Origin of the sequence: Colwellia sp. 20A7, from assembly GCF_009832865.1 — a bacterium.
Taxonomy (GTDB): domain Bacteria; phylum Pseudomonadota; class Gammaproteobacteria; order Enterobacterales; family Alteromonadaceae; genus Colwellia.
On sequence record NZ_CP047130.1, the window covers coordinates 4,152,351 to 4,267,693 of the forward strand.

112 protein-coding genes, 2 tRNA genes and 1 pseudogene (2 of these 115 cut by a window edge) are annotated in these 115,343 nt (G+C 36.3%); 56 read left to right on the top strand and 59 right to left on the bottom strand.

Annotated features, from left to right (window positions below):
• The 5 genes from GQS55_RS17880 to GQS55_RS17900 form a co-directional block, all read left to right on the top strand.
• Positions 1-20, top strand: partial view of a hypothetical protein gene (locus tag GQS55_RS17880; RefSeq protein ID WP_159821770.1) — the final stretch only. The gene continues 208 nt to the left of window position 1, outside the view; only the last 20 of its 228 coding nucleotides appear in the window; its start codon lies beyond the left edge, outside the window; its stop codon occupies positions 18-20.
• A gap of 130 nt (positions 21-150) precedes the next feature.
• The gene (locus tag GQS55_RS17885) at positions 151-681 is read left to right on the top strand and encodes a hypothetical protein (RefSeq protein ID WP_159821772.1); all 531 of its coding nucleotides are present in this window, start codon (positions 151-153) and stop codon (positions 679-681) included.
• A gap of 124 nt (positions 682-805) precedes the next feature.
• Positions 806-1,252 (top strand): hypothetical protein, encoded by a 447-nt coding sequence (locus GQS55_RS17890; protein ID WP_159821774.1) that lies wholly within the window; start codon positions 806-808, stop codon positions 1,250-1,252.
• Positions 1,253-1,504: 252 nt separating this feature from the next.
• A complete protein-coding gene (locus GQS55_RS17895; RefSeq protein ID WP_159821776.1) occupies positions 1,505-1,975 on the top strand; it encodes a carboxypeptidase-like regulatory domain-containing protein in 471 nt (156 codons plus the stop codon).
• A gap of 27 nt (positions 1,976-2,002) precedes the next feature.
• A complete protein-coding gene (locus tag GQS55_RS17900) occupies positions 2,003-3,154 on the top strand; it encodes a lipase family protein (protein ID WP_159821778.1) in 1,152 nt (383 codons plus the stop codon).
• A gap of 134 nt (positions 3,155-3,288) precedes the next feature.
• Here GQS55_RS17900 and GQS55_RS17905 read toward each other — a convergent pair whose 3' ends face one another.
• Positions 3,289-3,567 (bottom strand): type II toxin-antitoxin system RelE/ParE family toxin, encoded by a 279-nt coding sequence (locus tag GQS55_RS17905; protein WP_159821780.1) that lies wholly within the window; start codon positions 3,565-3,567, stop codon positions 3,289-3,291.
• The gene (locus GQS55_RS17910) at positions 3,564-3,848 is read right to left on the bottom strand and encodes a damage-inducible protein J (RefSeq protein ID WP_159821782.1); all 285 of its coding nucleotides are present in this window, start codon (positions 3,846-3,848) and stop codon (positions 3,564-3,566) included. The genes GQS55_RS17905 and GQS55_RS17910 overlap by 4 nt, the downstream gene beginning before the upstream one ends.
• A 214-nt stretch (positions 3,849-4,062) precedes the next feature.
• On the opposite strand from GQS55_RS17910, the gene GQS55_RS17915 reads away from it, so the two are divergent.
• From GQS55_RS17915 to GQS55_RS17930, 4 genes are all read left to right on the top strand, one after another.
• The gene (locus GQS55_RS17915) at positions 4,063-5,037 is read left to right on the top strand and encodes a hypothetical protein (protein WP_159821784.1); all 975 of its coding nucleotides are present in this window, start codon (positions 4,063-4,065) and stop codon (positions 5,035-5,037) included.
• Complete coding sequence (locus tag GQS55_RS17920) at positions 5,037-5,414, top strand: hypothetical protein (RefSeq protein ID WP_159821786.1); 378 nt, start codon at positions 5,037-5,039, stop codon at positions 5,412-5,414. Before GQS55_RS17915 ends, GQS55_RS17920 begins: the two co-directional genes overlap by 1 nt.
• A gap of 117 nt (positions 5,415-5,531) precedes the next feature.
• Positions 5,532-5,873, top strand: a complete 342-nt coding sequence (locus GQS55_RS17925; RefSeq protein WP_159821788.1) for a hypothetical protein — start codon at positions 5,532-5,534, stop codon at positions 5,871-5,873.
• Between the two features lie 529 nt (positions 5,874-6,402).
• On the top strand, positions 6,403-7,110 hold the full coding sequence (locus GQS55_RS17930) for an SDR family oxidoreductase (RefSeq protein ID WP_159821790.1): 708 nt from the start codon (positions 6,403-6,405) through the stop codon (positions 7,108-7,110).
• Between the two features lie 190 nt (positions 7,111-7,300).
• On the opposite strand, the gene GQS55_RS17935 is transcribed toward GQS55_RS17930, so the two are convergent.
• Positions 7,301-8,530 carry a type III PLP-dependent enzyme gene (locus GQS55_RS17935; protein ID WP_159821792.1) on the bottom strand — a complete coding sequence of 410 codons (1,230 nt, stop codon included), beginning with the start codon at positions 8,528-8,530 and terminating at the stop codon, positions 7,301-7,303.
• A gap of 453 nt (positions 8,531-8,983) precedes the next feature.
• Here GQS55_RS17935 and GQS55_RS17940 point away from each other — a divergent pair, with 453 nt between their 5' ends.
• The 11 genes and pseudogenes from GQS55_RS17940 (at position 8,984) to GQS55_RS17985 (ending at position 15,335) form a co-directional block, all read left to right on the top strand.
• A complete protein-coding gene (locus GQS55_RS17940; protein ID WP_159821794.1) occupies positions 8,984-9,289 on the top strand; it encodes a hypothetical protein in 306 nt (101 codons plus the stop codon).
• A gap of 151 nt (positions 9,290-9,440) precedes the next feature.
• Complete coding sequence (locus tag GQS55_RS17945; RefSeq protein WP_159821796.1) at positions 9,441-9,902, top strand: YccF domain-containing protein; 462 nt, start codon at positions 9,441-9,443, stop codon at positions 9,900-9,902.
• A 134-nt stretch (positions 9,903-10,036) separates the two neighbouring features.
• Positions 10,037-10,555 carry a hypothetical protein gene (locus GQS55_RS17950; RefSeq protein ID WP_159821798.1) on the top strand — a complete coding sequence of 173 codons (519 nt, stop codon included), beginning with the start codon at positions 10,037-10,039 and terminating at the stop codon, positions 10,553-10,555.
• A gap of 285 nt (positions 10,556-10,840) precedes the next feature.
• Positions 10,841-11,293, top strand: a complete 453-nt coding sequence (locus GQS55_RS17955; protein ID WP_159821800.1) for a hypothetical protein — start codon at positions 10,841-10,843, stop codon at positions 11,291-11,293.
• 17 nt (positions 11,294-11,310) lie between these two features.
• The gene (locus tag GQS55_RS17960) at positions 11,311-12,042 is read left to right on the top strand and encodes an SDR family oxidoreductase (protein WP_159821802.1); all 732 of its coding nucleotides are present in this window, start codon (positions 11,311-11,313) and stop codon (positions 12,040-12,042) included.
• A 214-nt stretch (positions 12,043-12,256) separates the two neighbouring features.
• The gene (locus GQS55_RS17965) at positions 12,257-12,574 is read left to right on the top strand and encodes a heavy metal-binding domain-containing protein (protein ID WP_159821804.1); all 318 of its coding nucleotides are present in this window, start codon (positions 12,257-12,259) and stop codon (positions 12,572-12,574) included.
• Positions 12,575-12,630: 56 nt separating this feature from the next.
• A pseudogene (locus tag GQS55_RS20345) lies at positions 12,631-12,861 on the top strand (GNAT family N-acetyltransferase); the annotation flags it as partial.
• A 262-nt stretch (positions 12,862-13,123) separates the two neighbouring features.
• Complete coding sequence (locus tag GQS55_RS17975; protein WP_159821806.1) at positions 13,124-14,020, top strand: DUF2279 domain-containing protein; 897 nt, start codon at positions 13,124-13,126, stop codon at positions 14,018-14,020.
• 21 nt (positions 14,021-14,041) lie between these two features.
• Positions 14,042-14,284, top strand: a complete 243-nt coding sequence (locus GQS55_RS20230) for a DUF6868 family protein (protein WP_328698900.1) — start codon at positions 14,042-14,044, stop codon at positions 14,282-14,284.
• A gap of 33 nt (positions 14,285-14,317) precedes the next feature.
• Positions 14,318-14,695 (top strand): TfoX/Sxy family protein, encoded by a 378-nt coding sequence (locus GQS55_RS17980; RefSeq protein WP_159821808.1) that lies wholly within the window; start codon positions 14,318-14,320, stop codon positions 14,693-14,695.
• 229 nt (positions 14,696-14,924) lie between these two features.
• On the top strand, positions 14,925-15,335 hold the full coding sequence (locus tag GQS55_RS17985) for a hypothetical protein (RefSeq protein WP_159821810.1): 411 nt from the start codon (positions 14,925-14,927) through the stop codon (positions 15,333-15,335).
• Positions 15,336-15,527: 192 nt separating this feature from the next.
• Here GQS55_RS17985 and GQS55_RS17990 read toward each other — a convergent pair whose 3' ends face one another.
• The 9 genes from GQS55_RS17990 to GQS55_RS18030 all read right to left on the bottom strand — a co-directional run bounded on the left by GQS55_RS17990 (position 15,528) and on the right by GQS55_RS18030 (position 26,822).
• Positions 15,528-15,980: a hypothetical protein gene (locus tag GQS55_RS17990; protein ID WP_159821812.1), complete on the bottom strand. Its 453-nt coding sequence runs from the start codon at positions 15,978-15,980 to the stop codon at positions 15,528-15,530.
• Between the two features lie 90 nt (positions 15,981-16,070).
• On the bottom strand, positions 16,071-16,892 hold the full coding sequence (locus GQS55_RS17995) for a sterol desaturase family protein (RefSeq protein ID WP_159821814.1): 822 nt from the start codon (positions 16,890-16,892) through the stop codon (positions 16,071-16,073).
• Entirely contained in the window at positions 16,885-17,583 is a 699-nt protein-coding gene (locus GQS55_RS18000) for a CDP-alcohol phosphatidyltransferase family protein (protein ID WP_159821816.1), read from the bottom strand. The genes GQS55_RS17995 and GQS55_RS18000 overlap by 8 nt, the downstream gene beginning before the upstream one ends.
• 37 nt (positions 17,584-17,620) lie before the next feature.
• Positions 17,621-18,259 carry an ATP-binding cassette domain-containing protein gene (locus GQS55_RS18005; RefSeq protein ID WP_159821818.1) on the bottom strand — a complete coding sequence of 213 codons (639 nt, stop codon included), beginning with the start codon at positions 18,257-18,259 and terminating at the stop codon, positions 17,621-17,623.
• 9 nt (positions 18,260-18,268) lie between these two features.
• Positions 18,269-19,957, bottom strand: a complete 1,689-nt coding sequence (locus GQS55_RS18010; RefSeq protein ID WP_159822991.1) for an ABC transporter permease — start codon at positions 19,955-19,957, stop codon at positions 18,269-18,271.
• A 98-nt stretch (positions 19,958-20,055) separates the two neighbouring features.
• Complete coding sequence (locus tag GQS55_RS18015) at positions 20,056-21,471, bottom strand: ABC transporter substrate-binding protein (RefSeq protein ID WP_159821820.1); 1,416 nt, start codon at positions 21,469-21,471, stop codon at positions 20,056-20,058.
• Complete coding sequence (locus GQS55_RS18020; protein WP_442872161.1) at positions 21,458-22,303, bottom strand: DUF547 domain-containing protein; 846 nt, start codon at positions 22,301-22,303, stop codon at positions 21,458-21,460. Before GQS55_RS18020 ends, GQS55_RS18015 begins: the two co-directional genes overlap by 14 nt.
• The gene (locus GQS55_RS18025; protein WP_159821822.1) at positions 22,303-24,456 is read right to left on the bottom strand and encodes an FAD-dependent oxidoreductase; all 2,154 of its coding nucleotides are present in this window, start codon (positions 24,454-24,456) and stop codon (positions 22,303-22,305) included. Before GQS55_RS18025 ends, GQS55_RS18020 begins: the two co-directional genes overlap by 1 nt.
• Positions 24,457-24,467: 11 nt before the next feature.
• Entirely contained in the window at positions 24,468-26,822 is a 2,355-nt protein-coding gene (locus GQS55_RS18030; RefSeq protein WP_159821824.1) for a TonB-dependent receptor, read from the bottom strand.
• Between the two features lie 505 nt (positions 26,823-27,327).
• Here GQS55_RS18030 and GQS55_RS18035 point away from each other — a divergent pair.
• On the top strand, positions 27,328-27,696 hold the full coding sequence (locus GQS55_RS18035) for a PH domain-containing protein (RefSeq protein ID WP_159821826.1): 369 nt from the start codon (positions 27,328-27,330) through the stop codon (positions 27,694-27,696).
• Positions 27,697-27,872: 176 nt separating this feature from the next.
• On the opposite strand, the gene GQS55_RS18040 is transcribed toward GQS55_RS18035, so the two are convergent.
• Positions 27,873-28,076: a YheV family putative zinc ribbon protein gene (locus GQS55_RS18040; RefSeq protein ID WP_159821828.1), complete on the bottom strand. Its 204-nt coding sequence runs from the start codon at positions 28,074-28,076 to the stop codon at positions 27,873-27,875.
• A gap of 169 nt (positions 28,077-28,245) precedes the next feature.
• On the opposite strand from GQS55_RS18040, the gene GQS55_RS18045 reads away from it, so the two are divergent.
• From GQS55_RS18045 to GQS55_RS18060, 4 genes are all read left to right on the top strand, one after another.
• Positions 28,246-30,168 carry an ATP-binding cassette domain-containing protein gene (locus tag GQS55_RS18045; RefSeq protein WP_159821830.1) on the top strand — a complete coding sequence of 641 codons (1,923 nt, stop codon included), beginning with the start codon at positions 28,246-28,248 and terminating at the stop codon, positions 30,166-30,168.
• A gap of 88 nt (positions 30,169-30,256) precedes the next feature.
• Entirely contained in the window at positions 30,257-30,997 is a 741-nt protein-coding gene (locus GQS55_RS18050; RefSeq protein ID WP_159821832.1) for a tetratricopeptide repeat protein, read from the top strand.
• A gap of 68 nt (positions 30,998-31,065) precedes the next feature.
• A complete protein-coding gene (locus GQS55_RS18055) occupies positions 31,066-31,194 on the top strand; it encodes a DUF3149 domain-containing protein (protein WP_159821834.1) in 129 nt (42 codons plus the stop codon).
• Positions 31,195-31,299: 105 nt separating this feature from the next.
• Positions 31,300-31,527, top strand: coding sequence for a YheU family protein (locus GQS55_RS18060; protein ID WP_159821836.1), 228 nt, complete (start codon positions 31,300-31,302; stop codon positions 31,525-31,527).
• A 130-nt stretch (positions 31,528-31,657) separates the two neighbouring features.
• Here the strand turns inward: GQS55_RS18060 and cysQ are convergent, their stop codons facing one another.
• Both cysQ and nudE read right to left on the bottom strand, forming a co-directional pair.
• Positions 31,658-32,494, bottom strand: a complete 837-nt coding sequence (cysQ, locus tag GQS55_RS18065; protein WP_159822995.1) for a 3'(2'),5'-bisphosphate nucleotidase CysQ — start codon at positions 32,492-32,494, stop codon at positions 31,658-31,660.
• Positions 32,495-32,504: 10 nt separating this feature from the next.
• Complete coding sequence (gene nudE, locus GQS55_RS18070; RefSeq protein WP_159821838.1) at positions 32,505-33,077, bottom strand: ADP compounds hydrolase NudE; 573 nt, start codon at positions 33,075-33,077, stop codon at positions 32,505-32,507.
• Positions 33,078-33,144: 67 nt separating this feature from the next.
• Between nudE and yrfG the strand changes: the two genes are divergently transcribed.
• On the top strand, positions 33,145-33,813 hold the full coding sequence (yrfG, locus tag GQS55_RS18075; protein ID WP_159821840.1) for a GMP/IMP nucleotidase: 669 nt from the start codon (positions 33,145-33,147) through the stop codon (positions 33,811-33,813).
• A 16-nt stretch (positions 33,814-33,829) separates the two neighbouring features.
• Here yrfG and GQS55_RS18080 read toward each other — a convergent pair whose 3' ends face one another.
• The gene (locus GQS55_RS18080; protein ID WP_236559692.1) at positions 33,830-34,924 is read right to left on the bottom strand and encodes an XdhC family protein; all 1,095 of its coding nucleotides are present in this window, start codon (positions 34,922-34,924) and stop codon (positions 33,830-33,832) included.
• Positions 34,925-35,392: 468 nt separating this feature from the next.
• Between GQS55_RS18080 and GQS55_RS18085 the strand changes: the two genes are divergently transcribed.
• The gene (locus tag GQS55_RS18085; RefSeq protein WP_236559693.1) at positions 35,393-36,424 is read left to right on the top strand and encodes a permease; all 1,032 of its coding nucleotides are present in this window, start codon (positions 35,393-35,395) and stop codon (positions 36,422-36,424) included.
• Between the two features lie 100 nt (positions 36,425-36,524).
• Complete coding sequence (locus tag GQS55_RS18090; protein ID WP_159821842.1) at positions 36,525-36,914, top strand: ArsR/SmtB family transcription factor; 390 nt, start codon at positions 36,525-36,527, stop codon at positions 36,912-36,914.
• 32 nt (positions 36,915-36,946) lie between these two features.
• Here GQS55_RS18090 and GQS55_RS18095 read toward each other — a convergent pair whose 3' ends face one another.
• Positions 36,947-38,125 (bottom strand): multidrug effflux MFS transporter, encoded by a 1,179-nt coding sequence (locus GQS55_RS18095; RefSeq protein WP_159821844.1) that lies wholly within the window; start codon positions 38,123-38,125, stop codon positions 36,947-36,949.
• Between the two features lie 317 nt (positions 38,126-38,442).
• Between GQS55_RS18095 and GQS55_RS18100 the strand changes: the two genes are divergently transcribed.
• Together GQS55_RS18100 and GQS55_RS18105 are read left to right on the top strand one after the other, a co-directional pair.
• Positions 38,443-40,086 (top strand): methyl-accepting chemotaxis protein, encoded by a 1,644-nt coding sequence (locus GQS55_RS18100; RefSeq protein WP_159821846.1) that lies wholly within the window; start codon positions 38,443-38,445, stop codon positions 40,084-40,086.
• A gap of 268 nt (positions 40,087-40,354) precedes the next feature.
• A complete protein-coding gene (locus GQS55_RS18105) occupies positions 40,355-41,137 on the top strand; it encodes a substrate-binding periplasmic protein (RefSeq protein ID WP_159821848.1) in 783 nt (260 codons plus the stop codon).
• Between the two features lie 296 nt (positions 41,138-41,433).
• Here GQS55_RS18105 and GQS55_RS18110 read toward each other — a convergent pair whose 3' ends face one another.
• The 15 genes from GQS55_RS18110 to GQS55_RS18180 form a co-directional block, all read right to left on the bottom strand.
• On the bottom strand, positions 41,434-43,398 hold the full coding sequence (locus tag GQS55_RS18110; RefSeq protein ID WP_159821850.1) for a methyl-accepting chemotaxis protein: 1,965 nt from the start codon (positions 43,396-43,398) through the stop codon (positions 41,434-41,436).
• Positions 43,399-43,572: 174 nt separating this feature from the next.
• Positions 43,573-44,799, bottom strand: a complete 1,227-nt coding sequence (locus GQS55_RS18115; protein ID WP_159821852.1) for an SAM-dependent methyltransferase — start codon at positions 44,797-44,799, stop codon at positions 43,573-43,575.
• A gap of 31 nt (positions 44,800-44,830) precedes the next feature.
• Positions 44,831-45,601, bottom strand: coding sequence for a DUF1365 domain-containing protein (locus GQS55_RS18120; protein ID WP_159821854.1), 771 nt, complete (start codon positions 45,599-45,601; stop codon positions 44,831-44,833).
• A gap of 37 nt (positions 45,602-45,638) precedes the next feature.
• Positions 45,639-46,898, bottom strand: coding sequence for an NAD(P)/FAD-dependent oxidoreductase (locus GQS55_RS18125; protein WP_159821856.1), 1,260 nt, complete (start codon positions 46,896-46,898; stop codon positions 45,639-45,641).
• Positions 46,895-47,620, bottom strand: coding sequence for an SDR family NAD(P)-dependent oxidoreductase (locus tag GQS55_RS18130; protein WP_159821858.1), 726 nt, complete (start codon positions 47,618-47,620; stop codon positions 46,895-46,897). Before GQS55_RS18130 ends, GQS55_RS18125 begins: the two co-directional genes overlap by 4 nt.
• A complete protein-coding gene (locus GQS55_RS18135; protein WP_159821860.1) occupies positions 47,620-48,081 on the bottom strand; it encodes a nuclear transport factor 2 family protein in 462 nt (153 codons plus the stop codon). The genes GQS55_RS18130 and GQS55_RS18135 overlap by 1 nt, the downstream gene beginning before the upstream one ends.
• 131 nt (positions 48,082-48,212) lie before the next feature.
• Positions 48,213-49,601, bottom strand: coding sequence for a deoxyribodipyrimidine photo-lyase (gene phrB, locus GQS55_RS18140; protein WP_159823001.1), 1,389 nt, complete (start codon positions 49,599-49,601; stop codon positions 48,213-48,215).
• Between the two features lie 17 nt (positions 49,602-49,618).
• Positions 49,619-50,578, bottom strand: a complete 960-nt coding sequence (locus GQS55_RS18145) for a YbgA family protein (protein WP_159821862.1) — start codon at positions 50,576-50,578, stop codon at positions 49,619-49,621.
• A gap of 12 nt (positions 50,579-50,590) precedes the next feature.
• Positions 50,591-51,250 (bottom strand): ChrR family anti-sigma-E factor, encoded by a 660-nt coding sequence (locus tag GQS55_RS18150; RefSeq protein ID WP_159821864.1) that lies wholly within the window; start codon positions 51,248-51,250, stop codon positions 50,591-50,593.
• Complete coding sequence (locus GQS55_RS18155; RefSeq protein ID WP_442872200.1) at positions 51,243-51,869, bottom strand: sigma-70 family RNA polymerase sigma factor; 627 nt, start codon at positions 51,867-51,869, stop codon at positions 51,243-51,245. Before GQS55_RS18155 ends, GQS55_RS18150 begins: the two co-directional genes overlap by 8 nt.
• A gap of 116 nt (positions 51,870-51,985) precedes the next feature.
• Positions 51,986-52,618, bottom strand: coding sequence for an LON peptidase substrate-binding domain-containing protein (locus GQS55_RS18160; protein WP_159821868.1), 633 nt, complete (start codon positions 52,616-52,618; stop codon positions 51,986-51,988).
• A gap of 92 nt (positions 52,619-52,710) precedes the next feature.
• Complete coding sequence (locus tag GQS55_RS18165) at positions 52,711-53,262, bottom strand: DUF3833 domain-containing protein (protein ID WP_159821870.1); 552 nt, start codon at positions 53,260-53,262, stop codon at positions 52,711-52,713.
• Positions 53,255-53,812: a chalcone isomerase family protein gene (locus GQS55_RS18170; protein WP_159821872.1), complete on the bottom strand. Its 558-nt coding sequence runs from the start codon at positions 53,810-53,812 to the stop codon at positions 53,255-53,257. The genes GQS55_RS18165 and GQS55_RS18170 overlap by 8 nt, the downstream gene beginning before the upstream one ends.
• Positions 53,805-54,299 carry a DUF2878 domain-containing protein gene (locus GQS55_RS18175; protein WP_159821875.1) on the bottom strand — a complete coding sequence of 165 codons (495 nt, stop codon included), beginning with the start codon at positions 54,297-54,299 and terminating at the stop codon, positions 53,805-53,807. The genes GQS55_RS18170 and GQS55_RS18175 overlap by 8 nt, the downstream gene beginning before the upstream one ends.
• A gap of 120 nt (positions 54,300-54,419) precedes the next feature.
• The gene (locus GQS55_RS18180; protein WP_236559694.1) at positions 54,420-55,163 is read right to left on the bottom strand and encodes a MipA/OmpV family protein; all 744 of its coding nucleotides are present in this window, start codon (positions 55,161-55,163) and stop codon (positions 54,420-54,422) included.
• 239 nt (positions 55,164-55,402) lie between these two features.
• Here GQS55_RS18180 and GQS55_RS18185 point away from each other — a divergent pair, with 239 nt between their 5' ends.
• The 5 genes from GQS55_RS18185 (at position 55,403) to GQS55_RS18205 (ending at position 61,781) form a co-directional block, all read left to right on the top strand.
• Positions 55,403-55,927 (top strand): hypothetical protein, encoded by a 525-nt coding sequence (locus GQS55_RS18185; RefSeq protein ID WP_159821877.1) that lies wholly within the window; start codon positions 55,403-55,405, stop codon positions 55,925-55,927.
• A 173-nt stretch (positions 55,928-56,100) separates the two neighbouring features.
• Positions 56,101-57,006 carry a TIGR01777 family oxidoreductase gene (locus tag GQS55_RS18190; RefSeq protein ID WP_159821879.1) on the top strand — a complete coding sequence of 302 codons (906 nt, stop codon included), beginning with the start codon at positions 56,101-56,103 and terminating at the stop codon, positions 57,004-57,006.
• 261 nt (positions 57,007-57,267) lie between these two features.
• Complete coding sequence (locus GQS55_RS18195) at positions 57,268-58,848, top strand: alkaline phosphatase (protein ID WP_442872162.1); 1,581 nt, start codon at positions 57,268-57,270, stop codon at positions 58,846-58,848.
• Between the two features lie 18 nt (positions 58,849-58,866).
• Positions 58,867-60,747, top strand: a complete 1,881-nt coding sequence (locus tag GQS55_RS18200; RefSeq protein WP_159821883.1) for an alkaline phosphatase — start codon at positions 58,867-58,869, stop codon at positions 60,745-60,747.
• A 320-nt stretch (positions 60,748-61,067) separates the two neighbouring features.
• Positions 61,068-61,781, top strand: coding sequence for a hypothetical protein (locus GQS55_RS18205; protein ID WP_159821885.1), 714 nt, complete (start codon positions 61,068-61,070; stop codon positions 61,779-61,781).
• 65 nt (positions 61,782-61,846) lie between these two features.
• Here GQS55_RS18205 and GQS55_RS18210 read toward each other — a convergent pair whose 3' ends face one another.
• The 4 genes from GQS55_RS18210 to GQS55_RS18225 form a co-directional block, all read right to left on the bottom strand.
• Positions 61,847-62,485 (bottom strand): NAD(P)H-dependent oxidoreductase, encoded by a 639-nt coding sequence (locus tag GQS55_RS18210; RefSeq protein ID WP_159821887.1) that lies wholly within the window; start codon positions 62,483-62,485, stop codon positions 61,847-61,849.
• An 853-nt stretch (positions 62,486-63,338) separates the two neighbouring features.
• A tRNA-Pro gene (locus GQS55_RS18215) sits at positions 63,339-63,415 on the bottom strand.
• Between the two features lie 44 nt (positions 63,416-63,459).
• Positions 63,460-63,535 (bottom strand) — tRNA-His (locus tag GQS55_RS18220).
• Between the two features lie 186 nt (positions 63,536-63,721).
• Complete coding sequence (locus GQS55_RS18225) at positions 63,722-64,849, bottom strand: phosphoserine transaminase (RefSeq protein WP_159821889.1); 1,128 nt, start codon at positions 64,847-64,849, stop codon at positions 63,722-63,724.
• A gap of 223 nt (positions 64,850-65,072) precedes the next feature.
• Between GQS55_RS18225 and GQS55_RS18230 the strand changes: the two genes are divergently transcribed.
• Positions 65,073-65,603 carry a DUF1285 domain-containing protein gene (locus tag GQS55_RS18230; protein WP_159821891.1) on the top strand — a complete coding sequence of 177 codons (531 nt, stop codon included), beginning with the start codon at positions 65,073-65,075 and terminating at the stop codon, positions 65,601-65,603.
• Positions 65,604-66,012: 409 nt separating this feature from the next.
• Positions 66,013-67,773, top strand: coding sequence for a gamma-glutamyltransferase family protein (locus tag GQS55_RS18235; RefSeq protein ID WP_159821893.1), 1,761 nt, complete (start codon positions 66,013-66,015; stop codon positions 67,771-67,773).
• Positions 67,774-67,944: 171 nt separating this feature from the next.
• On the opposite strand, the gene hemN is transcribed toward GQS55_RS18235, so the two are convergent.
• The 5 genes from hemN to purU form a co-directional block, all read right to left on the bottom strand.
• The gene (gene hemN / locus GQS55_RS18240) at positions 67,945-69,315 is read right to left on the bottom strand and encodes an oxygen-independent coproporphyrinogen III oxidase (protein ID WP_159821895.1); all 1,371 of its coding nucleotides are present in this window, start codon (positions 69,313-69,315) and stop codon (positions 67,945-67,947) included.
• A 157-nt stretch (positions 69,316-69,472) separates the two neighbouring features.
• Positions 69,473-69,976 carry a DUF2489 domain-containing protein gene (locus tag GQS55_RS18245; RefSeq protein WP_159821897.1) on the bottom strand — a complete coding sequence of 168 codons (504 nt, stop codon included), beginning with the start codon at positions 69,974-69,976 and terminating at the stop codon, positions 69,473-69,475.
• A gap of 24 nt (positions 69,977-70,000) precedes the next feature.
• Entirely contained in the window at positions 70,001-70,591 is a 591-nt protein-coding gene (gene yihI / locus GQS55_RS18250; RefSeq protein WP_159821899.1) for a Der GTPase-activating protein YihI, read from the bottom strand.
• A gap of 128 nt (positions 70,592-70,719) precedes the next feature.
• The gene (locus GQS55_RS18255) at positions 70,720-71,244 is read right to left on the bottom strand and encodes a VOC family protein (RefSeq protein ID WP_159821901.1); all 525 of its coding nucleotides are present in this window, start codon (positions 71,242-71,244) and stop codon (positions 70,720-70,722) included.
• A 192-nt stretch (positions 71,245-71,436) separates the two neighbouring features.
• A complete protein-coding gene (gene purU, locus GQS55_RS18260) occupies positions 71,437-72,297 on the bottom strand; it encodes a formyltetrahydrofolate deformylase (protein WP_159821903.1) in 861 nt (286 codons plus the stop codon).
• 242 nt (positions 72,298-72,539) lie between these two features.
• Between purU and GQS55_RS18265 the strand changes: the two genes are divergently transcribed.
• The gene (locus tag GQS55_RS18265) at positions 72,540-73,421 is read left to right on the top strand and encodes an IS982 family transposase (RefSeq protein WP_159818800.1); all 882 of its coding nucleotides are present in this window, start codon (positions 72,540-72,542) and stop codon (positions 73,419-73,421) included.
• Positions 73,422-73,696: 275 nt separating this feature from the next.
• On the opposite strand, the gene GQS55_RS18270 is transcribed toward GQS55_RS18265, so the two are convergent.
• A complete protein-coding gene (locus tag GQS55_RS18270; protein WP_159821905.1) occupies positions 73,697-74,443 on the bottom strand; it encodes a glutathione peroxidase in 747 nt (248 codons plus the stop codon).
• 345 nt (positions 74,444-74,788) lie between these two features.
• Here GQS55_RS18270 and GQS55_RS18275 point away from each other — a divergent pair, with 345 nt between their 5' ends.
• Both GQS55_RS18275 and sfsA read left to right on the top strand, forming a co-directional pair.
• Positions 74,789-75,184 (top strand): hypothetical protein, encoded by a 396-nt coding sequence (locus GQS55_RS18275; RefSeq protein ID WP_159821907.1) that lies wholly within the window; start codon positions 74,789-74,791, stop codon positions 75,182-75,184.
• A 79-nt stretch (positions 75,185-75,263) separates the two neighbouring features.
• Entirely contained in the window at positions 75,264-75,995 is a 732-nt protein-coding gene (sfsA, locus tag GQS55_RS18280; protein ID WP_159821909.1) for a DNA/RNA nuclease SfsA, read from the top strand.
• A gap of 32 nt (positions 75,996-76,027) precedes the next feature.
• On the opposite strand, the gene GQS55_RS20125 is transcribed toward sfsA, so the two are convergent.
• From GQS55_RS20125 to GQS55_RS18290, 3 genes are read right to left on the bottom strand one after another with little or no spacing between them, the layout of a single operon-like run.
• Complete coding sequence (locus GQS55_RS20125; protein WP_236559695.1) at positions 76,028-76,192, bottom strand: response regulator transcription factor; 165 nt, start codon at positions 76,190-76,192, stop codon at positions 76,028-76,030.
• Positions 76,150-76,683, bottom strand: a complete 534-nt coding sequence (locus GQS55_RS18285) for a response regulator (RefSeq protein ID WP_236559696.1) — start codon at positions 76,681-76,683, stop codon at positions 76,150-76,152. Before GQS55_RS18285 ends, GQS55_RS20125 begins: the two co-directional genes overlap by 43 nt.
• Positions 76,673-78,076, bottom strand: a complete 1,404-nt coding sequence (locus tag GQS55_RS18290) for a cache domain-containing protein (protein ID WP_159821911.1) — start codon at positions 78,074-78,076, stop codon at positions 76,673-76,675. Before GQS55_RS18290 ends, GQS55_RS18285 begins: the two co-directional genes overlap by 11 nt.
• Positions 78,077-78,357: 281 nt before the next feature.
• Here GQS55_RS18290 and GQS55_RS18295 point away from each other — a divergent pair, with 281 nt between their 5' ends.
• The 5 genes from GQS55_RS18295 (at position 78,358) to GQS55_RS18315 (ending at position 82,850) form a co-directional block, all read left to right on the top strand.
• Entirely contained in the window at positions 78,358-79,431 is a 1,074-nt protein-coding gene (locus GQS55_RS18295) for a TRAP transporter substrate-binding protein (RefSeq protein ID WP_159821913.1), read from the top strand.
• A 61-nt stretch (positions 79,432-79,492) separates the two neighbouring features.
• Complete coding sequence (locus GQS55_RS18300) at positions 79,493-80,011, top strand: TRAP transporter small permease subunit (RefSeq protein WP_201294538.1); 519 nt, start codon at positions 79,493-79,495, stop codon at positions 80,009-80,011.
• Positions 80,011-81,291 (top strand): TRAP transporter large permease, encoded by a 1,281-nt coding sequence (locus tag GQS55_RS18305; protein WP_159821915.1) that lies wholly within the window; start codon positions 80,011-80,013, stop codon positions 81,289-81,291. The genes GQS55_RS18300 and GQS55_RS18305 overlap by 1 nt, the downstream gene beginning before the upstream one ends.
• Positions 81,292-81,335: 44 nt before the next feature.
• Positions 81,336-82,367, top strand: a complete 1,032-nt coding sequence (locus tag GQS55_RS18310; protein ID WP_159821917.1) for a porin — start codon at positions 81,336-81,338, stop codon at positions 82,365-82,367.
• A gap of 147 nt (positions 82,368-82,514) precedes the next feature.
• Positions 82,515-82,850: a hypothetical protein gene (locus GQS55_RS18315; protein WP_159821919.1), complete on the top strand. Its 336-nt coding sequence runs from the start codon at positions 82,515-82,517 to the stop codon at positions 82,848-82,850.
• An 82-nt stretch (positions 82,851-82,932) separates the two neighbouring features.
• On the opposite strand, the gene GQS55_RS18320 is transcribed toward GQS55_RS18315, so the two are convergent.
• Positions 82,933-85,029 carry a beta-propeller domain-containing protein gene (locus GQS55_RS18320; RefSeq protein WP_159821921.1) on the bottom strand — a complete coding sequence of 699 codons (2,097 nt, stop codon included), beginning with the start codon at positions 85,027-85,029 and terminating at the stop codon, positions 82,933-82,935.
• A 319-nt stretch (positions 85,030-85,348) separates the two neighbouring features.
• Between GQS55_RS18320 and GQS55_RS18325 the strand changes: the two genes are divergently transcribed.
• Genes GQS55_RS18325 through GQS55_RS18340 form a run of 4 tightly spaced genes read left to right on the top strand, consistent with a single transcriptional unit; the run spans position 85,349 to position 88,661 of the window.
• On the top strand, positions 85,349-86,239 hold the full coding sequence (locus GQS55_RS18325) for a MipA/OmpV family protein (RefSeq protein ID WP_159821923.1): 891 nt from the start codon (positions 85,349-85,351) through the stop codon (positions 86,237-86,239).
• Complete coding sequence (locus tag GQS55_RS18330) at positions 86,229-86,618, top strand: DUF3019 domain-containing protein (protein WP_159821925.1); 390 nt, start codon at positions 86,229-86,231, stop codon at positions 86,616-86,618. The genes GQS55_RS18325 and GQS55_RS18330 overlap by 11 nt, the downstream gene beginning before the upstream one ends.
• Entirely contained in the window at positions 86,618-87,325 is a 708-nt protein-coding gene (locus tag GQS55_RS18335) for a response regulator (protein WP_159821927.1), read from the top strand. The genes GQS55_RS18330 and GQS55_RS18335 overlap by 1 nt, the downstream gene beginning before the upstream one ends.
• A 40-nt stretch (positions 87,326-87,365) precedes the next feature.
• Positions 87,366-88,661 carry an ATP-binding protein gene (locus GQS55_RS18340; protein WP_159821929.1) on the top strand — a complete coding sequence of 432 codons (1,296 nt, stop codon included), beginning with the start codon at positions 87,366-87,368 and terminating at the stop codon, positions 88,659-88,661.
• A gap of 289 nt (positions 88,662-88,950) precedes the next feature.
• Here GQS55_RS18340 and GQS55_RS18345 read toward each other — a convergent pair whose 3' ends face one another.
• From GQS55_RS18345 to tsaE, 10 genes are all read right to left on the bottom strand, one after another.
• Positions 88,951-91,023, bottom strand: coding sequence for a TonB-dependent receptor family protein (locus GQS55_RS18345; protein WP_201294539.1), 2,073 nt, complete (start codon positions 91,021-91,023; stop codon positions 88,951-88,953).
• Positions 91,024-91,275: 252 nt separating this feature from the next.
• A complete protein-coding gene (locus tag GQS55_RS18350) occupies positions 91,276-92,571 on the bottom strand; it encodes an adenylosuccinate synthase (RefSeq protein ID WP_159821931.1) in 1,296 nt (431 codons plus the stop codon).
• 440 nt (positions 92,572-93,011) lie between these two features.
• Entirely contained in the window at positions 93,012-93,893 is an 882-nt protein-coding gene (gene hflC, locus GQS55_RS18355; protein ID WP_159821933.1) for a protease modulator HflC, read from the bottom strand.
• Between the two features lie 3 nt (positions 93,894-93,896).
• Positions 93,897-95,057, bottom strand: a complete 1,161-nt coding sequence (hflK, locus tag GQS55_RS18360) for an FtsH protease activity modulator HflK (protein ID WP_159821935.1) — start codon at positions 95,055-95,057, stop codon at positions 93,897-93,899.
• A gap of 148 nt (positions 95,058-95,205) precedes the next feature.
• Positions 95,206-96,498, bottom strand: coding sequence for a ribosome rescue GTPase HflX (gene hflX, locus GQS55_RS18365; protein ID WP_159821937.1), 1,293 nt, complete (start codon positions 96,496-96,498; stop codon positions 95,206-95,208).
• 143 nt (positions 96,499-96,641) lie between these two features.
• Positions 96,642-96,887 carry an RNA chaperone Hfq gene (hfq, locus tag GQS55_RS18370; RefSeq protein ID WP_159821939.1) on the bottom strand — a complete coding sequence of 82 codons (246 nt, stop codon included), beginning with the start codon at positions 96,885-96,887 and terminating at the stop codon, positions 96,642-96,644.
• Between the two features lie 319 nt (positions 96,888-97,206).
• On the bottom strand, positions 97,207-98,142 hold the full coding sequence (gene miaA / locus GQS55_RS18375; protein ID WP_201294710.1) for a tRNA (adenosine(37)-N6)-dimethylallyltransferase MiaA: 936 nt from the start codon (positions 98,140-98,142) through the stop codon (positions 97,207-97,209).
• Between the two features lie 47 nt (positions 98,143-98,189).
• Positions 98,190-100,133 carry a DNA mismatch repair endonuclease MutL gene (gene mutL / locus GQS55_RS18380; RefSeq protein WP_159821942.1) on the bottom strand — a complete coding sequence of 648 codons (1,944 nt, stop codon included), beginning with the start codon at positions 100,131-100,133 and terminating at the stop codon, positions 98,190-98,192.
• A 52-nt stretch (positions 100,134-100,185) separates the two neighbouring features.
• Positions 100,186-101,517, bottom strand: a complete 1,332-nt coding sequence (locus GQS55_RS18385; protein WP_159821944.1) for an N-acetylmuramoyl-L-alanine amidase — start codon at positions 101,515-101,517, stop codon at positions 100,186-100,188.
• Positions 101,518-101,621: 104 nt separating this feature from the next.
• Positions 101,622-102,119 carry a tRNA (adenosine(37)-N6)-threonylcarbamoyltransferase complex ATPase subunit type 1 TsaE gene (gene tsaE, locus GQS55_RS18390; protein ID WP_159821946.1) on the bottom strand — a complete coding sequence of 166 codons (498 nt, stop codon included), beginning with the start codon at positions 102,117-102,119 and terminating at the stop codon, positions 101,622-101,624.
• 363 nt (positions 102,120-102,482) lie between these two features.
• Here tsaE and queG point away from each other — a divergent pair, with 363 nt between their 5' ends.
• Complete coding sequence (gene queG / locus GQS55_RS18395) at positions 102,483-103,673, top strand: tRNA epoxyqueuosine(34) reductase QueG (protein WP_159821948.1); 1,191 nt, start codon at positions 102,483-102,485, stop codon at positions 103,671-103,673.
• Positions 103,674-103,747: 74 nt separating this feature from the next.
• On the opposite strand, the gene GQS55_RS18400 is transcribed toward queG, so the two are convergent.
• Both GQS55_RS18400 and orn read right to left on the bottom strand, forming a co-directional pair.
• Positions 103,748-107,098, bottom strand: coding sequence for a hypothetical protein (locus GQS55_RS18400; RefSeq protein ID WP_159821950.1), 3,351 nt, complete (start codon positions 107,096-107,098; stop codon positions 103,748-103,750).
• A gap of 268 nt (positions 107,099-107,366) precedes the next feature.
• Complete coding sequence (gene orn / locus GQS55_RS18405) at positions 107,367-107,912, bottom strand: oligoribonuclease (RefSeq protein ID WP_159821952.1); 546 nt, start codon at positions 107,910-107,912, stop codon at positions 107,367-107,369.
• 92 nt (positions 107,913-108,004) lie between these two features.
• On the opposite strand from orn, the gene rsgA reads away from it, so the two are divergent.
• From rsgA to GQS55_RS18425, 4 genes are all read left to right on the top strand, one after another.
• Positions 108,005-109,057 (top strand): small ribosomal subunit biogenesis GTPase RsgA, encoded by a 1,053-nt coding sequence (gene rsgA, locus GQS55_RS18410; protein WP_159821954.1) that lies wholly within the window; start codon positions 108,005-108,007, stop codon positions 109,055-109,057.
• A 109-nt stretch (positions 109,058-109,166) separates the two neighbouring features.
• Entirely contained in the window at positions 109,167-110,006 is an 840-nt protein-coding gene (asd, locus tag GQS55_RS18415) for an archaetidylserine decarboxylase (protein WP_159823009.1), read from the top strand.
• Positions 110,007-110,141: 135 nt separating this feature from the next.
• Positions 110,142-110,528: a BlaI/MecI/CopY family transcriptional regulator gene (locus GQS55_RS18420; RefSeq protein WP_159821956.1), complete on the top strand. Its 387-nt coding sequence runs from the start codon at positions 110,142-110,144 to the stop codon at positions 110,526-110,528.
• 22 nt (positions 110,529-110,550) lie between these two features.
• Complete coding sequence (locus GQS55_RS18425; RefSeq protein ID WP_159821958.1) at positions 110,551-112,587, top strand: M56 family metallopeptidase; 2,037 nt, start codon at positions 110,551-110,553, stop codon at positions 112,585-112,587.
• 2 nt (positions 112,588-112,589) lie between these two features.
• Here GQS55_RS18425 and GQS55_RS18430 read toward each other — a convergent pair whose 3' ends face one another.
• On the bottom strand, positions 112,590-113,117 hold the full coding sequence (locus tag GQS55_RS18430) for a Spy/CpxP family protein refolding chaperone (protein ID WP_159821960.1): 528 nt from the start codon (positions 113,115-113,117) through the stop codon (positions 112,590-112,592).
• Between the two features lie 171 nt (positions 113,118-113,288).
• On the opposite strand from GQS55_RS18430, the gene GQS55_RS18435 reads away from it, so the two are divergent.
• Positions 113,289-114,017: a response regulator transcription factor gene (locus GQS55_RS18435; protein WP_201294540.1), complete on the top strand. Its 729-nt coding sequence runs from the start codon at positions 113,289-113,291 to the stop codon at positions 114,015-114,017.
• 1 nt (position 114,018) lies between these two features.
• A protein-coding gene (locus tag GQS55_RS18440) for an ATP-binding protein (protein WP_159821962.1) crosses the window boundary here: on the top strand, positions 114,019-115,343 show its 5' portion. The gene runs 109 nt beyond the window's last position; the window shows 1,325 of its 1,434 coding nt (coding positions 1-1,325); it begins with the start codon at positions 114,019-114,021; the stop codon falls past the right edge of the window.

The following is a 115,343-nucleotide window of genomic DNA, read 5'->3' on the forward strand; positions in this document are numbered from 1 at the left end:
TTTACCCAAAAGAAAAGTAGCTTGGTGTAATTGCAAGCTACAAGTAATTAAACAAGGACTAAAAACAGCAGGCTCTTTTTCGCTTCGCTCAGTTTAGCCTACTATTTTTAGCCTGTTAATTGGGCGTTACATTCTAAGGATAGATCGAGCATGAAATATAGAATTGAAGCGTTTCCTCATAATGATCTTCTGAATCTTGCATTCTACAACCTAGAAAATATTAATCAGAAAGTTGAAGGAAGCATTGAAGATGGGTTGGGTTTAGACTGCCTGAATTGCATCGTATCTTTGGCCTTTTCTGTTGAGGCAATAGTGAATTACATTGGTGACCGTGAAATAGATGGTTGGGAAGAGTTTGAACCTTACTTTAAGAAAATAAAGAAAGTTTCTAATGTTGGTGAATTCAAATTTGACGAAAGTACAGAACCATATTCAACTTTAGTACAGCTAAAGAATCTGAGAGATGATATTGCCCATGGGAAGCCCATGATCAAAGAAGTCGAGCTAGAAGTTGGAACTCCAGAAGAGTTAAAGCGAGAGCTAGCTCAACCATGGGATATCTATATGAAGCCAGAGTTCGTGAATCATGCATTTGAAATGGTTAAGTTATATGAGCATCAGATCACCGAAGCTTATGGCATAGAGTATGCTGACACTGGAACTAAGGCGTACAGTTTGTAATGAATGTAACAAGGCAAAGCAATCTGACTCCGCAAACTGTCACGCTTTTTGCTGCGCAAAAAGACGTGCCAGCTTGCTACGCAGTTGTTTGCGGCGTTATATTTCAAATTCCATGGGAGTGGAGATGTTTAAAAATTTAGCAATTATTTTATTAGCTTGTACGCCTCTACCCACGTGGGGAGGTGATTTTGAGTTTTCAGTTGGGGCGGGGTTCCAATATAGTGGGATTATAGGAACTCAATTTGCTTTTAAAGAATATGATAAAAAATATTTTATTTCACTTGGTCTACCAGGTGCATCTGCTGGGATGCAATCTACATTTTCAAGCAATGAAAATCATTCAGTTGGCTTTTCTGTTGGTAAATTAGCAGGTGTTTTTAGCGCGGATACTGAATATGGATTTCTAACGTATAATTATCATTTTAGTGGTTTTCAAAATAATGGCTGGGTATTAGGCACAGGAATTGGATATTATAATAAAAATGAACACAAGGTGTTTTTTGGTAATGGTGAAACTACAGAACGAGAAAATGGGGTGGCTTTAACATTGGATATCGGCTATAAATTTTAAAATATAAGTCACTCAAAAGGACAAATAACAGTTGGTTGTTTTTCGTTCCTCAAACATTATAGCCAACAATTTTAGCCTCTTAGCGGGGCGTTAGTTGCCTGCGTATATTTAAACCTTCGTCCGCCAATTAATTTTTTTAATACCATGTACTTTATATAGGTAATAAATAAAAGTAGATCATATTTATTAAATTAATTATTATCTAACCTAATTGTAATGGAAATTACATTTTTTAATTATAAGGAGATTTATGTGTTTGGTTTTTTAAAAAAATATGATGCTCATTTATGCTCTCCAGTGTCAGGACAAATACTAGATAATGGTAAACCATTAGCTGGTGTTAAAATTGACCGAGTATTAGTAGATTTTGATAGTAAAGAACGAAATGATAGTACACTTACCGATAAAAATGGTTTTTTCAGTCTTCCCCCTGTAAATATTCGATCACGATCACCAGGCTCTTTATTTAGAGAGTTACTCACAAAGCAAAAAATCTATATAAATAGTAAAGGTGATTTTTTTACCCTTTGGTCTAGTACATTATGGGGAGTGGTTCCTATTGCTGCCTATGATAGAAAGTTGTCTCAATTAAATGCAGATTTAAATAACCCTCTAGTATTCTTTCAATTTGCTAATGACGACAGCCCTCATGTAAAACATGGAGCGCGCAGTATTTGTCGTTGGGACACTGATTTTGAAATACATCACATCATTGAAGATTAACAGAAAAATAAAAGGAATTTATAAAACATGCGTGATTTAACTCCACAAATAGCCGTAAAGCTTGCTGAGGCGGCATATGAAATAAAAGATAAGGTGGGAGGGGTCTATGAATCAGATGCTTTAGACTTACTATCAAGAGACTTTGACTTCAACCTCTCGAATAATGTTGTGCAAGGCACAAGTGGCTCCTTAATGGAGCATATTTTTAAACATAAAACAGGTTTTGCTGTAATAGGGACAGGCAAAAAAAGTGGTGATTATAACGGCCATACTGTTATCGCGCTTCGCGGTACAGCGAATAAGCGTGATGTCGTTACAGACATGCATTGTGGCTTAAGTACCAGTGCAAATAACTTACCTGCCCATGCAGGCTTTAACAAAACCTTTAATTCTATTAAGCCAGCACTTGAAGGGTACTTTACAAAAAACAGTTCAGGTCCCGTGCATTGTGTTGGACATAGCTTAGGAGGTGCATTAGCCCACTTAACCGCTAATTGGTTGCACAGCAAACAAAATGGTCGACCAATTAGTTTGTATACTTTTGGCGCACCTCGTGTTGGTTATGCCGGCTTTGCCGACAAAACGAGTAATAGCTTACATCGCGTTTTTCGCTGTACACATTCAGCAGACCCTATTCCTTTAGTTCCTTTTTGGCCTTTTGTTCATACCGAAGGAGAATATACATTAAATGCAGCACCTAACATCAATGCACAAGCGCATAGAATGGCAGGTAATAGTCCCGGATATATCAACACCGCCAGTAGTTTTAAAAGCTTTGCAGCTGTAAATAAACGAAGCGAACATTGGCATAAAGAGCAAGTACGCTTAGATTATGAAAAACGCCACCAAGCGAGTTTTACCTCAAAATGGGCACATCGATTAGGCGCAGCATTAATTACTTTATTAAAAGATACGGGTTTATTGTATGAAGTCCAACACATGATAACGGGTAGTTTAACCTTTTACGATAAAGTGGCTTTGTTGTTAACTAAGATAGCTCACATGCCAGGTAACTTTGCGGAGCAACAAAAAGGGATGTTAGGGCATATGTTAGTGTTTGCAGGTAAGCCAGGGATTGTTATCACAGATTTGTCATATAAATTCATTCGTTGGGTTTTATCAGTCACTCTTGATAAAGTTGCTCAAGTTGCTGGTAGTGCAATTAGTCTGCTTAAATAAAGACACGCAAGGTATCTAAAATAATCAAAAGGCAACTAACAAGCAAATCAATAGGAATTTTACAGCTGGCTGTTTCGTTCCTCAACATTTTTATCCAGCTAGAAAATCCCATTATTTGGGCGTTAGTTGCCTTTTTAATCTTGCGGAAATTTCTGCTTCTGGTGTAAAACTCTCATAATACGAATGGTTTCACCATCAACCCAATAAGAAACGATCATTGATACTTCGGGAATAATTAATATTCGTCCACGAAAAATATCTCTTTGAACACCCATTAATGGATGCTCAAGTAAATTTTCAACTTTAGACTCAATTATTTGGTCGGTTTTTTCTGCTGCTTCTGGGTTAAAATCAAATAAGAATTCAAATATCTTTTCACGGTCATTTAGTGACTCTTCTTCCCAAAAAATCATACTTTATCTCTATTACGGATCTTATTCTTTCTAGCTTCCATCTGGGTTTTAGCTTCATTGTGCTCAATAAAACTAGCTTTACCGTTATCAAATTTATCAAATGCAGCATTAATTTGCTCTGTTAGCCAAAGATCATGCGTCATGGATTTTCGTTGTTCTTCAGCTAAGCCTACGGTAAGCTCTCTGCACGCGTCACTTAATGTTCGGCCTTGGCGTTCAGCCATTAACTGCGCTAAGCGTTTAGTTTCTTCATCAACTCTAAATTGAATGCGAGTGTCCATAATATGTTACCTTTAAGTTATGCTGTACACACAAATGTTAGCACTAGTGTTGTGCTCAGGCAACTAACAAGTCGCTCAAAAGGACAAAAAACAGTTGGTTTTTGCTCCTTCGTCGCTAATTTTAACCAACTATTTTTTGCCTGTTAACAGGGCGTTAAACCTCTAAATCAACGTTTAGAGTATAATTCAACCTTTAAAAGGAACTTAAAAGAAAATGAATGAAATAATTTTATGTAATCGCACTTATAGTGCAAGCGTATTTAAAAATGAATGCGGCATTGGTGTTGAACTAGCTTCATCTCTTACTTGTGCCAACCCAGATATGATTATCGCTAATACGCCTTATTTATTAAAAAATGGTAATTCAGCTGTTGGTAAAACATCATTAGCAAAACTATCTAATCCTTCAATTACCAAAAAACTGACGAGCTTAGCTTTATCTTTTGGTGGTGACAATTTGATTTCTCTTTCGTCCATTAGCTCTCAACTGGAAGAGTATAATGTAGGGTTAATGGGTGCAGCCACCAGTGTCTACGCAAATAGAATAGGAGGTTTCGTTGATTCAGTTAAAAACTACCAATCTGCTTTAATGGAATATAGCCAAGTAGCAAAAAGTAAATCACCTCTTAAAGTAGCCGCTAAACAAAAAGCCAAAATGGCTTTCGATAAAATGCAAAATAGCTTTAAACACGAAGTTGATGTTGTAACAAGCCAAGTTAAATCGAGTCGCGGTACACCACTGACTAATTTTGACCGAGGTGCAAATATCGCCAAAAGTAGTAGAAATATGGCTAAATTAGACATAATGACACCTGTTCAAGCTGACAATATTGTTAAATTTACTAAATACGCAAAAGTTTTAGGCAATGGTCTTACCATTATCGACTTTGGTAGTCGTGTTGGTAATATTCAGAATAGCTATAAAGCAGGTGGTAACTGGGAACGTGAAATGTTTATTGAGTCTAGTAGCTTTGCTGCTAGTGCGACGGTAGGTATTGGTGCCGTCAACGCAGGAGCCGCAGCGCTAACATTTTTAATGGTAGCTACACCTGTTGGTTGGGTTGGTTTAATCGTGGGTGGGTTGGTTGTAGCTGGAGTTGCAGCGTCTTCCTCTATTATGACAAATAATTATATGAAAAATAATAGTGGCGATGCTTACGATGTTATTATGAAAGAGTTAACTCGCTGATGAGTACGACTACAATAATCGTCCTTTTCATAATTACCAGCTCAATGGTGAGTGGAATCTTGTATGTTGCTTTTGGGCAGATAACTGTACGTAAATTAAGAAAGAACCCAAAAACCCAAGCTCTGCTTGGTGTCGAGTATGCTAGTGGCTGGGATATTATTAATGTTGCTCAAGCATTTGCATTTCCAAGGGCTTGGGCTAAAAAGGTAGAAAATAGTAAGTTTTCATTCGTGTATGCTAATGCAACTGCGTTATATGAAAATACAACTAAATTTGATCAGATATTAGGTTTTGTGTTTTATTGGGTGTTAACAACTTCAGGGCTTGTAAGTGCTTTATTAATATTGCTTGATAGTCTTGGCATCTTTAGTAAATAGAGGCTTAACAAGCTGTTAAACAAGGACAAAAAACAGTTGGTTCTTGCTCCTGCGTCGCTTATTTTAACCAACTGTTTTATTGCCTGTTAACAGGGCATTAGCATTCAAGGAGCGGTCATGGAGTTAGAATTTAAAACTGTTTCGGTGACAATCAGTGGTGATTACTACCAAGTGTTGTTTCACGATGACTTAGACACCGAAGATGAACCATATTTCATGATTCAAAGACAATTTGAGTTCCCAGAGGGTGAGGTCTGCCATTTTGAAAGCCACCATGAAAAACTGTGTGAGCACTGCAAAGCTCAATCAGCGTTCCTTACAAAAAACAAATTGCACCTTTCCTACGGGAAAAATCAGGTACGGAGCGTGGAAATAATTTTTGGCACTGATAGTGTTGACTATAAATATTTGGTTTCAACTTTAAAAGAGATGATTCCAGAGTTTTCAGCTGAGGTGTAGTTGAAATGCTAACAAGCGCTTCAAACGGAAAATAACAGTTGGTTTTTGCTCCTGCGTCGCTTATTTTAACCAATTGTAATTTGCCCATTATTTGGGCGTTGGTTTAATTATGACATTTGAGCAGATTCAGCAACAAACTCATCATATTGCAGATACTAAAGTATTAGTCTCGTATGATCGTTTTACTACACGGTTTGAATTAAAAAAAGGTGAAGAGGTTATTTATTCCACGAGGCTTCTTTTTTTACCAATTAAGAATGTAAATATACTTATAAATGAGCAAGAATTCACTTTAAAAATATTTTGGTTTATTTTGTGGAAATCAACTTTAGTAAATAATGATAATGTGGTTATAAAGGAGTTACTTGTTCACCGACGTAAAAAGTCAATAGGACTACTTTCATACTGTGTGCTAGTTAGTTGCATTAAAGTTAGCTTAGATTTTATGGTGTAAAAACCATACAAGAAATTAAACAAGGGCAAAAAACAGTGGGCTTTTATTTAGGCGTTAGATTTATAGGTATAAACAATGAGTAACTTAGTTGTATTAATAACTGGTGCTAATAGAGGCATCGGTTTCGAATTAACAAGACAATACCTTATAAATGGATGGACAGTAATTGCTACCTATAGAAATCTAGAAACGGCGGTTGATCTAATTTCATTGAAAGGTAAATTTCCAAATAAATTGTCTATTGAATTAATGGATATCACTTGCTCTGAAAAAATTAAGACGTTGGCAAGTAAACTTAGCGAGGAAAATATCAAATTAGATTTAATAGTAAATAATGCGGGATATTTGGATCGAGAAAACACAAGTATCCATACTATTAATTATGCTAATGCTGAAATGTGTTTTAAAGTGAATTCACTTGGACCACTATATTTAACTCATTGCTTTTTACCTTTAATGAATAAAAAACGCTTATGTAAGATAGCCGTTATTTCTTCTGCTATGGGGTCTTTGTCGCTAGAACAAAGTGTGGATTGGTATGGTTATCGAATGTCTAAAGCAGCAGCCAATATGCTAGTAGTGAATTTATCAAAAGAGCTTGTTAATGATAATGTCGCTGTGGTCGCTGTTCATCCCGGTTGGGTTCAAACCGATATGGGTGGAGCTACAGCAAGAGAAAATGTTGTAGATTCGGCTCTTGGGATTATGAAAGTTATTCTGAATTTATCTGTTGATAATACGGGAAACCTTTATAGTTTTAATGGTGAGGAGTTACCGTTCTAATGAATCTACAAGGCATTCAAACGGACAAAAAAAGTTGGTTTTTGTCCTTATTTAACAGGGCGTTATATTTTTCTAATAAAGATCTTGGTTGTCCCATAATTCTCTAAGGTAAAAAACGCAGTTTTAAACTGCGTTTTTTGTATGGATACAAGCCTAATTCTTTACCGTATAAGACACTTCAGCTAGGCTTTTAGCCCGTTAATTCTTGCTTGTGCAGTTGTTCATTTAATACCACAACTTCTGCGCGTTTAAAAAAGTTAAAGTCGGTAGCGGTCGCTAGAGTATAAGCACCCATCATACGGCTAACAATTAAGTCGCCATTATTTAGTTTAGGTAACATAATCGATTCGCTTACTACATCAATACTGTCGCATGTTGGGCCTGCAAGTACAGATTCAAAACGCGTGAAATCTTGTTTTACACTGTCGATTGGGTATGTCGCTTCATCAAACATTAAACCGCTGAATGATCCGTAAATACCGTCATCTAAGTAGTACCATGTTTTGCCTTCACGTACCGCTTGCCCCATTATAGATGCCACACTGGTTACGCAACTTGCAACAATAAAGCGACCAGGTTCAGCAAGTATTTGCATGGTTTCTGGCAATTGAGCAAGGGCGACGTTAATTGGCGCGCAAAACACATCAATTGGTAACACGTCAGCACTGTACGGCACCGGAAAGCCGCCGCCTATATCTAATGTGCTTAATGCAGGTAACCCAAGTTCATTTACCTGTAAAACTATTTTCGCACAGGCGTTTATTGCGTCTACGTATTTAGTTGGGTTTGGCGATTGCGATCCAACATGAAACGATAGTCCTTTAATTCTAATACCTAACTGTTGTGCGTAGGTAATGATCTCAATGGCCATTTCAGGACTACAGCCAAACTTTTTAGATAAATCAGCAAATGCATCTTTATTTCGAAAACTTAAACGTACTAAAATTTCGACTTGATCTTTGTAAGCAATAAATTTTTCTAGTTCGTTAATGTTATCCACTACAAACACAGTACAACCGTAAGCTAATGCATGGCGAATGTCGCTATCGCGTTTAATAGGGTGTGTGTGAATAGTGCGCTCACTTGGTACGCCCTCACCTGCAACTAAATCAATTTCGCCACTGGTAGCAAGATCAAAGCTTGCGCCTTCTGCTAATAATGTGCGCACCACTGCGGCTAATGGCAAAGGTTTTAATGCAAAGTGTAAGGTTACGCTCGGTAGTGCATTTTTAAGTGCATGGTATTGGCGACGAATAGCTTCGCAATCAAGCACCATTAAAGGCGCACCATATTGTGCTGCTAGTTGTTCAATTTCTTGATTGGTCGGTTGCGTATAAGCAAAGCATTCACTTTCGTTAGCCGCAGCCGTAACTGCAGGTACTTTGATTTGGAATCCTTCTAATTTTGTTGATAAAGCCATGGTATTCTCCGAGTAAAAGAACGCATTAATTACGTTCTAAGCAACCGCTCGGATAAGGTTTATCTACGAGTCAGTTAAGTGATATTAATAGTGCTTCGCACAGTCAAGTTCACTCTTGGATAGTTACTCATTGCCTTGCTACAAACTAAATTTGTAATGTACTCGGATTGGCTATCATCAAGAAGCGGCGAGATAATAATGTTAGTTTTAAATTTGTGCAACATTTATTTTAAAAAAATAAATTAGCGTAAGAATCGATCAATAACATTCATCAATGGCTTACTTAGCATATCTTTAACTCCTTGTATATCATACCTAAAAACTAAGGGTTTTAGTTGTATAATGTGGTGTTAGCTATAGAGTTTTTAAAAACATAGTAGGTTAAGATGATTAAATAACGTAATGTAATTTTGTCTTTTAACGAGACCTTATACGTACAGGAGATTTAGGCACTTGAATATTTTTATCCCATTAAGCATCATTTTTTTACTTGTTATTATTCAAATCAAGTTATTCAAAGATATGTGTAAATATTTATCTTCAACTTATCCAGAAGAGTGGGAAAAACTATCCGAAAACTCTATGGGAGAAGCGAAAGGCTCAGTGACAAACGCTAATTTATCAGCGTCACTTAAGAGCGGTTTTTTCGCTACTATTTCTGATGATAAAGTTGTCAGGTTTTTGAAAGTTAGAAAATTGGTTATGTATCTCATGGGTAGCATAGCTATTTTGCAATTAATAATGGCATATATACTGTAGTCTATAGTTCAAAAAATTAAACAGGGACAAAAAAACAGTTGGCTTTTGCTGCTGCGTCGCTTATTTTAACCACTATATAATCTGCCGCTTAATGAAGGGCTATTTGTTTAGGTTATCAATCAACTATTGTAATTTAATATAAGGAAGTAAAATGAGAACAATTGGCAATTTAATTTGGTTTATATTCGGTGGCGTAATTATGGGCTTAGCTTGGTGCTTTTTTGGGCTTATAGCCTTTCTTAGTATTGTAGGTATTCCTTGGGGACGCGCTTGTTTTGTTATGGCTGGCTTTTCTTTTTTTCCTTTTGGTAAAGAAGCCATCGCTCGTAATGAATTAACACAATCCGAAGACATTGGTACTGGTGGTTTGGGAATGTTAGGTAATATTATTTGGTTTATTTTTGCTGGCTTTTGGTTAGCTTTAGGGCATGTCTTTTCCGCTATAGCTTGTTTTATTACCATTATAGGTATCCCATTTTCTTTACAACATTTGAAACTTGCGGGTATCTCACTTTCACCAATAGGTAAAACTGTTGTAACGAAAGAGGTTGCAACTGCGGCTCGTAATGCTAATGCAGAAGTTGAAGTTGCAAATTTAAGATCAAACAAATAGTCAAATTTACTACAGAAAATATTGTTGGTTATTGCACTTTATTTACCATGCTAACCAACAATTTTTGCCGTTAAACCTGCCGTTAATTGGCCCCTTATTTCCCCAGTATTAGATTAGTTAAAGAGTAATAAGTTATGGATAGTATTAAGTGGTATAAAAGCCCCGACATGATAGTTGCCTTATCGGCACTGCTAATTGGTTTAGTCACCGCTTTCACTTCGATATATTCAGCATATATCGATCGTGAATATGCGAAATCATCCGTATGGCCTAGATTAGAAATATTCAGAAGCGTTAACCCTAATTCATCCTTTAGTTACGGCGTAAGTAATAATGGTACTGGCCCTGCTTTAATTAAATATGCAAAAATTAAATATGGTACTAAATATATAAAGACTTGGAGCGAAATAGAGGCTTTTCAGAATATTATACAGTCGCATATTAGCAATCGGACCTTATCACCTCAAAAAGGTGTTACTCCAGTTTCATATAAAGGTGAGAAGGTAAAAGACCTTCTAAAAGCAGATACTCAAATAAAAATAGAACTTTGTTATTGTTCTATTTACGAAGAATGCTGGCTCATTGATAAAAGTAATAATCCCTCACCTGTAAAAGCTTGTTATATCGATGATGACGAAATATTTCTACAATAAACAATCTGCTCATTAAGTATTAGCATCCAAGGCAGTGCTGAGTATATTTTTAATATGGTGGCCTTGTAGTAACTTCAACACTCAAAAGGAAATATTCGTGGTCATAAGCGAAGCATGATCATACTGTATTGTGGTGGAATATTAGTGGCAGGTACTTTGCTTTAATGCCTGGTAGGCTATTAAATATTTGGCTTGTTACCTAATGGGTGTATTAACCATTAGATAAGTCATTTAAAAGAAACGTTATGGGCTCTTAATAAGTTATTAGGGATTAAAGGAAGTATTGTGTACACCGATAAGAATAAATTTTTAATCATTGGCTCAATATGTAGCGCGCTTGCCGCTCTAGTTCATTTAGGCTGCATTATATTTGGTGGTAATTGGTATCGCTTTTTTGGTGCTGGAGAACAAATGGCAAAAATGGCTGAAAATGGTCATTGGTATCCAACTGTAGTCACGTTAGTCATTGTTCTTATACTGTCAGTTTGGTCTCTGTATGCCCTATCAGGTGCGCGAGTAATTTTTAAAATGCCATTTCTTCGTTTAGGCTTAGTTTTAATCTCTGCAATATACTTAATCCGTAGTCTGGCATTCGTCAGTATAATGCCAATGTTTCCAGAAAACAGTTTAACATTTTGGCTAGTTAGCTCAGGTATTACTTTCACTATTGGGCTATTGTATGCCATTGGTACTTTTCAAGTATGGTCACACTTTAGTAGCGAAAGTGCCCAGTTATAACTTTAAACGGAGCATTCATGAAACCAATCGTTTTAGTTACAGGCGGTAGCAGAGGCATTGGTGCCGCGACATCTAAACATTTAGCCATACAAGGTTATGCTGTTTGCGTAAATTATATTTCAAATGAAATTGAAGCGAATAAAGTTGTCGCTGAAATAAATGACAATGGCGGTGTTGCTATTGCCGTACAAGCAGATGTATCTCAAGAAAAGGATGTTATTCGTCTTTTTAATACAATTGATCAATCATTGGGTAAAATTACACACTTGGTTAATAACGCTGGGATTTTATTTCCACAAATGCCGATATCAGCAATGACAGCAGAAAGAATTAATAAAGTATTAACGACTAATGTCACAAGTTACTTTTTATGCTGCAGAGAAGCGATAAATAGAATGGTTGAAGGTGGTGCAATAGTTAATGTATCGTCTGCGGCTTCAAGGCTAGGCTCTCCTGCGGAATATGTTGATTATGCAGCGTCAAAAGGCGCGATTGATACTTTAACCACGGGATTGTCTCTTGAAGTTGCAAATAAAAATATTCGTGTAAACTGTGTGAGGCCAGGGTTTATTTATACAGAAATGCATGCCGATGGCGGTGAAGTGAATAGAGTTGAACGTGTTAAATCATCAATACCATTACAACGAGGTGGTAAGCCTGAGGAAGTAGCGGCTGCTATCGCTTTTTTATTATCAAATGAGGCTTCATTTATTACCGGTTCATTTATTGATATAGCTGGTGGCAAATAGCTTTATAACTAAGCATTACACAGTTCAAAGAATAGTCTATTACTTAATTATTCAACATTTAGCAAGTAAAGCCTCATTCAGCCAAAGCAGAAAGTATTTTTATACTCTTAAAGACATTATTTCGACTAAAGGTAATATATTAAGTACACCTATTTCACGGATAATTCACAATAAATGAGTTATTCTTCAACCTCATTATATTTAAGGAAATTATATGATTTATTCGACTACTGAGTTTATCCCAGGAAAAGAAATAGCAGAAATTGTTGGAGTCGTTACCGGCAATGTAGTCCAAGCAAAGCATATTGGCCGTGACATTATGGCTGGCTTAAAAAATATCGTTGGTGGTGAAATACGCGGTTACACGGAGATGTTAACTGACGCAAGAGATATAGCAATTCAACGTCTTATTGCAAGTGCTCAGGAAAAAGAAGCTGATGCCATTGTTGGCATTCGCTTTACTACAAGTGCGATAATGGATGGTTCATCTGAAATTATGGTCTTTGGAACAGCAGTTAAATTAAAAAAATAATATTATGACTTTTTCATGCCTTAGTATCGCTCTTTAATGTAGGTGAAAAGCTCGCTTGGGGTAAATATATTTATATTGATGATCTTGTCACAAGTGCTGCTCATCGTTCAACTGGCGCTGGAACCCTCTTAATTAACTGGTTTAAAAAATATGCACAAGAAATAGGTTGTCAGCAACTGCATTTAGATTCAGATGTTCAACGATTCCCCGCGCATAGGTTTTATCTACGTGAAAGATTTACTATTGCTAGCCATCATTTTTCAATCACGGATATTGGCCTCGAGTAAATAAGTATCAAATATGTTTACTACTTAATGTATATAAGCCTTAAATTAGTTGCCCTCTCTGAAAACAGGCCCCGAGGTTACTTTCATGTTATTTATAAAAAAGGAATATGATTTTTGATCAAAAATGAAGACATAGCGCTTTTAAAATAACGGCTGAACAACTCACTTTTATTATATTTTTTGCTGTAAAATATAGTGACTAATTTATTTGTTATATATCATCATTTACTATAATTCCCTCCCTTATAAAGGACTACTGTGCATGAAAAAATTTATCTTTTTATTTATTCATTTTGTTTTGTGTTTTCAATCTATACAGGCAAAAGAAGCGCCAAAAGATTTTGTACTACCTGACTATGCAAACTTAACTGAAGCAAGCACTGAAAACTGGCTAGAGATTGCAGGGGTATTTGGAGGTATTACATACTTAGGCGCCAAAGAATGGGAATGGGGAAGTTCAAGCTTTAAGTTTAATGATGAAGGCTGGTTCGGAATGGATACCGGTAGTGGTGGCGCAGATAAATTAGGGCACTTATATTCATCTTACGTAATGACTGAGTTTCTTACCCATCGTATGAATAAAAAAGGCTATAGCATTGAGTCTTCGGCTAAATACAGTGCTTATGTTAGTTGGGGATTAATGTTATACGTTGAAATATTCGACGGCTATTCTTCAGATCATGGTTTTAGTTATGAAGATTTAATTGCTAATACAACAGGTATTGGCGTGTCATATTTAAAAGCTAAATACCCTGATATCTTGGGAGATACGCTAGATTTAAGAATAGAGTATTCTCCATCGAGAGGCATGAAAGGGTTTCATCCTGTAACGGATTATTCAGGTTTAAAATACTTAGCAGTGACAAAATTGAGTGGTATTGATATGTTTAAAAATACCCCACTTAAATACTTAGAGTTCCAAGTAGGTTACTACAGTCGTGGTTTTAAAAAGGATGACCGTCCATTCACTGATTATAAAACCTCAGAAACATTTATTGGTATTAGTTTAAATTTATCTGAGCTTATTTTTAAACCGTACCGCAAAAAATTAGGCAAAGTAGGTAAATATGCCAATACTCTTACGCAATATATTCAAGTGCCAGGAATTTCAATTCGCGAAAATATAAAAAGCCGCTCGATGCTTGCCGAACCACAGTAATCTTTACGGAGATAATAAATGATGAACATTAGTGAAATAACTACTTTTTTCGGATGGTGCACTTTAATTAATATGAGTGTTTACACATTTTCAGCATTATTCATTATGGTGTTTAAAAGCTTTACTACGAATCTTCATAGTAAACTAATGGGCATGAATCCAGCAGAGCTACCTTCGCTATATTTTAAATATTTAGGTAATTATAAAATAGCAATTCTACTTCTGAATTTTTCGCCATATATCGCATTAAAAATAATGGTTTAATACCAACTCCCACATAAAAATTATTAGTTCATTATGGCATTTGATCGCGGTTTAGAAGAAAGACTTTTGGAGCACTTACAAGATCGTCAAGATCTAGTGGTAAAAAGAATGTTTGGCGGTTTATGTTTCTTACTTTCTAAACACATGTGCTGTGGAATAATTGGTGATAAGCTTATGGCTCGTATAGGGCCAGAAAATTACGAAAAGTGCTTATCTGAACCTTATGCAAAGGAAATGGACTTTACTGGAAAACCGATAAAAAGCATGGTTTATGTTCTTTCAGATGGCTTTGAATCTGATGATGATTTAGCATCTTGGGTAAACATCTGCATTACATACGTTGACTCTTTACCACCTAAGCAACCTAAACTGCCTAAAAAAAGTAAATATATCAATAAAATGCACAAATAAAAATAAAAAAAACCTGACGAGAAAAACGACATAATGAGATATTTAATTTTACTGTCTATGCTAATAATGATACCAATCTCACTAACTATGTGATCATTTCTACTGGTTAAAACAACCAACTACTGCGTTATTTATTTAATAATTAGAACAACTAGTTATTAAAATAAATTCCTTGTATTTGGCCATTTTTCCTGCGTATAAAGTAGACCACTTAATTAATGAAACTGGTATGAGTGGATGTAGTTCAACATCAACATTCAACTCAAATACCGATATTACAAGTATTATGAACTTAATCGCATTAAGTGAAGCAAATGCCCCAAGAGGTGTGAAAGGTACTTTTCAATTCCCAATCAAAGCTGCGGGTAGTCAAAATAATGTTATCTTTTTGAATACAGAAACTAATTATAGGGATAGAAGGAATATTACTGTCGCTATACACCCAAAATTAATTGATGCATTAACGATAAAGTATGGCGTTTCTCCTGAGATATTCTTTATTAATAAAACAGTTGAAGTCACTGGCGAAGCTAAGCGTGTAAAAATTCATTTAGCTGTGGATGGTAGAAAAACAACAAAGTATTACTTTCAAACTCATGTAAGGGTTACTTCTTTAAATCAGATTAAAGTATTACCTTGAAACTACTAGAAAAAACTTAATTTGAAATGAAACTAGGATCGATTACGAGTCCTAGTTTCACTAAATAATTTTCGTATCGAACATGCTTAACTATCACGAATTAGAGCTATCGCAGAGTAAAGCTATCACTGATTAGAAATTAACAGCGATAATTTAATACAAATATTTTACTACCGACCTTTGAGGGCTGATTTAGCTTCCTACTGTAAACTTAGTATCAGCGTCTCTTAGTAAATAAAGAGCAGCACAAGCAGCAAGCATAGGCCATGCAGCAAAGAATAATAAGTGTTTGAACGCATCAAGGTATTGTTCGTAAGCAGAAAACGTTGAACCAGCATGCATAAGGAAAATAATACCGTAAGTGATACGTTTTTTAATACCAAAAAGAAAAGCGAAAACCAAAATAAGCTGTAAACCACCTAAAATATAGGCTATCGTTTCACTTAAACCACCAATATTATAAAAACCTTCAAAAATACGAATGCTATGACCTGGATTAACAAATTTATCAATCGTCCAGATAAACATCACAATAAATACGCCTAAACGTAACAAAAATAAAGACCATTGAAGTTTATTCTCTAAATCAGTATTTGCTAATTGTAAAGATCCTGACTTTTGGGTTGATTGGGCGGTGTTCGACATATAAATTCCTTAATTAAATAAAAGTTTTGTTCACTGCCAAATAGACCGAGTAACGCTTGATAACTTTCAAAAAAATTATATTTAATTTATTTATTTTGTCTTTTTACTTACCTCTTTAAATGGCATGGAAAGCAACGTTAGCATAGTGGTGCTTTTTTCATCTGCTGGATATTCTTTAAGACCAATATCTAACTGTTGATCTGTTTTAATTGCACTTTCTTTATAGCTACCAAATAACCTATCCCACCAAATCACGCTAAAGCCATAATTACTGTTTGTTTCTGATACTACTTGGCTATGATGAATGCGATGTAAAATTTGCGTCATCAATAATAAACGTAAAGGTTTCTCGATAGCTTTAGGTAGACGTATGTTTGCATGATTAAACAAGGCCAAACCGTTTAAAGCGATCTCAAAAATTAATATCGCTATAGCAGGAGCACCTAAAGCCGTTACCACAATTAATTTAATAAGAATGCTTAATACAATTTCAATCGGATGAAAACGTAACCCTGTACTTGTGTCTACATGCGCATCAGCATGATGTACGCGATGTAAACGCCATAACAGTGGAACTACATGGAACATTCTATGTTGCCAATAAATCACTACGTCTAATATCAATAAACTTAATACAATTTTTAACCAATCAGGTAAATTTAGATTGGTATAGAAAACTTGGTTAAACAAGCCAATACCGTTGTCCATGTTAAAAAGCGCAACAACGGTTAAACCAATAGGAATCGTTAAACGCGCAAGTATTGACGAAGCAAATACTAACCCGAAGTTAGCCCTCCAACGTTTAGCATTGCTAATAGGAGATTGTCGTGCCGGTTTTTGCCATTCAAGTAGCATCATAATAATGAGTACACTAAAAAAACAACCAAGACGCCACCAAACTTCGTTAGTCATTTTTAACCTCGGTCTCTTCAACGGTATTCGTGTTTACATTGCTTTCAAATTCAGCCGTGCGTTCTTTCAATAAGGCTTCTTGCGCTTTAAGTGTATTATAGCCACCATGTATACGGGTAAAAATAGTAATCATACACGCAAATGAAAACAACAGCGCTAACCATGGAAATGATTGTGGCCAAAGACAAAAGGCAACAAACAAAGCAATAGTTTCAGTGCCTTCAGTTAAACCATTGAGGTAATAAAAGCTTTTATATTTGAATTGTGGTTTATCAATTTTGAATTTTTCAGCAGCAATAGCAAAAGCGAGAAAGCTTGAGCCTGTCCCAATAAATGTCGCGAGTAAGACAGCCCCTGCGATACCATTCAATTCAGGATCGGCAAAGATGAAACCTAATGGAATAGCCGCATAAAATAAAAAGTCTAAGGTGATATCTAAAAAACCACCAGCACTCGAACTTTGATTAGCATAACGTGCGAGTGCGCCGTCTAAACCATCTAAAATACGATTTACGACAATAGCAGCAAGTGCCCAATACCATAACTGAAACGCTAATAAGGGCACTGCCAGCATTCCCACTAAAAAACCATAAAAAGTTAATTGATCGGCAGTGATGTTACGTTTGTGCAATAAGCTAACAACAGGTGTTAACAATGATTTTATAACGGGCGTGATATATTTGTCTAACATACAACTTACTCTGTTTTAGCTAAACTAAGGTTAATCTTTAGTTCAGCTTGCTTAAGGTAATGATTTTTCCATCTGCGGCTTCTGCATCACTATGGTCATGGGTAACCATAATCGCAGGCAGTTGATGATATCGAATTTGTTCAAACACTAATTCACGGGTATCTTCACGCAATTGTGAATCTAGCTTACTGAAAGGTTCATCCAGTAAAATGGCTTTGGGTTCACTTAGTAATACTCGAAGCAATGCAACACGTGCTTGCTGTCCGCCAGAAAGGTTATCAGGGTGACGATCAGCCAAACCTTTCAAGCCAACTTGCGCTAATGAAGCTTCTATTTTATCAAGACGTTGTTTTTTATTACCCGGCGGCATAGCAAAAGCGATATTACCTGCCACTGATAAATGAGAAAACAACAAAGCGTCTTGATATAAAACGCCAACATGACGTTGGTGTGCAGGTGTAAAGGTAATATTAGTGTCGTTCAACCACACTTCTCCATCGGCATGAAAGCCAGATGGAAGAGCGCCGGTTAGCCAGTTAAGTAAACTTGATTTACCACTGCCCGACGGCCCCATAAGTGTGAGAATTTCGCCACCATTAACTTGTTCGTTTAAACTCAGTAATAACTCGTTTTGACGAAACAATTGTAAATTCTTTATATGTAAAGATGATTGCATTTAATAACCTTAACGATGTGCAACTTTGTAAATAAACTTAGGTAAAACCCACGCCAATATAAAACCAATAAGCGGTAATAACATTTGCATAAGTGCGTACACAGCGCTGGTACGTCGACTTGCGCCATTAGCTAGGGTGATAGCTTCTGTGGTAATGGTAGTTATACGTCCCCCGCCAGCTAATAATGTTGGTAAGTACTGACCAAAACTTATTGCTAAACCTAATGCAGCCGCAATTAAAATCGGTGCAATTAACTGCGGAAGTTTTACTTTTAAGAACACTTTACAAGGTTTAGTGCCTAAACTGGCAGCAACAATAGCAAAACGTGAATCTAATTGTCTGTAACTACTCGCCAAAGACAAAAACACATAGGGTAAAACAAACAACAAATGCGCTATCACCACATTAATATAGCTAATAAAACTGACTTGTACTGCTATTAATTGTTGTATCCAAACAAGTCCGAATAAAAACGCAATACTAGGCACAAGCAAAGGAATATAAATAATTAAACTGGTAAAGCGTGACAGTAACTTTCCTTTTATTTGCTCTGATTCTAAGCAAAGTAGCGTTAATGAAATCGCAATTAATGTCGTTATGATACCGATAACAAGGGTGTTAACTAAAGGCTCGCCCATTTGCATTACAGCACTTTTCCAGTGTAATAAAGTAAATGAATCAGGTAGTGCCGACGGGAAACGCCAAAAACCTGCAATTGACCAAAGCACTAAACCAAGTAAAGCTAGGCCAATAAAACTAATAACTAATATCGTTATCGCACCTGTCACTTTTTGCCAGTAAGAGCCACCGTATTCGCGCCTGCCATTTGTGAGTGATTCACAAAATAAGCATTTAACAAGTTTTTCACCTGCAAGCCATAATGCTAACAAACCACCTGTTAGTGCTAGTTGTATTAAAGCCCCTGCTGAGGCCTTAATACGTAAATTTAAATCAACATCGTTAAACCAATGCATAATAGCAACAGCAAGTGTTGGTGGCGTATTAGGTCCTAATATAAGCGGCATTTCGACGCTTGAGCTAGCGTAAGCTAATACGGCTAGAAGTGGTAAACGTAATAAAGGATATAAGCTAGGTAGTATGACTTTAAAAAAGGCAGTCATTGGACAGTAGCCTAAGTTAAGCGCTACTTTATGTTGTTGGCGAAGTTTTTTACCTAGTTCAGGTTGTGCTAATGCACCTAAAGCCATTAACAATAAGAATGGTAGCTCTTTTAAGGTTAAACCTAAGATGATACTAATACCGTAAGGATCGTGCGGAAAAATACCATTAGGCGCTAATTCCCAACCACTTAACCAAGGTGAAAATATACGAGAAATCATACCCGATGGTGCAATTAAAAATCCAACCGCAATTGCCGCCGCCGCATGAGGAATAACAAGAATAGGACTTAAAACTTGTTGAATACGATCTAACCACACACTATTAAAGAACGCTGCCAGGATCATTAAGGTAACAACAAAAGCGAGTAACGTACTCACTAAACCTGTCGCAAGACTTAAGCCGATCATCTGGCCAAAACCTGATGTTTGCCAAAGAGCGTTAAAACCCTGCAGGCCAAATTCATATTGACTCAGCGCGGGTGCCCAACCAAAAGCAGGAAGTAAAACGCCAATTAAGCCGCCAAATACAGGCACAATTAATAAAAGCAGTAAAAACTTAGGGCTGAATTTAACCATACGTGTAAACCAATCGGTTGAATGATTTAACTGACTGCCGCTTTGGCTATTTTTTTGCTTACTTTTTTGAATAGTACTTTTACTGCGGTTTATTTCAGTCACGGAGTAACACCATAACGTTTTTTCCAGCCTTGCGTTATGGCTTCAACCCAACTTGGGTGAGGCTCACTTAAGGTACGTGTAATACTATTAAAAGCTAAAGCACTTGGATGTGGTGTTTGTGTTTTAAATAAGTTTTGTTGTAATGCTGTTAACGTAGAAGCAATAAGCACTGTTTTATCACCCCATACTTCTGCTTGTTGCTTATAAGCTTGTGCTTGTGGGCTCAATAAAAAGTTTGCGACAAGTTGTGCGCCTGCGCCATGGCTAGCATTGTAAGGAATGCCAACAAAGTGTGTATTACTTAAACTGCCATCTGACATAGCATAGCTACGAATGCTTTGTGGTAAATCGTAACGTTTAACCGCTGCCGGAATTTCAGGGCCTGAAAAAGTAAATGCTAAACTTAATTCTGTGTCATCCACTAAACGACGCATTTCAACGCCAGTTTGCATAAAATGTTTACCTTTGCGCCATAAGTTAGGATGTAATTCGTCTAAAAAAGCCCATAAAGGCTGTAAAACTTCTTCGATATTTTCTGATGTTGCAGGTGCATACAGCGGGTTTTTATAGCTAGCGCCACTTTTTTTATGTAAGTTTTTATCTTTTAAAGTAGCAAGGCCATCTTGATGCAAAACCACCAAAGCATATTTTAAAAAACTCAAACCTAAAAAAGCAGGCGGCTTTGGATAACTAAACCGTCCAGGGTGCTGTTTCGTCCACGTTAATAGTTCGGCTAAGTTTTGCGGAGGTGTTGCCGTAGCAAGTTGATCGTAATAAAAAGTCAGTGATGCTTGGCCCCATGGTGATTCCATACCTAAAGTTGGCACACCAAAATCTAGGGTAACAGCAGGGTTGTTCTTAGGATCGGTTAGCTGAAAGTTAGGGAGTTCGTCCGCCCACCCCTTTAATAAGAGAGAATGCTGAGCCATGGTCGAAAAGTTAGCACCGTTGATCCAAACTAAATCAACATTCCCTTGAGCGTTATTGTTCGCTGATTTTTCAGCCAATACACGGCTCACCGCTTCACTGGTGTCGCTAAGTTTTACATGTTGTAAATTAATGTGGTATTGCTCTTTAACTTGCTGTGCAACCCATTGAATATAAGCATTGATTTGAGCGTCTCCGCCCCAGGCATGAAAATATACAGGCTGACTTTTACCTTTTTCTTCAATATCTTGCCAATGTAAATTTGAAGCTATGCTAGTTACTTTTTTACTTGGTGTAACTTCATTAAATACAGTTTCATTAAGTACACTTTCGCTAGGTATAGTTTCATCAGGTACGGTTGCATTTACATTCGTTACACTAGCTAAAGCCCATAAAAGGCTTGCCCACAAAGCAACAATCAATAATTGCTTTGTGGTAGTAATAAAATAGCTAAACGAAGATAACAAGTGTTTAACGCGCGGCATTCAAGTCCCAGTTATAGTCTAAAAAGTCAATATCTACTTGGTTCATCTTTAGTAACTTTTGTTGTGTTTCTGTTAAGTTCAACGCGCCACTATATAACAGTATAAAGCTTGTTAATGAATTAGTGCCTCTAAAACCTTTTTCAAAATCACCACCATACCACTTAAAAATTGATGAAATTTGTAATTCTTTGGTCGTTAATTTGTTACGACTTTCATCACTTAAAAAACGTATTGTTTGTTGTTGTAACTGCTGTTCTAGCTTACTTTCAGTATACGCTTCACCGCGTAAAGCTGGACAACCAATACTGGCACAATTAACGGCAAAATGAATACGTGGATCAGGGTAATTACCGCTACCACGAATTAATTCATGTTCAACTTCATCTAAACTACGCTTTTTACCTAATAAAGAAACAAACTCTTTGCTCCAAGGAGAGCTAAATAAGCTCCCTAGATCTTTAATTGATTCCAGTTCAGGGTATTCAGTTAAGATAAATGACACTGTCCATGCATTGTATGCATTAATTAAAAAAGCTAACTGTTTGGCATTTGACCATTGATCGAAAGTAGCTTGGTTAATATTGCTTAATGACGTTAAATAATGGTTTAACGTCACTTCTTCTTTTTTAAATCCCGCATAGTCAACGGCTGTACTATGATCATTATTAATGCTTTTAACATGTTTGCTTAACAATGCTTGCCAAGGTTCATGTATGTCCTGCGCAAAACTAACAGAACTACAGAATACACTTAACGCAATTAATAGAGTGCTTAGTGGCTGTTTAAACGGCTTAAGCATAGTTTGCCTAACTATTTGTAATACAGATAACATTAGCCTCTTCTCCAGGTGTGATATTTCTCAAGCCAATTTAAAACAGTTTCTGGCGCATGTGCTCTTTTCCATTCGCCTGCTGCATACTTGTTACCTTCAGCCCATGTTGGATAACTGTGGATAGTACCTAAAATTTTGTTAAGGCCTAAACCATGTTTCATTGCTAAAACAAACTCAGCGATTAAGTCACCCGCATGTTCAGACACTACCGTTACACCTAAAATTTTGTCTTTGCCTTTTGGCGTAATAACTTTAATAAAGCCCTTAGTAGCACTGTCTGTTATTGCACGATCCAGCTCTTCAAATTCAAAACGTGTAATTTCGTAATCTATACCTTTATCAATAGCATCTTGTTCATTTAAACCAACACGTGCTACTTCAGGATCAATAAACGTGGTCCATGGAATAACGCGGTAATCGACTTTGAACTTCTTAAGATGACCAAATAAACCGTTAACTGCTGCGTACCAACCTTGATGTGCTGCAACATGAGTAAACTGGTAAGGACCAACAATGTCACCTGCTGCAAAAATATTTGGGTATAAGGTTTCTAAATATTCATTGGTCACAACTGTACGGTTAGTTTCAATACCTAATTCTTCAAGTCCGTAACCTTTAAGACGTGCACTACGCCCTACTGCACATAATAACTCATCGTATTCAATTTCTAATTCTTTATCATTATGCTTAACAATAATGAACTTCTTACCGTCACGAGCTTCACAGCGTAATGCTTGATGCGATGTTAAAATATTAACGCCACTTTCTGTTAACGCTTCGTGTGCGAAGGTAGACACTTCAAGATCTTCTTTGATCATGATGCGTTCTGCCATCTCAACTTGTGTAACGTTCGAACCTAAGCGAGCAAAACTTTGTGCTAACTCACTACCAATTGGACCGCCACCAAGAACAACAAGTTTTTTAGGTGCTTCGTCTAATTCTGCAAACTTACTCCATAATGTATCACTAGTAACATAACCGGTTTCTTCAATACCTGGTAAAGGTGGAACAAATGGGCGTGCGCCAGTAGCAATAACAATAGTACGAGCAGTTAATGTTTGTGTACCACCATCGTTAAGTTTAATTTCAACAGTCCATGGGTCGATTAACTTACCGTAACCTTTAACAACTTCTACGCCTAAGTCGGTGTAACGTTCAACACTATCGTGTGGTGCAACGTCTGCGATAACTTTATGAACACGTGCCATTACTTTTTTGAATGAAAACTGTGGCGTTGCGTTTTCAAGGCCATAATGTTCACCGTGACGAATTTGTTCCGCTATTTTTGCACTTTTAATAATGGCTTTACTTGGCACACAACCATAGTTTAAACAGTCACCGCCCATTTCACCCGCTTCAATCAGCGTTACTTTAGCTTTTACCGCAGCGGCGATATAACTAGTCACTAAACCACCAGCACCCGCACCGATAACAATCATGTTACGGTCAAATTGTTTAGGTTTTGAATAGTTTTTGTATACTCGACGTTTTTTAAACACGTTGATGATTCCTTTTGCAATAAATGGGAATATTCCTAATAAAGCGAATGATAAAATTAAGTTAAAAGATAAAATGCCCGATAAACTATCTATTTTTGCAAGCTCAGTTCCGGCGTTAACAAAAACAAAAGTACCTGCAATCATACCGACTTGGCTTACCCAATAGAAAGTCCAAGATTTAATTGCGGTAACGCCCATTAATAAATTAATTAAAAAGAATGGGAAAACGGGTACTAAACGTAAAGTGAATAAGTAAAAACCACCCTCTTTTTCTACACCCGCGTCAATAGCAGCTAATCGCTCTGGGAACTTCTGCTTGATAGAATCGCGCAGTAAATAACGTGAGACTAAAAACGCCAAAGTAGCACCAATAGTCGAAGCAAAAGAAGCAACCAATAAGCCTTCTACTAAACCAAATAAAGCGCCCGCAGCAAGTGTTAAAATAGCAGCACCCGGTAATGAAAGTGCAGTTACGACAACGTATAAAACAAAAAATCCGCCAATCACTAACCAAGGCGATTGCTCTCGCCACTCGTTAAATTGTGTCATTGACCCTTTTAGCCCATCTAACGTTAATAGTTGGTTTAGATCAAAATGAAAGAATAGTGCTACCAAAGTAACCGCGATGATCAATAAGAGTAATTTTTTTAACATGAATTATTGCCTTAAAATGTATATTGTAGAGTGACTTTGGCGTGAATAGGTAATTCAGGAAACACCAAAGTTGAACCAAAATAACCACCCTCAAATACAGGCCTCCAGTTTTTTTGATTGGTAATATTGTTAATATCAACACGTAGTTTTGCTTGTTTGTTAATAGTATAGCTAGAATTAACATTTAACGTGTATTGATCGCGAATTTGTACTGTCGCTAAATAATCAAGTGGGTAACTTGATGTATAAAGGGCAGCAAAACCTGCTTGCCATTTATCGGTAATATAACGACCACCATTTAGTGTTAATGATTGTTCAGGAATGCCTTGTAATCGACGATTTGAACGTTCAAATGACGCGAAATTTGGCGCGCCTATACCAGTACCTTCAATGATATCTGGACGAGAATTATCAAAAGCGTCTGCTACTTGTGTTGAGCTTTGGCTACTAGTTGAATTGTCATAACGCGCATCAATATAGCTGTAACCAAGATTAAACCAATAAGGTGCAGCATCATAAAATACTTGTAACTCGACACCTTTCGTTTCTATGCCAGTGTTACTACCATCTCGGTTACGTAAACTTCGACGTTGATTAAATATTGCCGTGTCAACATACCAAGAACTATCGCTAGGAATATATTTTAAGCCTACTTCATGCAGGGTGTTATCAGTTGCAAAGTTTTGTGCACTAATTAAATTATCTACACCTAATGAAATACCACCAGCCATACTATTTGATGTTGCTTGATTATAACTAGTCGCTGCATATACGGTAATATCAGAATATAGCTTATAGTTAATGCTCGCTTGACCAGAATGTAGCGTTTCATTAATCGTATCTTTTGCGGCTTCTTGCCCTGTAGGAGCGATAGGATCTCGAGCTTTCACATCGTAAAAATCAATACGATACCCTAGGTTTGTACGTAAACGATCACTCCATTGACTATCTTGCTGAATGGCAAAGCCTGTTTGCCAGGTCGTTGAGTCTGTTGTATCTGATAATGAGAAGTCACCAACATTGTCGCCATTAATGTCGTACTGGCCACCAGGTGAAACAAATAAACCAGAACGTAGTTCAACTAATTTAGCTTGCTGCTCTGCTGTTAGCGGAATACGGCGGTTTTCAAGAGAGCCGGTTAAATCAATAGGTAAATCCGCTTCTGTGGTAAATTGGCTGTAACCCAATACTTTGTTATAACGCACATCAACAGCGAAGATAGTTTGTTGCTCATTATTCCAATCATGACTTAATTCTAGTCTATTTTGCGCAGTATGAGCGCCGTCTATTATTTCAACAAAACTATTTTGTGCAATTTCATCACGAGTTAAGTGCTGGTAATACGAGATATTTTTTAATCGTGTTTGGCCACTTAACTCTCGGGTGTAAGTGCTATGTAATAAAAAGGTAGTTGCATCATTTTCGTTATCTGGGTCAGTTAATACATTACTTCTGCTTATTTGTACTTGCCCTGTAGGAGAAACAATAGCGCCCGCACCAGGTACAGTGCTGCCATTACTTTGTACACCTTGCCCTGTAATATATAAACCATCATCAATTAACGCTTGTGTAGGACGGTTAATCCCTGCGTTGTCTGTGAACTCAACTTGATAATATTCGAAATTGATATCCCAAGTACTTTGACTGTCTGGTAAAAAACGAAATGCAGTGAAAAGACTGTCGCTTTTAAAACTACTGTAATCATAGAAACTGCCATTATCGATATGCTCCGCGCTAACACGAATACCGCTTTCACCTTCAACAATCGGGGCGCCAACATCAATTTGAGCACTATATTGATCCCAGCGACCAGCGGTTAAATTAATTTTTGCCGTACGTTCATCAATAGATGCTTTTTTTGACTGTAAATTAACAAAACCACCATTACGTTGGCTACTACCGAACAACACTGTTGGCGCGCCTTTAACAACATCTATTTGATCAACCGAATTAAATGATAAAGGTACACCAAAGCCATTATTACCGGCTTGTCGACGCATACCATCTTGAAATAACTCACCTAATTGGCCGCGTAGTGTCGGTAAACTTGGTGCACCAAAACCACTTGCCGAATAACTATTAGGGCTAACCGCTAAAATATCTTGCAGACTGGTAATATTAAGCTGCTCCATCATTTCTTTAGTGATAGGCGTAATTGAACGAGCAATATCAGCTAACCCTAAGTCATCTCCAAAAGGGCCACTAACCATGGCATTTTTAGGAGAAATATTGTGGTTTTTAATCGCTTGTCCTGATATTTCAATCACTTCTGTTACTTCAGTGCTAGATTCACTTTTTTCTTCAGCATTCGCGATTGGAATTTGAAGAATAAAAAGAATGCTAAGAGTTATTAAGCTGTACTTCATGTTTCTATTTTTAATTATCGTTATATGATGACAAAATAGACCTAGGTTACTAAAAATAAATTTCAATTTTTATTATTGTTGGCTAACTTTATGCACAATCTGTAATTGATTAATGGTATTAATAAAGCATAAACCTCTTATATGTAATAACTGCAGCAAAGCGCTTAGGCCCAATAACAATATAACGCTAGTTCACTCTTTTATTATTGGTTTTGTTATTTCTTGGGTGCTTAAAAATTACACAGAACTCAGTTTTATGTGGGTAATGAGCGTAGGCCTTTTTTTTATTATATTTTTTCAGCCGATAATTGATTTGTTATTCTCTCTTGAAGAAGACGATACTCTCTGATAATTTCCTAATACCAACGTATACTAATTTCAGTGAATACTTGTTACTGACAAAAAATACAAAGACTCGTTACCGTTTATTCGAGTTAACTTTATTTTATATTTACCAAACAATGACACATCACTAAACTAATGTGTTAATTACAAAGGATATCCAATGATAGATTTCGATAATAAAGGTTTTTTCAAACTTAAGCAGAATGCTGAATACGCAGAAAAAGTAAATGATTTACTGTTAGATGATGAACGAATAGTTGATTCATTTAAATCAATGCGAGATGGCGTTATTTTTACCAGCAAAAGAATTATCGCCGTTAATGTGCAAGGGATTACTGGCAGCAAAAAGGATTTCACTTCATTACCTTACAAAAATATTGTTGCGTATTCTATTGAAACATCAGGCACGTTCGATCTTGATTCTGAATTAGAAATTTACTTTTCAGCGATTGGTAAAGTTAAATTTGAATTTACAGGCAAGTCTTCAATGGTTGAAATATCAAAAATAATTTCAAGCTACTTACTGTAAGTTTGAATAATAATGCTGCGCTAGCATTATAAAAAAGAGCATTAAAAGGAAATACTTACGGCTAGATAGTATAAATTTCTTTTAGCCCTCTAAGTAATCCTTTCTTTTTTGGTAAAAATTCGAATTGAATGCACATCCTGTGCAACCAACAAGCGTTATTTTTAATACCAAACCTATTAAGGTTTAAATACACCAATCACTTGCTCATGTTGACGTACTACTTCTTCAACTTGTGGCTCGCTTTGTGTCATTTGATCACCACAACTAACGCAAGTCACTTTTTCTACACCGTCTTCTTTTGTCAATGCTAACGTATCTTGCGCTTTACATTTAGGGCAAATAGCCCCTGCAATAAATCTTTTTCTCTGCTGCTTTTTCATGTGTAATCGCCCTGCTTAATAAGTTATTTAAATGACTTAACTAATAAATAATCTGGATAATCGTTATTTTACCTTGAATAGTGGCAACAGGAAAAGCGACAATGCACAGGTATTTTATAATCAGCGCTTTTAGCTATTTTTCACTCATGATTTATATAAGGAAAAAACATTGATCACCGCCAGCGATTTAAGCTTAGACAGAGGTGCAAAAAACCTAATAACAGCCTCTAGTTTCACTATACATCCTAACCATAAAGTGGGCTTAGTTGGCAGTAACGGCTGTGGTAAATCGTCTCTTTTTGCCGCTTTACTCGGAGAGTTATCGCCTGATGCAGGAGATTTATCTTTACCGAGCAGTTGGTCTATAGCAACAGTGAAGCAAGAAACACCGTCTCTTGAGCAATCTGCCCTTGATTATGTAATGGATGGCGACAAAGAATATCGCCAACTAGAGCAGCAATTAGACCAAGCGCGCCTCGATGACGATGGTAACCTAGAAGCGATATTAATCAATAAAATAGATACCATTCATGGTTATAGCTTACCTGCGCGTGCGGGAGAGTTATTACACGGTTTAGGCTTTTTACAAAATCAGCTAACAAACCCTGTTAAAGATTTCTCGGGTGGTTGGCGAATGCGTTTAAACTTAGCCCAAGCATTAATAAGCCGTGCTGATTTATTACTGCTAGATGAACCAACCAACCATTTGGATTTAGACGCCGTTATTTGGCTACAACGCTGGTTGAAACGTTTTACTGGCACCTTAGTACTTATTTCGCATGATCGTGATTTTCTTGATACGGTGATCAATCAAATATTACATATTGAACATCAACGCGCCAAGCTTTATAGCGGTAATTACAGCTCTTTTGAAAGACAACGTGCTGAACATTTAGCCCAACAAGACGTACAGTTTCAAAAACAACAAAAAGAAGCAGCCAACTTAACTGCCTTTGTTGATAGATTTAGAGCCAAAGCGAGTAAAGCTAAACAAGCACAAAGTCGTTTAAAACGTTTAGAAAAGCTACCAAATTTAGCGCCTGCGCATGTTGATAGCCAATTCACTTTTAATTTTGAACAACCAGATAACTTACCTTACCCGTTATTATCTCTCACTGAGAGTCAGTGTGGCTATAGCACTGAAACCATCATCCTTAACGATGTAGGTTTAACGTTAGTACCTGGCAGTCGCATTGGTTTATTAGGCAGAAATGGTGCTGGTAAATCAACACTAATTAAATCGCTTGCCGGTGAAATAGCCCTACTTAATGGTGAGCGTTATTGTGCTCAAGAGTTAAAAATAGGTTATTTCTCTCAACATCAATTAGAACAATTACACGGTAGTTCAAGCCCTGTTGATCATATTCTTCGTGCAAAGCCGGCACTAGGTGAACCACAAGCGAGAAGCTTTTTAGGTAAGTTTGGCTTTAGTGGCGATCAAGCCCTTGAAGCTGTTATTAATATGTCTGGCGGTGAAAAAGCACGTTTAGTATTAGCACTTATTGTTTTAGAAAAGCCACAATTACTATTACTCGATGAGCCTACTAACCATTTAGATTTAGAAATGCGACAAGCTTTAGTGATGGCATTGCAAGATTTTGGCGGCGCTATAATCTTAATAGCGCATGATCGTTTTTTACTCGAATCTTGTGTTGATGAATTCTATTTAGTGGCTAATGGTAGTGTCATTGATTTCAATGGAGATATTGATGATTATCAACAATGGCTCAACGACGACAAAAAACAAACCTTTACTAATAATAAAATAGAAAACACGTCTAATGACAGTGATAATGAAGATAAAGGCTTAGACAAAAAACAGTTGCGCCAACAACAAGCGGAATTACGAAAGAAGTCTGGTCCATTACGTAAAGAGTCAGATAAATTAGAGAAGCAAATCGCGCAATGGCAAAAAGAGTTAGAGCAAGTTGAGGCTTTACTTAGTGACAGTGATATATATCAAACTGAGCGCAAAAAAGAATTAACAACACAACTCAAGCTACAAGCTAATTTAAAAGACAATATAGAAGAGCATGAAATGCTTTGGCTAGAAATAGCAGAAAAAATTGAAGAAATCATGTCTTCAAATTAAAAATTTGAGCTACACTTAGTTAGGCCAAACTCAGGTTTATTCTGTGTAATAACACTTATATTAATGAAAAATATTAAAGAGAAAAATTATGCGAAATTTTACAGGCACATTAATTTTTTTACTGGCAAGTAGCTTTTCTACGCTAAGCCAGGCTAATGATATTGAACAAGGGATCTACGAATTGAACCGTGGTGAATTTCATGCTGCTATTGAGCAATTTCGTCCCTTGGTAGCAGAGGGTTATGCTCCTGCGCAGTACCAAATGGCACTTGTTTATCAAAATGGTTATGGCGTTCCTAAAGATGGTATGAAAGCTTTAGCGTTATTTGAATTAGCCGCAGAACAAAATGATTCTGACGCTCAATTCGAACTTGCCTTAATTTACAGCGAAGGTAAGTTAGTTAAACAGGACTTAAAGAAGTCATATGAATTAACCTACAAAGCAGCCAAAAAAGGTTTATCAAGCGCACAATTTAATTTAGCTGTTATGTATGCGAATGGTACGGGTGTCGATCAAGATGACTTTAAAGCATCTCGTTGGTATAAAAATGCCGCTAATCAAAATCACGCGTTGGCACAATTTAACCTTGCCTTACTTTATAGTGAAGGAAAAGGGGTAGAAAAAAGCACCGAAATGTCTCTTGTATGGAATACCGTCGCTTCTTGGAATAGTTACCCTAATGCTAATACCAGCCGCATACTTGATGAACGAGAATTATCTAGAGTAAAAATAGACGCAGCAGTAGAAAAAGCGAATAAAATTTACAGTAAGATTATTGAGCAACAAACCCTAAAAGCAGAAATGGCTAAAAAGAACGATTTATATTGATCTACATCACCTTATAATTATTCTGGGTTTACTATACTAAACCCAATGATAAATATAAGGAGTTAATTATGAATTTTATTACCATGCTTAAGAATGATCCTGTTGTGATGTTTTCTATTGGCGGCTTAGCTATTGTGTTAGGGATTTGTGCATTTTACGTTTATTACTTTATTAAACATATTAAGGACGACTCTTAATCGTTAACTTTCAGGATAGTAATCTGTTTTTTAATCGATAGAGTAATTGAGATCAATGTCGTACAATAGCTTTTCTCACTGTACGACCTTCCTCAAAAGTAACAAATGATTATTCCATTAGAGCAAATCCAAGTAGACACTTTAGACGCAATTATTGAAGAATTTATTTTACGCGAAGGCACCGACTACGGTGCTATCGATACCAGTAAAGAAGATAAAATAGCACAAGTGAAATTACAGTTAAAACAAGGTAGTGCAGTATTGGTTTACTCTGAACTACATGAAAGCGTTAACATTCTTCCAAGTGATCAATTTAAACAAGAAGAAAGTTAATCTTCAACGATCATTGTAGCAATTGAGATCCTAAATCAAGTTTAGGCCACGTTCAGGTGCAGGATAACGGCAAGAAATCGCTAACGTAAATAATCACTACTGTTAATTATGCAGAGCCTTATCGCCAGTATTAATCACTATAAACTTTTCTATGGGCTTTAATGACTTTTTTCCAAGGAATGTTTTGATTTCCTAAGCTAAGAAAGTCGGGGTTAAGTAAGCTATCTCTTTTATTGTAAGTAAGGGGGTTAAACTCACTATCAATAATAGTGCCACCTGCTTGCTCTAAAATACATTGGCTAGCCCCTGTATCCCACTCACCGGTAACACCTATACGCAAGTAACAGTCAGCACCACCTTCAGCAATTAAACAGTTTTTTAATGAACAACTGCCTAATGCAATATGATCAAAATCAAACTCTTTACTCAAGTATTGTCCCATTAATTCTATACGTTGACGTTTACTAATTGCCACTTTAATACGACGAGACTCTTGATACTCTGCAACATGAATTTGATGACTACTATTATTATTTTTAAGGTTACATTCCTTAAAAGCGCCTAGATTATTTTGGCCGTAGTAAGTTAAGCAATGATCAGGCGCATGAATAACACCAATACTTGGCCAACCATTTTCAATTAATGCAATATTTACCGCAAAATCACCGCTACCAATAATAAACTCACCCGTGCCATCAATAGGGTCAAGTAACCAATATCGTTGCCAGTTTTTTCGCTGTGCTAATGGAACAGTCCCAACTTCTTCAGAAATAATAGGAATATCTGGCGTTAACGTTTGTAATTGATCCATCAAAATATCATTAGAAGCGATGTCAGCACTCGTCACTGGACTATTATCTGACTTCATGTTCGCGGTGAAGCTTTGATCTCGATAATACTTCATTACCTCAACACCCGCTTTTTTAGCGCTTTCTAAGGCAATACTTAATAGCTTTTCGTTACTCATGCTCATATATCTAATCCTGATTGGATAACTTGCTTGGGGAAAGGTAATCAACTGATAACATTAACGCAGCGATACTACGAGCTTCTTGAAAATCAGGTTGGCGTAATAACGCTTTATAGTCTTTAATTGGCCAAGGAACAACATCTAATGGCTCAGGTTCATCACCTTCAAGCATTGAAGGGTATAAATCACTAGCAACGAAGATATCCATTTTTGCGTTAAAGAAAGCGGGAGCCATCATCACTTGGGAAAGGAATTTCAGTTGCTTGCTGCCATAAAAGATTTCTTCTTGTAACTCACGATTAGCTGCCTGTTCAGGTGATTCACCAGGATCAATTAATCCTTTAGGAAAACCTAATTCATAGCTATGAGTTCCTGCACAGTATTCTCTCACTAATAATATAGTATCAGCGTCAAGCATAGGCACTATCATAACCGCACCATTTCCAGAGCCAACCATGCGCTCATACTGACGCTCTTCGCCATTACTAAAGGTTAGTTCAAGCTGTTCAATAGTAAACAAACGACTTTTCGCCACTTGATTTCGACTATTGATTTTTGGTAATTTATTTTTCCCTATCATAAGCTTGCGTATTTCGTTCTACATAACGCTATAATGACACGATAAACATCAATTATGGAACCTCTAAATGCTCAATTGGGAAAAAATTAACTTTGTTCTACTCGATATGGACGGTACTTTATTAGACTTACATTTCGATAATTTTTTTTGGCATAGCCATATTCCATCAAAATACGCTCAAGCACACAATGTTTCCTTAGTTGAAGCTCAAAAATATTTACATGTTGAAACCAGTAAAGTATCGGGAGAAATTGAGTGGTATTGTTTAGATTATTGGACTGATAAACTTGATTTACCTATTGTTGAATTAAAGAAAGAAATACAACATAAAATTGCGCTACGTCCAGATACATTACCCTTTTTAGCAGCGCTTAAAGCAGCAAAGAAACAAGTGGTGTTATTAACGAATGCTCACCCTGACAGTTTGTCGCTAAAGGTTGAAAGAACAGCATTAGATCAGCATATTGATGTATTAATCTCAACTCATCGCTATGGTGCAACTAAAGAATCACAAGTTTTATGGCAAAAATTACAAGCCGACTTGAAGTTTGATAATGATTCAACATTATTTGTAGATGATAGTTTAACAATTCTAAATAGCGCTAAGAAATTTGGTATACAGCACTTACTGGCTGTCGCAAATCCAGACTCTACTTTACCCAGCTTTAATGAAACTCACCTAAAGGGCTATTCTTACATTACAGATTATAGAAATATTATTGCTGATATTATTTAGTCATCAATGAAAGCTGTCATACAACTTGACTAAATGATTGTGCATTTCGGTTGAATAAATGTGCATGACACTCAGCTAATATCGACAATGCAATGCTTTCAGGCAATGTTCCACCAATATCAAGACCCGATGGACCTGCGAATACAAAAGGCAATATAGCTTCTTTGATATTCGCTTGCATAATCACTTGCTGCTTTCTATTTTTTGGACCAAGTAAAGCCATATATTGCAAGTTTGAGTGTGCTAAAGCATGTAATGCATGTAATGCATGTGCATCTATACTTATATTATGGCTCATTAAGATCGCAGCATTCACGTTTTTTTCAGCAACAAAAGTCGCTAAAACGTTAGCCTCACCTTTAATCAGGTAATCAACATTCGCAAAGTATTCTTTTCGTGCATTCGCTGGGCGAGGATCCCATAAGGAAACTTGCCAGCCCAACTGCTTTGCCATATTAACTAAAGGTCTAGCATCAATTCCACCGCCAACAATAAGTAAGTGCGGCTCAGGAATAATAGGTGTCGCTAACCAATTAGCCTTATCTTTAATAAGTATATTATTGGTCGTGCTTGAGTTATGAGACGTGCTTTCATTTTTTGATACGGCAAAGCTTGATGCTGAAATGAGTGCAGCTGTTTCAGCTATATCAGTAACGCTTTTAGCTTCAAAATACGCTTTAGAGTCAATATTATCATCAACAATACGCTGATATAGATACCCAGAGATACGATTATTAAGTGTTTCATAGACATCAATTAACGACAAATAGTTATTATCAGCATGAATTGGCTCCAACATAATATAAATGGTACCACCACAACCAATACCTAAGTGGAATGACATATCATCTTCATCTGAACCGTCATAACAAAGTAACTTTGTTACACCCGTTTGCATGACTTTGCGTGCAGTAACAGCGATGTCAGACTCTAAACAGCCACCACTTAACATCCCTAATTGATGACCTTGACTGCTAAATAACATCATAGCACCCGCTTTTCGATAACAAGGACCTTCAGTTTTATAAATAGTCGCTAAAACCCAATCGCAATTATCCTTATTGGGATACCACTGAGTTAACAAATGTGACAAATGGTTACTAATGTTCATTCCAACCTATAAACTTAAACTGACATTGATTTAAAAGATAATAATGGCATATTCCTTTCTACTGCAATGTCATATTTTTGCGCATTAATAATCATTGATTGTTGCAGAATCAATTGCCTGATATTTTTGAGCGCTTAGAATAACTGCTTATGCCAAATTACACAAAGGTAAACGACCAAGCGCTATATAATTACGATTAACCGCCATAAGATCTAAGCTCAAGTAACTAAAATAAAATTAATTATTAAAACGGTTATCTGCAAAGGACTTTATCTAGATTACACAACGCTGAAACTGCTTTTACACCCTTGATTTTATTATTTAATAGACTCAAACATTGTTAGTAGTAGCGAGTAAAAAACACATGTTAAGTCACTTAATTTGGTAACACCACAAAATAATACTAGCACAAAAGCGCATATGTGAATATTGTATCCATCAGTTTAAACAATTACTTGAGATAATATTTTGAATACTGAAAAATTAATGATCGCGCTAAATGAGTTTACTCATGTCGGGGGCGCTTTAGTCCTTATTATTGCTGTTGTTTCTATTCTTACGGGATTCATGCGTGAATACATTCCACAAGATAAGTTGCAAAAAAAATTAACTAAGCATGAAAAATGGGGATCATTACTTGGCGCAAGCTTTGGCATGTTAACCCCTTTCTGCAGCGCTGCTGTGGTGCCCGTTACAATGGGCATGGCATCAATGGGTGCATCACTGGGTACAGTATTAAGCTTTTTAATTTCGGCCCCTTTATGTAACTTCATTGTATTAGCAATGATCTATGCAACCTTTGGACTAAAAATAACGGTTATTTATTTAGTCATCACATTTACTGCGGCTGTTTTAGGTGGATGGTTGATTTCTAAATCGCCTTGGCGAAATGAGATCAAACGCGGTGAAGAACTAGAAGGACCTACATCACAGCCTAGTTGTGGTGGAGCAGTTCAAACATCAAGTGCATGTGCTGCAGCTAGCCCTACTTCTACTAGTTGTGCTACTCAGTCAAAAACACAGCCATCGATTAATTCAATAAGTATGAATTGTGACTCATCTGCAACCATGTTTATGGAATCAGTTGAACCATCAAAAATCCACAAAGCATTACGATTCGCATTAGCCTTATTCAAAAAGATCGTGCCTTATGTATTATTAGGCGCACTAATTAGTGGCTTGTCTGCTGCGTATTTACCGGCAGAATTAGTGGAAAAGTATGTTGGCGGAGGTGATTTACAATCAATTATAATCGCCGCGGTTATTGGTGTGCCACTTTACTTACGTATTGAGATGGCAATCCCATTATTAAGTGTTCTTATTCTTAAAGGAATGGCCTTAGGCCCAGCTTTAGCATTAATTATTGGTGGTACAGGTGCAAGTTTACCTGAAATAGCGCTTGTGTCGGCTGTTCTGAAACGAAAAGCCGTTGTAGCATTTGTTTTTATTGTACTTACTACTGCTATTCTGGGTGGCGTAATTTTTCAATACCTAGTCTAGTGTCAAAAAAGTAAGTAAGTAAATTTAGATATAGCCTTTCTGTGAGAGTTGGTATAATGGCTTTATATTATTTTAACGCAATCAGAAAGGTTATTAACTGATGGATGAGAAGTATATTGATGCACTAAAAGCTTTATCAGACCCTACTCGACTACGTTTATTTTGGCTTTTAGTCCATATAGATCAGAGAATTAATGTTGCTGAAGCTATGGATGTTATTGGTGATACGCAATATAACGTCTCTCGCAATCTTAAAATGCTGCACAAAGCCGGTTTAATTACACCGACCAAACAAGGTAAATGGGTTTACTATACGTTAAACGAGCAAACCGCTTTACATTGTAAAGCCTTAGTAGATTCAGTGAAATTTTTGCCAGAAGAAAATTTTTCTGATGTCACTAAACGTTGTATGTTGCGTTTATCCATGCGAGATAACGGTGAATGTGTTGTTGGTGCAAACAGTGATGAATGGATATCGGCAAATAACTAAGCTGAAATCCGTTATGCCGATATTTAAATAGTTTAATGATCCAACATGATATGTGTTTTCACACGAGGCAACTTCCAGATAATGTACACAGGAATAATGGTAAGCATCAACAACGCTAATTGTTCCGCCTCGTTTAACGGTAATAACTGTAATAAATACACAATCACCGCTGAACCACTCATTTGCACAAAACCTAACAATGCTGAGGCTGAACCTGCTTTTTCACCAAAAGGTGCAAGCGCCTGACCTGCACAAGCCCCCATTAATAATGAAAAACCAAGTGAGCTAACCATTATTGGTAACATAAAGGCAATAGGTGTTTGAAAGTCTAATAAAGTTAGCATTAACAAACCAGCAATAGCCAGTAAAACCATTCCTAAACCTATAGTTATTCTTGCGCCAAATTTAATTAAAACTCTAGGTGCCAGAAAACAAGCAACAATATTAATCACGGCATTTAAACTGAACCAAAATACAAAACTTTGCTGATCTAAACCTAATCTAACAATTAACCACGCCGGCGAACTACTAACATAAGCAATAATAATTGCCATTGATAACATAACCACCAAGGCATTAAACAGAAATACGGGATGTTTCAACACTGGCATAAAATGGGACATGGAGATAAGTTTTTTATGTTGTGCTGTATGTACTGGCCTGGTTTCTTTAAGCGTAAAAAACAAAATAATACCGGCAAATACAGCGTAGCCTGTCATAAATTCAAAGTTACTACGCCAGCCAAAAGACTCAGTTAGTACATTACCTAACAATGGCGCTAGTGCAGGAATACAGCATATGGCACTATTTAAATAAGAATACATAACGCCGCTTTCAATCGCGTTATATTTATCACGCACACTGGCAAAAGCTGAAACAACTATTGCGCATGCACCAATCCCTTGCAATAAACGACCAATAAGAAAAAAGGTTAAGCTATCTGCATAAGCAGAAACAAGTGAAGCCAAGCCATAAATAAGTATACCAACCATAGCAACTGGACGACGACCATAGCGATCAGCTAATGGTCCACTTATTAGCTGGCCAAACCCCAGACTTAAAATGAATATTGTTACGCTCCACTGAATTTGTGTCATTGGCACAACAAATTCTTCAGCCATAATAGGTAAAGCAGGTAAAAATATATCTATGGCTAATGGGCTAAAAATAACCATTAGAATTAATAGCGGTAAAAGTTGTTTATTTGTCATATAAGTCTCAGTAATGATGACTGCGTAGTATAAGATATTGACGTTCCGAGCAGAAGGTAATTATGATAAATTTAATTAACAAAGATTGTATCCTGTGCATAACTTATCTTACTACTGAGTCAACATAAGCTTGTGTAAAATAGATGAAGTCCAAAGACTTACCTTGTTAGTTTTTTACTTCCGATTAGCTTATTAATAGTTGTATTTATTTATGGTTGCTGTAGCTTATTCATTTATCTCGATTATACTGTTGAGACGTTCTTAGGTATTAAAAACTCAGTTTAATATACTTAAAAAATTCTATTTTAGGAAAATATATGGCTGATTTTTACTCTCGCACTACCGTACAATCTCGTCTTATGATGGGCTTTGGCATCGTACTTTTCATGATGATAATTATTACCATCGTAGGGATTAATAGTGTTAATACTATTGATGAATCGATGACATTAATAACTGATAAAAATTCAATGAAACAACGTTACGCTATAAACTTCCGCGGGAGTGTTCATGATAGATCTATTGCTATTCGTGATGTCGTTTTAATTAAAAATGACAATGAACTGCAAAGTACCCTACGTAATATAAAACGTTTAGAAGTTTTCTATAATGATTCCAAAGTGCCACTTGATAATATGATGATAAATAACTCAATGCCTGAGGAACAAATCATCCTGGATAATATTAAAAATATAGAAAAGAACACTATGCCGTTGGTACGTAATGTTATTGCTGCGATAGAAGCGGGTAAACAAAAAGAAGCTGAATTAATCTTACTTGGGTCAGTAAAACCTGCTTTTACCCAATGGTTAGATGCTATTAATCAGTTTATCGATTACCAAGAAGTAGAAAATCAAGAAGCAACAACCCTTGTTAAAGAAACCGCTGAAAACTTTGCAGGGCTTATGCTAGCGCTAACAGGAGTAGCCTTCATTATTAGCGGAATAATTGTCTATCGTATAACAACAGCTTTAAAAGTTTCACTCGATGGTGAACCTAGAGATGTTGCAAAATTACTGTATAAAGTTGCCGAAGGTGACTTAACTCAAGAAATCAGAGCAAAGTATGAAAATAGTGTTTTATATTCTTTGCAAAAAACACAAAATCAATTAAGAAAAATAATTTGCAATATTGCTAATGCTGCTACCGATATGAATGTACAAACTGATATTGTTTCATTAGGCTCTTCTGAAATATTGTCTTTAGTACAACAACAACGAGAATATACGACAGCAGCCACCGATAATTTAAACGATATGAGAGAGAAAACATATGCTGTCTCTGAGTTACTTGTGCAAACAGAAAAAAACTCTACAGAAACCTTAGATTCATGTACTGCTGGCAGTGAATCAGTTAATGCAACGGCAACAGAAATTAAAATGGTGTTAGAAACCGTTAGTATTGCCCTTGATAAATTACAAAAATTAGAACAACGAACTAAAGATATCAGCGGTATTATTACGGTTATTAGCGGTATTTCTGATCAAACGAACTTATTAGCATTGAATGCCGCTATTGAAGCAGCAAGAGCTGGAGAATCAGGCAGAGGGTTTGCCGTAGTTGCCGATGAAGTAAGAACACTAGCGCAAAGTACAGGCTCTGCCACCGCAGAAATTGAATCAATGTTAACTGAAATAACGCAAGAAACTGCAGACTCTGTTGTTGCTATGCAATCAACGTTACCTAAAATTGAAAGAGGTCTTGCCCTAGGTGTTAGCTCTGTTGAATTATTGAAAGAAATAGAGAATAAAGCTAATGATTCATTATTGAATGTAAAGAAAGTTGTCAGTGGTTCAAACGAGCAAATTATTGTTATAGACGATTTATATGAAGGCATGAAAAGTGTCGCTGATATGGGCGATGCATCGAGTAGTTCATTAGAGAAAAACAACAATGTTGCTCACTCTTTAAATGATTTAGCATGCCAATTAAAAACTCAAATTTCCTATTTTAAAGTTTAGAAGAAAATAAGTATCCACCTCATCAATAAGGCATCGTATTTATACTTTGTCTTCACTTGAATTGCTAATAAATTGATCTATATGAAGGCTAAAAACATACCACTATGTTTTCAGCCTTATACAGTTGAAATTATTATATTTTTTATAATATAATCCAAATACAACAACTATATTGTGATGTTTAATAAAATAAAAAATAGGTACATAACGCGTCTATTTATATTAGACCTTTACTAACTGACCTTAATATTCAACTGACTTATTTTTTATGAAATTATTTATTTTTCTATTCTTTTTCCCCTTTCTTAGTTTTGCTGAAACCTTATCAGTTGCTTTATATGTAAATCATGACGATCATTTAAAATTATCACGATCATACAAGCTTAATTGGCAACTTCTAAAATTAGCGGCTGAAAGTGAAGGCATTACGTTAGATGCAAAAGAAGATTTATGGTTAAGAGGTTTGAACTTTATTAAAGAAAAAAAACTGGATGCATTAATAGGTGTATATTATTCCGAAGAACGTGAAAATTTTAGTTATTATAGTCAGCCTTTAACTATCGATAACCTTTATTTATATTCTCAAAAGCCACATAGCCTGACGCTTAAAGATATTAATAAACACCAAGACATCGTGGGGGTCACCACGAAATCATTCGCCGAGCAAATAGCTCAAGAAATTGGTTTTACGAATATTTATCATAAGAGTAGCTCTGAGAAAGTATTTGATTTATTAATTAAAGGTAGATTGCAATACGCAATATTTACAGAATCACTTGCTAATAAACACTGCAACTTGCCCCCCCCAAAAAAACTTAAACAAAACTGTATTTACCCGATGAAACCCCCTTTAATGACAAAAACAATTCATACTATTTACAATAAAACCCCGCGAGTAATCAATATTGCTAAACGCCTTGATTCAGCCATAGATAAATTTATTGATGAAGGTAAAGTTAAAATATTATTTTTATCATGCGGTTATAGTGAAAAAGAATATAAGTCATGGCTTAAAGTTAGGGGTAATTGGATCAATAAAGATAATGGATAATTGAACGTTCCTTATGCATAAGTATTGATTGTAATATTGAGGTAGTGCAATTAATTTACTGCCTCAATTAAAACATAATAAGCTTACCTGGAAGACAAAATAACAAAACGTAAACCAATGAGTTTAGTCATTCAACGCAGCAAGATATGTTTGGTTTAGTCAAATATTTCGCTAAATTGCGTAACCATACCTATGTCGCTAGACGCATTTAGACTATACAACGTTCCTTTTAAGCATTGGTTAACGTCAATAATTGAAAGCAGGATAACATAGTGTGTTAGTGCTGTGATTAAGTACTAGTTAAACACAGAAGCAGTTTCCTTTAATGCCTGAGACTGCACTGTTATATCTTCTGCAGAAGCTAATACTTCGCCTGATATCTCAGTCGCTAACTCAACAGAGCTATTTAAAACACATTGCATTTCAGCTATTTCATTTGTAACCATACTCTGCTGCGTTGCTGAAGCGGCAATGGATGATAGCTGAATATTAACACTAGCTATATCGTTGTTCACAAGTTCAAATTGAGCAACAGTTTTTGTTGTTGCCGATTCAACATCGATAATAGCGGTTGAAACATTACTAATATTTTCCACCATGGTTAAGGTATTATTTGCTAATCCATCCAGCACACCTTTTATATCAACAACATTTGATTGAGTTCGCTGTGCTAGCTGTCTAACCTCATCAGCAACAACACTAAATCCTCGACCAGAATCTCCTGCTCTTGCGGCTTCAATAGCGGCATTCAATGCTAATAAATTAGTTTGCTCTGCAATGCTATTAATTTGATCGACTACGGTTTTAATTCTAGCAGCACTTTCTGATAACTCATCCATAGAGATAACAGAAGCTTCAACACTCACTTTTGTTTTACTAATGTTACTCGATAAGCTCTTCATTGTTTCAACAACTGACGTTGATAAGTTTGTTGCTGCTGAACTGGCTGTAGCGGCTTCTTCTGTTCGAGCCGACACATCAGCAATTGACGCTGTAAGCTCTTCAACTGCTGCTGCTATAGAAATAACTCGTTCCAGTACATCTTTATTCGCATCTTGATGATTGGTCGAGCGTTTGAGTATATGGCTCGCTGTGTCGTAAGTTAAGGATGCATTTTCTTTAACTTTACAAATAAGCTGATCTATTTTGTTAGCCATATCATCAACTGAACACAATAGTATGTCGGTTTCTTTTTGCGAGTCTTTATTATATTTCAGATTCAAATTACTGACTTGACCAGCACCAAGCCTATCCAAGGCATGAAAGGTTTGCTTGAAATCTTTAAATATTATTTTAGTGACTATTTTAAGTGAGAAGGCGATAAGCACCATGGCAATTAAAGCAACAAAACCTGTTTCTTTACCTAACGAGGTTGCCATTATTGTCATTTGTTTTTCTGGCACAATAATCAACAAAGCCCAGTTATAACCATTGATATGCTGGTAATAAATATTGTTCCCATTGATGTTGAAATCACTTGATTTCCCCATACTAATTTCTTTTTTTATCTGAGTAAAATCGCTAGGCGCTGGCTGAGAGCTAATCAAGATTTTTTTGGAATCGATAAGGTGCATATCTCCAATACTATTGACTGAGTATGCAGTAATCGCTTTATTAATAGACTCTAATGTTTTCGTTACTTTGAGTCCTGCAAAGACAATAACATTCACATCACTTGAGTCTATCTTTAAAGGAATATAAGCGGTGACATAATTTGAGCCAAATAAACTGGCCATGCCATAATAATCATTCCCAGAAATTAATTGGTTATAGCCAGGGTGTTTATTTTTCCCCAACTTTGTACCAAAGGCTCTTTCGCCATCAGCTTTCAATAAAGATGTAGAAATTCGAATGAAATCACCATCTTTAGTTTTCTGGAAAATGGTAATTGGCATTTCATATTTTTTTGTTAATTGATCAATCAGTTCAAATTTACCGGCTAATAGTTCTCCGTTTAAATATAAACTTGGTAACTCTTCACCCTTAACTGAAATGACTTCTGCAGACACCGCTAGATCAGGCTTTATTTCTACAGTTAATTGTTCCGCTAGCTGTTGAGTTGCTTTTAGATTTAACTCAAAGGCAGGTACGAGAAGATTTGCGCTACTGAGTAATTGTGCCTTAATACTCGATTCGGTGCTCTGTTTTACTTCTCTTTCTGCTACATAATAATTAACGACTGCAACAACAACAAAAGCAATAAACGTAAGTGATAGTACTACGCCATTTAATTGATTTTCAATTTTCCATTTACTAATCATATAACACTTCCAACCTTCGAGATAAGTTAAACACACTGTCTTATAAATATACTAATAAAAGACATAACACAATGTTTAATAAACAAAGATCTAATTATTTTTTATTGTAATCAGCTCAATATAGATTGATTAAAATAAAAATAGCAGTGAAATATTCATAATTTTTACTAAGCACTATTTTCTTGCAACTAAATGAACAGTACTGGTAGAGCGCTCTAAAAAAGCCCCTTCACAGTAAGCAAAATAATATAACCACAGGCGCTTAAACGTTTCATCATAACCGTGTGGTTTTAAATCTGACCACGATGCAATAAAGTTTTTTCGCCAATCGTTTAATGTTTTAGCATAATCAAGTCCAATATCGTTTAGGCTTTCCATGACTAACTCGCTATGGTCGGTTATGTGCTGACTTAATATATTGATTGATGGTAGGAAACCGCCAGGGAAGATATATTTTTGTATAAAGTCGACATTACTTTTGTATGACTCAAAGCGTTGGTCGGCAATAGTTATCGCTTGAATAAGCAATTTTCCACCAGGTTTTAGTCGATCATTACACTGCTTGAAAAAGCTAGGTAAAAACTCATACCCAACCGCTTCGATCATCTCGATAGAAACAACTTTATCAAATGCTCCAGTTAAATCACGATAGTCTTTTTTTAGTAACGTAATTTGTTCTGTTAATCCTAGCTCTTTAATACGCGTTTCAGCATAAGCATATTGTGCATCAGATATCGTTGTTGTGGTTACCTTACAGCCATAATGCTGTGCTGCATAAATAGCTAGACCGCCCCAACCTGTACCTATCTCTAATAAATGGTCAGTTTTTTCTAGCGAAAGACGATCACAAATAGTTTGTAATTTATAAGACTGTGCTTCTTCTAAGGAGCTGTCTTCTGTTGGATAGATCGCTGAAGAATACATCATTTTAGGATCTAAAAATCGCGTATATAGTTCATTACCTAAGTCATAATGCGCCAAGATATTACGTTTAGAGCCTGATTGTGTATTTCGGTTTTGCCAATGAAAAAAAGCATTTTTTAGTTTATTAGACCAAGAGCTTTTTGCTTCTAATGAATCTGTTAATTGCTGTGCTTTAGCAAAAATACGAATAACATTGGTTAAGTTAGGACTGCTCCATTTACCATCGATAAACGACTCCGCAACCCCGATACTACCGCCTTTAACAAAATCTTGATAAACACTCATATCATGAATATGTATTTTGCCTTGTATGTCTGGGTTATTTGTCGTTGCAGGGAAAAGGTGATGCTTTGAACCCTCAACTACTTCTAATTGTCCGTAGGTAAGTTTATCAAGAATAGAATAAACAATTGAGCGACAGCGCTGATCTAACCAAGTAGCTTCTTTCAATACGCTAACACCTTCAACTTGTTCCATTTCATACTCCTAATATTTTACAGTTTTATAACTATTTTTTTTGATAACCAATAAACGGTATACGTTTAACAAATAACTTTAGTGCTTGCCAATAAATGCCTGAGACAACCTTGATAGTCATCATTGGTAGCTGACACCACACACGTAATAAGTTACGTTGACTAAGTGATTGTTTTTCCATATTTAAATTTACATCAAACAACTTATCTACTTTGCCATTAAGTTTATTTGTACGTTTATTCTCAATGTTTATTACGAGTTTATTACTCTCTTTATTAGGCGCTCTAACCTGCCAATAATAAGACATATCTAAACCCATAAACGGTGATACTTGAAAAACCTTCTCATTCACCTGTTTAGCTTTATCAAGCAAATCCACTAAATAATAATGCCTTTCATTCCAAGGTGTATTACTCACTTCAGCAAGCATTTGTGTACACCTATCATCTTTGTCATAACAAAAATAAAAATTGGCCGGACTAAAATAGAGTCCAAAGCAACGTACTTGCACCAACATAACGATTCGGTTGATATCTGAATAGCCATTTAACTGCATGACTTTATTGGTTATACGTTGCTTTAATCCATACGGTTCACTTCTGAGATAATCTTTTTCAACAAATCGTAGTGGATGGAACCATGAAAAACCAAATAAACCCACCCCTTCTTTAGCATTTTCAACTTCTGAAACGTCCAGTGCTAACATATACAAAGTATAGTTAAAACTGTGCTTTTTGGGGCTTAATCGTCGATGAACAATATTGCCTAAATAAATTTTGCTTTCGCTGAATTTTATGGTCATTTTTTCTCTTTAAAAACTGAAACTTTAACCTTAATCACTATTGTTCTAATGAACAGCCAAATCGTTTGGCGACTTCAACAGCACTTCTTACACCATCTTCATGAAAGCCGCTATGCCAATATGCGCCAGCAAAATGCGTCTGATTAATACCGCATATTTTATCTCTTTGCTGTTGAGCTTGAATAGATTCGCTTGAGAAAATAGGATGATGATAAGTAAATTCTCTCAAAATTAAGTTAGGGTCGATATCTTCTTTTTGATTAAGCGTGACACAGAAAGTATTCTCACTTTCAATACCTTGTAGGATGTTCATATTATAAGTAACACTTGCGGCTTTACTGCGATCTTGACTTAATTGGTAATTCCAACTGGCCCAAGCTTTTTCACGTTTGGGTAATAACGTTTTATCTGTATGAAGAATAACGGAGTTTTCACTGTAAGGCATTGCCGATAAAATCGCTGCTTCGTCTTCTGTGGCATCATTTAATAATGCTAAGGCTTCGTCTGAATGACAAGCGATAACAACATCATCAAAACTTTCGCTCGGGTCTTGGTTAAAATGCAAATGTACTTTGTTATCACTGCGGGTAATACCACTTATATCAGCATTTAACTTAATGTTATTTTCAAATGGCTGACATAACGGTTTTAAATAACTACGAGAGCCTTTTGGGATAACATACCATTGCGGTCTATCAGCAATATTTAATAAACCATGATTATGGAAAAATTGTACAAAGAACCTGAATTCAAAATCTTCCATTTGTGATAAAGAGCTAGACCAAATAGCAGCGCCCATCGGCAAAATATAATGTTCAGCAAAAAAGTTACTAAAATTGTTCTCTGTTAAAAATTGACCTAACGTCAAACCATCTTGGTAATTTTGCGAGTCAAATATTGCTTTGCATTGTTTATTAAAACGCAGTATTTCTTTTACTAAGCCCCAGAATTTAGGTCTAAATAAATTGCGTCGTTGCGCAAACAAGGTATTTAAATTGTGCCCATTATATTCCATGCCTGTCTGGCAGTTATGCACTGAGAAGCTCATTTCTGTTGCTTGTTTTCCGATACCTATTTCTGATAATAAGGCTAAAAAATTAGGATACGTTTTATCATTGAAGACAATAAAACCTGTATCTATTGCCAACGTTTGCCCATTTTTTTCTATATCAACAGTAGCAGTATGTCCGCCCACACTGTCATTTTTTTCAAATACGGTAACATGATTTTTTTTCGACAAAAGATAAGCAGCCGTTAAGCCTGAAATACCTGAACCTATGATTGCAATATGCTTCATGCGTTATGCTTCCTTGAAATAATTTTTTGCCATACAGATGACGGGAGAAAAGATAATAGTTTTAATAACAATGTTAATCGTTTTGGAAAATGCAGATAATTTTTGCGCTTATCAACACCAACAATAATCCTTGAAGCAGCCTCGTCACTCGTAATAAGAAACGGCATTTCAAAATCATTTTTGTCAGTTAACGCTGTTTTTACAAAACCAGGATGTACTAGGGTGACACTAATATTCTGCTCAGCTAGGTCTAACCGCAAACTATCAGCTAAATAATCCATACCTGCTTTTGATGCGCCATAAGCTTCACTTCTTGGAAAAGGTAATATCGTTGCACTCGAGCTAATAAAAACAACCTGCCCGCCATCATTAATTTTGGGTAAGGTAAATTGCAGTAGCCAACCAAGTGATGATAGGTTTGTTGAAATAATGTCCGCAAAAAGTTGGCCATCAAAATGCTTGGCATCATCAATATAACGGCAATCACCCGCATTTAAAATCACCCGATCTAATTGGGGAACATCATCAAGTTGCTGTGTAATGCTTTGAGCATCATTAAGATCAAACAAATAAGTTTTATAGGCTTTAGCCGATAAAAGAAATAATTTTTTTTCATCTCGACCACAGGCAATTACTTGATGCCCAAGCGCTACATATTTCTCAAATAAGGCTAAGCCAATGCCCGACGTTGCACCCGTGATTAAAATAGTTTTAATAGACATTAGTTAGCTGCCTTAGTTTTAATCCACTTAGTTAATTTACCGAAAAAAGGTAGCTGTTCGTACAACATAGCACCTAAATCAAGGTAATCTCTATGATAAAAAACTTTATCGTCTTTGCCCTTAATATGCGATGTACCAAAGACGGTAACAACCTGACCTTTGTTCAATTTATGATGCTGATATGACATTTTCCAATAAATAGCTGCCTCATCACCTTCAGCAATAACATTGTCTATAACAAAAACACACGATGATAAGTTTTGGTAAAGACTGTCAAAATACTTATAAAGCTCATCAAAGCCCTCAACTTGATGCATTGGATCAATGAAGGTGACATGTTGATGATAGATAGTCGCTAACAAATCGAGGTTATCTGTTGAGAGCAGTTGGTAAGTACTAACAAAGTTACTTAACCATAAAGGCCTTGCTGCAGTTAAATTGTTGGACACATTATTTTGCATTTTTATACCATCATGTTTTATTTAAGTAACTTTTATTGCATTAATTTTTAATTAATAAACAATGAATAAAAAACAATAACCAATATCCCCTATTCAATCAGAATAGCCCTATAGTTTGGCAAACCAATATATTAGACTTTATAAAAAGCTAACGCCTTCAGTCTTGCTTCTTTATGTTCCACTATAGGCTTTACATAGATAGCCAATTTATTGTTTTCAATATACTGTTCTGGAAAATGAATATGTTTATCTGGAATACTTTTTAGCTCTGGTAAATACTTACGTATAAAGTTGCCGTTAGGATCAAAACGTTCACTCTGTCTTATCGGATTAAAAATTCTAAAATAAGGTTGTGAGTCACACCCGGTACTTGCAGCCCATTGCCAACCACCATTGTTTGACGCTAAATCGCCATCAATTAAGTGCTGCATAAAATATTTTTCGCCTAGACGCCAATCAATCAATAAATGTTTTGTTAAAAAACTCGCAACAACCATTCTTAAGCGGTTATGCATCCATCCCGTTTGATTAAGCTGACGCATTGCTGCATCAACCAATGGGTAACCAGTTTCGCCTTCACACCAAGCCTTAAATAATTCGTCATTATTGTGCCATCGAACTTCTTGATACTTTTCTTTGAAACAGAGGTGTTTACATAATTTTTGTTCATGAAACATAAGATGGCGATAAAATTCACGCCAAATAATTTCATTTAACCAAGAAAATTCTTCGCTGTCTGATGCCATTAATAAATCTGGAAAGTTATTTAATAATGAAATCAAAACGTACCGAGGACTAATAACACCTGCAGCCAGATAGGGTGAAATACCTGAAGTACCTTTAATTGAAGGAATATCTCTTTGTTGCGCGTAGCTTTTAACTTTATGTTGAAAAAAGGTCGGCAATGCAGTGCGTTCATATTCTTTAGCTAGCGGCCAAGCACTCGACGAACTATCTTCCAGATTAACTTTTACAGTACTTTCATCCGACAGTGATGTGCTTGTTACTTTGCCTAGGTATTCAAAGCCCGCTTGCTGAACGTATTTCAGCCAAGCTTTTTTGAACGGTGTAAACACCTTAAACATTTCACCTGATTGATTTAGGACTTTGCCCTTAGGCACAATCACATCAGCTTCATAAAGTGTTAACGGGATACCTTGTGTTATACAGGTAAGATCACGCTGCCGCTCATTAAACTCAAGTTCACTGTTCGCGAATACATTATCTGTATGATGACTAACACAGTAGTCTTTTAAATAAGTAATTTGCGCTGAAAAATCAGGAACAGACACTAATTCAAGTTCAATACCTAAATCAGCAAGCTCTTCAACAAGTGCCTGAGCATGCCGTTTTATAAAATCAATTTTGATGGGTGACCAGTCGTGAGCTAACCATTGTTTTTCAGATATAAAAAAAATCGCCTTACGTGGCATTTCTGACTGAGATTGAGTCAAAAAGTAATGTAAGGCGGGATTGTCATGTGTTCTTAAATCATTACGAAACCAAAGTATCAAAGGAATTCCTTTATATGATAATTTTAGTAGGCATATCTCAGTCTTAACTCATCTGGATACGGTGATAAATAGGCTTGTTTAGCTAAGTAATCTTTAGGATGTTGCAACAAGTAGTGATTAATCAGCGTTAACGGTGCAACCAATGGCACTAACCCATTACGATAAGCATCAATTTGTGCACATAATTCTTGTCTTTCATTACTTTGTAAGTGCTTAGAAAAGTACCCTTGAATATGTGCCAAGGTGTTCGCATGCTTTTTACGTGTTGCTTTTATGCTTAAGGCAGCCATTAATTGAGATATGTATTCTTTAGCCATTTCTTCTAAAGGCATGTCTGCTCTCGCTAATAATTGACCTAAGCTCTTATAAGCAACAAGATCATGACTCATTACCGTATATTTATACTGGCTATGGAAAGTAGTCAGCTTATGCTTAGTTAAACCTGATGCTTCAAGATTTTGCCAATGCTTATAAGCGTATACGCGTGCGACAAAGTTTTCTCGAATCAGTGGGTCGTTCAACCGACCATTCTCTTCACAAGGTAATAATGGGTTAGCTGCCATAATTTCTCGAGAAAAAGCACCAACACCATCAGAAACTAACGCATTGCCTTCAGGGCTATACACTTTTACGCGTTCCATGCCGCAGCTTGGGCTTTTCGCACAAAAAATGTAACCGCTTAAATAGCTTGTCATGCCAGCTACTTTCTTTCCGTAAGCCTGAAGTGCCTCAGTTACATCACCTGTACCATCAGGTCTAGACACACTTATTACATCATCTTTTTTTATTTGACGTATCGTTGGTCTAGGTATGGGTAGGCCGATGGCCACTTCTGGACAATATGCTTTGTAAGTAACATGTTGAGAGAATTCTTTTATACAAAAATTAGATGGTTTATTACTCGCATCAAAACGAACTTTTTCACCTATTAAACAAGCACTTACGCCGATATGTAAATCTTCTTTTGCAACTGTGTGAATCATGATGCTTTCCTTTTAATAAATAAATGCGCCGATCGGGTTAAGCAACTTATTGATGCCCTGTGTAAAGTGTAGTGCATCATTCGCTACTGTGTAGCATAAACATCCTTCTATTGAGACTGGATGATGCTGATGTGATGCATCAAGCATAATAAAATCACCTTTAACATACTCACCATTATCATCTTGAAAAGAACCTTCTAATAATAATGTTAGTTCAAATCCTTTATGTGTATGTTCAGGCACACCGCCGCCTGGCTGCATTTGTAATAAACTGGTATGAATTTCATTTTCATTCAACTGTATACGTGAACGAGATAATTTACCAATATTAGCCGCTTTACCTACTGCCATGTTATTTAACGCTTTGGGTAGCACATAAGTTTTGTTATTAAAAACAACTGATTTTTCATCATTTTCTGGTGGTAAAAATATATCATCGGATTCTGTAATTGCTGCAATCATCTGATCCATATTTAAATCTTCAACAGATAGATTATCTTGATAATCGTCTTCAAAATTAACTTCTGCGACTTGATCTGTTAACTGTGCTATTTGATGCTGACATTTCGGACACATCTCCGCATGAATAGCAATTCCAGCAGATAATGAAGCGGGTAATTCTCCATTAACAAAAGATTGAATTAACTCAAATTTAGGGTGATGTTTAATCATGATTTTCTCCTAACTGTACTTTGAGTTTTGCTAATGCTAAACGCAAACGAGATTTTATCGTACCAAGAGGTAGGTTTAGATGAACTGCCAACTGTTCTTGCGACATTTCCATAAAATAAAAACCTTTTACCACCTGTTGCTGTGCTTCTGGCAACTCATCAATAACGGTTAATAACTGCTTATTTTCAAGATGGTCATCAAAGGTTTCTTCTTCAGTTGCGATGCTTTCGGCTATCGGCCAAATATCATCACTTAATGTATCTTCTTTATTCCCCTTAATTTTACGTAAAATATCAAAAGTTACATTACGCATAACGGTATAAACCCAGGTAGTGGCAGCCCCTTTATTTTTATCAAATAAGTGTGCCTTTCGCCAAACATTGCTCATAGTTTCTTGAACTACTTCACTTGCTTGGGTTTCGTTGGGAAATTTACTACGCGCAATGCGCTTTATTTTTGGTGCAAAAAATTCAAACAAATGCGTAAAAGCAATTTTGTCTCGCGAAGTTGCAACGGCATCAAGCCACTGACAAAGTTTAGGATGATCTATTTTTTCTGACATCTGAGTAGATTTATCAGATGTCACTTTACTTAGCAAGAGAGTTTGCATTGCTTTTATCACCAAGAGCTGCTTTATAACTTATATACCTATACGGCTCTTAATTAATAAAGATCACTTAATAACTAAGTTTTTACTTATTTTTTGCTATTTTCTAAAAAAATTCACATTACTTTCTATTCGTTGAAGATAATAGACTGTACAAAGTGCTTCGCTTCTTCATAGTTATGACTATGTACAAAAGAAGTTTTGATATCTAAATCGACCGGAATAAGTTCTAACCACCTTGCTACCACCCAATTAGCATTATTCGTTGCTTTATCAACGTAGAGCTTATTTAGAATAGAATTATTATCAAAGACTTCATCCAATGATTGTGACAGGATATCGGTTGTGTCTTGACCTGTTTCTTGAGACCAATGTGAAATGTCAGACACTTCACCAAAGTGCAAATCATCCTCATCTTTATCGCTAGATAGAATTTCAACTAAAGATTTACATTGAACATCTATTTCTAAAATACCGTCGTCACCCTGGTCAAAATTAATAATTTCAACCCAACTACCCCAAAGAGTATCAGGCTCTTCCGATTCAATAGTTTTTAAGTCAGGGTTTTCTGCCTTAGTATTAATTGAATCAGAGTCCTCTGATTTAATACTATTTAACCAGATAACAAAGCCTTGTTCTTGCGTTGCTATTTTTACCATTTTTAAATAACGTGGTTCAAAAATACGCAAACGAGTAATGCCACCTGGTAATATAAATACAGGTAATGGAAAAATAGGTAATCTTGTATTTACATTTTTCATAAGTAGTTCGCTCCTTTTGTTAAGCTATTAGATACGAATCAACACGAATAAATGATCACTTATCAATACATTTATACGAAATAAAACTTACTTTATTGACATGTTTTTTGCGGGAACTCTTTATCAAAAAATAAAGTGATTTCTGCGACATCAATACCAAATTTTGACATGGATGTTTTATTCATTACTCGATTTTCATCAAGTTGGTACATCCAATCATCCATACTGACTTGATAAGTTTCATCATCAAGCTTTAGCAGAAAATCATATTGAAATTGAAAAGCAAAACCCTGATGTTTTCCTATAGCAATACCAGCGACATCTTCAGCAGTGCCGCGATAGCTACCATCGTTTTGTTTAGTTAACTGCCAGTTACGAAAAGAAATCTCACCATCATTGAAATAAAACTTTTCAGCTAATGTGCCTTTATTGCCTTCCCACGTTCCGACAATTTCAACACAAAAACGTCTCGTCACTTCTTGAGAATAATCTTGTACTACACCCCAAGCAATTACGTTACCGTTGAAGTACTGCTTAATATCAAAAGGTGCCTCTGTCTCTTTATAATCCTGTAGTGCCGTTGAACAGCTAGCGAGAGTAAAAGCGATAATAGAAATTAATACGTCCTGAATAAATTTACTCATGAATATTTTCTCCTAATAATTCAGCCCTCAATTCAGGCTCACTGGTCTTTTTTGAAAGCCATATGGCTAAGAATAGCTGACTAAACTCTGCTTGTTCAATAACGCCTACTTGCACATCATTAAAATAGAACATAGATTTATTATTTTGTACCGACAACGCTAACTTATCACCTGAATAAATATCAGGCCATATTGCTTTTAGTTTAGGAATAAACTGATTGTATTGAGCTTTTGAAAAACCTAAGTGTTGCCACTGTTCTATTGTGCGCTCAAGTAGGTCTGCTGCAGTAATATCTTTTAAATACTCTATTTCAAAAATCAGTTCTGCGGGTGGGTTTTCAGGTATATAGGAGCCTGACTTTGTATAAAGGGTACTATGATAAATATCCCAAAATAGAAATGTAAACTTAGCATTACCCACTTCTGTAAAGCCGAGTTCTTTAAAGCTTTCAGCTTGTTTTTCTTCCTTAACATTTTGATTATTGTCAGCCTGAACTTCGAACAGTATAGAGATAAATACCAACAATATTATTAGACCCGGTTTATACATTATTTTTCTCCTGAAAATAGAACATTTTCTTTAAATGAAAAAACAACACCATTAATATTGACCAGATAACAGCTAAGATAAAGTAAGTAGTCAAAACCTCGAATCCAAAAGTCATTGATGTTAACGATTCACCGACGATATAACTTAGCGGTGGGAAGATAAAACCAACGATTAACTGGAATACTTTAGCTCGCGATAAAAACTGTAAGCTATGAGCAACAGTTGCGGCAAAGGCGATCCATAACATTATTAACCATAATGGAATAACTAACTGGTCTTTAAATTGAAAAACATCAAAAAATAATAAGGCTGAATCAATAACAATACCTATTGTCGCTACAGATACAATTAATTTAGCTTCTGCAACTCGCTGTTTACAAAAATAAAAATGCAACCCTATCCATAAGAGAACCACAGGAATAAAGCGATTTTCTAAAAGAATCAGACCAAACCATGCAATGTTGAAACCGATAATATTAAGTAGCATATTAGTAATACTTGTTAGCTTTGTAGGTAATACGGTTGAAACTTGAATTTGGATTACTTATAGCCGACTTATTAACACCAGAAGGTAAAGTACGGCTAAAATCGGCAATTCAAAAAGTGATTAAAATTTTCGACTGTATAAGAGCCTGATACTTAAATTAGAATGCTTTTCAACTAATGGACTGTCCGTGATTTCAGAAGCAAACCAGGTATGCTGAAGGCTAAATTGGGTAAAGCCACCTAAAAGAATAGGTGTAGAGATAGATAAACCAAGACCCGAGTTCATGCCACTTTGGCCAATGTACTCAACTCTATTAGCATTAACTTCACCCTGACCTACGCCATAATAATAATCGACATGTTTACTATCTAAATAACTAAATACCACGCTAGGTTCAACAAAAACCGGACCAAATCTAAACGTATGCGCAATAGTAGAAGTAAGTTCAACACCATTTGAACGATTCAATACATCAAACATTGATGATAAGCCGATCTTCCAATTATTTTTTTGATACTTTAAGCCAATACCTGCATCCATAGATATTTTTCTATCAGCCATGCCAGCAAAAATATAACTATCATCTTCGTCAAATCCTTGAAACCTTGGTGCAACCTGTACTAAAACGTCTAGATCAGCAACCTTTGCCACATTGTAACTAACAAAAGGACCGTAAACATTTAGCTTTTCACCTCGATAACCAATGATGGGTAATATTATATTTCGTCTGTTGTAGCCTTTATATATCTCTTTACTTGTACTTAAACCAAGACCATATATAAAACCTGTCCGGTCTGCAGGCTTTTGCGCGACAGATGATAAAGAGACCAAAAGTGTTAGGCATACAATAATTTTTTTAATCATGGTTTAGCTATTCCTTGTAATAAATTAACCCTATTATTTCAATATACGTTGTTTAGCGGATTTTAGATTTATTATCTGGGTAATTTTTGCGTTTAAGTTTGCCTATTCGCTTAGCGCCGCTTTATTTTTGAATATTTGTGAACTAATTTAAGTAGGGATACGTATCATTAATATAACGTTTTTTATAATAAATAAATTTTATGACAAACAACCGGATAATAATCCCTAAGGACTTTTACATGCGTATCTTTTTTATCTGCTTATTCGCCCTATTAACTGCAAGTTGTAGTAGTAATTATACTAACCAATCGCAGGTTGGACAGAAATTCCCCTCGATTACAGGAGAAAGTCTTGAAGAGGAGCAAGTTAACATTCCAAGCGACTTTCAAGGAGAAAAAACACTATTACTTATTGGCTACAAACAAAATTCACAATTTGATATTGATAGATGGTTAATCGGCTTAGACATGACGTCGAGTAACGTTAATGCTTATGAAATTCCGACCATAGCAGGCATGTTCCCAAGAATGTTTAGCACCATGATTGATAACGGTATGCGTGCCGGTATTCCAAAAGATTTATGGAAGGGTGTTATTACTGTTTATAAAGATGGTGAAAAAGTACAAGCCTTTACTGGTAACGAAAACCCCAATAGTGCCAGAGTCATTTTACTCGATGAAAACGGCACCATTTTGTACATGTACGATGCTGGTTTTTCTGTTAGCGCGCTCAATCAAGTAAGAAGTTTTTTAACCAGTCCATAATTAAACTTACGTAATAACATTTGTCGAATAACGCTTACCGAATAACGCTTATCGAATAAAAAGCATTCAATGAAGCTTGTAATATAAATGTAGCTGCAACACTTAACCAGTAGCATCGCTAAAGCCTGTAGCCAAGCCAGTACAGGTTAAAAATAATCTAATAAGGTAATCTTATGAATGTTCTTATCACCGGTGGAACAGGGCTTATTGGTAAGGCCTTAATTAAAACTTTGCGCCAAAACCACGCCAATATCACGGTTCTCACTAGAAGCAGCACTAAAGCCGTAAAAACATTAGGCACTGATATTAATGTTGTTGATGAGCTAAAACTTTCTACTATTGAGAACATAGATACCGTTATTAATTTAGCCGGCGAGCCTATTGCAAATAAACGATGGTCTACTGCTCAAAAAAAACAGATATGCCAAAGCCGTTGGGATATTACAGAAAAATTAACCTCACTGATAAAAGCAGCAAACAATCCACCAAGCCTTTTCATTTCAGGTAGTGCTATTGGCATATATGGCAGACAAGGTAGCCTTTCTATTGATGAGGAATTTACAGATTACCATCGAGAATTTACTTATGAGGTTTGCTCAAAGTGGGAAAATTTAGCGCTAGCAGCCAAATCAGAAAACACCCGTATTGCAATTCTAAGAACAGGAATTGTCTTAGATGAAAACGAAGGGGCTATTGCTAAAATGCTATTACCTTTTAAATTGTGCTTAGGCGGAAAAATAAGTCATGGGCAACAAATGATGTCATGGATACATATTGACGATATGGTAGCGGCTATCTTACATATTCAAAACACACCTAGCCTAAAAGGCTTTATCAATATAACAGCTGAGCAGCCAGTAACTAATGATGTATTCTCTCGTACTTTAGCAACAGCATTAAATAGACCTTGCATACTTACAACGCCAGCGTTTATGTTAAAGTTAATTTTTGGTGAAATGGCAGACCTATTACTCTTTGGCCAAGATGTAAAACCGACTAAATTAAAAAACAGTGGGTTCCACTTTACCTACCCAACCATTGATATCGCATTAAACAACCTACTAACTAAAAAGTTATAGCAATTGAGTAGCTTTAACGCTAATAGCTGTAATTTTTCCTTAACTATCTAATCGAGTATTTCTTTGTTCATAGCTATCCTATTGATAGCTATGAAGCAGCCATTCCCTTTAATCAATAACAAAGCCATCGATTTGACCTCCATTCTGACATAAAAATGAAATATCACTGTAAAATAACTGTCATATAAACATCATCTTATATTCATCATTACTACCTATGCTGTGTTATTTTTAAATAACTTACATAAGGTCACTATGAAAATGATCAAACAAAGCTTATCAGTAATTATTGCGGGTATATTGTCTTCGACAACATACGCAGCAACAATTGATACACAGCTGAATAATACTTGGTATAAAGAGGCTCAAACTAAACTTACCGAGAAGTTACAGCAAGCAAGATCAACAAAAGCAAAAAATGTAATTCTATTTGTTGGTGATGGTATGGGCATTTCAACGCTAACCGCAGCGCGTATTTTAAAAGGGCAATTAGCTGGAAATTCAGGTGAAGAAGGTTATTTAAGTTTTGAAACCTTTCCTTATTCGGCATTAGTTAAAACTTATAATGTAGATGCGCAAACACCAGACTCTGCAGGCACTATGACGGCAATGATGAGCGGCTTAAAAACCGATGCCGGTGTTTTAGGAGTCAATGAAGACATTCTTCGTGGCAACTGTGCATCAGTAAAAGGCAACGAAGTTGTTACTGCATTAGAGTTAGCTGAAATAAAGGGTTTATCTACAGGCGTTATTTCAACAGCTCGTATAACCCATGCAACGCCAGCAGCAACCTACGCAAAGTCAGCAGATCGTAACTGGGAAGACATCTCAGATATGGACATTGAAAATAATGCTGAACGTGCAAATTGTGAAGACATTGCCTCACAACTCGTTAACTTTGAAAGCAACTTAGAAGCTCGATATACAGGTATTGATGTTGACGGTATTGATGTTGTTTTGGGTGGTGGTCGTCGTCATTTCTTACCAAAAGAGGCAACTTATAATAGTGTTGATGCTACTAGCGATATAGAAGGCGATCGCACTGATGGTCGTGATTTAACAGCAGAATGGCGCACCATGTACCCAAATGGTAAATATATTATCGATCAAACAGGTTTCGATAGTATTGACCCTGAAACTACTGCACGTATTTTCGGTTTATTTAATGAATCTCACATGCAATACGAAGCAGATCGCAGCAATGATATTGCTGGCGAACCAAGCCTTTCTCAAATGACTGAAAAAGCGATCAATATTCTTGATAATAACGATAAAGGCTATTTCTTAATGGTTGAATCAGGACGAATTGATCATGGTCATCATGCCGGTAGTGCAAGCACGGCGTTAACTGATGCTATTGAATTTTCAAATGCTGTTCAAGCCGCAATTGACGCCACCAATGATGAAGAAACATTAATCATTGTTACTGCAGATCACAGCCATGTATTTACGATTGCTGGCTATCCAAAGCGTGGCAACCCTATTTTAGGCAAAGTTATTGGTGTTGGTGAAACAAGCCCTACCGAGGCTTCCGATGGTCTACCATACACCACATTAGGCTATAGCAATGGCTTAGGTTTCAGAGATTTAGGTGCAGAAACAGATGGAGACGCATCTTATGCATCAGGCCCTGTTGCCGGTAGACAAGATATCACAGCAATTGATACGACAACGCCAGGCTATCACCAAGAAGTTATCGTGCCATTAGGCAGTGAAACACATGCTGGGGAAGATGTTGCTATTCATACATCAGGTCCAGGTGCACACCTTGTTCAGGGTTCAATTGAACAAAGCGTTGTTTTTCATTTAATCAATCGTGCGCTTGGTTTACTTGGCCAATAGGCCCTTAAGGATTTTATGATGAACAAATATACATTATCAACAATAGCAACGTCTTTAGTACTTATCTTATCCGCTTGTGCTGATGGCGATAATGGCTCTGATGGAGCCAACGGAACAAATGGCTATAGTGCTTTAATTGCACAAACAAAGTTACCAATCGGTAATGAGAATTGTAAAAGCAGTGGTGTACAAATTGACTCTGGTTTAGATGTTAACGGTAATAACATTTTAGATAACACAGAAATAACAGCAACTGAATATATCTGTGCGCCGAATACGACTGAAGTAAACAGCAACGAGCTACTGACTAGTTTAAATAATCCTTGGTTTACGCAAGGTGCTGCCGAAATTGATGAAGCGACAAATATTTGGAACAAAATAGATACGCAATTAGCCAGCAACGCTAAGGTATCTATTGCAAGCGCCTCTACAGCTGCTGAAATAACAGCGCTTAAAGGCTCAGCTAAAAATGTGATCTTATTTGTTGGTGATGGCATGGGGATTTCAACTATCACCGCTGCCCGTATCTTAGATGGTCAGAACAAAGGCATGACAGGCGAAGAAAATCAGCTAAGCTTTGATAAATTCCCCTTTTCAGGGCTAGCAAAAACCTACAATGTTGATGCACAAACCCCTGATTCGGCTGGCACAATGACAGCTATGATGTCTGGCATAAAAACGGATGCCGGTGTGCTAGGTGTGAATGAAGATGTTGTGCGTGGTAATTGCACTAGCACTAAAAATACTGAAATGATCACTGCCTTAGAGTTAGCCGAAATTGCCGGGAAATCGACAGGTATTATCTCTACTGCACGTATTACTCATGCAACGCCAGCGGCTACCTATGCAAAATCAGCAGAGCGTAACTGGGAAGATATATCCGATATGGATATAGATAACAATGCAGAGCGCGCCGGCTGCGAAGATATTGCATTACAATTAGTTAACTTTGAAGCCAACTTAGAAGCACGATATGCAGGTGTAGATGTTGATGGTATTGAAGTAGTTATGGGTGGCGGTCGTCGTCATTTTTTACCTAAAGATGCTAGCTTCAATAGCATTGATGCTGTTAGCGCTATTGAGGGTGACCGTACTGATGGCCGTGACTTAACCGCTGAATGGCGATCTCACTACACTAATGGCGCTTATATAGTTGATCAAGCATCATTCGATGCAATTAACCCTGACACAACAACACGCGTATTTGGTTTATTTAACGAATCACATATGCAATATGAAGCTGACCGCAACAACGATATTGCAGGTGAACCAAGCTTGTCAGAGATGACAGCAAAGGCAATTGGTATTCTTGATAACAATAAAGAAGGTTTCTTCCTTACCGTTGAATCAGGCCGTATTGACCACGCTCATCACGCAGGTAATGCTTACAACGCATTGAATGATACCATTGAGTTTGCTAAAGCAGTACAAGCGGCAGTAGATGCAACTAGCCAAGAGGACACCTTAATTATTGTTACAGCAGACCACAGTCATGTCTTTACCATTGCAGGTTACCCAAAACGTGGCAATCCTATTTTAGGTAAAGTTGTCGGTATTGGTGAAACAGAAGCAAGCCTAGCGTCTGACGATATGCCTTACACAACCGTCGGTTACACTAATGGCCTTGGTTATAGAAACCTAGGTGCGGAAACAGATGCTGATGCGAGCTACCTTGCAGCGCCAGTAACGAGTCGAGTTGACTTAACAAGCGTTGATACAACCACTGCTGGCTTCCACCAAGAATCACTCGTACCACTAGGTAGTGAAACCCATGCTGGTGAAGATGTTGGAATTTTTGCAATAGGACCTGGCGCTAATTTAATTACTGGTACTAATGAGCAAAACTTCATATTTCATGTGATGGACTATGCCGCCAATCTTTCAAACACATCAAAGTAGCGTTAGCTGAGTTAAGCAAAGTAAGTTAGATATCAATAAAGAGTGGGGCTAATGCTCTATTCTTTATTAGTTATACCAGTTTCATTAATTAGGTGAACAATTTTATACGTAGAAAAAATTGACAAATACAAAGAATTTATTTCAATAACTCGTTGTGCTAATTATTAAATAAATAACGATGTAGTTGGTGATTTTAGCAAGTAAAAATGATCACATAGCTAGTGAGATTGGTATTAATAAGCTAGCACTTCGCTGTCCAAGATTATGCTCACTATCACTTCGACCTATCCTTACATTAACAAACTAATAAGATGAATCAGATGAGAACACTAATACTTATTGCCGTAATGGCCCTTCCGGCTTTTGTGTCAGCTAATGACGACTGCCAACCTAGAAAAATCATGGCGACATATAGCATTGAAGAAATAACCAAAGATCAGACATCACATAATAGAAATGACCTAATACTATTACGAACTCAAAATTCTGCTTTCCACATTAGTAACAAGACAGTCGCAACACAATGGACAAAGTTACCCAAGAATAATATGAAAAAAACATCCTACTTTATTGATGACAAGCGTGCGATTGAATACGAAGCAACAAAGACAAACACTAATCAAACCTGGGATCATCATGCGCAGCTATTGCATCCAAAATTTACAGAGCAAGCAACGCTTATCGAAAAAACAGGTGAAGGTTGTGAAAAATTAGAACATTATCAACAAAAAGAAAAAACAAAAACTGTTGATATATGGTGGTTTCCTGAAGAGAAGATAATGAAACGTATGACAAGTGTATCCGCAGATAAAACGATAAACTGGCAATTAACTGAAGCTACGCATAACCAAAAAGTGATTCAACAACAATTGGATATACTATCATCTTATCAATCAACAGATTTTGCTGATATTGGTGATAATGAATCCGACCCATTTTTTAGAAAAATGATCAATCTAGGTTTTATTGAACATAGTGCTTCTGGATTTTATGACAGTAAAGGAAATTCATTACCTTCATCTCACCAACATTAGTATTAGATCAATGTTGTTAAGTTTTAACTAGCCTACATTGGTTTTTGCAGGCTAGTTAACATACATTACTTAACGTAGGTGATAAAACTATCTGTTGAACGTCGAACTTTTTCTAAGTTAACTAGCCAATCGCCCTCTTCTTCACGATAGCCCAAAGGAAGTAATAATACTGATTTTAAGTTACGCTCTTTAAGACCGAGTATTTCATCCACTTTTTCAGGTAAAAAACCTTCCATTGGCGTGCTGTCTACTTTCATTTCAGCCGCTGCAATTAACGCTGAGCCTAAACCGATATAAGCCTGACGTGCTGCATGTTCAAAGTTTGTTTGTGCATCACGTGCCGGATAAGTATTTAGTAACATTTGGCGGTAATCTTCCCAGCCTTGATTTTTGAATCCACGCTTTTCATTCACTAGATCAAACATAGTATTAATACGTTCCGCGGTGTAATTGTCCCATGCGGCAAATACTAATAAGTGAGAGCAGTCTGTTACTTGTTGTTGACTCCATGCATGAGGCAAAATTTGTGCGCGTACTTCAGGGTTAGTTACCACAATAACGTCATAAGGCTGTAAACCACTAGAGCTAGCACTCAAACGAATAGACTCTAAAATAAAATCAACTTTTTCTTCGCTGACAGCTTTGCTCGGATTCATTTTTTTTGTGGCATAACGCCACTGCAGATTTTTTAATAACTCAGACATATATTTACTCTGTTAATAGTGATGGGTTTGAAATTGAGCTGATTAAGTATAATTTCAAGTGCTAAGTATGATTTTGTGAATAACGGGTAACAATATTCAGCAAAAAATCTCACAAACATAGCTTACATTCAATTTTACCAAGTTGTTTAAGCAGATAGAATACGACTCAAGGCATTACTTATTAAGTTGTAAATCTTGCATAAGCTAATGATATAATTAATAAAGTTGATTATTCTTGAACACAGAAAATACCAAGCGATAATTTTTGGTGTAAATAGATTTGTTTATGTTTATTCTGAAGATTGAGAAAGAGAGAGAGAAATTAAAAGTGGTCGGTGATGCAAGATTCGAACTTGCGACTGAACTTGATAGCACCCAAACCAAAATTTTGCTAATGAGAAGTTAATGTCAATAACGCTGTAGAATTAGTGTATATAGAGTTTGGCATAAAGTTAAAAAGTGGTCGGTGATGCAAGATTCGAACTTACGACTGAACTTGGTAGTACCCAAACCAAAATTTGGCTAATGAGGAGTTAATGTCAATAACGCTGTAGAATTAGTGTATATATAGTTTGGCATAAAGTTAAAAAGTGGTCGGTGATGCAAGATTCGAACTTGCGACTGAACTTGGTAGTACCCAAACCAAAATTTGGCTAATGAGAAGTTAATGTCAATAACGCTGTAGAATTAGTGTATATAGAGTTTGGCATAAAGTTAAAAAGTGGTCGGTGATGCAAGATTCAAACTTGCGACTGAACTTGCTAGCACCCAAACCAAAATTTGGCTAATGAGAAGTCAATGTCAATAATGCTGTAGAATTAGTGTATATAGAGTTTGGCGTAAAGTTAAAAAGTGGTCGGTGATGCAAGATTCGAACTTGCGACCCCTTGGACCCAAACCAAGTGCGCTACCAAGCTGCGCTAATCACCGACATTTATAACTTTTTATCTATTACTTCAGGAAGAAGCAAAAGATGGGGTGGCTAAAGGGACTTGAACCCTCGACAACCGGAATCACAATCCGGGGCTCTACCAACTGAGCTATAGCCACCACTGATTTTTACTAGTATTGTTTCTAGGTTTGAAACAATGCGCGGATTTTAATGAGTTATCGCGCTTTGTGCAAGTAAAATAGTAATTAATCGAAGAGATTTGCTATTATTTTTCTTCGATTAATCTTACTTGTTAAAAATAAGCGCCTATTCACGCTTTTATTACGATAAATACTAGCATCATATTACGCTGTCGCTTGTTGATAGGCCCACGTTAACCAAGGTAGTAAGGCAACTAAATCAGATTTTTCAACGGTTGCGCCAGCCCAAATACGTAAACCTGCTGGAGCATCACGGTAAGCTCCTATATCAAAAGCAACACCTTCATGATCGAGTAAGTTAATAATTGTTTTCACTTGCTCAGCATCCGCTTTTAATTCAAAGCATACGCTGGTATTTGAACAAATTTCAGGTCTTTTGGCTAAGAAATTGATCCAGTCATTCTGCGCAACGAACTCCGATAGTACTTCTAGGTTAGCTTCACTTTTTGCAACTGCCGCAGACAAGCCGCCAATTTCATCAACCCAATTCAATGCATCAAGGTAATCTTCAACGCATAACATGGACGGTGTATTAATGGTGGCGCCTTTAAAAATGCCATCAATTAATTTATTATTTTTGGTTAAAGCAAAGATCTTAGGGATTGGCCAAGCTGGTGTATACGACTCTAATCTTGCTACCGCTCGAGGGCTTAAAATTAACATACCATGAGCACCCTCACCACCGAGCACTTTTTGCCAGCTAAAGGTTGCCACATCTATTTTGTTCCAATCAAGATCCATAGCAAATACAGCACTAGTGGCATCGCAAATGGTTAATCCCGTGCGTTGATCACTGATCCAATCGGCATTTTCAACTTTCACGCCTGACGTTGTTCCATTCCAAGTAAAAATAATATCGTGGTCAGGATTAGCTTGAGAAAAGTCAGGTAAATCGCCATATTCACCAGTAAAGATACGAGCATCGTCTAATTTTAGTTGTTTAGCGATATCTGTGCCCCAACCCGAGCCAAATGACTCCCATGCAAAAACATCAACTGGACGCTGTCCTAGCAATGACCACATGGCCATTTCCATTGCCCCGGTATCTGAGCCTGGGACAATACCCACTTTATAGCCTTCAGGTAAGTTTAATAAGCGTGAGGTTTCAGTAATCGCTTTTTGTAAACGTGCTTTACCGATAGCACTACGATGTGAACGACCTAAACTATCAGTATTAAGTGCAGCAAGATCATAACCGGGACGTTTTGCACATGGGCCTGAAGAAAAGTTAGGGTTGGCCGGTTTAATATTCGGTTTAGTGTTCGTTTTCATTAATGTTCCTTGATCAATCGATCATTGTCGCTACTTACCTTATATCAGTAAATAACCTGCACAACAGCTAATTCTGTAAAATTGGGTAAATAGTGCCTCAATTCTAATAAGCATTCAATAGGGTTACTGTAGTTTTACACAAGATATAAATCAGGTTTTCATCTTTATCAATTTACATAAATTACTGCTAAGATTAATATCAGGCTAACCGCAGGAAAACCTTATGTCATTAGATAAAATTACCGCACAAATAAAAGCGCAGAGAGATAAAATTCCACCTGTTGAATTATGGAACCCTGATTATTGTGGTGAAATCGATCTACAAATAAAAGCCAATGGTGATTGGTTTTATGCAGGTACAATTTTCAAACGTCCTGCCTTGGTAAAATTATTAGCCTCGGTGCTAAAAAAAGAACAGGACGAGTATTATCTTGTTACGCCCGTTGAAAAAATAAAAATTACTGTTGAAGATGCCCCTTTTGTTTTAACACAATGGCGTTGGCAAGGTGAAAGTCAGCCAACCATGGTAGTCACTAATAATGTCGGTAATGAATTTACGCTAGATAATAACCATCCAATAACAATCAATGATAATGGTGAACTCTATGTTACTGTTCGACGTGAATTGTTGGCCAAGGTACACAGAAATGTTTATTACCAATGGGTAGACTTGGCCAAAGAAGTTAACACAGGCAAAGACACTGAATTAACCTTTAACAGTGCTGGGTATCAATTTAGTTTGGGAAAAATTTAAAATTGCGACTTAAGTTAAGCTGACGTCAGCTTAGGATACCGTTAATGACTTAAATAATATGACGTAAAATAATATTTTATTCTATTTTAAGTCATGCGCTAGTTGGATAGTTTCCTACTTTAAGGACAACCACCATTATCTAAGTCCCCCCTTTAAGGCTGAAAATTCCATTCCTAAGGATTATTAACATAAGGCAATTGATATTAAACGATAAATTATGTGTTATTAACATAAGTTCACTGTAAATAGAAACATATATATGATAAGAAAGTAATGGTATATATTATTTTAGGGCTTTCTGTGCGTTTTAACTTTTTAACGTGGCTTGCTTCTTTTTTATGTACTATTCGCCCATCAGATCTTAAACACCCGATCTTAATGGTTAAGTTACAACTATAAGGAACAAGTTATGAAGTTTCACATGCTCGCGTTAGCGGTATTATCAACCACTCTTTTAGGATGCGGTTCGGCTGAAATACCAACAGAACAAAAAGCGGAGCAAAAAATAGAACAACCTAAACCACAAGCTATGGTGGTAACAGCTAATCCTCATGCTACAGCAGCTGGACTAGAAGTGTTAAGAAGCGGTGGTTCGGCAGTAGATGCAGCTATCGCTATTGAGTCAGTATTGAGTCTTGTTGAACCTCAAAGTTCTGGTTTAGCCGGTGGTGCATTTATGGTGCATTACGACAATGAAACAAAAACATTAGCTGTGTATGACGGCCGTGAGTCGGCACCAAGTGGCGCTACACCAGATATGTTTATGTTAGAAAATGGTGATTCTATGCCATTTATTCAAGCGAAAACCAGTGGTTTATCTACCGGTGCACCAGGAGTTGTAGCTATGCTATCTATGGCTCATCAAGATCATGGTACATTAGAATGGGACAGTTTGTTTAGCTATGCAAGTAAACTGGCCACTGAAGGCTTTGAAATTTCTCCACGTTTATATGGTATGTTAGAGCGCTTTGGCAAATTTATTCCAAGTACGCCTGAAGAAGGCCCTACCGATGCCTTTAAATATTTTTATGACGATGCAGGTGTTCCTCACCCAGCTGGCTATCTATTAAAAAATCCCGAGTACGCAAAAACTCTAAATATTATTTCTAAAGATCCTGCTGCGTTTTACCATGGCGATATTGCTAAAAAAATCGCGGCTATGGTGCAACGAGAGCCTAGAGCGGGTTCATTAACTGCTGAAGATATTGCCGCCTATAAGCCGGTTAAACGCACTGCGCTGTGTCAAGATTATCGAGATGCTCAAATATGTGGTGCGCCGCCTCCATCATCATGGTTAGCGGTTGGTATGATTATGGGTATTTTAGAAAATGGTCCACGCCCAAGTGCAGCTGGCCCTGATGATCCAAAAAATTGGGCAGTTATGGCTCAAGCACAACAACTGGCCTATGCAGACAGAGATCAATTTATTGCCGATCCTAATTTTGTGGATATGCCCATTATCGGCATGTTAAACAAAGAATATTTAGCGAAGCGCGCTCAACTTATTTCTGATAAAGCCACACCACATACTTATGCGGTAGGTAATCCTTGGGCATACAACGATTCACCGAGTCAAACAACTGCGGGTATTGACGCGACACAAGATGTGCATGGTACAACTCACTTTGTCATTGTAGATACAAAAGGTGATGTTGTGTCTATGACAGCAACGGTTGAAAGCATTTTTGGTACCACGCGTATGGTTGGCGGTATGTTTTTAAACAATCAACTTACTGACTTCTCTTTTCAACATCATGATAAAGACGGTAATGCCATTGTAAATGCGGTTGCGCCAAACAAGCGCCCTCGTTCGTCAATGTCGCCATCAATTGTGTTAGATAAAAAAGGTGAGTTCTTAATGGCGACAGGTTCTCCGGGTGGCAACAACATTATTGCCTATACCGTTAAAACCTTAGTCGGTGTGTTTGAATGGGGTTTAGATCCACAAGCTGCTGTTGACTTACCTAATATGGTTGCTCGAGGCAAAACCGTTCGTTTAGAAAAAGATGCTGCTCCAGAGTCATTAATTTCAGCAATGAAAGACATGGGCTTTGATGTTGATGCATCACGAGGTGAAAACTCAGGGTTAAGTGTGATTATGCGCAAACCTGACGGCACACTTGAAGGTGCAGCAGACAAGCGACGAGAAGGCGTAATAGGAAGACTTTAAAGCTGCTTTCCTTAACTAACTTAGATTAACTAAATAAAGCGAATGATAGATAACGTTAGTTACCAAGCATTTGATTATATATGCACTCTAATTGCAAAGCCTGATTTTTTATCAGGCTTTTTCTTTCAGTTTTATACAAGTATTAACCTTACAACATGATACTTGGCTGAGTTAAATAACGCGAGAAAAACGCTGTTGATTAACATGCTTTTTCATATAGGCATCAAAGCTCATACAAATATTACGGATAAGTAATCGAGCTTTTTGATCAACTTTAATTTCTTTCGCATTATTTTCAACTAAACCGTCTGTAATAAATGATGTTAATAACGGTAAATCTTCAGCAAAATAGTCATCAAAGTTGATATTATATCTTTCATTAATCATCACCTTATTGACATAAAGGTTACACATTAACTCACGAATAACTTCACCACGTAAAATATCATCGTCAGTTAAACTAACGCCACGTTCAAGTGCATGTTGTTGGTTTTCAATCGATTTATAATAGCTTTTTAAGTCTTTAGTGTTTTGACCAAACGAACGTCCAATATTGCTAATCGATGACACGCCAAGCCCCAGTAAATCACAACCGCCTTTAGTAGTATAACCTTGAAAATTACGATGCAAAGTACCATCACGTTGAGCAACAGAAAGCTCATCGTTCGATTTAGCGAAATGGTCCATACCGATAAAATCGTAACCATAACCACAAAGTGTTTCTATTGATAACTTCATTAAGGCAAATTTTAGTTTTACATCAGGCAACCATTCATCACGCAACTTACGCTGTGCAGCAAAGCGGCTTGGTAGATGAGCGTAGCTAAATAGTGAAATACGATCAACATTCCACTCGTGCGCTTTGTCTAAAGTATTTTTGAAGTTTTCTAAGGTTTGATGCGGTAAACCATAAATCAAATCGATATTAATAGACTGAAAACCTATCGCTTTTGCATGACCAATAAATTCACCAATAAACTCGGTTGATTGCACTCGGTTGATTGCTTTTTGTACTTTTAAATCTAAATCTTGTACACCTAAGCTTAACCGGTTGAACCCTAATGAAAATAAGTGATCGGCTAAATCCATTTCAATTTCTCGTGGATCAATCTCAATACTCATTTCGAGCTCATCCGAAAATTCGAATTTTTCTTTTAATAACGCTACTAAGGTTGTAATTTGTTTATGTGTTAAAAAGCTTGGTGTACCACCGCCCCAATGTAGCTGCTTAACTTTATACTCAGTAAATAATGGGGCTTGTAGTGCAATTTCTTGCGCTAAATAATCAAGATATATATCAGCTTTATCACGATGGCGAGTGATTACTTTATTACAACCACAGTAATAACAAAGGGTATGGCAAAATGGAATGTGCACATATAACGATAATTCACGGTTGGGTGAGTCTTTCACCGCTTTAATAAAATCGTCATGCTTAAACTCGTCATTAAACTCTAATGCAGTAGGATATGAAGTATATCTTGGACCGCTAGTGTTATATTTACTGAGTAATTGAGAATCGAAAAATTGACTTGCTTGCATGATGTTACCCGTAGTTTATCTAAGCTAAAGCGATTAATAATACGCATTATACTTAGATTAATTTAGGGTTTATTGATTCAACACAAGCAATTATTGAAATGTGTAAAGTTATTTAAATTTGCTTCTTATCTTAAATAACCCACATCAATGTCTGTTGTTACGTAACTGAATTTGATGCCTTTAAGGCACTTATTCTTTCCGTAACATACTGCTTAAGTAAGCCAAGATCAGCAACAATAGCGTCGTGCAATTTTGCTTCACTTGTCATACGTTGGTAATCTTCTTTCATACGTTGTTTTTTATCGAGATTTTTTCTATCACCAAGAATTGAAAGATGCTTTATTTCTTCGTATTGCTGAAATATCGCAGGAAATTGTTGTGATAGTTCACTACTCAATTTTAATGAATCAAGTAATACCGACAAACGCCAGCATCCCTCACTAAAATCACACTGCTCTTCTTGCATCGCTCGTACAATGATTTTGACACTAGCAAGTATTTTACCATCATGCTTAGCTAAAGCTTGTTGGCGACGTAACTCATCTTGCTGCTGAGCACGCTTTTGCACTCGCAGTTGTTTCAGCAACTTGCCAGCATAAAAGGCTAAACTCACAACAATAATTACGGCGAAAACAAGTGCAATAAGCCAGTATTGATTCATATTCATTAACCTTAGCTAGTATTTTTACTTAGTTGAATCGGGTAAAGATGAATTGTCTAACTTATCCCATAAATCTTCTTCAGAGCTAATACTTGTGTTGATGATTTCGTCTTCTTCATCATCTAATTCCGCGCTTATTTCTTCATGACGTTCCATCATGCTATTGAAGTAATCAACTTCTTCGTGCGTTAAATCGATACCATCTTCTTGTTTGGTCAAAATAACTTGCAGCTGCTCATCTTCTTCAATATTTGCCAATTCTTGCGCTAAGCTAAGTTCAACATCAGTATTGTCATCAGCAACAGAACGCAATGCAGCAATTGGATCTTGTTTCGGTTTAATGATTTTTGCCTTAGGTTCAACTGGCTTGTTTTGAGCAGGCTTAGCAGAGCCACCCAAATCAATAGCTTTTTTACTACCAATGCGAGGATCTTTATTTAGATTGCCATTTTGCACTGAATTGTTATCAAGCTGTGCTTCTTGTTGACGATTACCGGGTTTGTTACCTGTTTTTTTACGCACTCTTTTTTCAATGTTCGATAATTCAACTTTACTTAATTTGGCTTTTGCCGTTGGCGCGCCGCCTGGTTTTCTAGATTTTTTTGTACGAGACATGAATATGACACTTTTTTAACGATTAATTGCGCTATTTTACGCCATTAACCGTTAAAAAGTAATGGATAGTTTCTAGTTTTGAGCAACGATGTGAATGGTTTTTAAATAACGCGCCTTTCTATATGATTTTATTGATGTAACCAAGCGGCATGTCGCGGTGCTCTTTTGGTTTTAGACCATTCTTCAACCATGTCGTAACCCACGCGGTTCAACTCTTTATATTGTTCAGGTGTACCCGTATTAGCGGCGAGCTCTAAACGGTGTCCATTAGGATCAAAGAAATAAATTGATTTAAACACCCCATGATTGACTGGCCCTAAAACACCTATCCCCTTACTTTCTAATGTTTTTTTGGCGGAAATAAGTGCTTCAACACTTTCAATACGTAAGGCTAAATGCTGTACCCAAGTAGGTGTGTTTTCATCTCGGCCCATATCTGGCGAGTTAGGAATTTCAAAAAAAGCTAAAACGTTTTCATTACCTGCATCTAAAAAAATATGCATGTAGGGGTCTGGCGCTTTAGTTGATGGGACTTCATCTTCAGCAATTGCTAGCACTAAATCCATGTTTAACTTATCTTTATACCAATCGGTTGTTTCTTTGGCATCTTTGCAGCGATAAGCGACGTGGTGAATTTTTTCAATATTTATCATCAGTAGGACTTCTTAAACTCAGCTAAAGTATGATCTAATTTTAATCACACCTTAGCTAAGTTCGCTAATTTTAGCCCTATTTAAGTACTTACTAAACGTCAGCAATTCACTACGCTTGATTGTATAGAAATTATTACAACACTAAATTTTGTTCGATTTGAATACCTAGACTCGAATATCTAAATTTCATAGCTAGGCGAGTATTACGGTTTTATCACCATTCAAACACACCCGTTGCTCAGCATGAATTCTTACCGCATGACTTAAGGCTGTTGCTTCTAAATCATGTCCCATATGCACCATCTGTTCGATAGTAAAAGTATGATTAATCGGTTTAACTTCTTGTGCAATAATAGGACCTTCATCTAAATTAGCTGTTACGTAGTGCGCTGTGGCACCAATAACTTTAACACCACGTTTATGTGCTTGATGATATGGGCGAGCCCCTTTAAAGCTTGGTAAAAAAGAATGATGAATATTAATAGCACGACCTGCTAATTGTCGGCATAAGTCGTCTGATAAAATTTGCATATAACGCGCAAGTACCAATAAATCAGCGTCACATTCTTTCATTAAAGAAAGTATTTCTGCTTCTTGCTCGGCTTTAGTATCTTTTGTAATAGGTAGATGATGAAACGGAACACCATGCCACTTAGCAAGTGGTTGACAATCTTGGTGATTAGAAATCACGGCAACAATATTAATGGGTAGAACACCCGATTTCCATTTAGTTAGTAATGACACTAAACAATGATCATCTTTTGAAACAGCAATAACGACGTTAGGTACATCGGTTTTATTACGAAGTTTATAATCCATATTCAGTGGTTTAGCTAGCTCATCTACAGCTTCTATAAACTCATTAGCAGATACCGTTAGATTTCGATCATCAAAAGCGATACGAGAAAAAAATGTTTCTGTATAAGGGTCACTATATTGCGAAGTTTCAGTAATAAAAGCGCCATGCTCAAATAAACTCTGTGAAACTTTTGCTAAAACGCCTGTATTGTCCGGACATTGCCAAGTAAGAATATAGTGATTAGGTGTGGTCATGATATTTTGCTACTGAAATAAAAAGAAGCGATATGATTGGCTATTTTGGTGAATTATTCCAGTATTTTCATAGTCTTTTTGGCTATATCTTTTATTTTTGTGTTTCTTCATTAGATAATTGATGTCAATTTTTAATATATAACCTCAATTCTGGATAAGAAGATAAAAAATTGAACTAAATACCCACCTAGCGATCAGATCTTTCGACCAAGAAACGATTTGAAAGCAAATAAGGTGGGCAGATGGATAATTTAGTGGAAATATTTTGTGATGTCGATGATTTTTGTCATCAATTTTCACCTAAATGGGAAGCACAATTGCTATCAGACGGTACTCGCAAGCGTAGACGTAGTTCGAAAATGTCTACCAGCGAGCGAATGAGCATTATGATTGCATTTCATCAGTCAAATCATAGAGATTTCAAAAACTTCTATATTGGTTTAGTCCAACGATACTGGACTGATGATTTCCCAGAGCTGCTCAGCTACACTCGTTTCATCAATACAATGTCAGATCTTATTGTACCAATGTGTGCTTACTTTCAAACGGTGAAAGGTGAGCCAACAGGAATTGCATTTGTAGATTCTACAAGCCTAAAGGTATGTCACAATATCCGTATTCCACGTAACCGTGTATTTGCAGATACGGCTAAGCGAGGAAAAGGAACAATGGGCTGGTTTTTCGGCTTTAAGCTTCATCTATTGATTAATCATAAAGGTGAAATCCTTGCTTTGAATATTACGCCGGGCAATACAAATGACCGAACTCCAATACCTGACTTATGTAAAAATCTTACTGGTAAGCTATATGCAGATAAGGGATACATTGGAAAAAACTTGAGCCAGACATTAAAGGAATCAGATATTGACTTAGTGACGACCGTGCGAAAAAATATGAAAGCTAAAGTAATATCAGCCTTTGATCGGGCAATACTATCAAAGAGATACATAATAGAGACAGTGAATGATCAACTTAAAAACATATCTCAAATAGAGCACAGCCGCCATCGTAGTGAAACAGGTTTTATGCTTAATGTAATTTCAGGAATAGTTGCTTATTGTTTAAAAAGACAAAAGCCGTGTATTAAGTTATCGGATAGGGAACAGTCCATTATGAGTGCTTAAAATGCCGCACCTTATCCAGATCTCAGGTTATATAGCTGCTCAACTTTCTCTCTGGCTCAAGGCGTTTTACGTAAAAAATTTAAGTTAGATTTAATACTTGCTGACTTACTGTAGATTCATGAAAGCAAAGGAGGATCAAAAAAAGGCACCGCACCTTTAAACAAGTTCAAAGATGTTATGCCTTTAGTTGATTGAATAAACAGAAATAACAAGCTAGAAGTTATTTAACGCTTATTTCTCAGACTATAAAACTGAGCGCTAGAGATGATTAGGGCTTAAGCAAAATACTTCTCTAAATCATCTGCACCGCCAATATGTTTTCCGTCAATGAAGACTTGTGGCACAGTGTCAGCATTAGTGATTGCTCGCATAGCTGAAATACTGATTTCATCACCTAGAGTTAACTCATCAAAAGATAAACCTTGCTTAGCTAGTAAAGTTTTAGCTCGAGCACAATGTGGGCAACCTGGTTTTGTAAACAAGCTAACTTTCGTTGTTTGAACTGCTTTTGGGTTAATATAAGCAAGCATAGTGTCTGCATCAGAAACTTCAAACGGGTCGCCTGGTAAATCAGGTTCAATAAACATTTTCTCGATAACACCATCTTTAACTAGCATAGAATAGCGCCAGCTACGGTTACCAAAACCAATTGCATTTTTAGCTACGAGTAGACCCATGCCATCAGTAAAATCGCCATTTCCATCAGGGATAAAGCTAACATTTTCAGCATCTTGATCTGCTGCCCAAGCGTTCATCACGAAGGTATCATTCACTGATACACAAATGATTTCATCTACGCCGTTTTGAGAAAATTTACTTGCTAGCTCATTGTAACGCGGTAAATGCGTTGACGAACATGTTGGTGTAAAAGCGCCAGGTAAAGAAAAAACAACGACTGTTTTTCCAGAAAAAATTTCTTGGGTATCGCGTTTACTCCAATTGCCATTAACGAACATTGGAAATGTTGTTGAAGGAACTTTTTGACCTTCTTTATTTTCGAAATTTGCATTTTGAGCAGACATTTGTATTCCTTATTTGATACTAATTTATTTAAATTTACATGTTGGCATTTAATGAAGCTATTATTTAGCAAAAACCATAATAATTAAAGTGATTTAAATAGATACTCTTAATCTAAAAAACAAATACACAATAATTATACTAATAACTATTGTAATAACACTCTGTATATTTACAAGGCTGATCTATAACAGAATGTACTTTGATATGTAACAGAACAAATCCTAAGTAAGTACAAGCTAAATTGCCCTTAACTTATACTCGCCATAAAATATGCTTACTTGGCAAATGCAGGTAAAGTTGTTATTTATAGTACACAATAATATTTACGTAAAGTAGAAACTATAATGCAAACACAGGAAATCGGGGTTTATACCATTGAGCGGCAAAGTAATATTTTATTTATTGATATACAAGGCGCTTTTAATGACACTGTCTCTGAACAGTATCACCAAGATATAAAAATTATCACCGAACAAATGAGTGATGTTCCTTGGGCTTCCTTAATTTCTTTTCAAGATAACAGCCTTTTTACGCCTGACGCAGAGCAAAAATTAGTTGAAACAACAGAATACCGTGTTGATAACGGCATGATTGCAATTGCTGCTGTTATTATTAATAGTGCACATGCCGATATTTTACAAATGCAATTACAACGCGTATATCAACGTTGTTGTATTAAATTTAATTTTTTTAGTGATATAAAACCGGCTCAAAATTGGCTAGATAGTTTTATAAACTAAAGACTTCCCCTTTGTTAATCACACTTTTTATCGTAAGCTTTATACTAATTTTATTCCATTTATTAGATAACGTTTACGTATGAAATTATCCTTACAATCTGCTACCTTAATTCAGCGCTACAAGCGTTTCCTTGCTGATGTGACATTAGCAGATAACTCTCCTATTACAATGCATGTTGCTAATACTGGTGCGATGACTGGTTGTGCTGAACCTGAAGATACGGTTTGGTATAGCACCTCTCCTAATCCTAAACGTAAATATCCCCACAGTTGGGAGCTAACACAAACCAAAAAAAATCACTTTATCTGTGTGAATACAATTAGGGCAAACCAGTTAGCAGAAGAAGCTATTCTCAATGGTACTATTACTGAATTACAAGGTTTTGAGAAATTAGAAAGAGAGGTGAAGTATGGAGACGAAAATAGTCGTATCGATATTTTATTAACTCATGCTGATCGCAGTAGCTTAACCCTCGCTATGAAAGCTAAAACCTACATTGAAGTAAAAAGTGTCACCCTACTTGATGATGACCAAGGGTACTTTCCAGATGCAGTCACTACGCGAGGACAAAAGCATTTAAGAGAACTAATGAGTATTGTAAAAAGTGGCCATAGAGCTGTATTACTATTTGCAGTATTACACACCGGCATCAATAATTTTAAAGTTGCAGCACATATAGATAAAAAATATGCTGACTTACTACAGGAAGCTATCGATTCTGGGGTTGAAATATTGATCTATAAAGCAAAAATAGATTCTGAAAACATATCGTTATCTGAACAACTTTTTTATAATAATGAGTTCAAATAATTAGCTGTTTTTATTAGCAATAAACTACAGGGCTATTTATTTTTTTCAATCAAGCCATGGTTAACGGCGTATCGCACTAATTCCGCTAGTGTTTCTACTTTTAATTTCGTTTTTATATTTCGACGATGCGCATCAACGGTTCTAAAGCTAATATCTAACTTACGGGCAACTTCTTTGCTTGATAAGCCACTCGCCACATGTGAAAGAATAACTTGCTCTCACGCGTAGTTAACCTTTCATTATCAGCTTTCATTGGATTTTCAATTAACATTTTTGAAATAGAACTACTAAAGTGGGTATTGCCTTTAGCTACCGCTTTAATCGCAAAATATACTTCTTCAGATGAGGTATCTTTGAGAACATAACCACTTGCGCCAGCATCAATTGCACTTCGAACAAATTCTGGTCTGTCGTGCATACTAAAAATAAGTACGCGCGTATCTGGAAGTTGCTCTGATATGATTTCGGTCGCATCTATACCATTCATTTTAGGCATACTTACGTCCATGATTATAACGTCAGGCTTTAGCTCTTTTGCTTTACTTAAAGCCTCTGCTCCGTCATCTGTTGCCCCCACAATTTCGATATCGTCATAAAATGCTAAACATGCTGTTAAACCACCTTGTACCATAGGGTGATCATCAACAAGCATGACAGAAATTTTTGAGTTATTATTATTATCTATCATCGTTTTTCGTTCTTATTGTTGCTTCGTTGAAATGATTTACAAAACTAGCTGTTGGTATTTTAACGGTAATAAGTGTGCCTTTTTTCGATGATTTAATGTCAAATTCACCTTTATGATATTGAACTCTTTCAGCTAAATTTCTTAAGCCAATCCCTTCATAGGAAGTATTATTATTTTCAATATCAAAGCCTTTACCGTCATCTTTTATTGTTAATGTTAGCCAGTCATCCTGTATTGATAAACTTATAATAACACTTTTGGCCTCTGCGTGTTTTTGAATATTTGTTAAGGTTTCTTGCACCACTCTGAAAAGGGTGGTGTTGATAAAATCAGGTAATAATTTTCTTAATGTAGGTTTGAATACGTCAATATCTACGCCTGTACGTTTAGAAAAGTCTTGTGCTATAGACTCGATGGCAACAGATAAGCCTAATTCGTCGAGTACTTGCGGGTGCATATGATGAGAAATTCTGCGTACTTCTTGAATCGCAAAAGTAAGGTTTTTTTCGGCATGTGTTAGCGGCTCTGGTTTTTCTTGCTTATTTTTAAGAAGAGTCAGTCGGGTAGCTTCTAAAGAGTATTTTATTGAAACCAATATTTGAATAATTCCATCATGCAGCTCTCTCGATATATGACGATTTTCTTCTTCTTGTACATCAATAACTCTTTGCCCTAATTCATTTATTTTTTCTTCAGCCTTTTTTTTATGACTAAGATTTACGGCAATACCAAAGAGAAAAATAAAGAAGATAGATGATAGTGCAACCACTAGAATAATTTTTTTGGTTCTGTTGATGTGACGGCTAATTTCGTTTTTAGTTTCATTGAGTTGTTTATATACATCATCTAAATAAACCCCTGTCCCTATCATCCAATCCCAGCGGTCGATCATGGTTGAGTAACCCATTTTTTCTGAGGGTTGCCCTTCTGAAGGTTTTGACCAGTTGTAGCGATAAAAGTCACCACCTTTTTGCGCATTTTTAATCAATACTTGAATGATCATTTCGCCGTTATCATCTCTTAAGTCCCACCAGCTTTGACCGACTCGATTAGGCTGCTTAGGATGAACAACACTATTGCCATTAGTATCATAAATAAAGAAGTATCCGTCATCTCCGTTATAAAGCATATTTTCAACAATATCAGCGACTACCATTTTGACTTTATTGTCGTTACTTTTGTCACTAGGGTACATGTGTTCAACAGAAGTAAGGGCGATTGAAGTGTAATTTTTTAACTCTTGCTCCTTTTGTTTTATTAAGAAGCTCTCAAGTTCTTTTACTGTTTTCACAGACAGCTCTCGGTATTCATTAGAAACTAAATAATAGGTAATTATTGAGGTTAAAATTACCTGAAAAATAGCAATATATAAAAGTCGTAGTGGTAGTGTCATGATTTACCTTTGTTATTTAATCAAGGAATTTTCTTGTTGATTATTATAATCGAGTGCCAATAACCAATCATATTCGGCCAGGCGACTATCATCACAAATATTAGGAGACTTTACTATCTACTGATACTAAATACGCACTGTTACCTACGTATTAATACCTAGCATAGATCGTATAACTAGGTAGGTAGGTAAGTGTTTATACGAATAGTTAAAATCCCCCATTTTTGCGAGAGTATACGAACTTTAATAAGCGTGTTAAACGCAAAATGGGGAAGATTACAATGTCAAAATCAATTATTTTAAAAGCGTTGTTAGTTGCATCAGTTGCATTTTCTGGACTGGTAAATGCCGCTGGCGATGAGAAAGTTAGATGGCGATTAGCTGAAACATGGGGTCCTAATTTCCCTATATTCGGTGATGCACCAAAAAACATGGCGAAGTTAGTAAAAGAATTATCTAACGGTCGCTTCACTATTCGTATTGACTCAGCCAACAAGCATAAGTCTGCTTTTGGTATATTCGATTTTGTTAAAAATGGCCAATATCAAATGGGTCATTCAGCATCATATTATTGGAAAGGTAAAGACTTCAACACTATGTTCTTTACAACCGTTCCTTTTGGTATGACTACTTCTGAACAGTACGCGTGGTTTTACCATGGCGGCGGAATGGAGCTAATGAAGTCGGTTTACGACAAATATGGCATTATGTCATTCCCAGGTGGTAATACAGGTAACCAAATGGGCGGTTGGTTTCGTAAAGAAATCAACACTGTTGAAGACCTTCAAGGCTTAAAAATGCGTATTCCAGGTTTTGCTGGTGAAGTATTAGCTAAACTAGGCGCTAAACCTACCAACATTCCATCGGGTGAGCTATATACAGCATTAGAGCGTAATACTATTGATGCTTTAGAATGGGTTGGTCCTTCACTAGATTTACGTATGGGATTCCATAAAATAGCACCTTTCTACTACACTGGCTGGCATGAGCCTGCAACTGAACTTCAGTTTATGGTTAACCAGAAAGCATACGATAAATTACCTGAAGATTTACAAAAAATCTTAGTTGCAGCAATGAAATTAGCGGCATACGACATGTATACGCAATCAACGCATGAAAGCGGTAAAAACTTAGCTACAATCAAAAAAGATTTCCCAAACGTTAAAATGCGTACATTCCCTAAACCTGTAATGGATGCAATCCAGGTTGCTAATAGTGAATTACTTGCTGAATTTGCTAGTAAAGATCCAAAAACTCAAGAGATTCTAGACTCTATCAAAAGCTACCAAGAACAAGTACGTGCTTGGACAAACTTCTCAGACCGTGCCTACTTAGACAGCTTCAGCGCTAAGTAGACCGTCCCTCTAATCTATAGTTACTTACTTTATTAAGTAGGTAACTATGGAGGTTATTATTATGAAAACCTTATTAAATATTCTTGAAAAATTTATTGACGCTGTAGGCTCACTCTGCAGTTTATTAATGATTCTGATGATCCTGAACGTATTTTACGATGTTTTAATGCGCTATTTCTTTAACGATGTAAGCATTGCAATGCAGGAACTTGAATGGCACCTTTATGCAGCTATGTTCATGTTCGGTATTGGTTATACTTTAAAAGAAGATGGTCATGTAAGAGTTGATGTTATTTACGATCAACTCTCTAAAAAATCACAAGCAATTATCAATATTGCTGGCTCGTTACTGTTTGCCTTACCTTTTACTTTATTAATTTTATATTTCAGCTGGGACTATGCGTTAGAAGCCTACACTATGGGCGAAGGCAGTGCAGATCCTTGGGGATTACCTCATCGCTGGATTATCCGTAGTGTTATTCCTGTTTCATCTATTTATTTACTCGTGTGTCTTTTATATGTAGTGCTCACTCAAATTAAAAGCCTTTCAACTCTTGTTCCAGAAAAAGGAGAGAAATAATGACGGGTTTGATTTTATTTATAGTCGCTTTACTGTTTTTATTCTTTGGTTATTCAGTTGCCTTTACCTTTGCTGGTGTATCAGTTTTAGTTGGTGTACTTGCCTTAGGTTTAGATCTATTTTCATTTATGCCATACCGTATTATGAGTGTAATGGAAAATACCACGTTAATGGCCATTCCTATGTTCGTTTTCATGGGGATCGTGTTGCAAAAAACGGGCTTAGCTGAACGTTTACTAGAATCTTCAGCGAAACTGTTTGGTAGTATTGCTGGTGGTGTTGCTATTTCAACTATTATTGTCGGCGCTTTATTAGCCGCTTCTACCGGTGTTGTTGGCGCGAGTGTTGTAGCTATGGGGGTTATTTCTTTACCGGTAATGCTTAAGAATAACTACCATGAACCTACCGCTGCAGGTGTTATTTGTGCATCAGGTACTTTAGGCCAAATTATTCCACCATCAATTATCTTGATCATCCTTGGCGATGTAATGGGTGTTCCTGTTGGCGATTTATTTAAAGCTGCTGTTCTTCCTGGCATGTTATTGATTGTTGCTTATACCATTTATATTTTGGTATTAGGTAAATTCAAACCTGAATACTGCCCACCTATGGTGATCACTGAAACTAAATCTGAATTATTAGTACAAGCAACAAAAGATATTATTCCACCATTGTTACTTATCGTAACGGTTTTAGGATCAATCTTTACAGGTATCGCAACACCGACAGAATCCTCTGCTATTGGTGCTTTAGGCGCAGTGGTTTTAGCTGTTTTCTATCGTAGTTTCTCTTTTAAGAAACTAAACGATGTATCTAAAGAAACAGTAAAAGTGACATCGATGATTTTTGCTGTACTTATCGGTGCAACCGCTTTCTCTATGGTATTTAGTTACTCGGGTAGTGAATACATTGTTGAAGAGTTCTTCTTGGACTTACCTGGCGATAAGTGGACATTCTTATTGATGTCTATGCTAGCGATATTAATTTTAGGCTTCTTTATTGATTTCATTGAAATAGCATTTTTAGTTGTACCCATTTTGGTACCTGTTGCTATGATTTTAGAAATTGATTTAGTGTGGTTTGCTATTCTAATTTCGATGAATTTACAAACATCATTTTTGACACCACCGTTTGGTTTTAGTCTCTTTTATCTCAAGGGAGTAGCGCCACCCTCACTTAAAACCACAACAATATATAAAGGTGTAATTCCTTTTATCCTAATGCAGATAATGGTTCTAGCACTGGTATTATTTTTGCCTGAATACTTTATCTTCACATAAGAAAAACATAATAAAAAACATAAAAATAAATTGGGGATATAATAATGAAAAAAACAGCACTCTTTTTAGCCGTTGGAAGTTCTTTGTTAATGGCTAATTCAGCAATGGCTGATGTGTCGGTTTACGGACGAATTACTTACAACATGCTAAAAGATGATACCTCGAAAGATGTATATTTTGGTCGTCATGAATTTGCAGAATCAAATTTTGGCCTTAAAGGCACAGTTGATTACGGTAATTTAAAGTTTGGCGCTCAATTAGAGGTTGGTTTAGATGAAGGCGTTTCTAATGTCCTTCACACTGAGGGAAATTCACGTACACGTATCCAAGAACTATCTATAGCCGGTGATTTTGGTAAAGTAAAATTAGGTACCGGTGCGGGGATTACTTGGATTATTTCTGATGTTGATCAATCAGGTACTTGGTGGTCAGATCCATTAGGGATGAGTCAGCGTTTTGGTGCAAGTCGTCGTGGGCCTGCCACTGAGAGTCAAACACCACTTGTACAAGCTCAGTCTATTTTTAATGAGCGTATTATTTATGAATCACCAACCTTTTTAGACGGTGCTAAATTCTACGCCCAAATGAGTGAAGCAAGCGGCTACGAAGTGGCAATTAAATATGTTGCTAATGGTTGGCGTGTAAATATCTGGAATGTTGATTACGGTGATGTTGATCGTGATGATGACCCTCAAGCAAATATTGATGAAAATGCTACAGCAGGTTTCTTGGGGGCAACTGAAGGCCGAGGTATTCTTGCCGGGTATAAACATTCATCCGGCGTTAACTTTACTGCAACTTATGGCACAGCGGATCAAGTTGATGACAGTAAAAGAGAATACGTTAACTGGAAATTAGGTTACACCCAAGATAAACATGCAGTCAGTATTAGCATGGGTAACTACAGCTCTGAAGATGCTGCGGGCGTATCTGGTGCAGATCATACACGTACAACCTTAGCCTATAACTTTAAACCTTTAGCTGGTGTGCAGTTATGGGCGCAAGCAACGAAAGGCGATACAGATGATCAAGAATCGTTTAACGCCTTAGTTTTAGGTGGTTTAGTTAAATTTTAATCATTATTAATTAAAAGATAGTATCGTACTTGAGATACTATCCTTCTAGGACTGTTGCGCTTTAGATTTTTTATCGAAGCATATTTTTATCGCAGCATACAATGTCGAAAGCTCAACAGCCCCTAGTTATTATTTAGGAAAAACATGATGAAAAATACACTATGTATTGTTATTACATTATTAACCACAAGCTTTGCTACATTAGCTGATAATGAAATGGAAAAAGAGCCCGGACTTTTCACCGGTAAGAAAGGTACATTTACCTTACTAAAAACGGATAATCTTACAACCGAAGCACAACACCAAGAGTACGCTAAAAAACAAGTAAGCACTTCTGTAGAAAACTTAACGCCCACTGCACAGGCATTATCGAAGAAAGAAGAGTTCGCTTTATTTAAAAGCTGGAACCAACATAAAGAAAATAATACCGCACAATATCAAGAGTTTTTATTGTGGCTAGAGTATAAAGAAATCAGCCACTAATTATTATAGTGGCTGCTATATTGAGTGGCTTATCTTTAAATACTTAAATACTTAAATGCTTAAATGCTTAAATAGTAAAAGATTAAAATGGGCCAGTAGTTAGTTCAGGCGTTTGCCAAAAACTTTTCCAAATATTATTACCATGTAAATAATAAATATCATCACCGTGGAATATCGCGCGGTCATCCCAACCAGAAATATACGTTGGCTCTAAAGCCATCACGGCTTTAACACTGCCTTTTTCAACTAATAATGCATCGGTATCATCACCTGTAACTTCAATGAGTTGTAGAGCATTATCCCTAGTCCAAACCTCTACTTCATTACCTGTTTCAAGATTAACCACTGTTTCTGTTAACCATTTTTCAACCGGTAAACCAAAACGATGTGTACCGTTTGGCATTTTTAAGTAAGTAAGTGCATGATAATTATATTCAACAGGCGTATAACCATCCTTATAGACAATCGCGTTAACCTCAATGGGATTGTTCATATTGCTAACATCAAATAAGCTAATTTTAGCACCTTCAATAATAGGTATGCTTTCAGCGCCATCAATAGCAACAGCATCAATGAATACCATTCTATTAGGATCTACATTTTGTCCTATACCGACTAATAAATTATCAGAGATAGGATGCAAATAAGAAGAATAACCTGGGATCTCAAGTGCCCCTGCTATTTTCAATTGCTCTATATCGCTAAGATCAAGGACATACAACGGGTCAGTATTTAAGAAGGTAACAACAAAAGCTTTATTTTCAAAAAAACGTACCGACTTAATGTCTTCTTGCACAATACCATCTTTGTTTAATTTACCTATTTTATCCGGGTAAGTTGCATTAGGAAGTTGCGCAACAAGCTTTAGTTGATTACCTGATGGACTTAAAATATTTAAATGGTGATCATATCCAACACTTTGATTTCCTTGGGTAGTAACAACCCTTAAATTATTATCTTTCTCGCTAAACCTAAGATTTGATAAACCCCAATTAAAGCGCCCCTCAAGTGTGCCCGACGCAACATAATTAATATTTTGTTTAGCAATTGTAAACTTATGAATAATTGATGTTTCTGTCGTTTTGTTATTTTCGTATTGATAATCTGTTCCGTATAAATAAACAGACGTTGGCGTGGCATAAAGCCCAGATACTTGCGTGTTAATGCAAATTGAAGAGATGTTATCCGGTTGAGTTAAATCAACGGTTGTTAACGTAACAATACCATTAAAACCATCCTTATCTGTTGCTTCGGCAGGTAAGTAGCAATTTTCTGGCTCAACCAAATTACTTTGATTGCCTTTTGAATCAATTAACTGTGGGAGAAAGTCATTAATGTTGGACGAAAAAACATTTTTATAGTTATTCTGTTTTTCAGCCTCAGTAGTCGCATAAGGAAGTCCCGCGACATACGGTGAAAAACTACTCACAATATACAGTACGTCATCAACACGTCGACTATCAATAATTGAGCCGTCCATAGTATAAGAGGTTGTAATATTTGGTGCTGCTTGATTGCTGACATCTAATAACGATAAATTAAAGTTTTTTTCTGTAGGAAAGAACATATCAACCGCGATGTTTGAGGTAAGCATACTATTAGCAATGGAGTGATCATAAATATTCGACAAAACAGCCAGCTTATTTTTTCTCAAATACAAACTATTAATTGATGATGCGGCATCACTTACAACCGTATTTGACATTTCATTAAGATCACCATCTACATTACGTTCTAAAATCCGTATCGATGTTTTGGATGCTGGAGCATCATTAGCTAAACTCTGCTGTGGATAAGATTCATCATTGGCAATATACATATATTCGCCGTCATATTTTAATCTATCGCCTTCCGACACTCCTGCTTCTTGGCTGATAGTTGATGAATAATTACTTTGTTGGCCATTTTCATTGCTGACCGATTCAATAGCACTGGCGGCATCAGAATTAGCTGACTCTAAAATGCCAGTCTTTTGAGTACTATTAAGATAGACTCCATTTTTTAAATGATGTTCAAAATCTGCTGGATTTGCTGCTTTCAACGGCGTTAGCGCTATAGACATTTCATTAAGCGGAGGAACGGGCTGAGCTACTTCAACGGAGGCTTCTGTTTTTGAATCGCTACCGCAGCCGACTAATAGAAAAAAATAACCGAGAAGTATTAGCTTTTTATCCAACATTTTGTTCTCCATGTAATTAATAACAATTTATACCTGATTAGCATTATATAACGTAATTAATACTTACTTGATTTTTTATATTGTTATTAAATGCAACCAAATGTAATTGGATGTAATTGAAGCTAGCAATAGTGTCAAACCGTGGTAAATTATACAGTCACGTCAATTCAAGATGTCTGTTTTAGCAATCATGAATAAGGCGCATCTTTTTATTAATGGTTATATCCCTTAAAAATAGCATTTGAGCGTACTTGTTCAAATACTCCCAAAGGGCTAGCTTGAGTATATATTTACTCTGAACCCAAAGGTAGCTTATTACTTGAAATATTTTTTTTTACTCTGCTTACTATTTAGCCAATATTCACAGGCTGATTGTGAACAGGAATCTGATCACTGTGCGGTGGTAGGAGAATGGAACTTTGCAGTTTCAGTAGGCGCTGGCGTCTATACTAATCCCCTTAACGGTGGAGATAATACCCCATTAATTCTTATTCCTGAAATAAGTTACTATGGTGATAAAGTATTTTTTGAAAATAACACCTTAGGTTATACCTTATTTAATGGTGAACATTTAGTTGTAAGTACTATTGTCCAACTAAACCACGAAAAGGCTTACTTTACACGCTGGCATCCTCAGAATGTTTTTTTAGAAAATAGTGCTCCGAGCAATATTGAAGGTAAGGATGAATTAGACAGTCCTGGCGATAACGATAACGTTGACAAAGATGAGCTCGTATCAGAAGTCACTATTGATGATGTTTCAAGTAAACGTTGGGCCATAGATAGCGGTATTCAATTAAATTGGTTTATTGATCAAAGCACTGATATTGAAGTACAAATTCTCCACGATATAAATAATGTCTATAACGGATTTAATGGTCAATTGCAGCTAAATCGGGTGCTTAAATTTAAGCAATTACCCAATACTAGAATGTCGTATAGTTTTGGCACTAATATTAATAGTAAAAACTTAGTCGATTATTTCTATGGCGTATCACCAGAAATAGCACAAAATAAGGCTCAAGAATATCAAGGAAAAATAAGTATCAATCCTTATTTTCGTCTAGCACTAGTACATCAAATATCTACAGATTGGAGCGCAAAATTTAATGTTAAACGTGTATTCTTAGATAGTAATACGACTGATAGCCCTTTAGTGAAAGATAACCATATTAATACTATTTTTGCAGGGGTCACTTATGACTTCTAACAAGATTAATACTCTTATTTTTCTACTAATATTAAGTGGTTTATCACGATCAGTAGCTGCCTCATCAGAAGCAAAATTAATAATTAAACCTACCGTCTGTATGGTAAAAAAATCTGGCGATACCTGCCAAATGACAGTAAAAGTAACTTGGCAAAGCGATCAACTAATAGACGCCTGCTTATTTCAAAATGATTTACGTTTAACTTGCTGGCAAAATGTTAATGATATTGATACCGATATTAATATTTACCTCGATCAAGATATGCTCTTTACCTTAAAAAATGATCAACAAATATTCGCTAACCAAAACGTTAAAATTAATACGGCATTACCCAACAAATATCGTCGACGGTTACGTGCAAATTGGAGCTTTTTTTAATGGGACATATATTACTCGTTGAAGATGATTTACGTTTAGCTAATCTTATTGCTAAATTCTTAAAGCAAAATGGCTTTCATGTATCAATGCTTCATCAAGGAGATAGTGTTGTCAATTTTCTCCAAAAACACTCTCCAGATTTAATTATTTTAGATGTGATGTTACCGAAAGAAGACGGTTTTTCAGTATGCCGTAAAATTCGTAATAGCTATGCTCAGCCAATAATATTTCTTACTGCAAAAGACAGCGATTTTGATCATGTACTTGGCTTAGAGATAGGCGCTGACGATTACATTATAAAACCCGTTGAACCTCATGTACTTTTAGCCAGAATAAACATGTTGATGCGTCGTAAAAAACACAGTGAAAAAATGTCAGTAGACAATTTAACCTTTGGCCAATTAAGCATATTTAAAACATCGCGCCAAGTAACGTTATCATCTGAGCCGATTGAATTAACTAGCCATGAATTTGAACTACTGTGGTTATTGGCAATTAATGCTGGTGAGCCACAAAGTAGAGAGTATATTCATAAACAAATGATCGGCCGAGAATACGATGGTTTAGATAGAAGTGTTGATGTAAGAGTATCGCGATTAAGAAAGAAATTAGGCGACTGCACTAAAAACCCATACCGTATTATCACTGTATGGGGTAAAGGTTACTTGTTTAGCAGTAGTGCTTGGGAAGAAATCCATGCCTCTTAGCTTACAACCTAATGATAGCCACTAGGCTGGTAGCATAATTTTGAATCGTCTTTTCATCAATTTATACCTAGTTATAATTGTCGGGTTATTATCAATTAATTGGCTGTCGGAGCAACTTTGGTTGCACTTTGTTGACGCAGAAACTCCCGCCAATCAACAGTGGCATCATCTTGAAAAAGTAGCGAAATTCTTACCTTTATTACACCAAGAAAAATCGCAATCAACTGACTCAACGATCAAGCTCCTTAGCACAGCACTTGAAGTACCAATAACAACAGCCTCCATGAGTGATTTTTCTTGGCTCCCAGAACAAGAAGAAAAATTATTATCAGGAGACATAGTGTTAAATTATGATGAACAAGATAATGTTATTCTCTATGTTAAAATTTTAGACAGCCCTACTGTCTACCAACTCGGTCCATTTACTCGAAATAACCAATTAGAAACCCATAACCAGCACTTTAAGTGGATTTTCTTATGCATTTCTTACTTATTGCTCGCCGGTGTTATTGCCTTGTGGACTAGACCGTTATGGCGAGACTTAAATCAACTAACAAATATGGCTGGTGATATTGCCAATGGTAAACTAGATGTAGATGTATCTACCAATAACCACTCACCAATCAAGAAAATTGTCGTCACCTTTAAAGATATGGCTCAGCGAATTATTCGTCTATTATCAGACCAAAAGCAATTGGTTAATGCTGTTTCTCATGAGTTACGTACTCCTTTATCAAGACTTAAATTTTCTCTCGCTATGCTTGAAGGGGCAAACGAAGAACAGCGTAAAGATATGGCACAAGATGTTAGCGAGATAGAAGTACTTATTGATGAAATGTTAAGTTACGCTCGCTTAGAAAATATTAACCAAGATATTAAAAAATCACCGGTAGAATTAACGGCACTGATAACGCATCAAGTCGACAAGTTACATAGACTAAACAGTTTGCACATAAAATGGAAAATACCTAAACCTTGCTATTATCATTGTAATGAACACCTTCTTGAACGTGCACTGCAAAATTTATCAACCAACGCTTTACGTTACGCAAAAAGTACGATTGAAATAAGCCTAGTGGTATCAAAACAGCAGATAGAAATAATCGTTGAAGATGACGGACCAGGAATTTCTAAAGAAGACAGTGTAAAAATATTTAAACCTTTTTTTCGATTAGAGTCGCACCGAAATAGAAGCGAAAACCAAACAAAAGGTGGTTATGGTCTAGGCCTTGCAATTGTTCAACGAATTTGTGAATGGCATAAAGCAAGCTGTACGCTAAGTGATTCAGCGTTGGGTGGATGCAAATTTGTCATTACTTTACCTAAGCTTACTTAATAGGTATGTCGATTACATCGATGGTTAGATAGTTATACCAATCTCACTAGCTATGTGAACATTTCTACTTGCTAAAATCACCAACTACACCGTTATTTATTTAATAATTAGAGCAACTAGTTATTGAAATAAACGCCTTGTATTTGGTAACTTTTTCTACGTATAAAATTGTTCACTTAATTAATGAAACTGGTATTAGAAAAACTAAACTATTCTGATAACAAAAAAGCATAGCCTGTTACCCAGACTATGCTTTATTTTTTAATACTTTATAGCTCTAGTTACTTATCTAAAACTTGTAACTGATACCAACTTCTAATGAGCGCTCTGGACCAACATAAATACCTTGGCGCAAACCAGTAATATAGCGTTTATCAGTTAAGTTTTTTACGGCACCAAATAAGCGTAAATTAGTCGCTAAATTATATTGTGCCGTTAGGTCTAGTAACGTATAAGATGGCATTAAACCACCCCAAATTCCGCCTGCGGCATCTGTTGGGATCTCTTCAACATTACTAGCATCACCGTATTGTTCACCTCTATGATGAACAGTTAACGCAGTGCTTAAGCTCTCATATTGATAGTTCAATATAAGATTAGCTACAATTTTTGGCGCATACGGTAATCGATTACCTTGATATTCGCCACTTTTAAACTCTGAAGTAGGAACCCAAGTAGCGTTACTATCAATACTGAAACCGCCACCTAACTTATAGCCTAGCATGAACTCCATACCTAGATGCTCAGTTTTACCACCATTAGACTGTGATAAGTTTGGATCGCTGTTCCCAGTCACTACCTGATTACTAAAATCCATAGCAAAAGCAGCAACTTCATAATTGATATCGCCCTTATTACCACGCAGTCCTAATTCATAATTAGTTGAACGCTCGCCATCTAAGTCTTGATCAGTAAGACCATCAAGTGCTACGCCATTAGAAGCAGGTGAAAATGCACGATATACACCACCATAAACTTGTGCTGACTCGCTTAGGTTATAAGTAGCCCCAATACCCGGTAAAACTTCAGTATTAGTTGTTTTAGCAGTGCTATTATCTTCAGTTAATATCAGACGCTTTTGCTCGTATGATTCAACGCGTAAACCTGGAGTAATCGCAAAGTGTTCAGTTACTTCAATGCGCGTTTGCCCATGAGCAGCATAACTGTCTGCAGAGTCAATTCGGTGTCTATCATTAATACCTGTTCGGTCAGCAGCACGTGTAGCTCGGATGCGAGTATCATTTGATTCTTCTTGCATAAAGCGTAAGCCAAACTCACTATCTGCTGTCATACCAAATAACTGATGATCGAGTGTTAAACGGGTTTCTATACCCACACGTTCAAATGAACGGTTATTACCTGTTAACGTGTCTTGATAAACCCATCGTCCAGCAGAGTTTGAAGCGTCAGTATCGACATCATAACGCCAATAATCACGACTTACTTCACTCCAATACACTAACGTTTTCAATGTAGCTCGATCAGAGATAGTCAACTCATGATTAATATCGAAAGCAGTACGATCTGTTAAAAACTTATCATCTGCTCCAGGGTTGTAATCAGCACCCGCTAAATAATCATCCTTTAACAAACCACGATAAGAAATATCTGCATCATTTTCATAACGTGAAATTTTAAGACCAATCTTTTGTCCGTTACTTAAAATAACGCCGGCTTTAGCCATGACATCAGTCATTTCATAGCCTTTATCCATAAAACCATCACTGGTAGCATGCGTTGCCACAATACCTGCAAAAGCATCACCTGATGCGCTTTTTCCACCAGCTTCTAAGCTGACTTCTTGCATGTTAAAAGAGCCAGCTCGACCCGTAAGCATTACACCATCATCAGGTGTTTTTGTTTGGTAATTTACTACGCCACCAATAGTTGATGGACCATAGCGAAGTGACGATGAACCTTTTAATACTTCAACTTGCTCGATGCGTTGAATACGAGGGTTGAAGTAGCGTTCATTACCAATAAATAAGCCTGGCGCTACAGGAACACCATCTTCTAACATAAGAGATTTTGATTCACTCGCAGATAAACCACGAATACCAAAGTTAGCCACAATTGAGGTCTCTTCTTCACTTTTAGTATTTATGCCAGGAATACGACGTAAAATATCTTCAGTAGATAGCGGTTGAATTTTCTCAATTTGTTGTCGATTTACCACTACAACAGATCCGGTATGATCTAATATTACCGAGTTCGCATTACCAAACACATCGATAACTTCCATTGCAGGCATAATTGTTTGGTTTTCGTTTTCTTCACCACTACCTTGCTGTTCAGCAACAGTATTTAGTGATACTAAGGCTAACGTAATTGCTAGCGATAGCGATGACTTTGTTGTCCGCATAATGAATATCCCCTAAAAATTAAATATACTTATAATAAATGAGCGCAATTAAAGCACAAAACAAAATGCGAATCAATATCATTGAGTTTGGCTTTAGTTATAAGGAAGTACATTATTGCGATAAAACAACATAGGTTATTTTAATTGAATACTGTTTAGGGAAATAAAAACAGACAAAAAAAAACCTGTCAGTATTTCACTGACAGGTGTTAACCCGAAGGTTTATTCTAAGAAAAGTAATCTCTTTCGCGGTTAAACGAATGGATTTACTTTAATAATAGTTTCATTACGATCAGGTCCAGTTGAAATAATATCAACTGGAATACCAGTAATTTCTTCAATGCGCTTAATATAAGCTAATGCATTAGCTGGTAGATCATCAACTGATGTTGCACCAACTGTATTTTCAGTCCAACCTGGCATTTCTTCATATACTGGTGTGATTTTATCATAACCTTCTGCAGCCGTAGGCGGCACAGTGATAATATCACCTGCGTCAGTTTTATAACCAGTACAGATTTTCAGTGTTGTTAAGCCGTCAAGTACATCAAGCTTAGTTAAACAAAAGCCTGTTACACTATTAACTTGAATTGCACGATGCATTGCAACAGCATCGAACCAACCACAACGACGTTCACGGCCAGTAGTTGCACCAAATTCATGGCCAACAGTACCTAAATGATTACCGATTTCATCATCTAATTCAGTAGGGAATGGACCTGAACCAACACGTGTAGTGTAAGCTTTAGTTATACCAAGAATATAATCTAAATGACGAGGACCAAAACCACAACCAGTAGCAACGCCACCAGCAGTTGTATTTGAAGATGTTACATAAGGGTATGTACCATGATCAATATCAAGTAATGTACCTTGAGCACCTTCAAACATGATAGATTCACCAGCAATACGTGCTTGGTCTAAGATTTCTGAAATATCAGCAGTCATCTTTTTAATCGTATCAGCAACAGCAAGTGCATCAGCAAGTACTTCTTCATAATTCACTGGCTCAACTTTATAATAGTTAACCAATGAGAAGTTGTGATATTCAACAATTTCTTTTAATTTAGTTGCAAAAGTCTCTGCACAGAATAAATCACCAACACGTAAACCGCGTCGTGCAACTTTATCTTCGTATGCTGGACCAATACCACGTCCTGTTGTACCAATAGGCTTATTACCACGTGCAACTTCACGAGCAGCATCTAAAGCATTATGGTATGGAAGAATTAGCGGACATGCGTCACTAATTAGCAAACGTTCACGTACTGGAACGCCCTTAGCTTCCAACATGGTAATTTCTGTCATTAAAGCTTTAGGACATAAAACTACACCGTTACCAATAAGACATTTTACGTTATCACGTAATACACCTGATGGAATTAGATGAAGTACGGTTTTTTCACCGTCGATCACTAAAGTATGGCCTGCATTATGTCCGCCTTGATAGCGAACAACATATTTTGCTTTATCGGTTAGTAAGTCTACGATCTTACCTTTACCTTCGTCACCCCATTGGGTACCTAGAACAACTACGTTTTTGCCCATTTTTGACTATTTCATAAGAAAATTAGGCGGGGATTCTAACAAAAATCAAATTGTAGTCCAAGGACAAATAACTGTTTATTTGATAATTATAAAAATAACCTTTGATGTTAAGGGTTTATCTTTATTCTTTTTTAACTAATATTTTAAGTTATTGTGATAACCAAACGGTAAATTACTCAATATAAGCAAAACTCAACTCATATTTCGAATATCCGCTGCTGATTACACTATCAATTTCAATAAAGAGTTTTTCTATTTATTTGGTTGAAAATTGTGTGATAAGCCTTTAATCATTAGTACCGCGCACAATAGAATTAGCAATCTACTACTCATAATTTATTTCCATCTCTATCAATAAATACTTTTGTGACAGACATAAAAAAGCCAGCAAAAATGCTGGCTTTTGAGGTAAACAAATTCAAGCTAACTTTACACTAATATTATTTGTTTGAACCATCTTTTAAATAATGGAAAAAGTCACTGTCTGGTTTAACAACCATGATATCACTTTTACTATTAAAGCTATTCTCATAAGCTTCTAAACTACGGTGAAAACGATAAAACTCTGGATCTTTTCCATAGGCATCAGCATATATCTTAGACGCTTCTGCATCGCCTTCACCACGTGTAGTTGATGCATTCTTTTTCGCTTCAGCTAACATAAGCGTTACTTTGGCATCAATCGTTGCACGGATAATTTCAGACTGCTCTTGACCTTGTGATCTATGCTCCTTTGCTACCGCAGTACGTTCAGCACGCATACGTTCATAAATAGAGTTACTCACTTCAGTAGGTAGGTTAATAGCTTTAATACGTACGTCTACCACTTCAATACCAAGATCTTCACGACTGCTTTCTGCACTTTCTAATGCTTGTTGCATGATTGCATCACGATCACCTGACACGATTTCTTTAATCGTTCTATTACCAAATTCAGTACGAAGACCGTTATTTACTTTCTGCTTAAGTAAAGCACGAGCATTTTCTACAGATCCAGATGTACGAAGGTAATAAGTAGAAAAATCAATAATGCGCCACTTAACAAAAGAGTCGACCATTAAATCTTTTTTCTCAGATGTTACGAAACGATCTGGCGCTTCATCTAACGTCTGAATACGTGCATCTAGCTTACGTACAGATTCAATAAATGGAATTTTAAAATGTAAACCTGGCTCAAATACCAACATTTGATCTGATACAGAATCACGTTTAATTTTTGAGAACTGGAAAACAATACCACGCTGACCTTCATAAATAACAAACATAGAAGAGACAACTAAGATAAATACTAATGCTACGATAGCAATAATAAAGTTTTTCATGATCTAGTTACTCCCATTATTAAATCTATCACTTCGAGCAGAAGTTGATGGTGCAGAGTTAACACTTGGCTGCTCTTGTGGTTGTGAGTATGACTGAGGCGTTGTACGCTGTGTAGTTGATTGCTGCTGCATAATTTTATCAAGTGGCAAATAAATCATGTTATTTCCACCATCAACATCAACCATTACTTTGCTTGTATTACTATAAACTTTTTCCATCGTTGCTATGTATAAGCGTTGACGGGTAACTTCTGGTGCTGCTTGATATTCAGGAAGAATTTTTTCAAAACGAGCAACTTCACCTTCAGCATCTAATACAATTTGGCCTTTATAAGCTCGCGCTTCTTGTTCCATACGTTTAACACGGCCACGTGCACGCGGTTCAATTCCACGAGCATAAGCTTCTGCTTCACGTAAAAAACGTACTTCATCTTCTTGTGCTGCGATAGCATCATCAAAAGCATCTTTCACTTCATTAGGTGGACGAGCATCTTTAAAGTTAACATCAACAATAATCAAACCTAAGTTAAAAGGTTCTATAATTTGCTCAAGTTCTTTCCACACAGATTGACGAATGATTTCTCGACCACTGGTTAGAATGTCATCCATTTTTGCATGGCCAACAACATAACGTAGTGCACTATCAAGTGATTGATTCAAACTATCATCAGCATTAGTAACACTAAATACATAGTTACGCGCATCCATTACACGGTATTGAATTTGCATTTCAACTTGAACAACATTTTCATCTTGCGTTAGCATAAAGCCTGATGACTGCATTTCACGCGTACTTTGCATATCAATTGGAATAATACGGTCAACAAAAGTCCACTTCCAGTTAATACCTGGATCAACTGTGCCGGCATACTGGCCAAAGCGCAGTACAATACCTTTTTCGGCTTCTTTAATAGTATAAAAACCACTAAAAGCATAAACAACTATTGCAATAATAAGTACTAAGCTTATACCAATAGTAGACATGCTTTTGCCTGACGGTGAAGAGCCTCCTGAAGACTTTCCTCCACCTTTGCCTCCAAAGATACCGCTGACTTTTTTGCCTAAATCATTAAGCAACTCATCCAAGTCTGGTGGCCCTTGGTTTTTACCACCTTTATTTTTCCAGGGGTCTTTATCATTATTCCCCGGTTCATTCCAAGCCATGTATTTCTCCGCTAGGTTAGTAATTATTAAATATTTATTGATGATTCTATCAAATATCTTCAAGTTTATGATAAAACGATCACTTTTATAAGACTCAATATGAGTATTAACACATTAATTTACAATATATGCTCAATTGAATTTGAAATTAAGGCTTCAATTGCACATATTGTTCAATTTCATTGCCTTCTTGCTTAACTAGTCGATTCCATTCTCGTTTAGGTAATTTTAAATTAAGATGACAGTGGCCTTCGTCATCATAATACTCATTTTGAATACTGTTTAATTTATATAAAATTCCACGAAGCTTTCCAGCAGTCGGTGGAATCACTAATTTTTTCTCAACTATTTGGCTTCCCAAACGTTCAGTCAGTGCAGTAAAAAATAAATCAATCCCAATATTAGCCTGAGCTGATAGCCAAACTCTTATTGGACGTCCTTGATCATCTCTGTCTATCCGAGGCGCAACATCATCTAGATTATCAATTTTATTACAAATAATTAGCTGTGGAACCTCATCTGCTTCAATTTCAGATAAAACATATTCTACTTGTTCAATATTTTCACTGCGTCTGTCATCTGAAATATCGACTACATGAATTAATAGTTCGGCTTCGCGCGTTTCAGTGAGTGTTGCTTTAAATGCCGCAACTAAATCATGAGGTAAATGGCGAATAAACCCAACAGTATCAGCTAAAATTACACCACCAATACCTTCAAGCTCAATTCGTCGTAATGTTGGATCAAGTGTTGCAAAAAGTTGATCAGCAGCATAAACATCTGATTGTGTTAAGAGATTGAATAAAGTAGATTTTCCTGCATTAGTGTAACCAACTAATGATATTGTTGGTAGTTCAGCACGTGTTCTTGAACGCCTGCCTTGCTGCCTTTGTCGCTCAACCTTTTCTAAACGTTTGCCAATCATAACCATACGTTCACTTAATAAACGTCTATCTGTTTCTAATTGCGTTTCACCTGGGCCACGTAAACCAACACCACCTTTTTGACGCTCTAAGTGAGTCCAACCACGAATTAAGCGACTACTCATATGTCGTAATTGTGCTAATTCGACTTGTAACTTTCCTTCATGAGTACGGGCACGCTGAGCAAAAATATCAAGAATGAGGGAGGTTCTATCTACTACACGGCACTGACACAAGGTTTCAATATTTTTTTCTTGGGAAGGCGATAAACTATGATTAAAAAGCACAACATTCGCGTCAAACAGACGAACAGCTTCCGCTATTTCTTCTGCTTTTCCTGAGCCAACAAAAAATTTAGGGTGTGGGGTACCACGTTTACCAGAAATAACGGTTAACTCGGTTACGCCTGCTGAAGAAACTAACATTTTAAACTCAGTTAAATCTTCACGGGTACTTTCATCTGGGAAGTCTAGGTGAACAAGCACTGCTTGCTCACCTGCTTGATAACGATCAAACAACTGCATTAAACCTTAGAAATAATGACTGTCGAGACAGGAGAAAGATATTCTCTAAAAAGTCACATTCAAATAACGCGAATACCAACTTATCAGTAAAATATAAGTTGTCATAAGTAAAATTTAGCACCAAAATATAGGTAACTTTACTCTTCTGACTCTGACTGATTAGGCACTGGTGCTGTGTTTACTGCACGTGCTGGTACTACTGTTGAAATAGCATGTTTATATACCATTTGACTAACGGTATTCTTTAATAAAATCACAAATTGATCGAATGATTCTACTTGCCCTTGTAATTTAATACCGTTGACTAAATAAATTGCAACTGGAATACGATCACGACGTAACGCATTCAAAAATGGGTCTTGTAAAGATTGACCTTTTGCCATTTTATGGCTCCTTTTTCTTATTATTAAATAAAAGTTATTAACCAAAACTATTTTTGATTAATGATAATTTTTTGCTATTCCCCAATACATAACCAGTTAATTATACATCAATATTTTAATATTGCTTAATCATTACCAGTATATTTATGTTTATCGAGAATATTATTGTAACTATTTACGTAGTGATAACTTTGGCTAGAAAGCCAAAATATAACTTTAATGGTCACCTATTACTAAAGAATGCGACACACTTACTGTTTTCACTTTTACTCCACCCAACAAAAATGTCATCAAATTTCACTTCTATTAGGCTCAACTATTAATCACATTTTCCAACTGCAGCTAAAACTTTCGATAAATTCATTTCATCATCGGTTGTTAACCACTGTAATTCTGGCCAACTTCTTAGCCAAGTTAATTGACGTTTAGCCAATTGCCTTGTTGCACACACACCTTTAAAAATCATTTCTTTATGGTCATATTCATCATTCAAATATTGCCACATTTGACGATAACCAACACAACGAATTGAAGGTAAGTTTTCATGCAAATCATTTCGTTTCTTTAACGCTATAACTTCATTTTCAAACCCTTGCTCTATCATTTGTTGATATCGCAACTCAATTCGTTCGTGCAAAGTACTGCGTTCTTTCGGTGTGATAGCGAATTGTAATATATCGCCATCAAGCTTATCACCTTTAATTTGTGTCAATTGTGTCAAAGTGTTACCCGTTAAACGAAACACTTCTAAAGCTCGAATTAATCGTTGAGGATCATTTGGATGAATTCGTTGTGCTGAAACGGAATCAACTTGCGCTAATTGCGCATGCATTGCCTCCCAACCTTGCTCTGCAGCCTCTGTTTCTATTTGTTTACGTATTTCACTGTTAGCCGCAGGTAATGGTGAAATACCTTCGATGAGACTCTTAAAATACATCATAGTTCCCCCAACCAATAAAGGAATACGATTATTAGCTCTGATGCTCGCTATTTCAGCTAACGCATCGTGACAAAAATCAGCGGCAGAATAGCTTTGCGCGGCATCACGAAGGTTAATTAAACGGTGAGGGTATTTCGATAATTCATTAGCACTTGGTTTAGCTGTACCAATATTCATATCTCGATAGATTAAGGCTGAATCAACACTGATAATATCGCACGGTAAAGCATCAGACAAAGCCATAGCTAATGCGGTTTTACCCGATGCTGTTGGTCCCATTAAACAGATAACGGGTGGTTGCTTGACTACATTTATTGTCGACACTAAATTGAAATCTCATGTTAATTATACTGATAGCTTAACTAATGCGTTACGTCTAACTCAGTAATAGATATTAATTGCTTAACTTGAGATGTAAGGTCTAGCGGGACAGATTTCAAGAGTATGGTGTCTATTTTTTGTGTTGGTAATGCTTTTTCCGCTTCTAACCACAAAACTTCGGCTTGCTCTTCAGTATAGTGTTGAGCAATCATAACGCTCGCTACAGCAGAAATAATATTACTATCACTTTCTTTTTGTGGTTTATCACTGTGTTCAAATGATGATAATTTTTCGATAATTTGAATAAAACTCGTACTAACATCTTGTTCACGTAGTAACGCCGGAAATTGCCTTATTTGTACTCGCCCTTTATTGCCTTTATTGCCTTTATTATTGATGGTAACCACAATACCCGCTAATTCTAATTCAACCTGATAGTGTTGTACGGTCAATACTTGCTGTTCTGATAGTTTTATCACAACAGGTAAGAGTAACGGTTGGCTAATTAATCCCTTATTAGGCTTTGTTTCACTTAGCTGCCAATGTAATAAAATTTTATTTTTATGTAATTGGTATGCCAACGATGACAATGAAAGTAAGCGTAAACTATCGTCTTGTTTGAAAATGCCATATTGCCCTTGTTCAATAGCAATAAAAAACGCTTCAATATGATGCAAGGGTTCGGGTACGGTGGTAACGTTAGAAGCTTCTGACACGTCAATTTGATTTATGGAATCCCTTTTATCATGCACTATTGGAGTCATCAGTTTTTGATAATTATCTACCGCAGATTTAGTTATTCCTGGACTAGCCGTATAATTATTTGTTGTCGCTGAACGTGGGCTGTATGCTTTTTCATTTATATGCTGCTCACTCATTTGAGCTAATGGTTTTACATAATCAGGCCGATCATATTGTACACTTTCATGTACCGGCTCAACTTGGTTCTCTGTTGGCAAGTGCTCTTCCTGAAAATCTAAGAGCTGATTATTTTCCATCAATGCTTTATGGCACACAGAGTAAATAAAGTCATGAACATAGCGGCTTTGATGAAAACGTACTTCATGTTTGGCTGGGTGTACATTTACATCGACTTCACTATGATCAAGTGTTAAAAATAAAACAAACGCAGGATACGTATCTGGTGGTAATAAATCGGCATAGGCTTGGCGAATTGCATGATTAATTAATTTATCACGCATCATTCTGCCATTAACATAGCTATAACAAAGATCATTTTGATTACGAGCAAAGCTTGGTTTTGCTAACCAACCAGAAAACAACATATCATCATGCTGACAGTGAACTTCTACTGCATGTTCAACAAACTTTTGTCCACAAACCATAGCGACACGCTTGGCACTTTGTGCTTTAGTAATCGCAGCGCGATATTGACGAATCATTTTTCCGTTATGTGTTAAAGAAAAACTAACCTCAAAACATGCTAGCGCAATGCGTCGTATGACTTCATCGATATGATTAAATTCTGTTTTTTCAGTACGTAAAAACTTACGTCTTGCTGGTGTATTAAAAAACAAATCTAATACTTCTATTGTTGTACCATCGGGATGTGCTGCAGGTTGTACAGTCACTGCCATATCACGACCTTCAGCAGTTGCTTGCCACGCTGTCTCTTGGTTTTTAGGCTTCGACGTTAATGTTAACCTTGCCACTGAACTGATACTTGCTAATGCTTCACCACGAAAACCTAGGCTATTTATTGCTTCTAAATCACTTAAATCTTTTATTTTACTCGTGGCATGACGACTTAATGCTAATGTTAATTCGTCTTTTGCAATGCCAACGCCATTATCACTAATACGAATACGCTTAACACCACCTTTATCAACCTCAATATTTATATTAGTTGCACCCGCATCTAAGCTATTTTCAACAAGCTCTTTAATAACTGAAGCAGGCCTTTCTACGACTTCACCAGCCGCTATTTGGTTCGCTAATCGTGCTGGGAGTATCGCTATTGTCATGATTATTCTTATTGTTTAAAGTGATTACTTACTGGAGGTTTACGATAAAGTGCTAGCCTGCACGGGGTATTTTTAATGTTTGACCAATACGAAGTACGTTAGATTTTAATTTGTTAACCGCTTTAATTCTTGCGACTGATATTTTATAACGTTGAGCAAGTACAGATAACGATTCACCACTGCGAACTTTGTGCTTTCTCATCGTTGTTGCAGCTAATAACGTACCTTGCGGAATATTGTTAGTAAAATAGCTATCAACGGCTTTAAAAATAGCATTCGCAAGCTTTGTCTGATGAGTTCTACTATTAAGATTTTTTTCTTCGGTTGGATTAGAAATAAAACCTGTTTCTATCAAGACAGAGGGAATATCAGATGATTTCAAAACTGCTAAACTCAAGCCCTCAGGCTCTTTTTTATGAAGCTTAGTTACTTGCTTTAGTTCTTTAATAACATGCAATGCAAATTCATAACTACTTGCCATAGTGTATTCTTTTTTCATGTCAGCAAGTGTAAAGGCTAAATTTTTATCTTTCGTTAATTTGATGGTGTCTCCTGCCCCACCTAGCAGCTCCGACTCATCTTGCCTATTGGCAATCCAGCGAGTAAATTCAGAGTTAGCCCGTCTAGATGACTGCACTAGCACTGAAGCGCCACTCGGCTTAGGAGATACAAAAGCGTCTGCATGAATAGAAATAAGTAAATCAGCTTTACTTTCTCTCGCTAATTCTGTTTTTCTGCTATGTGTTACATAGTAATCGCCCGTTCTGATCATAGCGGCTTTAAAGCCTTCTCTTTGATCAATCATCTTCGCAAGCTTTTTGGCAATTGACAGGGTTACACGTTTTTCATAGGTACCTTTAGCACCAATAGAACCCGGGTCTTCACCGCCATGCCCGGCAACAATAGCAATAATTATATCCCGTTGACCATTTGAACTTGTGCTTTCTATAACAGGCGTAGATTTATTTTTATCATGTAAATCAATTACTAATCTATCACCATACTGTCCAGCAGGTGCTAAGGGAAAAACGGTTAGCGGGTAGGTTTTCGATAATTCTAAAACTAAACGTGTAGTTCCTGTTGATTTAGAAGTACTGGTTCGAAATACCTGAATACGTGGGTCATTGTCAGCGAGTGTTTTTAGTGTGACATTATTTTGAGTGTTTTTAAAATCAATAACTAAACGATCAGGCTTACTTAACGTAAAGTATTTGTAATCAGGTTTGTCTTTAAGATCGAAAACAATACGTGTATTTTCTGGTGCCGGCCAAACTCGAATACCGTTAATGCTATTGGTGCCGGCTAACGCATTATTTGCACACAACGATACAACAACTAATAAAAGCCAAAATACAATAGAAGCTATGGAGGGTAACAAGCGCATAACTAACCTTAAAAAACTAATTCTTGAATTATTTATCTTAAGTGATGTAAACCTTCAAGATATTCTCACAAAACCTACCAGAAACTGCCTTAACAATCATGACATTAACCATATGTTAATGCTAATTGTTGTAAAACATCTTCACCTCGTTTAGAACAAGCTTGTAAATCGATCACTCGTTGTTCATTCTGATAAACCATATTAATGATTATATCCGCATTAGCCAAGAGGCCAGCGCCTTTTTCTGGCCATTCAATAAAGCAACAGCAATTATCAGCGAAATAATCGCGAATTCCCATATATTCTAATTCTTCAGGATCACTTAAACGATACAGATCAAAATGATACACTTGCCAAGGCGTTAATTCATAAGGTTCAACCAAGGTATAAGTCGGGCTTTTTACATTGCCTTTATGCCCCATTCCACGAACAAAACCGCGTGTAAGTGTTGTTTTTCCAGCTCCCAAGTCGCCATTTAAAAAGACTACAAGAGATTGCTGTGCCTGTTGTTGCTCATTTTGCCAATGTAGTACTTTAGCTAAATTATCGCCAATAGCAATTGTCGCGGCTTCATCGGGTAAAAGGTACTCTAACTTTTTCATCTTTTCTCAAAATTTTCTATTAATCGCTAGGTTAGCTATTCTGTGCCCAGTAACCTTACAAGAGTATGAATAGGTGATGTTACATTAATCATAATGACTAGTAATAATATCATCTGATGCGCCATGAATATAGACAGGCTAGCGGGTAACTATAAAATATTTATTCACTGATTAAAGCAATTATGAACTTATTATTTTGTAAATATTGTAAAATCGGCAAACTCAGCGCCTGACTTACTACCAAGCTTAACTATGAAGGCACTTATATTTTGCTCGTGATTGTTGTGATAAACTCCTCAATTATTTACCCCCATTAGCTATACTAAACCATACTTTATTTGTATTGGTTATTTTATTTAAAAAATGACAAAAACAACCTCAGATACTCATACTCTTAACTATTCCCAATTGGCCGAAAATATCCATTGTTGGGGTAAAGAATTAGGCTTTTCTCAATTAGGTATTACCGATATTGACCTATCCAAGCATGAAAAAGGCCTTGAGGAATGGTTAGCAAATGGTTATCACGGCAATATGGATTATATGGCTCGCCATGGCTTAATGCGGGCACGTCCTGCAGAGTTAGTACCAGGAACGGTTAGAGTTATTAGTGTTAGATTAGATTATTTGCCTACCGACGCCAAGTGCGCTCGTATTTTAAAAGCAAAAGATCACGCTTATATTAGCCGTTACGCATTAGGTCGAGATTATCATAAACTCATGCGAAAACGCCTGCAATCATTAGGTAAAAAAATTGCTGAACATTGTGAAGATTTTAATTTTCGCCCATTTGTTGATTCTGCACCAGTATTAGAACGTCCCTTAGCTGAAAAAGCGGGTTTAGGCTGGATAGGTAAACACAGTTTATTACTCAACAAAGAAGCAGGATCGTGGTTTTTTCTCGGTGAGTTGCTTATTGATATACCATTGCCGGTAACATTAATTGAACCTAAAAAAACAGAAAAATCAACGAATGATTGTGGCAGCTGCGTAGCCTGCATAAAAATATGCCCCACCAAAGCCATTGTAGAGCCCTATGTAGTTGATGCTAGACGCTGCATTTCTTATTTTACCATTGAATCTCCTGATCCTATTCCAATAGAATTGAGACCATTAATGGGTAATAGAATTTATGGTTGTGACGATTGCCAACTTATTTGTCCTTGGAACAAATACGCAAAGCTGAGTTTAGAAGATGATTTTCAGGCGAGAAATAAACTTGATGAAATAACCCTTTTAACACTTTTCTCTTGGAGTGAAACCTATTTTTTAGATGTTTTCCAAGGGTCTCCGATAAGACGAATAGGTTTTCAAAGTTGGCAACGCAATATTGCCGTAGCATTAGGCAATGCCCCTTGGGATACTGAAATTGTTCAGGCGTTGGAAGATAAGTTACCCCTTTCTTCCGAATTAGTTGCTGAGCATATTCATTGGGCTATAGCACAGCAAAACCTAAGAAAACCAGATAAAGACGTTATGAATAAAAGCCCGATTGAACGACTTAATGCTAGATTAATTCGTTCCGTAGAAAAAGGGCTTCCTAGAGATGCATAATCGTTCAACTATACAGGTTTAAACAGATCCAAGGTACATTACAATACCTCATGAAATGACTGTTAGCTAAATATTTAAAGCGCTTCTGCATATCCGTCAATTTCAGTTAATACAACTCGAGTTTCTTTTAGTAAGGCATTAACCTTTTCTAGGCTACTAGGTATTTCGACACCACTTAATAGTTTTGACCATTGTGTACATAATAAGTGTAGCCTTGGTGCTGAGAGTATTGCAGCATTTAACGCTAATGCTGCAATAGATGCGTTAGCTTGTTCTAATTCTTTTTCTTTTATCGCCTCAATTAACGCATCGAGTTGTTGATGATTATCTTGAGCATAATCATCAAGCATAAATAGTGCTAATTCAACAGTACCTTGATGTTGTAAATATTGAGCAAAGTCAAAAATAGCAGCGTTTGCGTTATCTGTTAATACTTGAGTAACTTCAGTAATAGCAATGTCATCAAAGCCGTCTTCGGGCAAAATCAATTCATTACAGTCATGTAATTGATTTAGCGCAAGCTCTCCTTTTATAGCTCTTTTTTTCTTCAACCATGGTGCTAGCGCTTCTGATAACTCAGTTAGTGTGATTTCATCTGTAAAATTCAACTGGCTAATATGCCACTTATCAAAATACGTCTTGTTATTAGTATCTGGCAAAACATCTGTTAATGATAAAACCCCAACACTAATACTTGGCTCGCCCGCTCTTTTAATTAAGGCTGATGTTGGAAACTCAGTAATGAGTATATTATACACACCTGTTTTCCATAATATTTCTTGCTCATATTCATTAGCAACAATATTCACATGAAAACCAAACCAATGTAATAATCGCTGTAGATTTTGATAGTTTTGTGGAGATTGAACAGCAAGTAATAGCGGCAATTCTGTTGGTAGTGTTTCATTAACCACAAAGGACTCACTAGTAAGTAGTTGATTTGTTTTGCTATCTCCTTTTAGTAGCATTAATATATTTTCAATAAAACTGTCTTTACAAAATATTTGCTCGCCTTGATCGTAAAAACCAAAACGCTCATAGTTAAGTTCACTTGATTGAAGTACCATCAACTTAGGTTGTAATATTGAGGGTAAAAAATTAACCTGCTCAATAATTAAATCAAGGTGCGCCACGGCTATATCACTTGTAACCACGACTACATCAAATTTCTTACGATTCAGATTTTCTTCGGTAAGCTGATTTTTGAAACTATCAAGCTGGGTGAATCGTTCAAGTTTGCCATTGGCAGATAGAACAACAGTTTCAACTAATTCAGCTAAAACCACATTATTTGACAATACCATGATGTTAGTGCCGTTTAAGGTGACGTTATTGCTAACATCTTCAGGCGCAGCAACGGCCAAAGGTAAATCAAAGCTAAGTTGATAACCATCATCAACAAGTTCCGCACTAATATTTTCACCATGTTGCTTAGTAAGTAACAGATTAAAAGCATCAATTAACGGTGAGTTTATGCGGGAAGCAGATTGAGAGTTTAACAACTGCAAAATTAAGGTGGGCAAGGTTTTTAAATGACTTGTATTAACGATGACAGACAAGTTTACTAATTGCTGTCCTTCGTTCTTATCTTTTAACTGAGCCTGTAATAATAGTTGGCTTGATCTACAGTCAGTTAATACAATATCGATAAGTAGACTGATAAGATGCTGAAACATATTATCATCAACCTTTACATTACTGAGTAAACGCTCATCACAGCGTATAAACAACTTATTATCATATTTTTGTTGTTCAAGTTGCTTGTTGAATAAAGCTGCATATATCTCATCAACAAAATTAACATCGGTCAGCGTTAATCGTGATTTATCTGATTTCATTTCTAGTGCTAAATGCAAACCTGAAAATTGCTGATATAAACACATTAACTGTGTTACCAAATTACTTTTATTAATATTTAATGCCTTTGCATTTAATACATTAACATCTAGGCAACTCTCTTGATATTTTTGTATTACTTGTACTATTAATTTCTTTAAAAATTGATAACGTTGCATTTCATCAAATATTTGCAAGGTTAAGCGTAGCTTTTGTTGTTCTATATCTTGGTTTAGCTCTTCAATAGCTTTTTCTTGTTGCGACTGTAATTTTTCAATAATTTGGTATTTGGTTAATAACTCCTGAAATTGAACCTCACTATGTTGCGCACCTTCGATCTCTGCCAAATGACCTGAGATATCACCTAAATGATCAATAATTACTTGTGTTTCAATGCAATTCGCAACAACATTTTTATCTTGTGCGTGAATAGTGTTTACAATTATTTCGACACCTTCTTGCGCTGAAAGTTTAATTTGTTTTTTTAATCGCCATAATAAAAAGAAGAAGAAAAATAACGACAGAGCAATGCCAGTCAGTAAAATATCAACAATATTTTTTGCTGATAATTCGATATTATAATTATCTAAAAAAGCCTTAATAACGCTTATTTCATCAGTTCGAATATCATTGTAGGGCATTAATAACAGTTGTTTAACTTTTCTCTGCTGCTCCTTTAACTTAGTTTGATAATCTTGAGCTAAACGAATATAGCTTTGCCATTTAGGTAGTGATTTTTGTTCAGTTAATAGTATCTTTTCCAAGGTATCAAATTGCTGATTAGCATCCACCGCTCCCTTTATTAAATCATCGCTGATGACTTGTTGATGTAGGGAAAATAATTGCTCAGTTTGAAGACCCAATTCTTCAAAAGTGGTGAGAGCTGTATCGGTCTTTAAAGCTTTAAAACGTATTAAAACATCAATTAATAGCGTTTTTAATTGTTGTAAATCATTCGATTCTTTAACCAATTTCACGTACAGATTAGCTCGACTATAAGTCACTCTGTTTTTTTCTTGCTCTGCTTCTAACTGTTCATTTAGTATTTTTTGACTGGAAAATTTTTCATCTATAAGTTGTTGTATGGAAAAAAGCACTAGTTGCAATTGAATAATGCTACTTTGCTTTAACTGCTGATTATAGGTATAGCTATCTTGCACGCGTGAAATAATATCTTCAGCAAGTAAGTTCTCATTTAACCATTGTTGAAAAACTTGTTTATTCGAGTTGGTTTGCTGTAGTAATTGACGATTTATTATAATTAACTCGTCATGTAACTTAACAAGGTTGCCGGTATTATCTGGCTGAAGTAGATCATCAATTAATTGGTCGACTGTTTGTAAACCATTAATTTGTTTTAGTGCCTTTTTCATTGGCACTAATTGATTTTTGGCTATCGCGTTGTCCTGAGCATTAGTTTGGTAAAATAAAGCGGAAACTAAGCCTATTGTAATTATGACCAATAAACATAGTGCAAAAAACTTAAGCCTAAACTGTTGGTAAAACGGCTTTAATTTGATTTTTTCATTGCTTTTTGGTTGCTCAGTGCTTTTGTCAATGTGCCCTGCAACGCCGTCAATATTACTCATAATGATTTTTTATTCTACATCCCTTAATAGTGGTAGTTTATACCAAACCACAATGATAATAATAGACTGATAAAGATTAAGTAAATATTTTACTCAAAAATTATATTAACAATTGCTTTGGATAGTTGAAGTGTCAATGAATATTGATTTATGTTGGAAGGTAAAAATGCAGTTTTAATTGCAATTCAACAGAGCTATAGCGCACATCAACTTGATGCGCGCGGTTCAAAACTGATTTTATGTTTAATAAGCTCTATTCGTTAAAACTTTAAATCTTGAAAAAGTGTTCTTGGTAGACTTTTAACTCTGCGATAGATTCCCTAATATCGTCTAAAGCTAAGTGTGCCCCTGTTTTTACTACTTTATCCAATACTTCAGGCTTCCAGCGACGTGCAAGCTCTTTTACAGTACTTACATCCAGATTGCGATAATGAAAATAATCTTCAAATTCAATCATATATTTATTAATAAAGCGTCTATCTTGTCCAATACTATTACCACACATAGGTGAAACACCTTTAGGTACGTATTGTTGAACAAAGGCAATAGTTTGAGCAGTAGCTTCAGCCAAACTCACGTCACTCTCACGACAACGTTTAGTTAAGCCTGACTGACCATGATGCTCAATACACCATTCACTCATATTATCTAAAACATCATCTGCTTGATGAATGGCAAAAACAGGCCCTTCAGCTAAAATATTTAACTGACTATCGGTAATAATAGTAGCAATTTCTAGTACTACATCAATTTCAGGCTCTAACCCAGTCATTTCTAAATCAAGCCAAATTAAATTGGTATTGTTACACGTCATAAATATCCCTTAAAAATTGCACAAGCAATAGCTAGTAATTATCAGTATAATAGCGGACAAATAACTAGGATTAAACAAAATGATTAAGACTTGTGGCTAAGAAAAAATTAACTAATGGTCAGCAAAGACGCATTAAAGCTAATCACGACAAAAAATTGCACACTAAAGTAAGCGCTAGTGGCGGTAAAGTTCAGTGGGAAGATGAGGAGCTAGGCGCTACTCAACAAGGTATTGTGATCAGTAGATTTGGTCAACATGCTGATGTAGAGGGTGCTGATGGTTCAATATATCGATGTAACTTACGCCGTTCTATTAAAACTTTAGTCTGTGGCGATAAAGTACTTTGGCGTTTAGGCAAAGAAACTCAACATAGCATTTGTGGCATTATTGAAGCCGTACATGAACGTGATACGGTACTAAGTAGGCCTGATGTTTATGATGGCGTAAAACCTATTGCAGCTAATATTAGCCAAATTTTAATTGTTTCTTCCGTATTACCCGCGTTTAACAGTGACATTATTGATCGCTACTTAGTTGCTGCTGAACAAACGGGCATAACGCCAGTGATTGTCTTAAACAAAATTGATCTACTTAGCGAGTTAAGCCAAAACGAGCAAGATGAAATTGAACAACAATTACAAATCTATAGAGAAATAGGCTATCAGATACTTTATGGTAGCAGTCAAACTAATGAAGGTATTAGCGAAATAAAAACTCAGCTAAGCCAACATATTAGTATTTTTGTAGGTCAGTCAGGTGTTGGAAAATCAACATTAGTGAATGCTTTAATGCCAGAGCTTGGCGTAGTTACTCAAGAGGTTTCACAAAACTCGGGGTTAGGGCAACATACAACAACCGTCGCTCGTTTATATCATTTTGAAGAAGGTGGTGACTTAATTGACTCCCCTGGTATTCGAGAGTTTGGCCTATGGCATTTAACACCTGATCAAGTATTTAACGGCTTTAAAGAGTTTGAGCAATTTCAAGGGTTATGTAAATTCCGAGATTGTAAACATAAAAATGATCCTGGCTGTGCATTAACCGCAGCTGCCGAGGATAAAATTCACCCTAAACGACTTGCTAGCTTTACCCGTATCATTGCGAGTTTAGGTGACAACAAATTAACTTCACGGTTTAATGATTAGTTACCAAATAAATTAAAACTAAGTAAATAAAGGAAAAAAAGTGTCTTCACAGAATCAATCTTCAACTACTAAGTTCAGCGAGAAAATTAAGATTGCCTTGCAATATTCAATGCCTAAGCATGCTATTTCTCGTTTAGTCGGAAAACTAGCTGCTGCTAAGATGGGTTGGTTAACCACTAAACTCATTGATATGTTCATCAAGGCATACAAGATCAATATGAACGAAGCAAAATTCAAAAATGCAAAAGATTTTGCCACCTTTAATGACTTTTTCACTCGTGAATTAGAAGAAGGTGCCCGTACTATTGATTCAGATTCGAGTACTTTATGTTACCCCGTTGATGGCGCAATATCTCAGCAAGGAGATATTGTTGAAGGAAGATTAATTCAAGCAAAAGGCTTTAATTATAGCCTTACTTCGTTGTTAGGTGGTGACGCAAGAACCGCAGCACCTTTTCAAAAAGGTAAATTCTCTTGTATTTATTTAGCACCAAAAGACTACCATAGAATTCATATGCCTATGGCTGCTACATTACGAGAAATGATTTATGTACCTGGAGAGTTATTTTCAGTCAACCCATTAACCGCGAATAACGTTCCTGATTTATTTGCACGTAATGAGCGTGTAGTAACAATATTTGATACCGAGCATGGTTCATTTGCCATGGTGCTTGTAGGCGCAACTATTGTAGCAAGTATAGAAACAACTTGGGCAGGCACTATTACACCGCCAGCAGGACAAGATATTTTCAGGTGGCAATATCCGGCAAAAGGTATTGATGCAATTACCTTTGAAAAAGGCGATGAAATGGGCCGCTTTAAATTAGGATCTACGGTTGTTAGTACCTTTGCTCCTAATATGGTTGAGTTTGCAGCTAATGCTGGACCTGAAACCGTAACAAAATTAGGTGAGCATTATGCAGATTTGATTGAAAAAAGTGATGACTAAATTAATGGTTGCTCATTAATTCAACAAAGTATAGGATTAGCAACCAAGTTTTACGACTATATTCGTAATTACTATTTAAATTTAAAACTTCAACCCTCTGGGTATAAAATAAAATTAATAATTGAGGCAATAAACATGGCACGTGATAGATCCGCAGTGAAGCCAACTGAAGCAGAGTTATCCTTACTCAATATTCTCTGGCAGATGGGGCCCGCTACCGTAAGACAAATTCACGAAGAAGTCACCGAAACACACAAAACAGGCTATACAACAGTACTAAAAATACTACAAATAATGCATGAAAAGTCATTAGTAATTCGTGATGAAACAAATAGAGCACATGTTTATGCTGCCGCAAATAGCGAAATTCACACACAGTCATCGTTAATTAAAGACCTGATAAGTAAAGCATTTGGCGGTTCAACCTCCAAATTAGTGATGCGCGCTATCGATGAATCAACGTCTGCTGAAGATATTAATGATATTCGACAACTTCTAAATTCTTTAGAAAAAGAGACCTAAAGCTACAAGCTCTAAAATAAAAATGTTAGATAACTTATTTACTAGCCCATTATTAACCAGTTTAGCACTCACCTTATTGCACTTTTTGTGGCAAGGCTTGCTTGTGGCTATAGTATTAAAGTCTGCATTACTTATTTTCAATAACAGTAAGCCTCAATTGCGTTATGCCTTATCGGCATTCGCTATGTTGGTTAATTTATTACTTCCTATTATTACATTTATTGTTATTTATCGAGCAGAGCTTTCGTCAAGTGACTTCCTTGTTAGTTCTTTTGCACTGAATGAATTTATCCAAGAATTAGAGCAACCTGATGCCCTATTTAGTTATAAGGAATTAATTGAAACCCTTAATACACTACTTCCTTATTTATCTGTTTTATGGCTTGCAACGGTTACCCTATTAGCGAGTAAATTATTAATAGAGATATCTACTGTTAATAAACTTCCGCTACAAGGCACTGTAGAACCAATCGACAAGCTACAAATTCGATTTGAAGAATTAGCAAAACAAATTAAGCTAAAAATATCTCCACGACTGTTAATTTCATTAAAAGTCGACGTTCCTATGGCCATTGGCTGGCTTAAACCTGTTGTTTTATTACCTGCAGCAATGATAAGTGGCTTGAATAACGCACAACTTGAAATGTTGATTTTACATGAGCTGGCCCATATTCGACGTCATGATTACTTCGTCAATTTTTTACAAACATTAGTAGAAATATTATTATTTTTTCATCCTGCGGTATCATGGGTTTCTAAGCAAATGCGTAACGAACGTGAATACTGTAGTGATGACATTGCTGTACAGCATTGTGGTGATGCAATTGCGTATGCACACACATTAGCAGACACCGCATCTTTATGTACTAAAATTCATAACAATACGATACCTAATATGGCAATGGCTGCATCAGGTGGTGATTTAAAACAACGCGTTATTCGTTTGGTTGATCATCACTGTGCTCCCAATAATAACATCAGTAAATGGTTTGCCAGTGCGACCATTATTTTCTCAATAGTCTTACTTTCAAGTAAACAATTACTGACCATTCCACTACTTGATATTTGGCCAAATGAAACGCCTTGGCAACAAACCAATAAAAATGAAGAAAGCAAGGTAGCTATCAACACTAAGAAACAAGGAAGCGTTAATACGTTCAGTGACAATTTTTATCAAACAGCAACAACGCCACAATTAACAAATCCAAATAATGCGCATGGCTCTCAAACGGTAGTAGATAAAAAGATACAATCAACCAATAGTACATTGGCTCCTTTAGTACCAGTAGATATGCCAATAGAAAAAGAATCTGATAGGGATGTTATTAAGCGTAATTCATTGGCATTAGATGCTCTTCAACCTAGTATTAACAAATCTGAGCAATCAAGTACTCAACGACATAACTCACTAAATAGTTCACCAAAAGGTACTTCAACTAAGTATGAAGAGCCAAGTAAGAATATTTTAACTAATGATTCATTAATGGTTAAAAAAGCATTTGAACGCTCAACCTCAGCTAACTCTTACCAACAAGAGTTAATACAACTAAGAGATAGCTCAAATATAGCGAAAAGGTTTCCCAACAATCAATCTATCAACGAATCCGAGCATCACACTGTATTAAAAAATGAGTTTAGTACGAATATAGATAAAAGAAACACATCTCAAGAGAGAAGCTTTTTGAGTCATACTATCGATGAATCAAAAATAATTAATAAATCAGGTACCACATTAAATAATGTTAATTTACCAAAAGAGAATAAAGTTATAACCATTACCCCAATTAGACGTAATGCAAAAAAGCTAAAATCTGTAAACCCTATCTACCCCAACCTAGCAAAACGTAAGGGCATAGAACTTGAAGTAGAAGTAAATTTTACTATCGGTATTAATGGAAAAATTAAAGATCTTCAGTTTATTAATCAACAAAAAGTTAGCTATTTTAAAAACTCAATTCGTTCAGCAATAAAACAATGGCGGTTTCTACCTGCTAAAGTTAATGATAAGCCGGTAGAAAGCCAAATGTCTAAGGTGTTTGCTTTTAGTTTACATCGTTAGTCTTAACTAACGCTTTTTGTCTCTGACTTCTTATTTTTTCCTTTTCTTTTCATCTTTCCTTTACGTTGTTCCATTTTGCTTGCCCACTTAACTTGTTGCTCTGTCGTTAATACATTAAACAGTGCATTTTTTGTTTTTGCTTTAGCTAAAGACATTTGAGCAAACGTTTCTTTATATGAGTCATGTAGCGAAATATAAGTTTGTTCATCAAACTTTTCAGCTTGTAACAATAACTTTTCTGCTTCTTTGAATTGCTTTATTTCCGCTCGTAATGAAACATCTTGTTCCTTAGATTCCGCTCTTATTGCTTTCATCTGAGTTTTTTGTTCTTCCGAAAGACCAAGATACTTACTCATTTTTTTCATCATATCTCTACCCTTATGATGACGTTCACTCTTTTGATGATGCTCATGTGACTTAGCCTCCACGCTATCTTCTGACACATTAGCGTTAGAGATACTTGTAAATGCTAAAACGGCACATACAGCTGAAATAGAAACAATAGTTTTCATTGGTTTGGTAATATTCATTGTTAGCTCCAAAAGTTTTAATAAATTAATTTAACGAGACCTAGTATAAATAAATCAATGCAAAGAAACGCAAAGCCAATGTAAAGATTAGGTAAAGGTTGCACAATGAATTACAAGTTAATTATGATTAAGGTAAAATGGCGTTACTTCTAACATAAGGTAAGAATTCACTTGAATAAAAAGCATATATTATTAATTGATGATGATCATGAGTTAGCAGAGCTTTTAGTCGATTACTTAGCCCAGCAGAATTTTCTTGTTCACTGCTGCTTTGACGGTCAATCTGGTCTCGAGCAGGCTTTCACTAATAAATACGATTTAATCTTACTTGATGTAATGATGCCAAAGCTTAATGGTTTTGAAGTATTGAAAGCACTGGGTCAAGAGCACAAAACGCCTGTTTTAATGTTAACAGCGAAAGGCGATCATAGTGATAAAGTTCGAGGCTTAGAATTAGGTGCTGATGATTACCTAGCAAAACCTTTTCATCATCAAGAATTATTAGCACGTATTAATGCAATTTTACGTCGAATTCAATTAGTGAGCCAACAAAACGAGCCTTCCATTCAAGCGACTCACGAACAAGAAAAGTCTCTTTTAACAGTAAATGATATAGCACTTAATCATGCGATAAGAGCGGCCTCTTGCCATGGGAATTCCATTGAATTAACAGGTACTGAATATCAAATATTAACGTTATTATTAGAAAATCACGGTAAAATAATTTCTAAAGATACCATTTCAGAGCAAGTATTAAGCCGAAAACTTAGTCCGTTTGATCGTAGTATTGACGTACATATTGGTAATATTCGTAGAAAATTCCTTCCTTTTTGTTCCGGTGAAAAAATAAAAACAGTCCGTGGTGCTGGTTATTTATTCTTAACAGGTGAGGATAGTTAACATGTCTCTTATCAAGACGTCGTCTAAAATGAAGACCTTGTTATCTTCATTTACCGTTAAGCTATTTGTGTGGTTTTGGCTTATTGCTATTACATCAATTATTAGTACACGCTGGATTTCTCAACAGCTGTCAAATGATGCTATTCGTGAAGTAGTTAGCCAAGAGCCAAAACCTGATGAACTGTATCAATTAAACAAAATGGCAAAACGTATTACACGTCATAAAGCAGACAACATTGAGCAATTATTAACACAACAAGAAAAAAGACTTGTCCGCACACCCTTTAATATTTGGTTAAAAAGTACCGATGACAATTCAAGGGTGGTTAGTGCTATACCGTTGCCAACAAAGCTACAACGCGTATTAACTGATTACCTTAGCGAGAACTCTTTTACTCAACCAAAAACTAGCTTTTTTTCACACACAGAAGTGGTTGGTCCGGCGGTAATCAATATTAATAATCAGGCTTATCAACTTTTTATTTCGCGTAAAGTTCACAAACAAAATATAAGTCAAATTGTTCAATCGCTACCCTACTGGCTGCGTATTCTTACGCCAACTTTAATCAGTTTTTTACTCTGCTTGCTACTAGCACACTCATTTAGTAAGCCTATTCGCCTCATTAAAAAAGCAACGACAAAATTAGGTCAAGGTGATTTTGACTCTCGTGTTGAAGGCGTTGGTCAACTTAGTGGCGAGCTAGAGCAATTAGCAAATAGTTTTAATAAAATGGCAGAGCAACTACAACAAAACCAAAGCTCACAACGGCGTTTATTAGGTGATGTTTCACATGAACTTCGTTCACCTATGACAAGGCTGCAAATGGCACTAGGGTTAGCACAACAAGAATCAACAACACCACAAGCCCGTGAACAATATTTACAGCGTTGCCAACGAGAAATCGATCGGTTAGATCATATGATTGAAAATGTATTAGTACTCTCTCGATTAGAAAACACCTTACAAAAAGCAGAATATGAACAAGTTAATCTGTCGACATTGATACAAAATATTATAAACGATGAGCAATTTATAGCTGATAAGAAGTCTATTAAAATTAACTATATTGCGCCTGCTAAAATAATACTATTAGCTGACCAAACCTTACTCACAAGTGCAATTAGTAACGTACTTAACAACGCAGTAAAATATAGCCCAGAACAAAGCGCGATTAATGTTAAATTATCGGTAGAAAAACAAAAGGTTATTTTAGTCGTTAGTGATAGCGGCAATGGCGTGCCTGAAGAGTCATTAACGCAGCTTTTTACACCATTTTATCGGGTAAATCTTGCGAGAGATCGTGCAACAGGTGGAACAGGTTTAGG

What these genes read in the sequence shown, in the direction of transcription:
- GQS55_RS17885 (WP_159821772.1), top strand. Translation starts at nt 151, where the DNA reads ATGAAATATAGAATTGAAGCGTTTCCTCATAATGATCTTCTGAATCTT.
- GQS55_RS17890 (WP_159821774.1), top strand. Translation starts at nt 806, where the DNA reads ATGTTTAAAAATTTAGCAATTATTTTATTAGCTTGTACGCCTCTACCC.
- GQS55_RS17900 (WP_159821778.1), top strand. Translation starts at nt 2,003, where the DNA reads ATGCGTGATTTAACTCCACAAATAGCCGTAAAGCTTGCTGAGGCGGCA.
- GQS55_RS17905 (WP_159821780.1), bottom strand. Translation starts at nt 3,567, where the DNA reads ATGATTTTTTGGGAAGAAGAGTCACTAAATGACCGTGAAAAGATATTT.
- GQS55_RS17910 (WP_159821782.1), bottom strand. Translation starts at nt 3,848, where the DNA reads ATGGACACTCGCATTCAATTTAGAGTTGATGAAGAAACTAAACGCTTA.
- GQS55_RS17915 (WP_159821784.1), top strand. Translation starts at nt 4,063, where the DNA reads ATGAATGAAATAATTTTATGTAATCGCACTTATAGTGCAAGCGTATTT.
- GQS55_RS17920 (WP_159821786.1), top strand. Translation starts at nt 5,037, where the DNA reads ATGAGTACGACTACAATAATCGTCCTTTTCATAATTACCAGCTCAATG.
- GQS55_RS17925 (WP_159821788.1), top strand. Translation starts at nt 5,532, where the DNA reads ATGGAGTTAGAATTTAAAACTGTTTCGGTGACAATCAGTGGTGATTAC.
- GQS55_RS17930 (WP_159821790.1), top strand. Translation starts at nt 6,403, where the DNA reads ATGAGTAACTTAGTTGTATTAATAACTGGTGCTAATAGAGGCATCGGT.
- GQS55_RS17935 (WP_159821792.1), bottom strand. Translation starts at nt 8,530, where the DNA reads ATGGCTTTATCAACAAAATTAGAAGGATTCCAAATCAAAGTACCTGCA.
- GQS55_RS17945 (WP_159821796.1), top strand. Translation starts at nt 9,441, where the DNA reads ATGAGAACAATTGGCAATTTAATTTGGTTTATATTCGGTGGCGTAATT.
- GQS55_RS17950 (WP_159821798.1), top strand. Translation starts at nt 10,037, where the DNA reads ATGGATAGTATTAAGTGGTATAAAAGCCCCGACATGATAGTTGCCTTA.
- GQS55_RS17960 (WP_159821802.1), top strand. Translation starts at nt 11,311, where the DNA reads ATGAAACCAATCGTTTTAGTTACAGGCGGTAGCAGAGGCATTGGTGCC.
- GQS55_RS17965 (WP_159821804.1), top strand. Translation starts at nt 12,257, where the DNA reads ATGATTTATTCGACTACTGAGTTTATCCCAGGAAAAGAAATAGCAGAA.
- GQS55_RS17975 (WP_159821806.1), top strand. Translation starts at nt 13,124, where the DNA reads ATGAAAAAATTTATCTTTTTATTTATTCATTTTGTTTTGTGTTTTCAA.
- GQS55_RS20230 (WP_328698900.1), top strand. Translation starts at nt 14,042, where the DNA reads ATGAACATTAGTGAAATAACTACTTTTTTCGGATGGTGCACTTTAATT.
- GQS55_RS17980 (WP_159821808.1), top strand. Translation starts at nt 14,318, where the DNA reads ATGGCATTTGATCGCGGTTTAGAAGAAAGACTTTTGGAGCACTTACAA.
- GQS55_RS17985 (WP_159821810.1), top strand. Translation starts at nt 14,925, where the DNA reads ATGAGTGGATGTAGTTCAACATCAACATTCAACTCAAATACCGATATT.
- GQS55_RS17990 (WP_159821812.1), bottom strand. Translation starts at nt 15,980, where the DNA reads ATGTCGAACACCGCCCAATCAACCCAAAAGTCAGGATCTTTACAATTA.
- GQS55_RS17995 (WP_159821814.1), bottom strand. Translation starts at nt 16,892, where the DNA reads ATGACTAACGAAGTTTGGTGGCGTCTTGGTTGTTTTTTTAGTGTACTC.
- GQS55_RS18000 (WP_159821816.1), bottom strand. Translation starts at nt 17,583, where the DNA reads ATGTTAGACAAATATATCACGCCCGTTATAAAATCATTGTTAACACCT.
- GQS55_RS18005 (WP_159821818.1), bottom strand. Translation starts at nt 18,259, where the DNA reads ATGCAATCATCTTTACATATAAAGAATTTACAATTGTTTCGTCAAAAC.
- GQS55_RS18010 (WP_159822991.1), bottom strand. Translation starts at nt 19,957, where the DNA reads ATGGTTAAATTCAGCCCTAAGTTTTTACTGCTTTTATTAATTGTGCCT.
- GQS55_RS18015 (WP_159821820.1), bottom strand. Translation starts at nt 21,471, where the DNA reads ATGCCGCGCGTTAAACACTTGTTATCTTCGTTTAGCTATTTTATTACT.
- GQS55_RS18020 (WP_442872161.1), bottom strand. Translation starts at nt 22,303, where the DNA reads ATGTTATCTGTATTACAAATAGTTAGGCAAACTATGCTTAAGCCGTTT.
- GQS55_RS18025 (WP_159821822.1), bottom strand. Translation starts at nt 24,456, where the DNA reads ATGTTAAAAAAATTACTCTTATTGATCATCGCGGTTACTTTGGTAGCA.
- GQS55_RS18030 (WP_159821824.1), bottom strand. Translation starts at nt 26,822, where the DNA reads ATGAAGTACAGCTTAATAACTCTTAGCATTCTTTTTATTCTTCAAATT.
- GQS55_RS18035 (WP_159821826.1), top strand. Translation starts at nt 27,328, where the DNA reads ATGATAGATTTCGATAATAAAGGTTTTTTCAAACTTAAGCAGAATGCT.
- GQS55_RS18040 (WP_159821828.1), bottom strand. Translation starts at nt 28,076, where the DNA reads ATGAAAAAGCAGCAGAGAAAAAGATTTATTGCAGGGGCTATTTGCCCT.
- GQS55_RS18050 (WP_159821832.1), top strand. Translation starts at nt 30,257, where the DNA reads ATGCGAAATTTTACAGGCACATTAATTTTTTTACTGGCAAGTAGCTTT.
- GQS55_RS18055 (WP_159821834.1), top strand. Translation starts at nt 31,066, where the DNA reads ATGAATTTTATTACCATGCTTAAGAATGATCCTGTTGTGATGTTTTCT.
- GQS55_RS18060 (WP_159821836.1), top strand. Translation starts at nt 31,300, where the DNA reads ATGATTATTCCATTAGAGCAAATCCAAGTAGACACTTTAGACGCAATT.
- cysQ (WP_159822995.1), bottom strand. Translation starts at nt 32,494, where the DNA reads ATGAGTAACGAAAAGCTATTAAGTATTGCCTTAGAAAGCGCTAAAAAA.
- nudE (WP_159821838.1), bottom strand. Translation starts at nt 33,077, where the DNA reads ATGATAGGGAAAAATAAATTACCAAAAATCAATAGTCGAAATCAAGTG.
- yrfG (WP_159821840.1), top strand. Translation starts at nt 33,145, where the DNA reads ATGCTCAATTGGGAAAAAATTAACTTTGTTCTACTCGATATGGACGGT.
- GQS55_RS18080 (WP_236559692.1), bottom strand. Translation starts at nt 34,924, where the DNA reads ATGAACATTAGTAACCATTTGTCACATTTGTTAACTCAGTGGTATCCC.
- GQS55_RS18090 (WP_159821842.1), top strand. Translation starts at nt 36,525, where the DNA reads ATGGATGAGAAGTATATTGATGCACTAAAAGCTTTATCAGACCCTACT.
- GQS55_RS18095 (WP_159821844.1), bottom strand. Translation starts at nt 38,125, where the DNA reads ATGACAAATAAACAACTTTTACCGCTATTAATTCTAATGGTTATTTTT.
- GQS55_RS18100 (WP_159821846.1), top strand. Translation starts at nt 38,443, where the DNA reads ATGGCTGATTTTTACTCTCGCACTACCGTACAATCTCGTCTTATGATG.
- GQS55_RS18105 (WP_159821848.1), top strand. Translation starts at nt 40,355, where the DNA reads ATGAAATTATTTATTTTTCTATTCTTTTTCCCCTTTCTTAGTTTTGCT.
- GQS55_RS18110 (WP_159821850.1), bottom strand. Translation starts at nt 43,398, where the DNA reads ATGATTAGTAAATGGAAAATTGAAAATCAATTAAATGGCGTAGTACTA.
- GQS55_RS18115 (WP_159821852.1), bottom strand. Translation starts at nt 44,799, where the DNA reads ATGGAACAAGTTGAAGGTGTTAGCGTATTGAAAGAAGCTACTTGGTTA.
- GQS55_RS18120 (WP_159821854.1), bottom strand. Translation starts at nt 45,601, where the DNA reads ATGACCATAAAATTCAGCGAAAGCAAAATTTATTTAGGCAATATTGTT.
- GQS55_RS18125 (WP_159821856.1), bottom strand. Translation starts at nt 46,898, where the DNA reads ATGAAGCATATTGCAATCATAGGTTCAGGTATTTCAGGCTTAACGGCT.
- GQS55_RS18130 (WP_159821858.1), bottom strand. Translation starts at nt 47,620, where the DNA reads ATGTCTATTAAAACTATTTTAATCACGGGTGCAACGTCGGGCATTGGC.
- GQS55_RS18135 (WP_159821860.1), bottom strand. Translation starts at nt 48,081, where the DNA reads ATGCAAAATAATGTGTCCAACAATTTAACTGCAGCAAGGCCTTTATGG.
- GQS55_RS18145 (WP_159821862.1), bottom strand. Translation starts at nt 50,578, where the DNA reads ATGATTCACACAGTTGCAAAAGAAGATTTACATATCGGCGTAAGTGCT.
- GQS55_RS18150 (WP_159821864.1), bottom strand. Translation starts at nt 51,250, where the DNA reads ATGATTAAACATCACCCTAAATTTGAGTTAATTCAATCTTTTGTTAAT.
- GQS55_RS18160 (WP_159821868.1), bottom strand. Translation starts at nt 52,618, where the DNA reads ATGAAAAATGTAAATACAAGATTACCTATTTTTCCATTACCTGTATTT.
- GQS55_RS18165 (WP_159821870.1), bottom strand. Translation starts at nt 53,262, where the DNA reads ATGAGTAAATTTATTCAGGACGTATTAATTTCTATTATCGCTTTTACT.
- GQS55_RS18170 (WP_159821872.1), bottom strand. Translation starts at nt 53,812, where the DNA reads ATGTATAAACCGGGTCTAATAATATTGTTGGTATTTATCTCTATACTG.
- GQS55_RS18175 (WP_159821875.1), bottom strand. Translation starts at nt 54,299, where the DNA reads ATGCTACTTAATATTATCGGTTTCAACATTGCATGGTTTGGTCTGATT.
- GQS55_RS18180 (WP_236559694.1), bottom strand. Translation starts at nt 55,163, where the DNA reads ATGATTAAAAAAATTATTGTATGCCTAACACTTTTGGTCTCTTTATCA.
- GQS55_RS18185 (WP_159821877.1), top strand. Translation starts at nt 55,403, where the DNA reads ATGCGTATCTTTTTTATCTGCTTATTCGCCCTATTAACTGCAAGTTGT.
- GQS55_RS18190 (WP_159821879.1), top strand. Translation starts at nt 56,101, where the DNA reads ATGAATGTTCTTATCACCGGTGGAACAGGGCTTATTGGTAAGGCCTTA.
- GQS55_RS18195 (WP_442872162.1), top strand. Translation starts at nt 57,268, where the DNA reads ATGATCAAACAAAGCTTATCAGTAATTATTGCGGGTATATTGTCTTCG.
- GQS55_RS18200 (WP_159821883.1), top strand. Translation starts at nt 58,867, where the DNA reads ATGAACAAATATACATTATCAACAATAGCAACGTCTTTAGTACTTATC.
- GQS55_RS18205 (WP_159821885.1), top strand. Translation starts at nt 61,068, where the DNA reads ATGAGAACACTAATACTTATTGCCGTAATGGCCCTTCCGGCTTTTGTG.
- GQS55_RS18210 (WP_159821887.1), bottom strand. Translation starts at nt 62,485, where the DNA reads ATGTCTGAGTTATTAAAAAATCTGCAGTGGCGTTATGCCACAAAAAAA.
- GQS55_RS18225 (WP_159821889.1), bottom strand. Translation starts at nt 64,849, where the DNA reads ATGAAAACGAACACTAAACCGAATATTAAACCGGCCAACCCTAACTTT.
- GQS55_RS18230 (WP_159821891.1), top strand. Translation starts at nt 65,073, where the DNA reads ATGTCATTAGATAAAATTACCGCACAAATAAAAGCGCAGAGAGATAAA.
- GQS55_RS18235 (WP_159821893.1), top strand. Translation starts at nt 66,013, where the DNA reads ATGAAGTTTCACATGCTCGCGTTAGCGGTATTATCAACCACTCTTTTA.
- hemN (WP_159821895.1), bottom strand. Translation starts at nt 69,315, where the DNA reads ATGCAAGCAAGTCAATTTTTCGATTCTCAATTACTCAGTAAATATAAC.
- GQS55_RS18245 (WP_159821897.1), bottom strand. Translation starts at nt 69,976, where the DNA reads ATGAATCAATACTGGCTTATTGCACTTGTTTTCGCCGTAATTATTGTT.
- yihI (WP_159821899.1), bottom strand. Translation starts at nt 70,591, where the DNA reads ATGTCTCGTACAAAAAAATCTAGAAAACCAGGCGGCGCGCCAACGGCA.
- GQS55_RS18255 (WP_159821901.1), bottom strand. Translation starts at nt 71,244, where the DNA reads ATGATAAATATTGAAAAAATTCACCACGTCGCTTATCGCTGCAAAGAT.
- purU (WP_159821903.1), bottom strand. Translation starts at nt 72,297, where the DNA reads ATGACCACACCTAATCACTATATTCTTACTTGGCAATGTCCGGACAAT.
- GQS55_RS18265 (WP_159818800.1), top strand. Translation starts at nt 72,540, where the DNA reads ATGGATAATTTAGTGGAAATATTTTGTGATGTCGATGATTTTTGTCAT.
- GQS55_RS18270 (WP_159821905.1), bottom strand. Translation starts at nt 74,443, where the DNA reads ATGTCTGCTCAAAATGCAAATTTCGAAAATAAAGAAGGTCAAAAAGTT.
- GQS55_RS18275 (WP_159821907.1), top strand. Translation starts at nt 74,789, where the DNA reads ATGCAAACACAGGAAATCGGGGTTTATACCATTGAGCGGCAAAGTAAT.
- sfsA (WP_159821909.1), top strand. Translation starts at nt 75,264, where the DNA reads ATGAAATTATCCTTACAATCTGCTACCTTAATTCAGCGCTACAAGCGT.
- GQS55_RS18285 (WP_236559696.1), bottom strand. Translation starts at nt 76,683, where the DNA reads ATGATAGATAATAATAATAACTCAAAAATTTCTGTCATGCTTGTTGAT.
- GQS55_RS18290 (WP_159821911.1), bottom strand. Translation starts at nt 78,076, where the DNA reads ATGACACTACCACTACGACTTTTATATATTGCTATTTTTCAGGTAATT.
- GQS55_RS18295 (WP_159821913.1), top strand. Translation starts at nt 78,358, where the DNA reads ATGTCAAAATCAATTATTTTAAAAGCGTTGTTAGTTGCATCAGTTGCA.
- GQS55_RS18300 (WP_201294538.1), top strand. Translation starts at nt 79,493, where the DNA reads ATGAAAACCTTATTAAATATTCTTGAAAAATTTATTGACGCTGTAGGC.
- GQS55_RS18305 (WP_159821915.1), top strand. Translation starts at nt 80,011, where the DNA reads ATGACGGGTTTGATTTTATTTATAGTCGCTTTACTGTTTTTATTCTTT.
- GQS55_RS18310 (WP_159821917.1), top strand. Translation starts at nt 81,336, where the DNA reads ATGAAAAAAACAGCACTCTTTTTAGCCGTTGGAAGTTCTTTGTTAATG.
- GQS55_RS18315 (WP_159821919.1), top strand. Translation starts at nt 82,515, where the DNA reads ATGAAAAATACACTATGTATTGTTATTACATTATTAACCACAAGCTTT.
- GQS55_RS18320 (WP_159821921.1), bottom strand. Translation starts at nt 85,029, where the DNA reads ATGTTGGATAAAAAGCTAATACTTCTCGGTTATTTTTTTCTATTAGTC.
- GQS55_RS18330 (WP_159821925.1), top strand. Translation starts at nt 86,229, where the DNA reads ATGACTTCTAACAAGATTAATACTCTTATTTTTCTACTAATATTAAGT.
- GQS55_RS18335 (WP_159821927.1), top strand. Translation starts at nt 86,618, where the DNA reads ATGGGACATATATTACTCGTTGAAGATGATTTACGTTTAGCTAATCTT.
- GQS55_RS18345 (WP_201294539.1), bottom strand. Translation starts at nt 91,023, where the DNA reads ATGCGGACAACAAAGTCATCGCTATCGCTAGCAATTACGTTAGCCTTA.
- GQS55_RS18350 (WP_159821931.1), bottom strand. Translation starts at nt 92,571, where the DNA reads ATGGGCAAAAACGTAGTTGTTCTAGGTACCCAATGGGGTGACGAAGGT.
- hflC (WP_159821933.1), bottom strand. Translation starts at nt 93,893, where the DNA reads ATGAAAAACTTTATTATTGCTATCGTAGCATTAGTATTTATCTTAGTT.
- hflK (WP_159821935.1), bottom strand. Translation starts at nt 95,057, where the DNA reads ATGGCTTGGAATGAACCGGGGAATAATGATAAAGACCCCTGGAAAAAT.
- hfq (WP_159821939.1), bottom strand. Translation starts at nt 96,887, where the DNA reads ATGGCAAAAGGTCAATCTTTACAAGACCCATTTTTGAATGCGTTACGT.
- mutL (WP_159821942.1), bottom strand. Translation starts at nt 100,133, where the DNA reads ATGACAATAGCGATACTCCCAGCACGATTAGCGAACCAAATAGCGGCT.
- GQS55_RS18385 (WP_159821944.1), bottom strand. Translation starts at nt 101,517, where the DNA reads ATGCGCTTGTTACCCTCCATAGCTTCTATTGTATTTTGGCTTTTATTA.
- tsaE (WP_159821946.1), bottom strand. Translation starts at nt 102,119, where the DNA reads ATGAAAAAGTTAGAGTACCTTTTACCCGATGAAGCCGCGACAATTGCT.
- queG (WP_159821948.1), top strand. Translation starts at nt 102,483, where the DNA reads ATGACAAAAACAACCTCAGATACTCATACTCTTAACTATTCCCAATTG.
- GQS55_RS18400 (WP_159821950.1), bottom strand. Translation starts at nt 107,098, where the DNA reads ATGAGTAATATTGACGGCGTTGCAGGGCACATTGACAAAAGCACTGAG.
- orn (WP_159821952.1), bottom strand. Translation starts at nt 107,912, where the DNA reads ATGACGTGTAACAATACCAATTTAATTTGGCTTGATTTAGAAATGACT.
- asd (WP_159823009.1), top strand. Translation starts at nt 109,167, where the DNA reads ATGCCTAAGCATGCTATTTCTCGTTTAGTCGGAAAACTAGCTGCTGCT.
- GQS55_RS18420 (WP_159821956.1), top strand. Translation starts at nt 110,142, where the DNA reads ATGGCACGTGATAGATCCGCAGTGAAGCCAACTGAAGCAGAGTTATCC.
- GQS55_RS18425 (WP_159821958.1), top strand. Translation starts at nt 110,551, where the DNA reads ATGTTAGATAACTTATTTACTAGCCCATTATTAACCAGTTTAGCACTC.
- GQS55_RS18430 (WP_159821960.1), bottom strand. Translation starts at nt 113,117, where the DNA reads ATGAATATTACCAAACCAATGAAAACTATTGTTTCTATTTCAGCTGTA.